The sequence below is a fragment of the Actinoplanes sp. NPDC051494 genome, assembly GCF_044454705.1.
In the GTDB taxonomy this organism is placed as follows: Bacteria; Actinomycetota; Actinomycetes; order Mycobacteriales; family Micromonosporaceae; genus Actinoplanes.
Genome location: NZ_JBITDZ010000002.1, coordinates 112,282 through 207,199, shown reverse-complemented (window position 1 = coordinate 207,199; position 94,918 = coordinate 112,282). Strand labels below are relative to the sequence as shown.

General features: G+C 72.1%; 69 protein-coding genes (1 of these 69 cut by a window edge). 23 read left to right on the top strand and 46 right to left on the bottom strand.

What is annotated here, in order from left to right:
- Positions 1–134 precede the first annotated feature (134 nt).
- The 5 genes from ACIA6A_RS07725 to ACIA6A_RS07705 all read right to left on the bottom strand — a co-directional run bounded on the left by ACIA6A_RS07725 (position 135) and on the right by ACIA6A_RS07705 (position 6,462).
- Positions 135–1,403, bottom strand: coding sequence for a glycosyltransferase (locus ACIA6A_RS07725; protein WP_396096666.1), 1,269 nt, complete (start codon positions 1,401–1,403; stop codon positions 135–137).
- 8 nt (positions 1,404–1,411) lie between these two features.
- The gene (locus ACIA6A_RS07720) at positions 1,412–3,637 is read right to left on the bottom strand and encodes a GH92 family glycosyl hydrolase (protein ID WP_396097609.1); all 2,226 of its coding nucleotides are present in this window, start codon (positions 3,635–3,637) and stop codon (positions 1,412–1,414) included.
- Between the two features lie 66 nt (positions 3,638–3,703).
- A complete protein-coding gene (locus tag ACIA6A_RS07715) occupies positions 3,704–4,594 on the bottom strand; it encodes an MBL fold metallo-hydrolase (protein ID WP_396096665.1) in 891 nt (296 codons plus the stop codon).
- Positions 4,595–4,672: 78 nt separating this feature from the next.
- Positions 4,673–5,527 carry a helix-turn-helix domain-containing protein gene (locus ACIA6A_RS07710; RefSeq protein ID WP_396096664.1) on the bottom strand — a complete coding sequence of 285 codons (855 nt, stop codon included), beginning with the start codon at positions 5,525–5,527 and terminating at the stop codon, positions 4,673–4,675.
- 53 nt (positions 5,528–5,580) lie between these two features.
- On the bottom strand, positions 5,581–6,462 hold the full coding sequence (locus ACIA6A_RS07705) for an SDR family oxidoreductase (RefSeq protein WP_396096663.1): 882 nt from the start codon (positions 6,460–6,462) through the stop codon (positions 5,581–5,583).
- 82 nt (positions 6,463–6,544) lie between these two features.
- Here ACIA6A_RS07705 and ACIA6A_RS07700 point away from each other — a divergent pair, with 82 nt between their 5' ends.
- A complete protein-coding gene (locus tag ACIA6A_RS07700; protein ID WP_396096662.1) occupies positions 6,545–7,120 on the top strand; it encodes a TetR/AcrR family transcriptional regulator in 576 nt (191 codons plus the stop codon).
- Between the two features lie 31 nt (positions 7,121–7,151).
- Complete coding sequence (locus ACIA6A_RS07695) at positions 7,152–9,407, top strand: putative bifunctional diguanylate cyclase/phosphodiesterase (RefSeq protein WP_396096661.1); 2,256 nt, start codon at positions 7,152–7,154, stop codon at positions 9,405–9,407.
- A gap of 76 nt (positions 9,408–9,483) precedes the next feature.
- Here the strand turns inward: ACIA6A_RS07695 and ACIA6A_RS07690 are convergent, their stop codons facing one another.
- The 4 genes from ACIA6A_RS07690 to ACIA6A_RS07675 all read right to left on the bottom strand — a co-directional run bounded on the left by ACIA6A_RS07690 (position 9,484) and on the right by ACIA6A_RS07675 (position 13,484).
- Complete coding sequence (locus ACIA6A_RS07690) at positions 9,484–11,142, bottom strand: PP2C family protein-serine/threonine phosphatase (RefSeq protein WP_396096660.1); 1,659 nt, start codon at positions 11,140–11,142, stop codon at positions 9,484–9,486.
- Positions 11,143–11,270: 128 nt separating this feature from the next.
- Positions 11,271–11,666 (bottom strand): ATP-binding protein, encoded by a 396-nt coding sequence (locus ACIA6A_RS07685; protein WP_396096659.1) that lies wholly within the window; start codon positions 11,664–11,666, stop codon positions 11,271–11,273.
- A gap of 125 nt (positions 11,667–11,791) precedes the next feature.
- On the bottom strand, positions 11,792–12,391 hold the full coding sequence (locus ACIA6A_RS07680; protein WP_396096658.1) for a DsbA family protein: 600 nt from the start codon (positions 12,389–12,391) through the stop codon (positions 11,792–11,794).
- A 73-nt stretch (positions 12,392–12,464) separates the two neighbouring features.
- Positions 12,465–13,484: a glycoside hydrolase family 26 protein gene (locus ACIA6A_RS07675; protein WP_396096657.1), complete on the bottom strand. Its 1,020-nt coding sequence runs from the start codon at positions 13,482–13,484 to the stop codon at positions 12,465–12,467.
- 252 nt (positions 13,485–13,736) lie between these two features.
- On the opposite strand from ACIA6A_RS07675, the gene ACIA6A_RS07670 reads away from it, so the two are divergent.
- The 3 genes from ACIA6A_RS07670 to ACIA6A_RS07660 all read left to right on the top strand — a co-directional run bounded on the left by ACIA6A_RS07670 (position 13,737) and on the right by ACIA6A_RS07660 (position 19,360).
- Positions 13,737–14,792, top strand: coding sequence for a hypothetical protein (locus ACIA6A_RS07670; RefSeq protein WP_396096656.1), 1,056 nt, complete (start codon positions 13,737–13,739; stop codon positions 14,790–14,792).
- Between the two features lie 1,207 nt (positions 14,793–15,999).
- Positions 16,000–17,199 (top strand): hypothetical protein, encoded by a 1,200-nt coding sequence (locus tag ACIA6A_RS07665; RefSeq protein WP_396096655.1) that lies wholly within the window; start codon positions 16,000–16,002, stop codon positions 17,197–17,199.
- Positions 17,200–17,323: 124 nt separating this feature from the next.
- Positions 17,324–19,360, top strand: a complete 2,037-nt coding sequence (locus tag ACIA6A_RS07660; RefSeq protein ID WP_396096654.1) for a cellulose binding domain-containing protein — start codon at positions 17,324–17,326, stop codon at positions 19,358–19,360.
- A gap of 22 nt (positions 19,361–19,382) precedes the next feature.
- On the opposite strand, the gene ACIA6A_RS07655 is transcribed toward ACIA6A_RS07660, so the two are convergent.
- A complete protein-coding gene (locus ACIA6A_RS07655) occupies positions 19,383–19,526 on the bottom strand; it encodes a hypothetical protein (protein ID WP_396096653.1) in 144 nt (47 codons plus the stop codon).
- Between the two features lie 315 nt (positions 19,527–19,841).
- Here ACIA6A_RS07655 and ACIA6A_RS07650 point away from each other — a divergent pair, with 315 nt between their 5' ends.
- Both ACIA6A_RS07650 and ACIA6A_RS07645 read left to right on the top strand, forming a co-directional pair.
- The gene (locus ACIA6A_RS07650) at positions 19,842–20,357 is read left to right on the top strand and encodes a SigE family RNA polymerase sigma factor (protein WP_396096652.1); all 516 of its coding nucleotides are present in this window, start codon (positions 19,842–19,844) and stop codon (positions 20,355–20,357) included.
- Positions 20,354–21,523: a hypothetical protein gene (locus tag ACIA6A_RS07645; protein WP_396096651.1), complete on the top strand. Its 1,170-nt coding sequence runs from the start codon at positions 20,354–20,356 to the stop codon at positions 21,521–21,523. The genes ACIA6A_RS07650 and ACIA6A_RS07645 overlap by 4 nt, the downstream gene beginning before the upstream one ends.
- Positions 21,524–21,544: 21 nt before the next feature.
- On the opposite strand, the gene ACIA6A_RS07640 is transcribed toward ACIA6A_RS07645, so the two are convergent.
- On the bottom strand, positions 21,545–22,498 hold the full coding sequence (locus tag ACIA6A_RS07640) for an aldo/keto reductase (RefSeq protein WP_396097608.1): 954 nt from the start codon (positions 22,496–22,498) through the stop codon (positions 21,545–21,547).
- 26 nt (positions 22,499–22,524) lie between these two features.
- Positions 22,525–22,752 (bottom strand): hypothetical protein, encoded by a 228-nt coding sequence (locus ACIA6A_RS07635; RefSeq protein WP_396096650.1) that lies wholly within the window; start codon positions 22,750–22,752, stop codon positions 22,525–22,527.
- An 82-nt stretch (positions 22,753–22,834) separates the two neighbouring features.
- Between ACIA6A_RS07635 and ACIA6A_RS07630 the strand changes: the two genes are divergently transcribed.
- On the top strand, positions 22,835–23,203 hold the full coding sequence (locus tag ACIA6A_RS07630; RefSeq protein ID WP_396096649.1) for a nuclear transport factor 2 family protein: 369 nt from the start codon (positions 22,835–22,837) through the stop codon (positions 23,201–23,203).
- Here the strand turns inward: ACIA6A_RS07630 and ACIA6A_RS07625 are convergent.
- On the bottom strand, positions 23,190–23,723 hold the full coding sequence (locus ACIA6A_RS07625; RefSeq protein ID WP_396096648.1) for a hypothetical protein: 534 nt from the start codon (positions 23,721–23,723) through the stop codon (positions 23,190–23,192). The two genes, ACIA6A_RS07630 and ACIA6A_RS07625, sit on opposite strands and share 14 nt — an antisense overlap.
- Positions 23,724–23,754: 31 nt before the next feature.
- Positions 23,755–29,889: an RHS repeat-associated core domain-containing protein gene (locus ACIA6A_RS07620; RefSeq protein ID WP_396096647.1), complete on the bottom strand. Its 6,135-nt coding sequence runs from the start codon at positions 29,887–29,889 to the stop codon at positions 23,755–23,757.
- Between the two features lie 424 nt (positions 29,890–30,313).
- On the opposite strand from ACIA6A_RS07620, the gene ACIA6A_RS07615 reads away from it, so the two are divergent.
- Positions 30,314–30,538, top strand: coding sequence for a hypothetical protein (locus tag ACIA6A_RS07615; protein ID WP_396096646.1), 225 nt, complete (start codon positions 30,314–30,316; stop codon positions 30,536–30,538).
- 10 nt (positions 30,539–30,548) lie between these two features.
- On the opposite strand, the gene ACIA6A_RS07610 is transcribed toward ACIA6A_RS07615, so the two are convergent.
- Genes ACIA6A_RS07610 through ACIA6A_RS07595 form a run of 4 tightly spaced genes read right to left on the bottom strand, consistent with a single transcriptional unit; the run spans position 30,549 to position 33,160 of the window.
- The gene (locus ACIA6A_RS07610; RefSeq protein WP_396096645.1) at positions 30,549–31,106 is read right to left on the bottom strand and encodes a hypothetical protein; all 558 of its coding nucleotides are present in this window, start codon (positions 31,104–31,106) and stop codon (positions 30,549–30,551) included.
- Positions 31,103–32,464 carry a WXG100 family type VII secretion target gene (locus ACIA6A_RS07605; protein ID WP_396096644.1) on the bottom strand — a complete coding sequence of 454 codons (1,362 nt, stop codon included), beginning with the start codon at positions 32,462–32,464 and terminating at the stop codon, positions 31,103–31,105. The genes ACIA6A_RS07610 and ACIA6A_RS07605 overlap by 4 nt, the downstream gene beginning before the upstream one ends.
- Positions 32,461–32,793: a type VII secretion target gene (locus tag ACIA6A_RS07600; RefSeq protein WP_396096643.1), complete on the bottom strand. Its 333-nt coding sequence runs from the start codon at positions 32,791–32,793 to the stop codon at positions 32,461–32,463. Before ACIA6A_RS07600 ends, ACIA6A_RS07605 begins: the two co-directional genes overlap by 4 nt.
- Positions 32,783–33,160, bottom strand: a complete 378-nt coding sequence (locus ACIA6A_RS07595) for a YbaB/EbfC family nucleoid-associated protein (protein WP_396096642.1) — start codon at positions 33,158–33,160, stop codon at positions 32,783–32,785. The genes ACIA6A_RS07600 and ACIA6A_RS07595 overlap by 11 nt, the downstream gene beginning before the upstream one ends.
- Positions 33,161–33,306: 146 nt before the next feature.
- On the opposite strand from ACIA6A_RS07595, the gene ACIA6A_RS07590 reads away from it, so the two are divergent.
- From ACIA6A_RS07590 to ACIA6A_RS07570, 5 genes are all read left to right on the top strand, one after another.
- Entirely contained in the window at positions 33,307–36,504 is a 3,198-nt protein-coding gene (locus ACIA6A_RS07590; RefSeq protein ID WP_396096640.1) for an AfsR/SARP family transcriptional regulator, read from the top strand.
- A 119-nt stretch (positions 36,505–36,623) separates the two neighbouring features.
- Positions 36,624–37,457 (top strand): peptidoglycan-binding protein, encoded by an 834-nt coding sequence (locus tag ACIA6A_RS07585; RefSeq protein ID WP_396096639.1) that lies wholly within the window; start codon positions 36,624–36,626, stop codon positions 37,455–37,457.
- Between the two features lie 14 nt (positions 37,458–37,471).
- On the top strand, positions 37,472–38,356 hold the full coding sequence (locus ACIA6A_RS07580) for a peptidase inhibitor family I36 protein (protein ID WP_396096637.1): 885 nt from the start codon (positions 37,472–37,474) through the stop codon (positions 38,354–38,356).
- Entirely contained in the window at positions 38,353–38,823 is a 471-nt protein-coding gene (locus tag ACIA6A_RS07575) for a hypothetical protein (RefSeq protein WP_396096636.1), read from the top strand. Before ACIA6A_RS07580 ends, ACIA6A_RS07575 begins: the two co-directional genes overlap by 4 nt.
- A gap of 32 nt (positions 38,824–38,855) precedes the next feature.
- A complete protein-coding gene (locus ACIA6A_RS07570; RefSeq protein ID WP_396096635.1) occupies positions 38,856–39,320 on the top strand; it encodes a hypothetical protein in 465 nt (154 codons plus the stop codon).
- Between the two features lie 57 nt (positions 39,321–39,377).
- Here ACIA6A_RS07570 and ACIA6A_RS07565 read toward each other — a convergent pair whose 3' ends face one another.
- The 3 genes from ACIA6A_RS07565 to ACIA6A_RS07555 are packed head-to-tail and all read right to left on the bottom strand — an operon-like array spanning position 39,378 to position 41,545.
- Complete coding sequence (locus ACIA6A_RS07565) at positions 39,378–39,995, bottom strand: NAD(P)-dependent oxidoreductase (protein ID WP_396096634.1); 618 nt, start codon at positions 39,993–39,995, stop codon at positions 39,378–39,380.
- A 2-nt stretch (positions 39,996–39,997) separates the two neighbouring features.
- Positions 39,998–40,756 (bottom strand): inositol monophosphatase family protein, encoded by a 759-nt coding sequence (locus ACIA6A_RS07560; RefSeq protein ID WP_396096633.1) that lies wholly within the window; start codon positions 40,754–40,756, stop codon positions 39,998–40,000.
- A 12-nt stretch (positions 40,757–40,768) separates the two neighbouring features.
- Positions 40,769–41,545, bottom strand: coding sequence for an inositol monophosphatase family protein (locus ACIA6A_RS07555; RefSeq protein WP_396096632.1), 777 nt, complete (start codon positions 41,543–41,545; stop codon positions 40,769–40,771).
- Positions 41,546–41,611: 66 nt separating this feature from the next.
- On the opposite strand from ACIA6A_RS07555, the gene ACIA6A_RS07550 reads away from it, so the two are divergent.
- On the top strand, positions 41,612–42,538 hold the full coding sequence (locus ACIA6A_RS07550; RefSeq protein WP_396096631.1) for a LysR family transcriptional regulator: 927 nt from the start codon (positions 41,612–41,614) through the stop codon (positions 42,536–42,538).
- 13 nt (positions 42,539–42,551) lie between these two features.
- Entirely contained in the window at positions 42,552–43,289 is a 738-nt protein-coding gene (locus ACIA6A_RS07545) for an N-acetyltransferase (RefSeq protein ID WP_396096630.1), read from the top strand.
- A gap of 6 nt (positions 43,290–43,295) precedes the next feature.
- Here the strand turns inward: ACIA6A_RS07545 and ACIA6A_RS07540 are convergent, their stop codons facing one another.
- Positions 43,296–44,030, bottom strand: a complete 735-nt coding sequence (locus ACIA6A_RS07540) for a VOC family protein (protein ID WP_396096629.1) — start codon at positions 44,028–44,030, stop codon at positions 43,296–43,298.
- Positions 44,031–44,278: 248 nt separating this feature from the next.
- Here ACIA6A_RS07540 and ACIA6A_RS07535 point away from each other — a divergent pair, with 248 nt between their 5' ends.
- Positions 44,279–45,865: a peptide chain release factor 3 gene (locus ACIA6A_RS07535; RefSeq protein WP_396096628.1), complete on the top strand. Its 1,587-nt coding sequence runs from the start codon at positions 44,279–44,281 to the stop codon at positions 45,863–45,865.
- Here ACIA6A_RS07535 and ACIA6A_RS07530 read toward each other — a convergent pair whose 3' ends face one another.
- Positions 45,866–46,744, bottom strand: a complete 879-nt coding sequence (locus ACIA6A_RS07530; protein WP_396096627.1) for a cyclase family protein — start codon at positions 46,742–46,744, stop codon at positions 45,866–45,868. It abuts the gene before it with no gap.
- A gap of 94 nt (positions 46,745–46,838) precedes the next feature.
- Here ACIA6A_RS07530 and ACIA6A_RS07525 point away from each other — a divergent pair, with 94 nt between their 5' ends.
- Complete coding sequence (locus tag ACIA6A_RS07525) at positions 46,839–48,758, top strand: hypothetical protein (RefSeq protein WP_396096626.1); 1,920 nt, start codon at positions 46,839–46,841, stop codon at positions 48,756–48,758.
- On the opposite strand, the gene ACIA6A_RS07520 is transcribed toward ACIA6A_RS07525, so the two are convergent.
- On the bottom strand, positions 48,742–49,341 hold the full coding sequence (locus ACIA6A_RS07520; protein WP_396096625.1) for a TetR/AcrR family transcriptional regulator: 600 nt from the start codon (positions 49,339–49,341) through the stop codon (positions 48,742–48,744). The two genes, ACIA6A_RS07525 and ACIA6A_RS07520, sit on opposite strands and share 17 nt — an antisense overlap.
- 105 nt (positions 49,342–49,446) lie before the next feature.
- Between ACIA6A_RS07520 and ACIA6A_RS07515 the strand changes: the two genes are divergently transcribed.
- Entirely contained in the window at positions 49,447–50,133 is a 687-nt protein-coding gene (locus ACIA6A_RS07515; RefSeq protein WP_396096624.1) for an SDR family NAD(P)-dependent oxidoreductase, read from the top strand.
- Position 50,134: 1 nt separating this feature from the next.
- On the opposite strand, the gene ACIA6A_RS07510 is transcribed toward ACIA6A_RS07515, so the two are convergent.
- The 5 genes from ACIA6A_RS07510 to ACIA6A_RS07490 form a co-directional block, all read right to left on the bottom strand.
- Positions 50,135–52,777 carry a DEAD/DEAH box helicase gene (locus ACIA6A_RS07510; protein WP_396096623.1) on the bottom strand — a complete coding sequence of 881 codons (2,643 nt, stop codon included), beginning with the start codon at positions 52,775–52,777 and terminating at the stop codon, positions 50,135–50,137.
- 7 nt (positions 52,778–52,784) lie between these two features.
- Positions 52,785–54,803: a DNA methyltransferase gene (locus ACIA6A_RS07505; RefSeq protein ID WP_396096621.1), complete on the bottom strand. Its 2,019-nt coding sequence runs from the start codon at positions 54,801–54,803 to the stop codon at positions 52,785–52,787.
- 96 nt (positions 54,804–54,899) lie between these two features.
- Entirely contained in the window at positions 54,900–56,219 is a 1,320-nt protein-coding gene (locus ACIA6A_RS07500) for a hypothetical protein (RefSeq protein WP_396096620.1), read from the bottom strand.
- A gap of 143 nt (positions 56,220–56,362) precedes the next feature.
- Positions 56,363–56,773, bottom strand: coding sequence for a hypothetical protein (locus ACIA6A_RS07495; protein WP_396096619.1), 411 nt, complete (start codon positions 56,771–56,773; stop codon positions 56,363–56,365).
- A gap of 17 nt (positions 56,774–56,790) precedes the next feature.
- A complete protein-coding gene (locus ACIA6A_RS07490) occupies positions 56,791–64,605 on the bottom strand; it encodes an RHS repeat-associated core domain-containing protein (RefSeq protein WP_396096618.1) in 7,815 nt (2,604 codons plus the stop codon).
- 366 nt (positions 64,606–64,971) lie between these two features.
- On the opposite strand from ACIA6A_RS07490, the gene ACIA6A_RS07485 reads away from it, so the two are divergent.
- Complete coding sequence (locus ACIA6A_RS07485; RefSeq protein ID WP_396096617.1) at positions 64,972–68,067, top strand: DNRLRE domain-containing protein; 3,096 nt, start codon at positions 64,972–64,974, stop codon at positions 68,065–68,067.
- A 73-nt stretch (positions 68,068–68,140) separates the two neighbouring features.
- Here the strand turns inward: ACIA6A_RS07485 and ACIA6A_RS07480 are convergent, their stop codons facing one another.
- Together ACIA6A_RS07480 and ACIA6A_RS07475 are read right to left on the bottom strand one after the other, a co-directional pair.
- Entirely contained in the window at positions 68,141–69,223 is a 1,083-nt protein-coding gene (locus ACIA6A_RS07480) for a DMT family transporter (RefSeq protein WP_396096616.1), read from the bottom strand.
- Positions 69,224–69,309: 86 nt separating this feature from the next.
- Complete coding sequence (locus ACIA6A_RS07475; protein WP_396096615.1) at positions 69,310–70,917, bottom strand: serine/threonine protein kinase; 1,608 nt, start codon at positions 70,915–70,917, stop codon at positions 69,310–69,312.
- 131 nt (positions 70,918–71,048) lie between these two features.
- Between ACIA6A_RS07475 and ACIA6A_RS07470 the strand changes: the two genes are divergently transcribed.
- The gene (locus tag ACIA6A_RS07470; RefSeq protein ID WP_396096614.1) at positions 71,049–73,958 is read left to right on the top strand and encodes a BTAD domain-containing putative transcriptional regulator; all 2,910 of its coding nucleotides are present in this window, start codon (positions 71,049–71,051) and stop codon (positions 73,956–73,958) included.
- A 130-nt stretch (positions 73,959–74,088) separates the two neighbouring features.
- Here the strand turns inward: ACIA6A_RS07470 and ACIA6A_RS07465 are convergent, their stop codons facing one another.
- The 15 genes from ACIA6A_RS07465 to nocL are packed head-to-tail and all read right to left on the bottom strand — an operon-like array spanning position 74,089 to position 94,004.
- A complete protein-coding gene (locus ACIA6A_RS07465; RefSeq protein ID WP_396096612.1) occupies positions 74,089–74,751 on the bottom strand; it encodes an ABC transporter ATP-binding protein in 663 nt (220 codons plus the stop codon).
- On the bottom strand, positions 74,748–75,575 hold the full coding sequence (locus ACIA6A_RS07460; protein WP_396096611.1) for an ABC transporter ATP-binding protein: 828 nt from the start codon (positions 75,573–75,575) through the stop codon (positions 74,748–74,750). The genes ACIA6A_RS07465 and ACIA6A_RS07460 overlap by 4 nt, the downstream gene beginning before the upstream one ends.
- Positions 75,565–78,330 (bottom strand): FtsX-like permease family protein, encoded by a 2,766-nt coding sequence (locus tag ACIA6A_RS07455; RefSeq protein WP_396096610.1) that lies wholly within the window; start codon positions 78,328–78,330, stop codon positions 75,565–75,567. Before ACIA6A_RS07455 ends, ACIA6A_RS07460 begins: the two co-directional genes overlap by 11 nt.
- Positions 78,331–78,382: 52 nt before the next feature.
- Complete coding sequence (locus tag ACIA6A_RS07450) at positions 78,383–79,516, bottom strand: cytochrome P450 (protein ID WP_396096609.1); 1,134 nt, start codon at positions 79,514–79,516, stop codon at positions 78,383–78,385.
- Positions 79,513–80,688 carry a hypothetical protein gene (locus ACIA6A_RS07445; RefSeq protein WP_396096608.1) on the bottom strand — a complete coding sequence of 392 codons (1,176 nt, stop codon included), beginning with the start codon at positions 80,686–80,688 and terminating at the stop codon, positions 79,513–79,515. The genes ACIA6A_RS07450 and ACIA6A_RS07445 overlap by 4 nt, the downstream gene beginning before the upstream one ends.
- Positions 80,685–81,920, bottom strand: coding sequence for a cytochrome P450 (locus ACIA6A_RS07440; protein WP_396096607.1), 1,236 nt, complete (start codon positions 81,918–81,920; stop codon positions 80,685–80,687). Before ACIA6A_RS07440 ends, ACIA6A_RS07445 begins: the two co-directional genes overlap by 4 nt.
- A gap of 22 nt (positions 81,921–81,942) precedes the next feature.
- Positions 81,943–82,938, bottom strand: a complete 996-nt coding sequence (locus ACIA6A_RS07435) for a lantibiotic dehydratase C-terminal domain-containing protein (protein WP_396096606.1) — start codon at positions 82,936–82,938, stop codon at positions 81,943–81,945.
- Complete coding sequence (locus tag ACIA6A_RS07430; RefSeq protein ID WP_396096605.1) at positions 82,928–85,555, bottom strand: lantibiotic dehydratase; 2,628 nt, start codon at positions 85,553–85,555, stop codon at positions 82,928–82,930. Before ACIA6A_RS07430 ends, ACIA6A_RS07435 begins: the two co-directional genes overlap by 11 nt.
- A complete protein-coding gene (locus ACIA6A_RS07425) occupies positions 85,552–86,985 on the bottom strand; it encodes a hypothetical protein (protein WP_396096603.1) in 1,434 nt (477 codons plus the stop codon). Before ACIA6A_RS07425 ends, ACIA6A_RS07430 begins: the two co-directional genes overlap by 4 nt.
- A complete protein-coding gene (locus tag ACIA6A_RS07420) occupies positions 86,963–88,864 on the bottom strand; it encodes a TOMM precursor leader peptide-binding protein (RefSeq protein WP_396096602.1) in 1,902 nt (633 codons plus the stop codon). The genes ACIA6A_RS07425 and ACIA6A_RS07420 overlap by 23 nt, the downstream gene beginning before the upstream one ends.
- Positions 88,861–90,699: a PqqD family protein gene (locus ACIA6A_RS07415; RefSeq protein ID WP_396096601.1), complete on the bottom strand. Its 1,839-nt coding sequence runs from the start codon at positions 90,697–90,699 to the stop codon at positions 88,861–88,863. The genes ACIA6A_RS07420 and ACIA6A_RS07415 overlap by 4 nt, the downstream gene beginning before the upstream one ends.
- Positions 90,696–91,976 (bottom strand): AMP-binding protein, encoded by a 1,281-nt coding sequence (locus ACIA6A_RS07410; protein WP_396096600.1) that lies wholly within the window; start codon positions 91,974–91,976, stop codon positions 90,696–90,698. Before ACIA6A_RS07410 ends, ACIA6A_RS07415 begins: the two co-directional genes overlap by 4 nt.
- The gene (locus ACIA6A_RS07405) at positions 91,946–92,140 is read right to left on the bottom strand and encodes a hypothetical protein (protein WP_396096599.1); all 195 of its coding nucleotides are present in this window, start codon (positions 92,138–92,140) and stop codon (positions 91,946–91,948) included. The genes ACIA6A_RS07410 and ACIA6A_RS07405 overlap by 31 nt, the downstream gene beginning before the upstream one ends.
- Complete coding sequence (locus ACIA6A_RS07400) at positions 92,137–92,844, bottom strand: alpha/beta fold hydrolase (RefSeq protein ID WP_396096598.1); 708 nt, start codon at positions 92,842–92,844, stop codon at positions 92,137–92,139. The genes ACIA6A_RS07405 and ACIA6A_RS07400 overlap by 4 nt, the downstream gene beginning before the upstream one ends.
- A complete protein-coding gene (nocL, locus tag ACIA6A_RS07395) occupies positions 92,841–94,004 on the bottom strand; it encodes a 3-methyl-2-indolic acid synthase (protein ID WP_396096597.1) in 1,164 nt (387 codons plus the stop codon). Before nocL ends, ACIA6A_RS07400 begins: the two co-directional genes overlap by 4 nt.
- A gap of 390 nt (positions 94,005–94,394) precedes the next feature.
- On the opposite strand from nocL, the gene ACIA6A_RS07390 reads away from it, so the two are divergent.
- Complete coding sequence (locus tag ACIA6A_RS07390; RefSeq protein WP_396096596.1) at positions 94,395–94,562, top strand: thiocillin/thiostrepton family thiazolyl peptide; 168 nt, start codon at positions 94,395–94,397, stop codon at positions 94,560–94,562.
- A 78-nt stretch (positions 94,563–94,640) separates the two neighbouring features.
- Positions 94,641–94,918, top strand: the beginning of a protein-coding gene (locus ACIA6A_RS07385; RefSeq protein ID WP_396096595.1) for a coproporphyrinogen-III oxidase family protein. 961 nt of this gene lie beyond the right edge of the window; only the first 278 of its 1,239 coding nucleotides appear in the window; its start codon is at positions 94,641–94,643; its stop codon lies off the right edge, out of view.

Here is a 94,918-nt window from a genome sequence, read left to right as displayed (position 1 = left end):
CGGCCGCCCCCCCCCCCGCCCGGCCCCCCCCCCCCCCCCCCCCCCCCCCCGCCCCCCCGCCCCCCCCCCCCCCCCCCCCCCCCCCCCCCCCCCCCCCCCCCCCCGGACCGTGGTGTCAGGCGGAACCCGGGGTGTCAGGCGGAACCCGGGGTCATCCGGGAGAACAGGTCGTCGAAGACCCGGCCCCGGTCGAAGGCCAGCGCGTACGCCCGGGCCTTAGCCTCGCGGTCCCTGCGTTCCTCGGCGGACATCTCCAGGACCGCGGCGTCGACCGCGGCGGCCAGGGCCAGGACGTCACCGGGTTCGACGATGACCGCGGTGTCACCGACGGCCTCGCCGGTGCCACCGGTCAGCGTCGTGATGATCGGGCCGCCGCCGGCCAGCATCTTCTCGGTGAGCGCGATGCCGAACGTCTCGACGAACTCCGGCTCGGGCTTCGTCGGCAGGACGTAGGCCGCGCAGCCGCGCATGAGCAGGGCCTTCTCGGTGTCGTCGACGTCGTCCAGGAAGATGACCTGATCGTCCTCGGAGGCCATCGCCTGGACGTGCTCCAGCGCCGGGCCGGTGCCGGCGACGACGAGCTTGACATCGTCCCGGCAGCGCATCTGGCCGTACGCGGTCACCAGGTCGTAAATGCCTTTGGCCCGGGCGACCCGGGACAGGAACAGCACGTAGCCGTCACGGGTCAGGCCCCGGGCGGCGAGCGCCTCGTCGACCGTGGTCTCGTCGATGTCGAGGTAGGCGCTGGTGTCGATGGGCGGATAGCTGACCGTGACCCGGCTGCGGCACTGCTCGGCGAAGCGGGTGCCGCACTTGGCGTCCACTTCCTCCGCCGACGCGATGATCTCGTCCCGGGTGTACTCCGAGACCGCGGTGACCTCGTCGTTCGCCAGGAACGTGGTGAACAGCGCGATCGCGGCACCGAAACTGCCGTCGCGCAGGCACGACTTGATGACGTTGGTGACGTCCGAGCCGACGGCCTTGGCGATCGTGTACACGTCCGGGTCGAAACCGGCGGCCCGGGCGGCGGTGACCGCGTCGACGACGACGGCCGTGTGCGGCACGAGGTACATCGACAGGCACACCGTCGGCACCGGCTCGGCCAGCAGCTCGACCAGGCGCCCGGTCAGGCCGGCCAGGTGGCGCCCGTCCGGGACCCGGTAGTCGCCGACCGGCTCGGGCCGCTCCACGGTGATGCCCGGGCTGTACGGCAGGAGCCGGTCCAGCGGCTTGAGCGGCAGACCGGCCGCCTCCAGGGCGTCGATCGGCCAGGTGAGCAGTCGCACATCGTCGAAACCGCGGGTGAGCGCGACCTCGGCCAGGTTGCGGGCCTCACCGGAGTGCCCGCAGATGACCGGGTCGGCCCGTACGGCGATGACCAGGCGACGAGAAGGGTGTTTCATGAGGGGTCCTAGGGTGCGTGCAGATCCGACACGGAGGGGGGCCGCACTCCCTGCGCCCAGGCTGACGGCTCAGGACCCAGTTTCAGGTGCAACCGTCCGCCCCGATGCAGGTCGGCGGCGGCTAAGTGTGCACCATGCAAGGCTTTGCCGTTAAGGGTGGCCGACTGAACATATTGTGTCGCCGGCGTGCGGTCGATGCCGTCGGCACCGATCGGGGTCTCCCGGTGACCGCTCGTCTCCACCACGAATTCCCGGTCACCGACGGTGATCGCACCGCGCTCGAACGCCGGCGCGTTGATCAGGAACAGGTTCTGCCCCGCGACGGGGAACAGGCCCAGCGACGCCCAGACGTACCACGAGCTGAGGCCGCCGGAGTCGTCGTTGCCCGGCAACCCACCGCGCCCGGTGCCGAACTGCCAGGTCAGAGCCGACTGCACCACGTCAGCGGTACGGTCGGGACGGCCCGCGTAGTGGTAGGCCCACGGCGCTTCCATGTCCGGCTCGTTGTTGAGCCCCTCGAACCGGTTCAGGGCGTACCCGCGGCGCATCTCGGCGGGTGACGGGCGGACCCCCGGCTGGGTGACCGGCCCGGCACCGTACCCGAAGAACTGGTCCAGCATGTCGATGAACGACTTGTCGCCGCCGGCCAGCGCGATCCGGGCGGCCATGTCGTGCACCAGCCGGAACGAGTAGTTCCACTTGCCGCCCTCGTAGAACTCCGAGTCGCGCAGCAGGCCGGTGGCCGGGTCGAACGCGTTGACCCAGCCCCGGCTGTGCTCGGCCAGGTCGTCGGCGAGACGGTGGTCGTTGAGCGCCCGCGCCACCTGGGCGGTGCAGTGATGGGCGTACGCGAGGTCGAGGGTGTGCGTGATCGGATGGACCACGCCGTGCTCACGGAAATCCTCGCCGTACATCCGGCGCAGGTCGTCGACCATGTGCACCAGCGCCCAGCTCCAGTCCAGGCTCTGCGGGCGCAGCACGTACGCGTCGGCGAGTGCGGTGTGTGCCAGCGCGCTCGCCTGCCGGAAGAAGCGGTCCGCGCCCCGGGCCATGCGGTAGCCGATCGGGAAGTTGCCCTCCTCCTCGCAGACCCGGATGAGCGACTCGAGGACGGCCGCGTGCCGCTCCGGGGCAATGGCCGCCAGCAACGGCAGCTGTGTCTTGTAGATGTCCCACATCGTGCAGATGTCGAACGCGTACGGCCCCGAGGTGGGCCAGAAAGGGCTCTCGTCGTCGGCGACGCACGGTTTGATCAAGGAGTGGTACAGCGCGGTGGACAGCACGGTGCGCCGGGCGGTGGTGCCGCCCTCGACCTGGACCTTGCCGAGGTTGTCGCGCCACCGCTCCCGGGTCCGGGTGTGCACCGTGTCGAACGCCCGGCCGGCCGGGCCGCACTCGCGTTCGAGGTTGGCGCGGGCCTGGTCGCACCCACGCAACGAGAAGCCGAGGCGAACCTCGACGCTCTGGCCCGCGGTCGAGGGCCCCATGAAGATCAACCCGAACGGGCGCAGCGTGGTGTGCCGGATACTGTCGAAGTCGAGCCGGGTCCCCCCGTCGACGAGGCGCCGGTCGTACCAGAGCATCTGGCGCCATCCCGGGCTGTCGACCTCGATGTACACCGAGAGCGGCACCCCCTCCATGACGACGGTGCCCTGCGCCCGGCCGTACCCCATGCTCTCGACCTGGGCCCGCAGCGGCACCGTGCGGCCGAGGTCGATGGCCAGACCGCCGATGGACAGGTCGATCACCACCCGGGCACTGCGCTGCTCCGGGAACGTGTACCGGTGCACGGCGACCTTCTCGCCCACCGTGATTTCGCTGCGCACCCCGGTGTCCAGGGTCGCCGCGTAGTAGCCGGCGGTCGCGACCTCGTCGTGCAGCGGCCACGCCTGCCCGAGCTCGTCGAGCGGCTGGACCATCGGCGTGACCCGGACATAGTTGTAGTACTTGCGGATGGCCCCGGTGCCGGACTGCTGGAAATGGGTGAACCCGGAGGCCTGGAGACGGTCGAACATCTCCTCGGGCACCCCCTCGGTGCCCTTCGTGTAGCGCCCGTAACCGGTCGGATAGGCCCCGGAATACGCACACGCCGACACCATGCCCATCGGTGACGTGGCGCCCGGATGGGTGTTGCCGACCTGCGGCTTCGGCCACCACCACGACGCCGCCAGCCCCTGGGCGCGGGGCAGGTCGGTCGCGGCGGTGCCGATGAAGGGATCTACGTTGTCAAGGATCTCTGCAATCTACCCAACCTGGGCCGTACGACTGGTTACATCACGGTTACAGCGCGGCGGGCGGGTTCACAGCCGGTCGAAGGGGGCCCACCGTTTGACGGCGAACGCGTCGCCGCGGTGTTCGATCTCCAGCGCACCGTGGCCGCTGAAGTGGGCCGGGAGTACGAGCGCTCCGGTGTCGGCGGCCCAGCCCAGCAACCGGCGGCGGGTGGCCAGGGCGGTGGCCGGGTCCTCGCAGAAGCAGCTGCTGTGGCCGAGCTCGGTCAGTTGCAGCGGGGTGTGGATCAGGTCGGCGGCGAACAGTGCCCGGTCGGTGCCGGAGCTCAGCTTGAGCACACTGGATCCGGGGGTGTGCCCGGGTGCGGCTTCCAGGGTCAGGTTCGCATCGACGGTGTGGCTGCCCTCCCACAGCTGGACCTGGCCGGCGGCGTGCACCGGGGCGATGCTGTCGGCGAACGCGTTCTCGTTGACGCCACCGGCGATGGTGGCATTGTTGGCCGGGTCCCAGAACACGAAGTCGGCGCGTGGCATCAGGTATGTCGCGTTCGGGAACGTCGGCACCCACTGTCCGTCCACGAGGCGGGTGTTCCAGCCGACGTGGTCCACGTGCAGGTGGGTGTTGACCACGACGTCGACGTCCTCGGGGCGGATCCCGGCGCGGGCCAGGTTGCCGAGGTAGTCCAGGTCGAGGTGGTCCCAGGCGGGGACGGCCGGGCGGTGCTTGTCGTTGCCGATGCCGGTGTCGATGAGGATCGTGCGGCCCTCGCTGCGCAGCACCCAGGTCTGCATGGCCGCGTGCACCATGTCGCCGCCGAGGTGGTCGGGGACCAGGTCGGCCTCGTGCCGGCGCCATGTCTCGCCGGGGATCGTCGGGAAGAACGCGGCGGTGGGCATGATCGGGCCGTGCTGCTCCTCGACCCGGGTCACGGAGACATCGCCCAGTTCGATCTCGTTCATGGTTGCCTTTCGTCGTTCCGTTGAGGGTTTTCGGGCGCACGGCATCGCCGCACGTCCCGGGGAGAAAGAACCTTGCGGTCAGCTGCCGAACACGCTGCTGTGCGCCAGCAGGGACATCGCGGCCCGCGAGGGCGAGCCGGTCTCGGTGGTGGCGACGACGACCGTACGGCCGTTCTCGGTGCGCAGGGCCTGCTGTGTCACGGTCATGGCGCCCACCAGTGGGTGCCGCATCTCGTAGACGGCTTCGCCGCCGGCCTTGACCCGATGGGCCGCCCACATGGCGGCGAACTCGGGGCTGCGGACCGTCAGCTCCCCGATCAGCGCCGGGATCGCCGGGTCGTGCGGGTGCTGCCCGGCCGCGAGCCGCAACGTCCCCACCACGGCCCGGGCCTTCGCGGGCCAGTCGGCGTACAGATCGCGGGTGTGTTCGTCGAGGAAGACGAGCCCGGCCGTGGTGGGCCGGGTGCGGGGCAGGTCCGGGGCGGCCGGGTCGAGGTGCCCGGCGAACAGGGCGTGCCCGGTCCGGTTCCAGGCCAGCACGTCGCCGCGCCGTCCCAGCACCAGCGCCGGGGTGTCCCCCATCGCCTCGATCAGCTGCGCGAGTTCGGCGGTCATCCGTTCCGGTGCGCGGCGGCGGGTCACCGGCCGGGCCCGGGTGCCGGCCGCCAGGTCGTACAGGTGCCGGGTCTCGGCGTCGTCGAGCCGCAGTGCCCGGGCGATGGCGGCGAGGACCTCCGGGGACGCGTTCTGCGAGGTGCCCTGCTCCAGCCGGGCGTAGTAGGAGGCGCTGACCCCGGCCAGCCGGGCCAGCTCCTCGCGGCGCAGACCGGGGACCCGGCGGCGGTCGCCGTACCCGGTGAGGCCCACCGCCGCCGGCTGCATCTGCGACCGGCGGGTCTGCAGGAACGCGCCGAGCTGTCGTCTGCTGTCCATGGATCGAGTATCGGCAGGTTCTGCGCGCGCAGCCACACCCTGCCGGGGGGTGGCTACCGGCCGGCGCTCGCCGTGGGGTAGTGCTTGCGCAGGTCGGCGGTCGTCATCCGGTCGAGGACCCGGTCGGGCAGGAAGCGGGCGGCGCCGATCAGGAAGCCGGCCGTGGCACCGATGACGTAGCGGGTGCGGGGCCGGCGATCGGTGACGGCCCGGGCGATCGTGCGGGCGGCGGCCTCGGCGGTCACACCGGCCTCGGTGAACGCGGCGACGTGGGCGGGCAGCGCCCGCACCAGCTCGCCGTAGCGGGCCTGCTGGTCGGCGGTCATACCCGCGGCGAGCCGGCTCAGGCCGGACAGACCGGTGCCGGCCATCTCGGTCTTGACGCCGCCGGGTTCGACCACCACCACACGTACGCCGTACGGGGCCAGCTCGTTGCGCAGCGCGTCGCTCATCGCCTCCATCGCGTGTTTGCTGCTGGCGTACGGCCCGTAGCCGGCCATGGAGAGCTTGCCGTTCAGCGAGCTGATGTTGACGACCCGGCCACCGCCGCGCACCAGGGCGGGGAGCAGTGCCTGGGTGACCGCGACCGGGCCGAAGAGGTTGACCTCGAAGATACGGCGCCAGTCGCCGATCGGGGTCGCCTCGACCGGGCCGGCGCCGGGGATGCCGGCGTTGTTGACCAGCGCGCGCAGCGGGCGTCCGAGCGGGTCGCCGTCGACGCGGGCCACCAGGGCCTCGATCTGGTCGCCGTCGGTGACGTCGAGGAGCACCGGTTCGATGCCGGTCGCCCGGAGGGTCTCACCGTCGTTGTCGCGGCGCACCCCGGCGAGGACGTGGAAGCCGCGGCGGGCGAGGTCGCGGGCGGTGGCGGCGCCCATCCCGGTGGACGCCCCGGTCACGACCACGAGGCCGGTATTTTCAGATGACGTTGTCATAGGAAAGAGCGTGCGCGCTTCAGATGACAATGTCAAGTGATTCGGATGACACTGTCATCGCAGATTCGCTAGGATGACCGCCATGACCAGCCGCGCCGAGTCCGCCGCCGCCACCCGCCGCGCCCTGCTCGACGCCGCCGCCGGCCTGCTCGACCAGGGCGGCCTCGACGCGGTGACGCTGCGCGCGGTCGGCGCCCGCGCCGGGGTGACCCGGGGAGCTCCCTACGGCCACTTCGCCGACAAGGAGAACCTGCTGATCGCGATCGGCACCCAGGCCTGGGAACAGCTCGGCGAGCGGACCCAGGCCCTGCGCGCGGACCCCACCCTGCCCCCCGCCGCGAAACTGCGCGGCGCGCTGCTCGCACTCATCGACATCGGCCGCACCCGGCCGCACCTCTACAAACTGATGTTCAGCAACCCGCCCGGCGACCCGGCCGCCCTGGCCCGGGCCGCCCGGCACAGCCAGACCGAGTTCCTGGCGATCGTCGCCGCCCTGGTCGGCGACGACCACGCCCGCCGCTACGGGGCGCTGCTGATCAGCAGCGCGAGCGGGATCGCCGGCATGGAGGTCAGCACGCAGCTGGCCGACCCCAAATGGGGCGACCTCACCGCCGAGGACCTCGTCGACACCCTGGTCACCATGATCGCCGGTTCCTAAGCTGTGCCACCGCGGTGCCGATCGGGGGGACGTGAGCCCTGAGCACGCGCCGCCACGGCGCGGTGCGGCTGTCGCGTGGGTGTTCGTCGCCTGGTCGGCGCTGATCGTGGCGCTGATCGCCGCCGGGCCGGAGCCGCTGCGGGGTCCGCTGAACCTCGTCGGGGTGCTGGGCGGGATGGCCGCGATCGGGTACGGCACGTTGCGGATCGCCCTGCCCGCCGACCGGGCCCCGTGGCGGCACATGTGCGTCTCCGCGCTGCTGTTCCTGGCCGGGCTGATCACCCGGGTCCTGGTGCCCGGCGCGAACACGTCACCGCCGACCGTCATGGCGCTGATCCCCGACGCATTCATCGTCCCGGGCTACCTGATGGCGGCGTACGCGTTCACCGGTCTGCTACGCCGCCGCCGGGCCGACGCGGACGACCCGGCCTGGGTCGACGCGGTGCTCGTGGGGGTGGCGTCCGCGTTCATGGCGTGGACCTACCTGGTGCAGCCCTCGGTCGAGCGGACCGGGTTGCCTGTTCCGCAGCTGGCGAACTCGTTCTTCCCCGTCATCGACGTGGTGCTGATCGTCCTGGTCGCGCAGCTGGCGCTGGCCGGTGGGGTCCGGGCGCCCGCGCTGTGGCTGCTCACGCTCGGCTCGGCGAGCCTGTTCGCCGGCGACCTGCTCTTCACGATCCGCGACGGCGAGCTCGCCGTGGTCTCCGCCGATCTTGTCGACGTGCTGTACTCGTGCGCGTTCCTGCTGCTCGGTGCCGCGACGCTGCATCCCTCCATGCGGACCCTCACCGAACCGCAGCAGATCATCGCGCGCAACCTGTCCCGGGTACGGACGACGCTGCTGGCGCTGGTGCTGCTGAGCCCGGTGATCGCCGCGATCGTCGAACCGGCCGGCGGGGTCCTGGACCGGGCCGTCCGGGTCGTGCTCTGCACCCTGCTCATCCTGGCCGTGCTGTTCCGGGTGGTCCGGTCCAACAATTCCCGGGCCCGCGCGGAGGACCTCATCCGGCGGCGCGCCACCCATGACCTGCTCACCGACCTGCCCAACCGGGAGCTCCTCAGCGAGACGATCACGGCCTGGGGCAACCGGGCGGTCGCCGAGCGGCAGGAGATCAGCCTGCTCTTCATCGACCTCGACCACTTCAAGATGATCAACGACCACTGGGGGCACCGGGTCGGCGACGAGCTGCTGTGCGCGGTGGCCGGCCGGCTCGGCGCGCATGTCCGCAGCTCCGACCTGGTCTGCCGGATCGGTGGCGACGAGTTCGTCATCGCCCTCGCCAGCCCGTCGCACAGCATCCTGGCCGAGGCGGTCGCGACCCGGGTGCTCGACCTGTTCACCCGCCCGTTCGACCTGTCCGTCGGCAGCGTCGCGGTGTCCGCGTCGATCGGGGTGGCCCGCACGAGCGGCAGCGCCGAGGCGCTCGACCTGATCCGGGACGCGGACACTGCCATGTACAAGGCGAAGGGGTCGGGCCGCAACGCGTACGCCCTGTTCGAGACCGCCATGCGCGCCGAGGTCGAGGACCGGATGACGCTCGAGCAGGCGTTGCGCGGTGCGTTGCAGCGCGGTGAGCTGTACGCGACGTACCAGCCGATCGTCGATCTGGCGACCGGCGAGGTGGACGGTTTCGAGACGTTGATGCGCTGGGAGCACCCGGAGCTGGGGCTGGTGTCGCCGCTGCGGTTCATCCCGATCGCCGAGGAGACCGGCCTCATCGTCGAGGCCGGTGCCTGGCTGCTGCGCGAGGCGGCGGGCCGGCTCGCGGCCTGGCGGGCCGAACGCGGCCCGGACGCCCGTCCCCTGCACATCTCGGTGAACGTCTCGGTGCGCCAGCTGCGCGACCGGGAGCTGATCGCGGTGGTGCGCGACGTGCTGGCCGGGACCGGGCTGCCGCCGGAGGCCATCTGGCTGGAGATCACCGAGTCCGGGGTCATGCAGGACGTCGAGACCGCGCTGGCCACCCTCACCGAACTGCGCGACATGGGCATCACCCTCGCCGTCGACGATTTCGGCACCGGGTACTCGTCGCTGAGCTATCTCAACCGGCTCCCGGTCGGCATCGTCAAGCTGGATCGCTCGTTCGTCTGCGACGTGGGCACCGAGGGGCCGAACGAGTCGATCGTCCGGGCGGTCCTGGCCATGGCCGGCGCGTTCGGCCTGCGTGTCGTGGCCGAGGGGGTGGAGACCGAGAGCCAGCGCGACTGGCTGCGCGCGCAGGGCTGCGACCTGGCCCAGGGGTGGCTCTTCGGCAAGCCGGTGCGGGCCGCCGAGACGGTCCGGTGAGACGGTCCGGTGAGACGGGGCACCGGCCCGGCCGGGGCCGGACCGCCGCGCTGATCAGAACGGAGGGGCGCCGGAGTCAGCGGGTCGCGCGCAGCCCCAGCACCGCGATGTCGTCGGCCCCGCCCTGACTGAACGCGGCGGCGAGCCGGTTCAGCCGCTCGACCAGCACGTCCAGCGGCTCGTCCGGCGCGCCTGCGAGTGCCGGCAGCAGGCCGCTGTCCTCGAACATCACCCCGCCGGCGTCGCGGGACTCGGTGAGCCCGTCGGTGAACAGCAGCAGCGTGTCGCCCGGGGCCAGATGCAGCAGGGAGCTGCCGATCCGCGCCGGGTTGCGGACCCCGAGCACCACCCCGCCGCCGCGGGCCGTGACGACGTCGCCGCCGGCCCGGATCACCAGCGGTGCGGGATGCCCGGCCGAGGCCAGCTGGACCGCGAACCCGCCGTCCGGCTCGGGGGACAGCGTGATCACCGCGCCGGTGACGAAGCGCCAGGATCCGTCGTGGCACAGCACCTCGTTGAGCCGGGCCAGCGCGCGCTCGCCGGACATCCCCTCGTGCAGCAGCGTGCTGAGGGTGTGCCGGGCCATACCGGTCATGGCGGCCGCGCCGACGCCGCGGCCGCAGACGTCGCCGATCATCGCCGCGCACCCACCGTCCGCCCGCGGCACCACGTCGTAGAAGTCCCCGCCGACCTCGAGCGTCTTGTCGGCGACCGCGTAGGAGGCGGCGGTCTGCACGCCGGGGGCGGTCTGCAGCACGGCCGGCAGCAGGTGTTTCTGCAGGGTCACGACGTCACGCCGGCGCTGCTCGTACAGCTCGGCGTTGTCGAGTGCCAGCGCCGCCCGCCGGGTCAGGTCCAGCAGGAACGACGGGCCGGGGATCCGGTCACCGGGCCGGTCGAACAGGAAGACCACCGCGCCGAGGAGCCGGCCGCGGACGCGCAGCACCGTGACCCTGAGCGACCGCGCCCCCAGCGCCCCGGCCTGTACGGGCGACAGCTCCCGCAGGTCCGCGGCCGGGCCGGACGGATCGGCCAGCGCCCGTACCACCAGGTCGTGCAGCCAGCCGAGGTGACGCCCGCTCACCTGGCCCGGCCAGCGGCGCCGGGCATCGACGTGCACCCCGACCGCCAGCGTGACCGCGGTGCCGTCGACCAGGTAGACCAGACACCCCTCGGCCACCGCCGGGACCACCATCCGGGCCACCCCGTACCCGGTCCGGGCCACGTCCAGCACCGCATCCATCTGCAACGACGCCTCGGCCAGCAGGGCATCGCGGCCCTGCGCCTCCTCCAGCCGGGACTGCCGGTCGAGACGCTCGATCGCCCGCAGGCCCACCTCGACGATCCGGGCGAAGTACGCCGCCAGCGCCGCCGCCGGGACCGGGCCGCCGAACACCACACAGAGGTTGGTGACCGCACCGGACGCCCCCGCGAAGCCGGCGACGGCCACCACGCAGCCGTCGATCCGGCGCACCAGAACCGGTTCGAGACGGCGGGCGACCAGACGCTCGAGATCGAACGACGGCCGCTCCCGGCCGCCGGGGGTCACCCACCGGAGCCGCTCGGTACGCCCTTTGGGGTCCTGCTCGAGGCCGGCGGCGGCCACCGCACCGGGCAGGCCGAGCAGCACGCCGAGCAGCCGCGAACCCAGCTCGAGGCGGTCCGGTGCGGCCATCGCCGCAGCCCACAGCTCATGCAGCGTGCCCGACCATCCATCGATCCGAGGACTGCTCATCGCGCCTTCTCCGAACCGTCGGCAGAGAATTCAGCGCAACGGCTCGGAACTGAGGGCCAAGGCGGGTCGTGGAGTGCGACCCCAGCGTCTCACAGTCCCGGCGGTATGCCACACCTGTCGCCGGGCCGTCACACGTCCACGATCAGTTCGACCCGGGTGCCGAGCGCCGAGGACGACAACCGGACCGCCGTACACAGGGCGAACGCCAGCCACAGACCACGACCGCCCACCGCCGTGGGACCGGGCCGGGATGCCCGGTGACGGTCGACCCGATCGGGCAGCCCCGGCCCCACGTCACTGATCACGCAGCGGACACACCGGTCGGCGAGGCTCAGGTGGACGGTCCCCCCGCCGCCGCCGTGCTCGACGGCGTTGCCGAGCATCTCGGCGACGGCCAGCGTGATGTCGTCCGCCCGGTCCCGTGACATACCGGTCCGCGACAGCCAGCTCGCCACCGCCCGCCGGACCGGCGCAAGAGCGGCGAGGTCGAAGGTGGAATGGTAGAAGACAAGGGCCTCCGGCATGACGCCTCCTGGAGTTGCCGCACGGTGCACCACCGGGGTCCAGGGCAGCCGAGCCTCTGGCGTCGAAGGGCTCAGGCATCGAGGCTACGCCGCGAACCACCACTCCGCTCGGCACGCGGTGCTTGTCACGTGAACGACAACTTTCCGGTACGGGTCCGTTTGAGCTCGAAGAAGTCGGGGAAGCCGGCCAGCGCCCGGGCGCCGTCGAAGAGTGCCGCCGCCGTCTCGCCGCGGGGGATGCTGCTCAGCACCGGGCCGAAGAACGCGACCCCGTCGATGTGCAGGGTGGGGGTGCCGACGTCGGCGCCGACCGGATCCATCCCCTCGTGGTGGCTGCGGCGCAGCGCCTCGTCGTGGGCACCGTCGTGGGCGGCGTCCGCGAGCCCGGCCGGCAGCCCCACCTCGGCCAGCGCCTCGGCGACCACGACGTCGAAGTCCTTGCCGCCCCGTGGGTGGATCCGGGTGCCGAGGGCCGTGTACAGGTCGCCGAGCACCCCGGGGCCGTGCCGTTCGGCGGCGGCGGTGACCACCCGGGCCGGGCCGAGCGAGCGGTTCACCAGGTCGCGGTACCACTCGGGCAGGTCCCGGCCCTCGTTGAGCACGAACAGGCTCATCGGCTTGAAGTGCAGCTCCAGCTCGCGCAGGGGCTGAACCTCGAGGATCCAGCGCGAGGTGATCCAGGCGAACGGGCAAGCCGCGTCGAAGTAGAAGTCCACACGTGTCATGGTGGTGAACCTTAAGAACCGGATTGGACCCTCTCAAGAGCCAATCCAGATTGTTTTGATCGGGCCAATCGGGTCACCCCTGGAAGTGCGCGTCCCGGGCCATCCTCCGGTACGCGGCCAGGGCCCCGTCCGTGCTGTCGACGCGGAAGTTCGTGTCGTTGTGGGTGTCGGTGTCGAACCAGACCAGCGCGCTGATCTCGGGGGTCCGGCGCACGTACGCGGCGAGGTCGTCGGTCCAGTCCGCCTTGGTGGAGCCACCGAAATCGATCGCGGCGGTCTCCGTGACGATGATCGGCTTACGGGCCCCGTACGCGTTCACGACCGGCGTGAACAGGGTGCGCGGTGACTCCTTGTAGAAGTTGTAGCCGGACACGCCGACCCAGTCCACATAGTCGTCACCGGGGTAGTAGTTGCGCAGCGCGTTCCACGAGTCACCGGGGCTGGAGTTCCAGTTCGGGCTCCACACCCAGGACACGTTGTCCGCCCCCTCGTCGGCGAAGATGCGGTGGATGCGGCGCCACGCGCTCACGTACCCGTCGGGGTCCTTGCCGTTGCCGGCGCCGCCCCACTCGAACCAGTCGCCGTTCATCTCCCAGGCCCACCGCAGCAGCAGCGGTCTGCCCTGCCGGGCGAGATTGCGGGCGGCCGCGGCGATCAGCTTGTCCGAGCCGCCGCCGTTGATCCGTTTCCAGGCCACCCCGTGCCAGGAGATCATCAGCGTGCTGCCGGACCCGACCCCTTGACGGGTACGCGGCAGCGCCTCGTCCCAGGCCCAGAACTGATGGACGATCGGCTGGTCCCGGCCGAGCTGCTTGCGGCGCAGCGCGAGGCTCTGCGCCGACGACCGGCCGCTCAGGCTGAGATACGCGCCGAGCATCACCGTGCCGTCGGCCGGTGCCACCGGGCCACTGCGTCCGCTGTCGCCGGTGGCTTTGCGCGTCGCGGCCGATTCCTCGGGCGACCCGGACGGGGCCGGCGACGCGGTGACCGTGGCCGCCGGGCCGAGGCTGCTCACCGCGGACGGCGACGCGGACGGCGACGGCGACAACGGCGGTGGCGGCGATCCGGCCGGCGAGGGTGATGAAACGGACACTTCGGATACTGGGCGGGAACAGGCGGCCGGAAGGGCAGCCAGAGCGGCCATCGTGAGCAGACCGCGACGTGAGACCGGTGACACGCGTTCGACCTCCTCGCTGGGCAACAGCGCCGGACGCTACCCCGCTGAACAGCCCAAACCCAAGAAAGAGCCCGATTCCTGCCGCACCGTCCGGTACCACTGGCCGGGGCACACCGGCCTCGCCCGGCTACGTACACTTCGCGGGTTCAACGGGGGGAAGGAACCACCATGTCCGAACAACCGCAGCCGCCCGCGGGTCCGGCCGGCAGTGCCATCGCGCTGACCGCCAAGTACGCCTGGATGACGTTCATCCTCGGCCTGTTCAAGCCGTTCCTCGCGATCAACGGGCACCGGGTCCCGATCGGCTGGGGCCGCACCGTCGTGCCCGTGCCGCCCGGTCAGTACCACGTCCACGTGCACGTGCCGTACCTGATCCCGTCCCGCATCGGCACCGCCGAGACGGTCGTGCCGGTCTACCCGGGCCAGGTCGTCGAGGTGGAGTACCGCGCCCCCGCGATCGGCTGGCTCAGCGGCTCGATCGGCCCGGCTCCGCAGCAGCACCGCGGCATGGCCGCCAGCATCGCGCTGATGGTCGGCTCACTGCTGCTCGTCTGCTGCGTGACCGGCCTTCTCGGTTTCGCCGTGCTGTCCGACAGCGGCACCCGGGACGACCCGTACACGCTCCCCACGTTCACGCCGTACTCGGCACCGGCCCGGCCCTCCACCCCGGCCCCGGACACAGCCTCCCCCAGCGCGGCCGGCACCGAACCCACGCTCCGGTCGACCCCGGCCCGCACCCTCGTCGGCCCCTCCTACGCCGCCGGCGCCGACACGTTCACCATGGCGCTCGACGGCTACCCGTTCGCGTTCCGGGTGCCGCCGACCTGGGGCTGCCTGCCCGGCAAGATCAGCATCCCGGACGCCAAGGCCTGGGTCTGCATCGACGAGGGCAACCCGTTCGACTCGAACGCACCCCAGCCGGACCGCACCCAGCGGCTGCAGATCATGCTGCGCCCGTGCGCCGCGCCGTGCGCCCAGAGCGATCGCGACCAGCTGAGCAAGGAATGGTTCAACGTCACGACCAAGGCGAAGACGGTCGACGGGTACACCTCGTACATCGAGACGCCCCGCGACAACCGGGGCCGCTACACCCTGGACATGAGCCACTTCACCCCCGCCGATGGCACCCCGGCGTGGCAGGTCGGCGTCGGCGCGTACAGCGCCCCGGAGACCAAGGCCGTCATCCAGAAGATCTTCAACGACATCCTCACCCAGGCCGGCTGACCCGGCGAGAGATTAGCGTCACGCTAAGCAACCTTCTGGCTACCGAACGATGACCCGTTGTGCAAGGCCGGGCCCATATCTTCAAACCAGCTCTCCCTGACTCCCCCCGATCAGAGGCTGGATCTCGATGACCATCAACATGATGCGCACAGGGGTCGGCGCCGCCGCGGCCGCGGCGCTGGTGCTCGGCTCACCCGGCTCCGCCTCAGCCGGATCGGCCACCGGCGGCCTGATCTACGCGTGCGCCAACATCTCGACCGGCGTCGTGAGCGTCATCGACTATGCCGCCGGGAGCCGGTGCACGGACGGGATCCTGATCTCCTGGAACCGGGTCGTCCAGAGGGGCCGGTCCACCTCGAACGGTCGCGGCGCGGCGCCCGGGCTGCAGAGCGTACCCGGCATCCAGGGCCTGATCAGCGCCGCCGCGACAACGGGCCCGGCCGGCCCGGCAGGCCCTCGGGGCGCCACCGGCCCGGCGGGCCCGGCCGGTCCGTCAGGCCCGGTCGGCCCGGCCGGAGCACGGGGCGCGTCCGGCCCGATCGGCCTCCCCGGGGCGCAGGGACTGCAGGGCCTACCCGGCGTCATAGGCCTACCGGGAGTCAAAGGCGCGACCGGGCTGACCGGCGCCCAGGGCTTCATCGGCCCGATCGGCCTGACCGGCCCCAAGGGTGCGACCGGTGCCACCGGCCTGACCGGCACAACCGGCTCAACCGGCGCGGCGGGTGCAACCGGAGCGGCAGGCGCAACCGGAGCCGTTGGTGCGACTGGCGCCACCGGGGCAACAGGAGCGGCAGGCGCAACCGGCGCGGCAGGCGCAGTTGGCGCGACCGGGGCAACCGGGGCAGCTGGCGCAACCGGAGCCGTTGGTGCGACTGGCGCCACCGGCGCGGCGGGCGCAGATGGTGTGGCGGGCGCAGATGGTGCGGCGGGCGCAGATGGTGCGGCGGGCGCAGATGGTGCGGCGGGCGCAGATGGTGCGACCGGGGCAACAGGCGCTGCTGGCGCAACCGGCGCAACCGGCGCAACCGGCGCAACCGGCGCAACCGGCGCAACCGGGGCAACCGGGGCAACCGGGGCAACCGGGGCAACCGGAGAGACCGGCGCGATTGGCGCAACCGGGGAGACCGGGGCGACGGGCGCGACCGGGGCGACAGGTGCGACCGGGGCGACGGGTGCCAGCGGGGAGGCCGGGCTGTCGGCATTCGCGTTGTGGCTGCAGGAGGGGAACAGCGGCACGGTCGGTGACTTCCTCGCCTCCCTGATCGGTGAGCGGGGTGCCGACGGGTTCTCGGCCTACCAGCTGTGGCTGGCGAACGGCCATGCCGGCACGGTGGACGAGTTCCTCGGCTCGCTGGTCGGCCCGCGCGGTTTCGACGGCAGGTCCGCGTACGACATCTGGAGCGACACGAACACCGGAACCCTCGACGACTTCCTGGCGTCACTGGTCGGCGCCCAGGGTGCGACCGGCCGGCAGGGCGACTCGGCCTTCGACATCTGGCGCTCGCTGGACGGCAACGCCGACGGCACCGTGACCGAGTTCCTGGCCGGCCTGGTCGGCGCGCAGGGTGCGGTCGGTCCACAGGGGCCGATGGGACCGCAGGGCCAGCAGGGCCTGCCCGGAGACACCGGCGCCAAGGGTGACACCGGCGAGACGGGCCCCCAGGGTGCGACCGGCGCAGCAGGCGCGCAGGGCCCGACCGGCCCCCAGGGTACGGCCGGAGCAGACGGCGCGCAGGGTGCAACCGGCCCCCAGGGCGCCACCGGCACCACAGGCCCCCAAGGCGCAACCGGCGCCCAGGGCACGACCGGCGCAACCGGCGCCCAAGGCGCGACCGGGGCAACAGGCGCCCAAGGCGCAACCGGCGCGCAGGGTTCCACCGGCGCAACGGGTGCCCAGGGCACGACCGGCGCGCAGGGCCCGGCCGGGACAACCGGCCCGCAGGGCGCGACCGGCACCCAAGGACCGGCCGGGGCAACCGGCCCGCAAGGCGCGACAGGTGCCCAAGGATCAGCCGGCGCCACCGGCCCGCAGGGTGCCACCGGCGCGACCGGCACCCAAGGACCGGCCGGCGCGACCGGCCCGCAAGGCGCGACCGGCCCGCAAGGCGCGACCGGAGCGCAGGGGCCGACCGGAGCGGCAGGCCCGCAGGGTGCCACCGGCGCCCAGGGGCCGGCCGGCGCCGACGGGGTGAGTGGGTACGCGCTCGTGACGGGTACCGCCGGCAGCAGCAGCTCCGTCGCCACCTGTCCGGCGGGCAAGAAGGTCATCGGTGGCGGTGGCACCGTCACCAGCGGCGGCCAGCTCGCCGGGAACTATCCTTCGTCGCAGACCACCTGGACCGCCACCAACCAGGGCGGCCTCGGGGGATCGGTGACGGCGTACGCGATCTGCGCCACGGTCGTCTGAGTTTGCCCGCGCCGGCCGGGTCGTGAAAGACCCGGCCGGCCACGGAAGCCTGCTCATTGACATGCGTCTCTGCCAGGACTGAGGATGGGAGCGCTCCCAACATCCTTCTCCCCCGGAGAACCCTATGCAGAGATCGCTCCTGCGGCGCACCCTGGCGAGCACCGTCCTGCTCGCCGCGGTCGCCGTCCTGCCCGCCCCCACCCCCGCCCAGGCCGCCGCCCCGGACACCCGCGTCGATGTCGACGTGCGGGCCGGGCTCGCCACCGTCGGTGACACCGCCATCGGCGTCAACCACGCCATCTGGGACTCCCAGCTCGGCACCCCCGCCGTCGCCGACCTGCTGCACGACGCCGGCGTACGGATGCTGCGGTATCCCGGAGGGTCCTACGCCGACATCTACCACTGGCGCGACCACACCGCGCCCGGTGGTTACGTGGCCCCGGACACCGACTTCGACACGTTCATGGCCGGCGCCCGGCGCACCGGGGCCGAGCCGATGATCATCGCCAACTACGGCACCGGCACCGCCCAGGAGGCCGCCGACTGGGTCCGGTACGCCAACGTCACCAAGGGTTACGACGCCACGTACTGGACCATCGGCAACGAGAACTACGGCAACGGCCACTACGGCACCGCGTGGGAAGCCGACGAGCATGCCGACAAGAGCCCGCGGGAGTACGCGGCCACGGTCGTCGCGTACTCGCGGGCCATGAAGGCGGTCGATCCCAGCATCAAGATCGGCGCGGTGCTGACCACGCCCGGGAACTGGCCCGACGGCATCGTCGGCTCCGGCGACACCGGGACCTGGAACCAGGAGGTGCTCACGCTGGCCGGTGCCGCCATCGACTTCGTCGACGTGCACTGGTATCCCGGCGGCGCCACCCCCGCCGAGACGCTGACCAAGCCGGCCCAGATCCAGGACGCCACCTACCTGCTACGGCAACAGATCGATCGGTACGCGGGCCCGGGCGCGAACGACATCGGCATCAGCCTGACCGAGGTCAACGTCGATGTGGGGCGCAACACCCAGCCGGGCGCGCTGTTCCTGGCCGACGTGTACAGCGGGCTGCTCGCCCAAGGTGTGTTCACCGTGCAGTGGTGGAACGTCCACAACGGTCTCGGTGAGGTCTCCACGGTGGCCGGGCAGACCGACTACGACGATTTCGGGCTGCTGTCCAGCGGGAACTGCACCGCCGACAACACGGTGTGCCAGCCACCGCTGAACACGCCGTTCGCCCCGTACCACGCGTTGTCGCTGGTGGGTGCGTTCGCGCGGCCCGGTGACCGCTTCGTCGGCACCGGCACCGACAACGACCTGGTCACCGCGCACGCCGTCCGCCGGCCGAATGGGGACGTCGCGGTGCTGCTGATCAACAAGGACCCGGACGCGGCGCACACCGTGGCGCTGAACTACCACGGCTTCACCCCGGCCGCGGGCACCCCTTCGGTCGCCACGTTCACCAACGGCGCCGGATCCGTGAGCACCGCCCCGGCCGGCACCGCGGGCGGGCAGACGCTGCCGGCGTACTCGATCTCGCTGGTCACCCTGCACCCGTCCGGGGCCGCGGGGTCCGTACCGCAGGCTCCGGGCCGGCCCACCGCCACCGTGACCGACCGCACCGCGACGATCTCCTGGCCGGCCGTCACCGCCGGCGTCAAGTACGAGGTGTACCGCCAGAACGGTGGCGTCAGCGCGCTGCTGGGCGAGACCACCGGCACGTCCCTCACCGTCCGCAACCTGGAACCGGGGCATCGTTACACCGTCAACGTCCTGACCCGTGACGGTGCCGGGCGGCTGTCCGCGGCCTCGCCGCCGCTGACCTTCACCACGACCAGCCCCGCGACGGCGGCCTGCACGGTGACATTCCGCGACACCAACGACTGGGGCAACGGTTACGTCGGCTCGATCGACATCACGAACAACGCCGCCGGGCCGATCAGCGGCTGGACACTCGCGTTCACCTGGCCGACCGCCTGGCAGAGCCTGGGCAGCGGCTGGAACGCCACCTGGACCGAGACGGGCCGCACGGTCCGCGCCACCAGTGACACCGGCCTCGCCGCCGGGGCGTCCACCAGCATCGGCTTCGTCGGGTCGTACAGCGGCCCGAACGTCTTCCCGTCGGTGTTCACCCTCAACGGCACGGTCTGCACGAGCGCCTGAGCAGGTCTCCCGGCCCGGTGCGTCAGCGCGGGGCCGGGAGGACCTCGGTGGGGCCCATCGACCGTACGGTCCGGAATCCGTCGCACACCACCCGCGGCGGCCGGTCGGCCTCGACGATGAACTGTTGCAAGGTCCAGTCGCCCCAGGGCCCGTACGCGTCCGCCACGCATCCCCCTGAAGCCTGCCCCGAGAGGCCAGGCCGGCGACAAGGCGCTGTAGCGGATGAGATCCCCTGCGCCGGTGACGAGGTTGGCACGATGACGGCGACAGTCACCAACGCCTCCCCACCGGCCGTCCGGAGCTGCCATCACCACGAAGGGTATCGATACCATGACGCTTCGGGTGTCGAATCAGGGACGTGCCGGACCGGGGCGAGTTGCCGCCATCTGCGAACCTCGCCCCGACGGTGGCCACGGCTCATGCAACCTTCCGCGCGGCGGGCCACGACATAGGGGAGACAGCGGCTGACGGAGGGAATGGGATGCGGCCCGAGCTGGAACGGGAGTACACCGAGTACGTGAGCGGGCGGTTGACGCGCCTGCACCGTACGGCGTACATGCTCTGTGGTGACGCGCACCGGGCGGACGACATCGTCCAGGCCACGCTGACCACGCTCTATGTGAGCTGGAAACGGGTGGTCGCGGCCGACAACATGGACGGGTACGTGCACCGCATCCTCGTGCGCCGGTATCTCGACGAGCGGCGGCGGCGGTGGGCGCGGGTGCGCCTCGGCGACACCACCGCGTCGGCCGGCACGGTGGCCGCTGCGGACCACGGTGTCGTCGTCCGCGACGAGCTGCTCACCGCGCTGCGCACGCTGCCCAAAGGCCAGCGGGCCGTGGTGGTGCTGCGCTACTTCGACGACCTGTCGGTCGAGGACACGGCGAACGCGCTCGGGTGTTCGGCCGGCAACGTGAAGAGCCAGTGTGCCCGGGGTCTCGCCACCCTCCGTCAGGCGCTCGGTGTCAGTCTCGAAACGACGAGGAGCCAGGGATGACGATGAACGACAACGACGTACGGGACCGGTTCGCAGCGGTCGACGTGCCCGGCACCGGACTGCGGGTGGACGACCTGGTCACCGGTGGCCGCCGCCGGGTCGCCCGGCGGCGTGCCGCGCAGCTCGGCTGCGGTGCCGCCCTGGCCGCCGCTCTGCTGGCCGGGATCCCGGCCGTGACGGCCCTGCGCGCCGGCCCGGACGCCGTGGAGGTCGCCGCCGGCGCGGGTGCACCGGAACGGGCGACGCTGGTGTGCCCCGCGACGAAGCTCGCCCTGCCGGCGGGCCTGGACGCGGTCGACGGCATCGCCATCGACCCCACCGGCCGGTTCATCATCGGCAATCGGTCCGAGTACGCCGCGGGCACTCCCAGCACCCCCGCGGGCAAGGTCGACGGGATCCCGGACTCGACGCCGGTGCTGTGGACCGACGGGCAGCCCCGGATCCTGCCCGAACCCACCGACTCGGTGACGGTCAGTGACGTGAACGAGGGTGGCGTCGTGGTCGCGCTGGGCGGCAGCCGGCACTGGGACACCGTCCTGCGCTACGACGACGGCGTGCCCACCGAGCTCAAGGCCCCGGCCGGCCCGTGGACCTACAGCTCCGCGTTCATCAACGCCACCGGTGACATCCTCGCCGGCACCGCCGCCGAGGACGACACCAGCGGTCCCGTCTTCCTGTGGAAGGCCGGTTCGGCCACGGCCACCGAGCTCCCCCTGCCCGACGGCGCCGGGATCGCCGGCTTCACCGACGACGGCATCATCGTGGGCAGCATCGCCACCGGTCGCAACACCCAGGACCTCACCTCGTACGCCTGGGAGCAGGACGGCAGGGGCGTCGAGCTGCGGGCGGCCGCCGGTCAGGCCGCTTCCGTCAACGCCGCGCGCGGCGACTGGGCCACCGGCAACCTGTGGGACTCCGGCACGATCGCCCGCTGGAACCTGCGCACCGGCCGGATGACCCAGCTCCCGGTGCACGCCCCGGCCCACGCCGTCAACGCCAGGGGCTGGATCGCCGGCGGCGGCACCGTGCTGCGCGACGACGTCACCGTCGAGCTGGCCGAGGCCGGTGGCTCGCAGGGCGAGGCGATCGACGTGTCCGACGGCGGGTTGGCGCTCGGCTCCCCCCTCAACGGTGACGGCGGCCTCTACACCTGGCAGTGCTCCTGACCCGGGCCGGCGGTCGACGGCTCAGCGGTCGATCGAGGCCATGTTGACCTCGTCGTGGCGGTCCCCGGCGGCGGGCTCGAGCGCGTCCAGCCGCGCCAGCTGATCCGCGCTCAGCTCCACGGCGTGCGCTGCGGTGTTCTCCTCGACCCGGGAGACCCGCCGCGTGCCGGGAATCGGGGCGATGTCGTCACCACGGGTGAGCAGCCAGGCGAGGGCGGTCTGCGCGGGGGTCGCACCGATCTCCGCGCCGATCGCGCGTACCGCGTCGACGATGGCCAGGTTGCGGTGGAAATTCTCGCCGATGAAGCGCGGGTTGGTCTTGCGCCAGTCGTCGTCGGCGAAGTCGTCGACCGTGCGGATCTGCCCGGTCAGCAGGCCGTGCCCGAGCGGGGAGTACGGCACGAAGCCGATGCCGAGCTCGCGCAGCAGCGGCAGGATCTCCGCCTCCACGTCGCGCGTCCACAGCGAGTACTCGGTCTGCAGGGCCGAGACCGGCTGCACTGCGTGCGCCCGGCGGATGGTCGCCGGCGACGCCTCGGACAGGCCGAAATGCAGCACCTTGCCCTCCGCGATCAACGCGGCGACCGCACCGGCGGTCTCCTCGATCGGGGTGTTGCGGTCCACGCGGTGCTGGTAGTACAGGTCGATGTGATCGGTGCCGAGCCGCTTGAGCGACCCCTCGACGGCCGTCCTCACCCCCGCGGCGGAACTGTCGCCGACGACGCCGAACTTGGTGGCGATCCGCACCTGGTCCCGGCGGCCCCGCAGCGCCTCCCCGACGATCTCCTCACTGAGGAACGGGCCGTAGACCTCCGCGGTGTCGATGTGGGTCACCCCGAGATCAAGGGCGCGATGGATCGTACGGATGGATTCGTCGTTGTCGAGTTTCCCCTCGCTGGTGTAGACGCCGGCCATGGTCATCGCGCCCAGGCCGATGCGGGAGACTTCCAGGGTGCCCAGGTGTGCGCTCTTCATCGTCATGCCATCCAGCGAACCGCGGTTCAGGACGGCGGGGAAGGTGCCGCCGGAACGTGTACCGGCAGCCCACCCCAGCCGGCGAGCAGCCGGAGGCCGTCGTCGCCGGCGGACCCGGCCAGGTCGGCCACCTCACCGCGCCGCAGCCCGGGCACCCGCCGGTTGCGGCGGTAACTCGTCAGACCGGCCTGCTCGGGGCTGATCCGGGCCCGCCGGGCACTGAGGAACGCCTTGACCTCGGCACTGTTGTGCACGTCTCCCAGGTTATGCCGGGGTGCCGCGCACCCTGGAAGACACGTCCTGCCCCGTTCGCGGCCCGGGCGGCAGGCTCACCGCATGACCATTACTGAGCAGCAGGTGTCGGACTGGGTCGCCGGGTACGTCACGGCGTGGCGGAGCACCGCGCCCGGGGACATCGCCGCGATCTTCGCGCCCGGTGCGGAATCGTACGAATGGCCGTACGAGACCGCCTGGATCGGCCGGGACGCGATCGTGCGGGGGTGGCAGTCCCGGGCGGCCTGGCAGGAGGGTGGCTGGTCCTTCGCGTGGGAGCTGCTCGCGATCAACGGTGACACGTTCGCGGTCAAGGGCATCGGCACCTACCGGGAGCTGGGCACGTTCGACAACCTGTGGGTCGGCACGCTCGACGACGAGGGCCGGTGCACGGTGCTGCGGATGTGGAACAACGAGATCAGCGGGGTATGAGGGTGGGGTCGCCGATCAGGGTGAGGGTGCCGGCCCGGCAGGCCCGGAGCGCGTCGTGGCCGACGTGGTACGCCCGGACCGGGGTGTCGTCGTCGCCGGTCCAGCGCATGTCGTTGGAGGTCTCCTGCCCGGCGATCCGCCAGATCCGGTTCACGAACGTGCGCATCGCCGGTGGCGTCCGGTCCGAGAAGGACGCCGCCCAGCGGCCGGTCGACAGCCGGCCCGGGGTGCGTTCCAGGCTGCGCAGCCACTGGACGACCGGCCCTATGGTCGGTCCGTCGACGGTGCCGTTGGGGTGGCGCACGCCGGTGAGCTCCGGCCAGACGGACCGGTCCCAGATCGCCGCCGTCGAGCTGCAGTCCACGATTGACGCGCGGACCGGGGGCTCGGCAGGCTCGGACCATCCGCGCTGGTCCAGGAAGACGGCTTCCGGGAACTCGGCGCGGATGCGATCCGCGATGCGCTGTTCGTCGACGGGGGTGAGCAGGAGCTGTATCTGCCTGGTTCTCGATCCGGCCACCCGCTCACTCCCCTGTCCGCCGCGGCGGGGCTCAGCCCACCTTCGGCACCGCGATCACGAGCCCGAGTTTACTGAGGTCGTGGGCGGCCTCGAACTCTTCCATGATCATCGCGCCGTTCCTGTACGTGGTCACCGTCTGCACGAAGACCGGTGACCCGTCCTCCATCTCGAACTTCAGGTCGGCCCGGCGGTTGTTGGCCCCGGGTTCCACCACCTCGGGCAGGACGTCGCCGGTGTTGCGGTCGCGGCCGCCGGCGACGTGTTTCCATCCCGGGTTGGCGTCCATGAGCTCGTCGCGCAGGTCGTCGTGCTGTGCCTGGGTCGCCGGTTTGCCCCGCCCGCCCCACGGGTTGTTCGGGATCCGCGGGTCGGCGCCGTCCGCGCACTCGCACTTCGACGAGTGCGGCCGGCCGTTGGTGGTCGCGCTGCCCCCGCAGTTGTGGACGAGCAGCGAGTCCTCGCCGGCGAGCACGTAGTACGAGTGCAGCGCGTCGACCGTCAGGTCGTACGTGCGTTCCTCGTGCTCGTAGGAGCGGACCGCGGAGATCTGCACGTAGGTGCCCGCGGAGGTGCGCAGGAGCTCACCGGCGCGCAGGTCACCGGCGTCCACCCAGGTCTTGCGGGTCTCCGACCAGAACGGGTGGTGCTCGGTGGTGGTGACGGTGTGCTGTTCGCCGTCGGTGCCGGTGACCGTGACGTCGACGAACTGTTCGTCGTCGTCGGTGCGGATGGTGCGGGTGACCTGCCGGTCGGCGGGGTCGCCGGACTTCGGGTCGCCGGACTCCGGTTCGCCGGACTCCGATTCGCCGGCCTTCGGGTCGGCGGCCTTGACGGTGTCGCCGGGTTCGACCTCCTCGATCGGTTTGCTGGTCCCGTCGGCCATCAGGACCGCCGTGCCGGCGACGAAGCTGTGCGGCAGCGGGCAGGCCGACCCGTCCCCGGCGTCCTTCTTGGTCTTCGCCTTGGCTTTCGCGGCCAGGGCCTTGGCCTTCGCCGCCGCTTCCGCGGCCACCTTCTTGGCCGCCCGGTCCGCGGCGGCCTTCGCCGCCGCGGCTTTGTCGGCTGCCGCCTTGGCCGCTGCCGCCGCGGCCTGTTTCGCCGCCTTGGCCGCGTCCTCGGCGCCCTTGATGATGGCCCGGGCCCACTTCAGCTCCTGGAAGAACGTGACCACGGCCTTGCCGGCCTTGAAGATCGCCTCGGCGATCTTCTTGGCCTTGAAGATCTTGCCCCAGGGCAGCGCCCCGACGATCATCGAGACGCAGGCGACCAGGTCACCCTTGAGGCAGTTGATGATGTCGTTGATCCCGAGGAACTCCATCAGGATCTGGCCGCCGGCCTCCAGGATCACGTCCAGCGTGCTCTTGGACTGCAGCTGGTTGGCCTTGGCGAGATCCTCCGGCGACGGGCCCTGCGCGGCCGCGGGCGTGGCCGCCGTGGTGGTCGGCCCGGCATCCGGGACCATGCCGGTCGGGTCGGAGTACGCCACCGGGTTGTTCGACGCGTACGTGTACGCCGACGTCGCTCCCGCCCCGGTGGGCATCGCGTCGCGGCTGTCGAAGCGGCCGGTGCCCGGGTCGTAGTTGCGGGCCCGCATGAAGTAGTTGCCGTCGCCCGAGGTGGAGTCCTGGTAGGCGCCGGTGAACTGCAGCGGGTTCTCGACGCTGTCGCCCGGCAGCTGCTGACCGGCCACGGTGGGCCCGGCCCGCGGGTTGCCGTACGGGTCGTAGTCGTAACCCTTCTCCAGCGCGCCGGAAGGCGACAGCATGTTCGCGGTGCCACCCAACCAGTCGTGGGTGTACGTGTGCACCCCGCTCGCCGGGTCCAGCAACGCCAGCGGCTCGTCGTCGGGCCCGTACGTGAAGCCGCGCTTCTCGACGACCGTGCCGCCCCGCTCGACGGTGTCGATCGCGATCTGCGGCAGCGTCCCGGCGACGTCCCACGACCAGCGCTGGGTCGAGGTCTGCTGAGCGGACGTCGAGGTCGACGCGACGCGCAGGCCACCGGCGTCGTAGCCGAACGTGGTGGACTGCCCGGACGACAGCGTGGCCTTGGCGAGGGTGTTGTCCAGGTTGTACTCGAACCTGTCGCCACCGGCCTTGATCTGGTTGCCGCGGGCGTCGTACTTGTATTCGGTCTCGCGTTCGTGGTTGCCGCCCTCGACCTCCTCCTCGACGAGCTGGTCGGCGTCGTCGTACTCGTACTCGGTCTCGTCGTTGCCGGCGGTCCCGGTGCGGGTCTGCTTCGTGCGGTTGCCGTTCAGGTCGTACCGGTAGTCGATCCGGCCGACCGGCTTGACCGTCTTGTCGGTGCAGGACGCCACGCCGTAGCAGGCCGAGGTGACCTGATCCGCCTCGTCGAAGCTGTAGGCGACCGACTCGGCGATACCGCCGCGGGTGGTCACCACCCGGTTCGGGTTGCCGACCGCGTCGAGGGTCAGGTCGTACTTCGAGACCGGGTCCTGGACGCCCGGCACGGGTGCACCGGTGCGGTCGGTGCCGATCGAGGTCAGCCGGCCCGCGTCGTCGTACACCCGGCGCTCGCTCAGCCCGGTCGCCGCGGGCAGCGTGGTGCTGGTCCGCCGGCCCGCCTCGTCGTAGCCGAAGCCCCAGGTGGCGCCCGCCGCGGTCAGCGACGTGATCCGGCTCGCCGCGTCGTAGCCGTAGGACACGGTGGTGCCGTCCGGGTACCGCCGGCTGGTGACGTTGCCGCGCGCGTCGTACCCGTATCCGAAGGTCTCGTCCGGGCGGCCGGCCTCCTTGCGGGTGACCGCGGTGATCTGGTCCTCGTCGTCGTAGGCCAGCTCACGGACGCCGAGCGGGTCGCCGGAGGAGGTCATCCGGTCCTTGGCGTCGTAGGCCCACGTGTACACCGGTCCGCCGGTGCCCTCGGTCCGCCTGGCCAGGCGGTTGACGATGTCGTACTCGTCGACGATGGTCCGTGCGGCGAGCTGCTTGGCGCTGAGGTCCTCGATCTCCTCGTCCTCGTCGAGGGTCAGCGTCTGGATCCGGTTGCTGTCCGCGTCGTACTTGGCGTACGTGCTGCGGTCGATCGGGTCGGTGCTGCGGACCAGCCGTCCGGCCTCGTCGTAGTACACCGTCGTGCGGTTCTCCCGGGGGTCGGTGACCGAGGTCAGCAACCCGTCGTCGCCGTACTCGTAGCGGGTGGATTCCTCCTCGGGGTCGTCGGCGTCGAACTCGGCGTTCGGCGCGGTGACGGTGCGGGTCTGGTCGTCGTCGTTGTACGTGTACCGCGTGACGTGCCCGTTGGCGTCGGTGCTGGCCACGGTGCGGTTCAGCGCGTCGTACGTGGCGGTGGTGACATGGTCCAGCGCGTCGATGCTGCGCACCTGGTTGCCGACGAGGTCGTACTCGAAGTGCGCGGTGAACCGTTCCTTGTCCGCGCCCGCGACGTTGCCCCGCGGTTCGGTCACCGAGGACAGCAGGCCGTCGTCGGTGTACGTGTACGTGGTGATCCCGCCGGTCGCCGAGATCTGTTTGATCCGGTTGCCGGCCTCGTCGTACTCGGTGCGGTTCTGGGCCCCGCCGGCGTCGGTGATGCCGGTCTGGCGGCCGGCCTTGTCGTACGCCATGGTGGTGGTCCGGCCGAGGCTGTCCTTGGCGCCGGTGACCAGGCCGCTGTTGGCCCGCTCGTTCGTGGACGCCTTGCCGAGCTCGTCGACCGTCTCGACGCTGCGGTCCAGGTCGTCGACCCGGTAGTCCTTCACCGCGACCTGACCGCCGGGGTACGGCCGGCGCATCTGGATCAGGTTGTCGTCGTGGTCGTAGAAGTAGGAGGTGGTGAAGTCGGCCTTGGTGGCCCCGGGCACGTTGCCGCGCGGTGAGGTTACCGACGCGACCAGGCCCTTGGCGTTGTACGCCCAGCTGGTGACCAGGTCGGCCTCGTGTTTCATGTCGACCGCGGCGCTCGCCCGGCGCCCCGCGGCGGTGTACGTGTAGAGCAGCGTGCGGCGGGCCTCGTAGGTCGCCTTGGGCAGGCCGTTGTCGAAGTACGCGTAGGAGACGGACACCCCGCCGGGGGTGGTGGTCCTCGTGAGCCGGCCGGCCACGTCGTACTCGCTGGTGTCCGGCTTCTTCTTGCCCGGTGCCTGCACGGCGCGTACCCGGTCGAGGTTGTCGTAGGTGGTGCGGGTGGTGAAGCTCTCCCGCCGGGCCCCGGCGACGGTGCCGCGCGGATCGGTGACGGTGACCTGGCGGCCGACCGTGTCGTAGCCGTACTCGGCCCGGCGGCCCTCCGGTGAGATGGTCGCCCGGGTGAGCCCGGCGTTCGGCTCACCGGCGGCGATGTTCTCCCACCGCGACACCTTGCCGCGCTGGTCGGTGGTGGTCAGGCGCAGGCCCCGCTCGTCGTACGTGTGGGTGATCGAATGGTTCTCCGGGTCGGTGGTCCTGACCAGTTCGTCGAACGCGTTGTACTCGTCCTTCCACGTCTGCCCGTCGGCGTCGACGTGGGTGGCCGGGTTGTTGCGCGCGTCGTACTGCGTCTTCTCGCTGAACCGGCGGTCGGGTGCGAACTGTTCGATCAGGTTGCCCGCCGCGTCGTACCGGGACTCGTGCTGGTTCTGGTTGCCGTTGACCACGAGGTTGCGGTTGAGCGTGCCGTCGTAGCGGTGGTTGTTGGTGTCACCGTTGCCGCGCTGGGAGTACAGCAGCACGTTGCCCTTGTAGCCGTCCCAGACCACGACGTTGTCCGCGTCGGTGGTCTTCGCTTCCTGCTCGGCGGCGTCCCAGGCGAACGTCGTCACCGCGCCGAGGGCGTCGAGCTGGCGTGACACGCGGCCGTCCGGGGCGTACTCGTTGGTCAGGGTCACCACCTTGCGCGGGTCGATCGCCTGGGTGAGCAGACGGGCCGCGTTGTACCGGTACTGCCAGTCCTGCCCGGCCGCGTCACGCACCTTGGTGAGCAGCCCGCCGGTGTAGGTGTACTGCGTCCTGCGGCCGTCCGGCAGCGTGATCGATTCGATCAGGCCGGCGGTCAGCTTGACCACCGCGCTGCGCCCGGACGCGTCGGTGACGGTGAGGCCGGTGGCGGTGTACGCGAACCGCAGCCCCACCTGACGCGGGTTGAGGATCGACACCAGCCGGCCCTGAGCGTCGAAGGTGAACACGATGTTGTTGCGGGTCACGAGCTCCCAGCCGGTCCCGGCGCGGCGCAGCATGGACCGCACCCCGGGCGGGCGGGCGTACCCGGTGCCGTCGGCCTTGAACAGGGTGTCGGAGCCGTCCTCGGCGCGGACCAGCGCGTCGTCACCGGTGACGGTGACCTTCATGTCGTAGATCCACGCCCAGCCCGGGCCGAACGCCGACGGTCCGGTGTTCAGCGACGAGTACGCCCGGCCCGACGAGAACGGGATCCCGAACGACCGCATGGCGAGGTCGGCCTCGCTGAGGGTGAACCCGCCGGTGCCGGTGTTGACCCCGATCGCGCGGACCGCCTGGCTCGCGTCGGTCATGCCGAGCGCGGCGGAACACCCACACCCGGCCGCCTGCCGGTCCGGGATCGCCGGCGGATCGACGGTGGTACGCGGTTGCGCGTCCGGCGACTTCGCGGACGGCACCTCACCGTCGGGGTAGACACCGGTGAGCGTGACGAAGTAGCTCCTCGCCGCGTCCAGCTGCCAGCCCTCGGCCGCCCCGAGCGACTTGCAGTACTCGCGCAGCTCCCCGCAGCCGTCGTTGCCGAGCTGGTCGCGCCCCAGGACGACGGACTCCTGCCGGGTCTGCGATGCGGCGTCGAACAGATCGACCCGCCACGAATCGAAGCCCTGGTCCTCGACGTCGAAATACGTCACCAGCGAGGTGTCGCCGACGACGAACCCGGGCCGCAGCAGCACGTTGACGAACGTCTCGCCCGGCGCCGCGGCCGCGGCCCGGGCAACATCGGACCTTCCCACCCGCTCGGCGGCCCCACCGGCTGACACCAAGGGGGGTACGACGGGTGGGCGCCGATTCTCGTCGACGGCTCCCGGCTCGGCGGCGGCGGCCGGGATCCCCCGTTGCTGCGGGCCCTGACCAGCGGTGACGGTCGGTACGTCGCCCGGCGCGGCGTGGGCCGGCACATGTGCCGGTGGCGCCAGGGTGGCGATCAGAAGAAAGGCGGTGAATCCCGCTGTCCGGCGGGCCCGCGCGAAACCACGCGCAGAGGACATGTGTGTTTACCTCCCCCGAGATAGGAACCCGCGGAGCTAAACATGCAGATGCGTCTATGTGAGGGATGTGTCCTTGATCTGCCAGGACCGCGCCGGGGCCGGGATCGGTCGTCGCGGCCCATCCGGTTGCCGGCCTCGTCGTACTTCGGTGCGGTCCGGTGCGCCACCGGCGAAGATCGTCCGGGGCGGCGGGTGTCGAGGTGGTCCTGCCTGGAGGGTGCGATGGCGTACGGGCCCGCCCCGTCGTCGGGCCGCCCGGGACAGATGATCTTCGACCCCGACGCGTCGTACGGCGCGTTGCTGCATGAGATGTCGCATCCGCGCGAGGATCGGGACGCGGGCTGGCTCAGCATGGCGGGTTCGATGAGCGATCCGGTCGCCCGCTACGAGAACGAGGCTGCCGCCTGCTCCCCCGGTCCAGGACATGACGGTGGCCGAGCTGCGCCGGGCGCCCGTACTCCGTGATGATCGGTTGCACGGATTTGTCTCGCTGGCGTGGGCGGCGATCGTCGGTCTGCTGTCAGCCGGGACACCGGGGACCCGGCAGATCGCGTACGAGGCGTTCGCGGACCTGCCACCCGGCGATCAGGAGATGTTCCTGAGTTACGTGCGTGCCGACCGGATCGAGGATGCCCACCCCCGTCTCTGACGTGGGTGGGTCAGTCGTCGCGGCCCATGACGTAGCCGAACTGGCGGGTCGAACCGGCCCGGTCGATCTCGTCGAGGGCGGCCTCGTCCAGGCTCGGCAGCGGTGGCCGGGTGGCACGATCGCGCCACTTGGCGATCGGGACGGAGAGGTGCTCCATCTCGGCGTACCCGTTGGAGGTGTGAAAACCGCCGTCGCGTTCGAAGAGCAGCAGCAGCGGTTCGTACGGGTCCGGCAGGTCCGGGGGGAGGGTGACGCCGGGCGTGGCCCGCAGCGCCGACCAGTGCAGGATGAACGGGATCACCTGCTCGGCGTTCCAGCCGCCCGGTTCCGCCCGGCGCACCGCCTCGGCGACCACCTCGGGGTCGGCGCGGACGTTCGGGTCGATGTACACCGCGAGGTCGAAGAAGGGCACGGGTTCGTCCCAGCCGTAGGCGTCCAGCCACAGGGCGACACGCCGGAAGTATTCCAGCATCAGTTTCGCCTTGGACCACGTGCGGTAGCCGTGGCGTTGCCAGTCGACGGCGGCGAGGCGCGCGGCGGTGGCGCGTACGGATTCATCGGGTGTCATCGGCCCAATCCTCGCAGAACGCGGTCGACGACCGTTTCGAGGTTCCCCAGGTCGGGGTCCATCTCGAGGCCCTCGCTGTCGATCCCCCATCGGGCCCAGTGCCGGAAGGGCGTTTTCGGGACACCTTCGAGCACCGACAGGTCGTGGGCCGACGGGTGGTCGGCGGATGGCCAGGGCACGTTGTCCTCGTCCCACACGGCGGGGTCCGGCGACCGGAACGGCAGCCCTTCCTCCATCAGCCTGTTCTCGACGTACTCGTGGGCGGCGAGCATGCGGAACTCTTCACGCTGGGCCGGGGTCAGGGTGTTGCTGGTGGCCTTGTCCCAGAGGCCGGAGAGACGGCCGTCCGGGGTGAAGTAGCCGTGCTCGACGGTGTCCGGGCCGGTCGCGATGTCGTGCTTCTGCACGAAGAGGTTCTGCCGCATCCGTTCGAGCACCGCTTCGTCCAGCCCGGTGTTTTCGGCGGCCAGCCGGGTGTCGCCCGGGCTGTCCCGGATGCGCCGGTAGGCGTCGGCGACCTGCGGGCTGAAGTCGCCGTCGACGAACTCGGAGCCGCTGGGCAGGTGCGGTTTGAACTCGTCCGGGTCGGTGCGGGCCAGGGCCCGGTTGCGGCCGCTGAGCTGCTCGAAGATGCCGGCGAGCCGGTCCAGCATGGGGCTGAGCCGGCGCAGGCTGCTGAGCAGGCCGCGGATGAAGCCCGAGATCCGGTTGACCCATGTGGCGACCAGCGTGGTGACCTGGCCGACGACGACCGGGGTGGCGAGGCCGAGGGTGAGGCCCTCCGCGGCCAGCCACTGCGGCAGCCGGACGGCGAGCGTGCCCACGAAGTCGGCGATCAGGTCCCGCACGATGCCGCGGACCAGCGCGACGAGCAGGCCGGCCCCCTCGACCGCGGACGAGATGCCCTCCGCGGCCTTGGAGAGGCCCTCCAGGACCTGCATCTGCAGGCCGGCATGCTCCCGGTACGCGTCCCCGGACGCCCCGAACCAGCCGGAGACCTCGGTCCGGAGCAGGTCGGCGTACTCCTGCCGCGACTGTGCCGTGAAAGCGGCGACGTTGGCCCACGTGGCGGCGTGGCTCGCGACCTCGTCGGCGTTGCCCGCGAGCCAGTCGAGGGCCTCCTTGAGCGGCTTGACGTGCTCCATCAGCCAGGAGACGCCCCAGGACACGAGCGTGCCCAGCGGGTCGACGGCCAGCGACAGCATGTCGAGGCTCGCCCCGACACCGCCGAGGCTGCCGTCGACCCAGCTGTTGTTCTGGATGCCGTTGGTGATGTCGGCGGCATCCTCGACCAGGCCCAGCCCGGTGTACCACCGGGTCGAGTCCTGGACCGGCGCGACCAGCGGGCTGGTGCTCACAGCGGCAGGTCGAGCAGGGGTGCGCCGGCGCCGGTGATCCGCTCGTCCACCCGGGCGTCGGTCGCGGTGACGGACGCGGCCGCGGCGCGCAGGTTGTCCGCGGTCTCGCGCAGCGCGTCGGTCGCGTCGTTCATGGCGCTGACCGCCTGGCTGAACACGGGGTTCAGCAGGACCGGCAGGAACTGGCAGAGCTGGCCGTACGCCTCGTTGTCCATGGTGACCTCGTTGACCGCGGCGCGGGCCTGCACGACGGACTCGGCGATCCGGTCGACGCTGCCGGCATGCCGTTCGACCTCCGGCGCGGGGAACCGGACCTCGTCACCGGCCACGGTGCTCGTCGTCCTCGGGCCGGGGCGCGGGGAAGCGCTCGTCGTACGCATGGATCACGGCCCGGCCGGTCTCGGTGTCGGCGCCGACGGTGTCCTGGACCTGGGCGGCGACCTTCGCGGACAGGTCGGCCTGGGCCCGGGCGATCAGGTCCGTCAGCTCGCGGGCGAGCTCGGGGTGCGCGGTGAGGTCCAGGCGCACGATCTGACCGGTCGACCCGACGGCGACCGTGATCGAGCCGTCCCGGTTGCGGGCCTCCCCGGTCAGCTCCGCCACCCGGCGGGACAACTCCACCGCCCGCGCGGCGGATGCGTCGACACTCGTCGCCCACGAGTCCAGCCATTCCTCGGCCTCGTCGATGTTCCTCATGCAGTCCTCCCCCGATTCCCGGACGCTACTGTAGCCACGCTCAGCAGGGCCGGCGACCGGGCCTTCACCCTCGGCGCCCACCTCTGAGCACGGTCGGCGTGACGCCTCAAACGAATCGGTTTGCCGCCGGGTCTAAGTTCACAGGGGTGGCTGACATTGATCTTCACGGGGTCCGGATCCACGTGTTCGGCGAGATCGTGATCACGATCGACGGTGTCCCGGTCCCCGCCGGGCCGCCGAAACAGCGGACCCTGCTGGCGCTGCTGCTGTGCCGCCCGGGCCTGGAGCTGCCGTCCGACGAGCTGGTCGAGGCACTGTGGAGTTCCCGGGCGCCCAGCTCGGCGCGCAACAACCTGCGGACCTATGTGCACGGGCTGCGCAGGATCCTCGGTGAGGAGCTGATCAGCGGCAACGGCCGGCCCGGTTACCGCCTGCACGCCGATCGGGTGTGGATCGACACCGACCGGTTCGCCGAACTGTTGGCGACCGCGCAGCGGGCCCTCGGGCGCGACGACGCCGAGGCGGCCCGGGAGGCGCTGGCCGAGGCGGTCGCGCTGCGTCGCGGGCCCGCGTTCGGTGACGCCGCCCAGCTGGAACCGATCGAGGCCGAGGCCGCCCGGCTGGAGGAGCGGTGGCTGCTGGCCGTGGAGCAGCGCATCGGGCTCGACCAGGCCCGCGGTGCGGCGGCCGAGCTCGTCGGCGAGCTGACCTCGCTGGTGAAGCGGCATCCGTTCCGGGAGCGCTTCGTGGCCCTGCTCATGCTGGCGTTGTACCGCTCGGGGCGGCAGACCGACGCGCTCGCGGTGTACCGCGGCACCGCGACCGCGCTGGACGAGGAGCTGGGTGTGGAGCCCGGGCCGCCGCTGGCCGAGTTGCACCAGGCGATGCTGCGTCAGGATCCCCGGCTCGACCTGCCCACGCCCGTCGCGGAGACCACCGGGGCCGCCGAGGCGCCGCCGGTGGCCCGGCCGGCCGAGCTGCCGTCCGGGTCCGGGCACTTCACCGGCCGGGCCGAGCAGGGTGCCGCGCTGGACGAGGCGCTGGAGGCCGCCCGGCGGGTGGGCCGGCTGCCGGTGCTGGCCGTGGTCGGCCCGGCCGGGTCCGGCAAGACCGCGCTGGTCGTCGACTGGGCGCGGCGGCACAGCGAGGATTTCCCGGACGGGCAGATCTTCGCCGACCTGCGCGGTTTCAGTGCCACCGAGCCGGTGACCGGGACGGCCGAGGCGCTGCGCCGGCTGTTGTGGTCGCTGGGGGTCGAGGCGGACCGGGTGCCCGGCACCGTCGACGAGGCCGGGGCGCTGCTGCGCTCGCTGCTCGCGGGCAAACGCCTGCTGATGGTGCTCGACAACGTCGTCTCGCCGGCCCAGGTGGCGCCGCTGCTGCCGGGCGGTGACGGCAACGCGGTCGTGGTCACCAGCCGTAACCGGTTGTCCGGGCTGATCGCCCGGCACGGCGCCCAGCAGATCCCGCTGGCCGCGCTGACCGACCACGAGGCGTTCGCGTTGCTGGAACGGATCGTCGGGTCCGGCCGGGTGCACGCCGAGGCGGGCGCCGCCCGGGAGCTGGCCCAGCGGTGCGGACGGTGGCCGCTGGCACTGTGCATCGCCGCCGCGAACGTGGCCGAGGACCCGGAGCAGAGCCTCGCCGGCTACCTGACCCGGCACCGGGCCGGGGCGTGGGTGGACACCCTGGGGACGGCCGGGGATCCGGATCAGACGGTGATGGCGGCGTTCGACCTGTCGCTGCGCTGTCTGACCGCGGCGCAGCAACGCCTGCTGGTCCTGCTCAGCCTGGTGCCGGGGCCGACCTTCACCGCCGATGCCGCCGCCGCGCTCACCGGTGGTTCGCACGCGGATCTCGGGACGGACCTGCTGCGTCTGGTCAACGCGCATTTCGTGCAGCGTACGACCGGTGCCCGGTTCGCGTTCCACGACCTCATCCAGCAGTACGCGCGCGGTAAGGCGGCCACGATCGGGGCCGGGGACCGCGACGCCGCCCTGCACCGGTTGTACGACTTCTACGCCGACACGGCCGACGCGGCGGACCGGGTGCTGCAACCCGGTGCGCTGCGGCTGCCGGGGCGGGCCCCGGTGGTACCCGATCCCTTCGGCGGTGACGTGCGGGCCGCCCGGGCCTGGTTCACCGACGAGCTCGCCACCCTGGTCGCGGCCTGCCGGGAGGCCGGCGCGCACGGTGACGGCCCGGCCGCGATCCGGCTCGCCGACGCCGTCGGCCGGCACCTGTGGACCCAGGTCGACCTGGACACCTGGACGACGGTCGCGCAGGCCGGCGAGCGAGCCGCGGTCGCCGCCGGGGACCTGCACGGCCGGGCCGCCGCGCAGATCGCGCTCGCCCGGATCGCCGACGGGCGCTGCGACTTCACCACCGGCGTGGCCCGGTACCAGGACGCGGTGCGCCTGGCCCGCGAGGCCCGCTGGCCCGAGGCGCAGGAGGTGGCGCTCGGCTCGATCGCGGCGCTGCACGGCCAGCTCGGTGACCTCGGTGCGGCGGTCGAGCAGCTGGAGGCGGCGCTGGCGATCAGCCGGGAACGCGGTGACCGGTTGCACGAGGGCCGCACCCTGCAGCTGCTCGGCGCGTACCGGGCCGAGCAGGGTGAGCTGAAGACGGCCGCCGACCTGTTCCGGCAGGCCCTGGCCGTGGTCGAGGAGCAGGGTTCGCGGATCGGTCAGGCGATCATCCTGACCAACACCGCCGGGCTCGACCTGTTGCGCGGGGAGTACGGCGAGGCGGCCCGGCAGGCCGGACGGGCGCTGCGGATCACCGAGGAGGTCGATCACGTGTCGTGCCGGATCTCGGCGCTGGTCAACCTGTCGGCCGCCTGGCGGGGGCTCGGCATGCCGGGCACCGCGCTGCCGTACGTGCGGCAGGCGCTGGCCATCCCGGCCGGGCTGGACGCCCGCGATCTCGGTTTCGTGCTGCACGAGGCGGCCGAGGTGCACGACGCCCTGGGTGAGCGGGAGCGGGCGATCGAGTACCACCGGACCGCGTACCGGATGGCCGCGGGCGCGCAGACCCGGTCGCTGGCGCTGAGCCACGCCATCGCGCTGGCGCTGGCCGAGCACCGCTGGTCGCAGGCCGGGTTCGTGGCCACGCCCACCCCGGCCGTCCCCGATCTGCGCGCCTGTCTGGCCGAGGCGCGCCGGTACGGCTTCCGCGGTCTGGAGGGGGCCGCCCTGGGCGCACTGGCCGAGGTGAGCCGCGACCGGGGGCTGACCGACGCGGCGATCATGTATGCCGGCCAGGCGTTGCGGTTGCAGCGTGAGGCCGGCTGGTACACCGATGCCGCCCTCCTGACCGCGATCGCCGCCGGGCACGACGACTGACCGGGACGGTACCGGCGGGGCGTACATCGAGCGCACACGTCGCGTACCACGGTCGATGTACGGGACCTTCCTAGCCTCTCTCAGCAGCAGACGCCGACATGCTGCTGAAGGAGGAGCAAGTGAAGTTTTCCCGTCGTTCCCTGCTGGCGCTGGGTGCAGCTGTTCCCGCGCTCTCGCTGCTCCCGCAGCCGGGGACAGCGCTCGCCGCCCTGCCGGCCGTGAACATGGAGGCGGTCCTCAAGGCCGCCCAGTGGGATCCGGCCAAGGCGGACTCGGCTGTCACCGCCGGTGCCGGGCCCAGCGTCAAGCTGGTCGAGACCGCGCTGCGCAACCTGGGGCTGCTTGAAGCGTCCTATGTAGATGGACACTTCGGCACCCGGACGGTCACGGCGTACGCGCAGTGGCAGAAGGAGCTCGGCTACAGCGGTATCGACGCCACCGGGCTGCCGGGCAAGACGTCGCTGACGAAACTGGGTGACGGGCAGTTCACGCTGACCGGGATCGTGTCGGTCGGCGCCCGGACCACCCACCAGGGTTTCCCGGTCAACGCCCGCACCCTGGCCATGCTCAAGGCGGCGCAGGTGCGCTCCGGGCTCACGTTCGCCGTCGAGCAGGGTTCGTACTCCCCCGGCACCGATCCGACCTCGGCCGGCACCCACGACGGCGGCGGTGCCCTCGACCTCGACGCCGAGGCGCTGACCGCCGCCAAGCGCACGGCCGCGGTCACCGCGCTGCGTCAGGTCGGTTTCGCGGCCTGGCTGCGGACGCCGTCGCAGGGCGACTGGCCGATGCACATCCACGCGATCGCGATCAGTGACACCGATCTGTCGGCCTCGGCGCAGAAACAGGTCGGTTCGTACTACGAGGGCCGTAACGGCCTGGCGAACAACGCGACCGACGACGGCCCGAAGGTCTCGAAGGTCACCTACGAGGAATACCTGCGTTCCCTCTGAGAAGGAGTTCTGCTGTGAAGAGATTCAAAGCCATCGCCATCGCCGCGCTCGTCGGCGCCGGCATCGTCACCGTGGTCCCCACCGCCGCCCAGGCCGCGGGCCGCGACGGGGTCTGCGACTCCGGCGAGTTCTGCCTGTACTACAACAGCGACCAGGGCGGGTCGGTGTCCGACTTCACCGGTTCGGTCGAGGACTACGGCGACACCCAGCCGAGCTGTTACGAGTTCAAGGGCGCCGGCAACGGCAAGGGCGACTGCGTCAAGAACGACGCGGCGTCGTTCTGGAACCGCACGTCCGGCGCGGTCACCGTGTACTTCAACAGCGGCTACGCCGGCGCGGCGCAGGGTATCGCCTCGGGCGCCAAGGGCAACCTCAACGCGACGTTGAAGAACGAGAACGCGTCGCACAAGTTCGGCACCAACAGCACCGGCAACGAGAACCTGTCCTACAGCCTGTACAACGCCAGCGGCGGCAGCATCACGTGCGGCTTCGACGGGTACGTGAACACCCCGGGCCGCCACGAGGGCATCGACATCGCCCGGGGCATCGGCTCGCCGGTGCGGGCCCTGGTCTCCGGTGAGGTCATCAACCTCGTCCGGGGCGCGAACGGCAGCAGTGGGCTGTCCACCATCGCGGTCTACAACGCCACCCTGGACAAGACGGTCATCTACCTGCACAGTGACCCGCTGGACAGCCTGGCCGAGGGCGACACGATCAAGCGCGACCAGAAGATCGCCACCGAGGCCTGGCACGGGGTCAGCTCCAGCAGTGCCGCGCACACCCACGTCGAGATGCGCCTGGGCCGCCGGGAGCTCGCGGCCAAGAGCGTCAACGACTCGACGCTGGAGAACCCGAACCCGACGGCGTTCTGGAACGCGCGGGGGTACAACGTCAAATGAGGAATCTGCGAAACGCCGGCCTGGCCGTCGTCCTTCTCCTGACCTCGCTGCTCACGTTCGCGGCGGCGCCGTCGCCCGCCTCGGCTGACGTGTCCGGCAACTGCTCCGGTTCACTGATCGACACCATGGCGATCAAGTCCAGGAACGGCACGTACGGCACCTTGCGCGTCTATTACGACTCGAGCACCAAGAAGAACTGCGCCAAGGCCACCAACAACACCGGCGCCGCCCACCAGATGTCGGTGTTCGTGTTCCGCTGCAAGGTCGGCTCCTCCGGCACGCAGGCGACCTGTGACTCCCCGGACAAGGCGACCGAGAACAAGAACGTCGACACCGGGGTGTTCAGCAGCTATGCCGGCCCGGTGTACACGCTCGGGAGCTCCGCGGGCCGGTGCATCTATGCCGGCGCCGAGATGGAGGTCGGCACCGACTACGCCCGGGCCGATCTCTGGGGCCACTGCGGTTGAGCACGCCACCCACCGAACGAAAGAAGACTCCGATGATCACGCTGCGGAAGGCCTTCCTGGTCGCCGCCCTGCTCCTGAGCCCGTTGTTCGTGCTCACCGGCCCGTCGCCCGCCTCGGCGGCCACCGGCAGCTGCGACGGCACGCTGATCGACTCCGCGCCCATCAAGGCCGGCGGCAGCACCTACGGGACGCTGTACGTCTACTACAACTCCTCCACCGGCAAGAACTGTGCGAAGGCGACCAACACGACGGGCGCCAGGCGCTCGATGACGTTGTGGCTCTTCCGCTGCGCGGCGGGCACCGGCTCCACGTACGCCAGCTGTGACCCCATCGACACCCCGGACCAGGACGTGAACTTCGACGCTGACGACTACATCAGTTACGCCGGCCCCATTCACAACAAGGGGACCTCGGCAGGTCGGTGCATCTACACCGGTGTCGACATGGTGGTGGGCAACACCGTCCCCAAGGCCCGGATCGGCGGGCACTGCGGGTGACGTGAAGCGCGGGGCCCGGCCGGGAGGTGCGACTCCCGGCCGGGCCCTTGCGCGTGGCTACCGTTCCAGCGGGATCGCGACCGCACCGGGGTGGGCGGCGTTCTCGGCCTCGTCGAGCATGGCCGCGGCCACGGTGGCGCGGCTCACCCGGGCCGGGAAGAACCGTTTCGGGGCCCGGTCGAGGCCGACCGTGCGCCGGGTCGTGCTGACCGGCCCGTTCGACAGCTGCCCGGCGTGCAGGACGGTGCCGCCGGCGGCCAGGATCGCGGCGTCGGCGGTGACCTTGTCGACGAGTTTGTCGCCCATCAGGCTGAGCAGGGTACGGGTGGCGGCACCGGCCGCGCGGGCGGACGGGCCGGTGCCGAACGCGCCGAGCCAGATGATCCGGCCGGGGTGGGCCGCGACGACGGCGTGAGCTCCGGCGGTGAGCGCGCCCGGCTGGTCGCCGCTCGCGATGCCGAGGCCGGAGAGCACGATTTCCTGACCGGCCAGGGCCGCCGCGACCGAGGCGGGGTCGCGCACGTCGGCGGCCACCCGGATCAGCCGGGGCGAGTCCGGGACCGTGATCCGGGCCGGGGTGCGGGCGATCGCGGTGACGGTGTGGCCGCGTTCGAGCGCCTGGCGGGTGAGTTCGAGGCCGGTCGCGCCGGACGCGGCGAGGACGGTGAGTTCCATGATCAGAGCACCTCGAGCAATTCTGTGTGTACGCCCGCAGCGGCGGCCAGGATGTCGGTGTGCCCGGGTCGCCACGGCTGCCCGTGCCGGTCGGTCACCACGCCGCCCGCCTCGGTGACGAGCAGGACGCCCGCGGCGACGCCGATGAGATCGCATTCGTCCTGCCAGTACGCGTCGACGTGGCCGGCGGCGAGGTCCAGCAGCGGGAACGTGCTGGGCACGGTGGCGCGGACGAGCAGCACCGTGTCGAGCAGGGTGGCCACGGTGTCGCCGAACTGGCGGTTGCGGGTGCGGGGCTGGGTGGTGGTGACGATCGACGCGCCGAGGTCGGTCTTCGCCGACACGGTCAGCGGCGTGCCGTCGAGGAAGGCACCGGCGCCCCGGATCGCGGTCCAGGTGCGGTTGCCGACCGGCTGGTGGACGACCGTCAGAACCGGCACGTTGTCGCTGACGAGGGTGACGGTGACCGCCCACTGGTCCATGCCGTGCACGTAGTTGACGCCGCCCTCGATCGGGTCGACGGCCCACCATTCGCCGGGTGGCAGCGCGGTCGTCTCCCGGTCGTCACCGACCCAGCGGGCGCCGGGGCGGAGGTCGGCGAGCGCGGGTCTCAGGATGCCGGTGACGAGGTCGTCGAGGCGTCTCCCGGCCGTGGCGAGGTCCCTCTTGGAGGCCGGGCGCGCCGTTCCCGCGTACCCGTCGAGCAGTGCTTCTCCGGCCTGGAGGACGACGGCCTTGACCTGGTCGAGGAGCTTTTCCATGGTGGTCTTCTCTCAGCTCAGGGGGCGCAGGATGTCGAGGGCGGCGGCGTGCAGGCCCGGCGCGGCGGCCAGGTATCCGGTGCTGGTGATCTGCCACGGCTTGCCGTCGAGGTCGGTGACGGTCGCGCCGGCCTCCTGGGCGATGAGCACGGGGGCGATGTGCGAGCGCAGGTTGTCGAACTGCCAGAGCAGGTCGAGGCGGCCGGCGGCGACCTGGGCGAGCTGGTGGCCGACCGGGACCGACGCGCGGACGTACAGGGCGTGTTGCATCATCGCGGTGATGGCGGCGCCGGCGCGCCGCGCGGCGGCCGGGTCGCGGGTGGGCCGGGCCTGCCCGGTGACGGCCAGGGCCAGGGACATGTCGGTCTTGGTGGAGACGTGGACGGGTTCGTCGTTGAGCAGGGTGCCCTCGCCGGCGACGGCGGTGAACGTCTCGCCGGTGAGCGGGATGTGCAGGACGGCGAGGACGGGCCGCCCGTCGCGCACCAGGCTGACGCCGATGTTCCAGTCGGCCAGGCCGTAGAGCGCGTGCAGGTTGCCGCCGACCGGGTCGACGACCCACCAGTCGCCGGCCGGCATCGGGCCCTCGCCGTGTTCGTCGGTGTTCCAGCCGGAGCCGGGCAGGGCGGCGGTCAGCAGCGGTTCGAGCACCTCGGTGACCGCGTCGTCGTTGGCCTTGAGCCCGGCGGTCAGGGCCTCGGCGGTCGTGGGCCGGGTGCCGAGGGTGCGGATCCGGGTGCCCGCTTCCCGGACCGCGGCGATGGTGGTTTCGAGCAGCTCGTTGGTCATGTGTCTACCTTCGAACCACGCCACGATTAAGTCCAGTGCACTCTTGGTAAGCTAGGATTTACTTTCATGCAATTGGATCTGAATCTGCTCACCGTGCTCGACGCGCTGCTCGACGAGGGCAGCGTGCTCGGGGCGGCCGACCGGCTACGGCTGTCCTCCCCCGCGGTCAGCCGGTCGCTGGGGCGCATCCGGCGGCTGACCGGCGACGACATCCTGGTGCGCACCGGGCGCACGATGACCCCGACGCCGTACTCGCTGGCCGTGCGTGACCAGGTCGGCGAGCTCGTGCGGCAGGCTCACGACGTGCTCGCCCCCAGCCGGCAGCTCGACCTGGCCGGGCTCGACCGCACGTTCACACTGCAGGCCCACGACGCGCTCGCCACCGCGCTGGCGCCGGCACTGCTGGACGCCGTCGCCGGGCTCGCCCCCGGCGTGCGCCTGCGGTTCCTGGCCGAGCCCGCGTCCGACACCGACGACCTGCGCCACGGCCGGATCGATCTGGCCATCGGCGCGACCGCACCGGACCTGCCCGAGTTCCGGTCCGAGACGGTCGGCCACGACCGGGTGGTGGCCATCCTGCGCCGCGACCACCCGTACGCGGGCCGTCTCGACCTGACCGCCTACGCCGCGCAGCCGCACCTGCTGGTCTCGCGCCGGGGCCGGCTCACCGACCCGGTCGACGACCTGCTCGCCGCGCACGGCCTCAGCCGGCGGGTCCTCGCGTCGGTCGGCACCGCGGCCAGCGCGCTGCTCGTCATCAGCCGCAGCGATGCCGTCCTGACCGCGCCGGGGGCGACCTGGGGCCCGCTCGTCGACGCGTTCGGGTTGCGGACCGAGCCGCTGCCGTTCCCCGCGCCGGCGCCCCCGATGATCTGCAGCTGGCACCAGCGCTACGACACCGACGCCGCCCACGCCTGGCTGCGGGCCCGGGTCCGGGCCACGCTCACCGCGGTCGCCGGGATCAATGCGGGTGACCCGGCCGGGCCCGGCTGACATCCTGTCCCGCATGGACTTCACCATCGCCCCGCTGACCGGTCGCACGGAGCTGGTCGAGCAGCTCGACGGCCTGTGGCCGGCGTTCGTGACCAAGGACCCGACCGGTGCGTTCTTCTACCGGCACTACCAGGACTTCTGGCCGGAGTTCACGCTGCTGGCGGTGGACGGGGCGACCGGCCGGGTGGCGGCCAAGGCGCACTCGGTGCCGCTGTCGTTCACCGGCGACATCGGCGAGGGACTGCCCGAGAACGGCTGGGACTGGGCCATCCGTACCGCCGCACTGGACCGCCTGGCCGGCACCGGGCCGACCGTCGTGTCGGCCCTGGAGATCACGGTGCGGCCGGACCTGCGCGGGCGCGGTCTGTCCGGGCGGATGCTGGCGGCGCTGCGCGACAACGCGGCCCGACTGGGCTTCGCCGACCTGATCGCGCCGGTGCGGCCCACCGGCAAACCCGCTCAGAGCACCAGGCCGATCGACGACTACGCGTACGAGACCCGCGCCGACGGCCTGCCCGCCGACCCGTGGCTGCGGGTGCACGTGCGCGCCGGCGGCCGGATCGTCAACGTGGCGCACAGCAGCATGGTCGCGGCCGGTTCCCTGGAGCAGTGGCGGTCGTGGACCGGACTGCCGTTCGACCGGACCGGGCCGGTGGCCGTGCCCGGCGCGCTCACCCCGGTGCACTGCGACGTGGAGCAGGACCACGCGGTGTACGTGGAGCCGAACGTCTGGGTCCACCACCGGGCCTGAGCGGGCTCAGGTGAGCGCGAGCACACAGAACGCGTTGCCCTCGGGGTCGGCGAGGCACACCCACGGCACGGCGCCCTGGCCGACGTCGAGGCCGGTGGCGCCCAGGGCGTGCAGCCGGGCCACGTCCGCCGCCTGCTCGCCGGGGTGCGGGATCAGGTCGAGGTGGGCGTGGTTCCACCAGGATCGGGGGCCGGTCCTGCGCAGCAGTTCCAGATAGGGCCCGGTGCCGTCGGCGGCGCGGAACCGCGCGTGCTCGTCGGTGACTTCGAGCAGGGTCCAGTCCAGTGCCGCGTCCCAGAACCGGGCCATGGCGCGGGGATCGTCGCAGTCGACGACGACCGTGGCGATCGGGCCGGTGTCGCGGTAGACCTCGCGGGGTTCCAGCACGCAGAACACGTTGCCCTCGGGGTCGGCGAGGACGGTCCACGGCACGTCGCCCTGCCCCACGTCGGCGGGTGTCGCCCCCAGCTGTTTCAGGCGCTCGACCAGCTCCGCCTGATGGGTGAGCGAGGTGGTGGCCAGGTCGAGGTGCACCCGGTCGCGCACCGTGGCCGGGTCGGGGACGGCGATCACGTCGATCCCGATGCCGACCGGGTCGCGCCGGACGAAACCGTCCGGCAGGGCGTTGGTCGCGCCGGGCTCCGAGCCGGCGACGTGCCAGCCGAGCGCGTCCGCCCAGAACCGGGCGAGCGCCTTGTCGTCGCGTGCTTTGAAGTTCACCTGGAGAACCCGCAATGCCATGCCGGTGATCATAGTGATCAGACATTGACCATCATGAAAGCCTTTCCGGTCGTCGAGCGCGACAGCGGTGGGGTCCCCCGGAACGGCCCGGGTACGGGCTTCTAAACTTGGTCCGGCCGGCCCGGCGCGGGTGAGAGCGATCACGGACCGGTGCGGCTCGGCGCCGCCCACGAGGGGATACCGTGCTCCAGGTGTCATCCGCCGGACGCGCGGTGGGGTCTCGGGAATGTGATCGTGGGGAGCGGATCGTGAGTCAGAACGTACCGGTGTCGTCGGCGGGGGTCGCCGCCCAGGCGGGCCGGAGGCGTACGTTCGCGGTGATCTCGCACCCGGACGCCGGCAAGTCGACGATGACCGAGGCGCTGGCGCTGCACGCGCGGGTGATCGGGCAGGCCGGCGCCGTGCACGGCAAGGGTGACCGCCGGGGTGTGGTCTCCGACTGGATGGCGATGGAACAGCAGCGGGGCATCTCGGTGACCTCGGCGGCGTTGCAGTTCTCCTACCGCGACACCGTGATCAACCTGCTGGACACGCCCGGGCACGCCGACTTCTCCGAGGACACCTACCGGGTGCTGACCGCGGTGGACAGCGCGGTGATGCTGCTGGACGCGGCCAAGGGCCTGGAGCCGCAGACGCTGAAGCTGTTCGAGGTGTGCCGGCAGCGCAACATCCCGGTACTGACGTTCATCAACAAGTGGGACCGGCCAGGCCAGGACGCGCTCGCGCTGCTGGACGAGATCGAGGAGAAGACCGGGCTGAAGCCGACGCCGCTGACGTGGCCGGTGGGCATCGCCGGACACTTCCAGGGTGTGATCGACCGCCGCACCGGGGTGTTCACCCGCATGCAGCGCTCCCCCGGCGGCGCCGACCTGGCCATCGAGGAGGAGATGGACGCGGCGCGGGCCGCGGAGCAGTTCGGGGCGGACTGGGAGACCGCCGCCGAGGAGCTGGAACTCCTCACGATGACCGAGGCCGACCACGACCAGAAGACGTTCCTGGGGGCCACCAGCACGCCGGTGCTGTTCGGTGCGGCGGTCGCCAACCTCGGGGTCCGGCAGCTGCTGAACCTGCTGGTGGAGCTGGCGCCGCCGCCGTCCGCCCGGCCCACCGTGGCCGGCCCGGAACAGCCGGTCGACGGCGCGTTCTCCGGGTTCGTGTTCAAGATCCAGGCGAACATGAACAAGTCGCACCGGGACCAGGTCGCGTTCATGCGGATCTGTTCCGGCCGGTTCGAGCGCGGCATGATCGTGACGCACGCCGGCACCGGCCGGCCGTTCACCACCAAGTACGCCCAGCAGATCTTCGGACAGGGCCGCGACACCATCGACGAGGCGTTCCCCGGCGACGTGGTGGGCCTGGTGAACGCCACCACGCTCGGGATCGGTGACACGCTGTACACGACGACGCCGGTGCAGTACCCGCCGTTGCCGTCGTTCCCGCCGGAACACTTCGCGGTCGTGCGGACCTCCGACACGTCGGCGTTCAAGCGTTTCCGGCGGGGTATCGAGCAGCTCGACGGCGAGGGCGTGGTCCAGGTGCTGCGCTCGGACCAGCGTGGCGACCAGGCGCCGGTGCTGGCCGCGGTGGGACCGATGCAGTTCGAGGTCGCGACGTACCGCCTCGAGGCCGAGTTCGGTGTGCACGTGCAGCTGGACCACCTGCCGTACGAGATCGCGGCGCGCACCGACCCGGAGGCCCGCGAGGTGCTGCGGACCGAGGCGAACGTCGAGGTCATGACGCGGGTCCGCGACGACGCCCTGCTCGCGGTGTTCCCGCACCGCTGGCGGCTGCGCTCGGTGGCCGGCCGCTATCCCGACCTGCGTCTCGACGTATAGCTAGAACACCGCCAGGGGGTTGACCGGCAGGCCGGTCGTCCCGGCGATGCGCGGCGCGGCGACGACGAACTGGAACGTCCACCGGTGCAGGCGTTCGCAGGTGGCGGCCAGGGCCCGCAGGTCGGGGCCGTCGATCAGCGGGATCGCCAGCCGGCCCAGCGCCAGCCGGTGCAGGGCGCCCGGCAGCTCCCCCGGCAGGGGTGGCCGGGCGTCGCCGACGTCGCCGGCGTACACCGCGATCCCCCGCTCGTGCATCCACCGGACCGCGCCGGCGGTGATGCCCGGCAGGGCCTGGTCACCGTCGGTGACCCGGTCCCAGCCGCCCCGCACCACCAGCGCGTCGCCGGGCAGCACCCGCACGCCGGCACGGGCCGCCGCCGCGTCCAGGTCGGCGGCGGTGACCGGGTGGGCCGGGGCGAGCCGGGCGCCCGGGGCCAGGTCGAGCAGGACCCCGCGGGTGACGATCCCGTCGGCGTAGACGTCGGCGGCGCCGTGCCGCACGCCGGTGGGGCCCGCGGTCCCGGTCACGTCGAGGCCCGGGTACACCCGGCCGCCCTCGGCCCAGTGCCCGAGCCCGTCGAGGTGGGTGACCTCGGCGTGGTGGGTGGTCAGCACCATCACCTCGGCCAGCGCGGGAGCGCCGAAACCGGTGAACATCATGACGGTCTGCACCGCGGTCGTCGACGCGGTGGCAGGCGCCATCGGGCCGCCGGTCAGCGGGAACGGTGTGGTGACCCGGGCCATCGACACGCTCAGGCCGGTGCGGGCCTCGGCGGCGGCGCGGGCGCGGACCTCGTCGGTGACGAGGTTGACCGCGCCCCGTTCGTCGTCGGCACCCCAGCGGCCCCAGTTGTCGGGAAAGTCGTCTGCTGCAGTCATGCCCCGATCGTCGTCGCGACGGCCGGCGACCGGCAGCCCACGCGGTGCCCACCTGCTGCCCAACCTGCTGGGAACCGCTGATTAGAGTCGATGGGTGACGTCACTGGGGCAGAGGCTGCGGGAGCTGCGGCGCCGGTCGTTCGCGGGCCGTGACGACGAGGTCGCGGTGTTCCGCGACGCGCTGGGCGCGCCCGGCGTGATCTTCGTCCACGGCGCCGGCGGGGTGGGCAAGAGCGCGCTGCTCGACGTCTTCGCCGACCTGGCCACCGAGAAGGGCCTCGATCCGGTCCGGGTCGCCGCCCGGCACCTGGCGCTGGCCCGCGAGGCGCTGCCGGCGCCGGCCGGCGACCTCCTGCTGATCGACACGTACGAACTCCTGGAACCCCTCGACGACTGGATCCGCGAGCACTATCTGCCGTCGCTGCCGGCGACCTGCCTGGTGGTGATCGCCGGCCGGCGCGGTCCCGGAGCCCGGTGGCGCTCGGACCCGGCCTGGCGTGACCTGATGCGGGTCGTCGAGCTCGGCAACCTGTCACCCGGACAGGCGCGCGCCTACCTGGGCACCCAGGGCGTCGGCGAGCCGTTGCACGAGCGGCTGGTACGGATCAGCCGGGGCCATCCGCTCACCCTGTCGATGCTGGTGGACGCCGTGCGGCGCGGGGCCGTGCCGCGGAGCCTGGACGACCTGCCCGACGTGGTGGGCGCGCTGCTGGCCCGGATGATCGAGCGGGTGCCGGGCCCGCGGCACCGCACCGCGCTGGAGGTGTGCGCGCTGGCGCTGGTCACCACCGAGGACCTGCTGCGCACGATGATCGGCGGGGACGCCGGCGAGCTGTTCGGGTGGCTCCGGGAGCAGGTGTTCGTCGACGAGTCCCGGCACGGGTTGTACCCGCACGATGTGGTCCGCGACGCGATCACCGCCGATCTGCGCTGGCGGGACCCGGCCCGGTACGCCGATCTGTACCGCCGCAAACTCGCCGCGTTCCGTGATCAGATCCGCGCGATGGACGACGTACGGGAGCAGTTGTCTCTGGTCGTGTCGACCGTCGTGCTCAACGGTGCCCGGTCCCGGCACGCCGCACTGGGTTCACTGCCGCCGGCGATGGGGGCGTATGCCGACGGGCTGCGCGAGGCCGACCGGGCGCCGATCGTCGCGATGACCGAACGGTGGCAGGGCCGGGAGCGGGCCGAGCTGGTGGCCGTCTGGCTGCGGCGGCGGCCCGAGGGGTTCCGGGTCTTCCGCGCCGGGGACGGTGAGCTGCGTAATTATGCCGCGTGCCTGGAGCTGACCGGGGCGGATCTCGGGGTGGATCCGGGCACCGACGCGATGTGGCACCACGTGGTGGCGGACGGTCCGCCGCGGCCGGGTGAGCGGGTCCGGGTCTGGCGTTTCTTCCTCGACCGCGACCACGGGCAGGCCCCGTCGCCGTCGCTGACGTTGTTCGTCGCCGCTCAGATGCTGGACATCATCCTGATCCGCGACGACACGGCATGGAGCCTGGTGGCCGCGTTCGACGACGCCGAGCGGTGGGCGCCCGCCATGGCGTCACTGGACTTCCGGCCGGCTCCCGGCGCCGGTCCCGGGGTGTTCGCCCATGACTGGCGGCGCACCGGTGCCGAGGAGTGGACGGATCTGCTGCATGCCCGGCAGGTGGGTGCGCCGGTGCGGCCCGCGGGGCTGTCGCGGCCGGAGTTCGCCGACGCGGTCCGGGCGGCCCTGCGCACGCCGGGGCGGCTGGCGGCGAACCCGCTGGTGCGCTCGCGGATGGTCGAGCGGCACGGGGGTGCGCCCGCCGAGGCGCTGCGGGAACTGCTCGACGAGGCTGTTGCCACGCTCACGCCGGCGTTGCGGGAGCTGATCACCCGTACGTTCCTGGGCGCCGGCCTTCCCCAGGAGCGGGTGGCGGCGTCGCTGCACCTGTCGTTCAACACCTATCGGCGGCACCGGGACAAGGCGGTCGGGCAGCTGCTCGAGCTGCTGTGGGAGCGGGAGACGCTCAGCGGGGTGCGCTGAGGGTCAGCAGCGCGATGTCGACGGAGGCCTGGAGGTCGTCGCAGGTCGCGCCGGACGCGGCGTGCACGGCGTGGCCCGCGCTGAGCGCCATCGCGAAGCGGGCCAGGGCCCGGGCGTCCATGCCGCCGGGGAGGTCGTCCGCGCGGGACAGCCGTTGTTCCAGGGCGTCCTCGGTAGCGGCCCGGGCGGCGGCCAGGACCTCGGTGATGGCGGCGTTCTCCGGTGCGCAGGCCAGGCCGCCCTGGATGGTGAGGCAGCCCGGCGGGTGGGTCGCGGCGGTGAGGCCGGCGGCGCTGGAGCGCAGGAAGGCTTCGATCGCGGCGTACGTGGTGGGCCGGTCGAGGGCGGCGCGGACCTCGGCGATCCGCTTGTCGTGGTATCGCGCCAGGACGCGCTGGAACAGCTGTTCCTTGCTGCCGAACGTGGCATACAGGCTGGGCCGGTTGATGCCCATCGCGGCGGTGAGGGCGGTGAGCGACGCGCCGTCGTAGCCGTGCCGCCAGAAGACCTCGGTGGCGCGGTCGAGGACGGTGTCCTCGTCGAAGGCCCGGGGTCGTCCGGTGGCCGGCGGGTCGGTACGCATGATCACCACTCTACCGCTTGGTACAAAAGGTGACCCGGGTCACCAACCGATCGGTACAAAACTTGCTACGGTGAGCCTCCGACCGATCGGTACAAAAGGAGACCCATGACCGTCACCCTGATCACCGGCGCGAACAAGGGCATCGGCTTCGAGACCGCCAGGCAGCTCGTCGAGCTGGGCCACACCGTCTACCTCGGCGCCCGCGACCCGGACCTCGGCCAGAAGGCCGCGGCGGAGATCGGCGCGCACTTCGTGCGGCTCGACGTGACCGACGACGCGTCGGTGCGGGCCGCCCTGGCCACCGTGGACGCCGCCGAGGGCCGGCTCGACGTCCTGGTGAACAACGCCGGCATCCTCGGCGCCGGCCCCATCGACGGCCCGACCGCGCTCCAGGTCTTCGACACCAACGCGGTCGGCGTCGTCCGGGTCACCGAGGCGGCCCTGCCCCTGCTGCGCCGGGCCACCGACCCCCGGGTGGTCACCGTGTCGAGCAGCCTGGGGTCCTTCTGGGCGGTCACCAACCCCGACCGCCCGGAGTACGGCCTGCCGCTCGCGTTGTACGCGGCGTCCAAGTCGGCGGCCACCATGCTGACCGTGCAGTACGCCAAGGCCCACCCGGACATCACGTTCACCGCCCTCGAGCCGGGCGCGACCGCCACCGACATGACCGCCGCGTTCGGCATCGGGCGCTCCCCGGTGGACAGCGCCCGGACCGTCGTCCAGCTGGCCACCGCCGGCGCGGGCGGCCCGAGCGGCACCCTGCGGGACGAGCACGGCGTCCTGAACTGGTGAATCAGGCCGGGACGACGCCGTACACCGTGCCGTGCCTCTCGTAGAGCGCCTTGAGACTGTCGGCGTCGGCGGGCGCCTCGTACACGGCCCGGCGGACGCCCGCGTCCTTGAGGTCCAGACCGATGAGGACCTGCTGGTCGCCGGCCTTCTTCTCGATCCCCAGCGCGAGGATCCGCTCGAAACGGTCCGCGTGGTGGTCGGCGTACTCGGCCAGCGCCCTCAGTTTCGGTGACGCGTCGCCGAGATGGGCGCCGTGCGGGTCGATGATCGAGGCGCGGAGCGTCCCGGCGGTGTCCCGCCGGACGACGATGACGTCCGGCTGCACCGACTTCCACGCCGTGCCGTCGCGGTAGGGCACGCGCAGGGAGTTCTCCCCGGCCGCCGACGGATTGCGGTACCAGCCCACGATGCCGGTGTCCGGGCCGGTCTCCTGGGCGATGACCGCCCGCTCCCACCGGTTCAGCTTCACGTCGAGCGGATACCTGCCGTCCGGGTCGGACAGGACGTGCCGCCGCGCGGTCGGCAGCGGCACCCGGTCGGTGTCGACCGTGTCGGCCTGCTCCTCGGTCCTGATCCGGATCGGTACGGGCTCCGGCTCGCGGGCCATCTGCCGGATCGCCTCGTACGTGGGCCTGCGCGCGTCGGGCAGCGCGTCGATCCCGCCGGCCTTCGTGGTCAGCCAGTACCGCACCAGCGTGTCCGCGGCGTTCTCCACCGCCTCGGGCACGCTCGGTTCACCGTCGGGTGTCTCGATGAGTCCCAGCGCCGCGACCTGCGCACGGAGGCCGGTGATGTCGACCTGACCGGGGTCCTCGCCGTCGGCGTACGCGGCGGTGATCGCGGCCTGGGCGTTGCGGGACAGGTAGCGGTTGACCACCGCCGCCGACAGCATGCGCCGCACGTGCCGCAGCGCGTCGTCGACGGTGGCCGCGTCCGCGTCGCGCTGCGTGCTCGTGTAGCCGACCGCCGTGGCACCCCGCTCGGCGGTGATCCGGCGGACGTCGGCGGTACGGATGTCGTGGGCCTTGGCCTCCACCAGGCCGGCGTGGCGGGTGGCGAGCGTGTCGAGCACGCCCCAGAACATCTCGTGCGCTTCCTTGTCGGCGTTCGGGACGAGGCCGTCCTGCCCGAACGCCTGTGAGGCCTTGAGCAGCCGTTTGATCGGCCGTGGGACCGCCGTCGGCCGGGCATACGACGGGAGGCTCTCGATCAGGGCCCGTACCTCGCCGGGAACGTCCGGGTTCCAGCCCAGCAGCACCGGGCGCAGCAGCACCCGCGGGATAGCGGGGCCGGACGGCCCGTTCCCGGGCTCCCGCATGCCCATGATCTCCTCGGCCACGATCTTGGCGGTGGCCGCGTCGAAGCGGGGCAGATAACAGGCGGCCGCGTTGAGGCGGTCGTCGCTGGTGCTCTGCGCGAGCGGGGTGCGCACCATGCGGCCCAGCAGCTGGGTCACGTACGTGTGGTCCTTGCCCGGGCGCAGCGACACGAGCACCTCGGCGCGGGGGCAGTCCCAGCCGGTGGAGATCGCGTCCTTGGCCAGCAGCACCCGGACGCGTTCGTCGTGCTGCACGTCCTGGGGCGCGACGCGGGGGATCTTATACGCGCCGATCTCGAGGGTGGCGCGGTCGCCGAGCACGTGGGCCACGCCGTCGGCGGGCAGGTCGGGCCAGTGTCCGCGGATCGTCTCGAGGACCCGCAGGATCGACGCGTTCTCGTCCTGCCGGCCCTTCTCGGTGTTCCGCTCGCCCTCGGCCTTGTTCGGGATCTGGACGACGAGCAGCGGCACGACCGGCTTCTCCAGCCCCTCACGCCCGGCGTACGCGTCCCAGCGCTCGCAGACCCGGACGAAGTCGAGTGTGGCGTCGCGCACCATCGCTGTCTCGAAGTCGCCCGGCTCGTCGGGGATGTCGAGGGTCAGCGCGTTCTTCAGCAGCCCGGAGTCCTGGACCGCGACCGGGTCGATGGTGATGTTCGGGAGCTTGGCCCGGATGTCGGCGGTCCGGGCCATCGCCTCGTCGAAGCGCCTGACGGTGGCGGAGATACCCCACACGATCGGGGCCGGCGGGTTCGCGCCGTTGCCGTTGATGATCTTCTGGACGATCGTGCGTTCGTCCCGGCTGGGCGCCTTCATGCCCTCGTGCGCCTCGTCGAGCACGAGGTACAACGTCTTCGCCGGGTCGCCGACGGTGTTGGCCAGCAGCTGCCAGAACGTCACCTGACGGGCGTCGGTGTGCTTGACGAAGTCCGCGTTCCTGCCCAGCTTGTCGGGGTTGATGAAGTACACGGTGCCGGACTGCAGCGAGTCCTCGGGGAACGTCTTGTCCAGGAGCACGAGGTCACCCGGCGGGATCCGGTCGGCGCACTCGATGAACCGGCCCCGGGTCTGCTCGTTGAGCGCCGGGTCCTTGCTGATCCAGAGCACGACCGCGGTCCGGTCCGCCTCGACGTCGAACTCGTCGGAGCCGTGCAGCAGCGCCTCGATGGCCGTCGCGGCGATGACGGTCTTGCCGGAGCCGGTGGTCGCCGACAACGCGAACGCGGTGCGGTCGCCGTCCTCGTGCCAGTCGCGCCGGCCCCGGCCGAGCGCCTTCAGGATCTGCCTGACGGCCTCGGACTGGTACTCCTTCAGCGTGAACCGCATGATCCGGTCACACCCTCTCCGTGTTGATCTGCAGCGTGCGCAGGTACGACTCGTACAGGCGGACCGGGACGACGCCGGCGGGCAGCTGGGACGCGACGGCCTGGTACTGGGTCTCGTCGTCGGTGACGACGAACGCGTACCGCAGGTTCCCGGCCTTCTCGACGGCGGCGAGGAAAGCGCGGGTCGCGTCGATGTCGAACAGCACCGCGTAGGTGTCGGCGACGTCGTAGGTGCCGGTCGGCAGGTCGATGCGCCGGCCCTCGGCGCCGGCCCGCAGCCACAGCAGCGGCGCGACGGCCTCGAACGCGAGGTGCAGCTCGATGAGCGCCGGGTTCTGATACGTCAGCCGGAAGAACTCGATGTTCGCCGTGGTCGCCACGCTCCGGAGGCGGGGCACCGTGATGTCCTCGCAGACGCCCCGGGCCTCCCACTCCGGGTCGCCGGGACGCAGGCCCTTGCGGCGCAGCTCGGCGGCGACCTTCTCGTTGACCTCGTTGTTGGTGACCACGATCGCCCGCCGGCGCCCGTCGTCCTCGGCGTTCATCGCCATCACGGCGTGCGCGGTCGTCCCGGAGCCACCGAAGAAGTCGAGGATCACCGCGTCGGGCGCGTTGTTGGCCCAGCGGATCAGCTGCTTGATGAGCCGGATCGGCTTCTTGCCGTTGGCGAACGCGACACCGCCCTCCTTGGCGACGTTGCCCATGTCCTGGTGGAAACCCTTCCACAGATCACCGCGGATCACCGTACGGCCGAAGCGTGGCTTGTAGTCGTCGGAGGTCCGGTAGTTCAGCGCCAGCGGCATGAGCGACTGCAGGTTGCCGTTGGCGAGCGTGGTGAGCAGGTAGGTGCGGTGGTCCGCCTCGAACGTCGTCCAGTGGCCGGGTGCGGTGGACCGCCCGGCGGCCGACACCGGCGGCCGGTCGACCCGGGCGATCCGGCTCAGGTTGCCGGTGATGAAGGCCCGCGCGACCTCCGAGACGGCCAGCAGCCGGTCCATGGCGGTGACGCTGAACGAGCCACGCGCGAGCAGCCCGGCCCGGTCGATCTCGGCGGCCACCTCGTCGTCGGCCAGCATCTTCTCCACCAGGGAGCCGAGCGTGCCGTCCTCGTTGAGCCAGACCGTGTAATGCGTGTCGTACAGGTTGATGCCGTCGAGCAGCGGGGTGTGCTTGACCTGGTCGAACGCCGCCGATCGGCGGTAGATGTGCACGAACTCGACGTTCTTGACGATCGTGCCCTGCTGCGCGTTGACCGTCTTCGGGCCGGAGGTGGTGGACATCTCGACGGCCAGCGTGTCGACGAAGTTGTCCTCGCCGAAGACCTGGTCCAGCAGCATGCGCAGCCGGTGCTGCTCGGCGTCGTCGATGCTCACGAACAGCACGCCGGTGTCGCGCAGCAGCTTCCTGGCCAGGCGCAGGCGGCGTTCCATGAAGGCGAGCCACTTGCTGTGCTTGTAGGCGTCGTCGCCGTCGACGTAGTTGTCGTTGTACAGCCAGGAGGACTTGCCGCCGGTGTTGTAGGGCGGGTCGATGTAGAGCACGTCGACGGTGCCCTGGTGGGCGAAGAGGAGAGCTTCGAGCGCGTGGAAGTTCTCGCCGTTGATGACGACGTGCGCCGGGGTGTCCCCGCCGTTGCCGACCCGTTCCATCAGCTCCAGGCCGGGGTAGACCGGATCCCGGAAGTCGGCCAGATAGACGAGGTCCTCGACGGCCCGGCTGGTCTCCTCCCTGGTCCGGGGATCGACAAGGTCGGCGACCCGCGCACCCTTGGCCCCGCTGACCCGGGTGACCGTCCAGGTCGCGTCCGACTCCACGCCTGTCCTGCCGCGGGGCGGGAGGAACCGCACCTTGTCCCCCGCGGCGATGCGCCGGTTCGCCAGCGTGACAGCCTCGGGGAGGTGCCGCTCGAAGACCAGCCCGAACTCCCGGCGCCGGGTGATCGCCTCGAGCTGCTTGCGCAGCTCCCGGGCGAGTGCCGGATCGGTCACCTCGACACGCTTGACGAGGGCGTTCAGTTCGTTGCTCACGGGTCCCCTGATCCTGCTCGGCGGTGCCCTGCATCCTGCCGCACGCGCAGGTGGGACCGGCACTCGCCCCGCCGCCGGGAACGGCCTCGCGCAGGCTCAGACCGCGCTGGCCGGGACCTTCTTCTTCGTCAGCGCGCCGGGCCAGGCACCGGCCGGGGAGTTCTCCAGTTTGCGGCCCTCCCCCACGCTCTTCGAGACGAGACCGGCGGCCTGCAGCACCAGGCCGGCGTTACGGGCGTCGAGGTTGCGCCACAGCGCGCCGCCGGCGAACGTGAACGCGCCGGTGGCCTGCAGCAGACCGCCCCACATCTTGGCCGGGTTGACCTTGCCGTCGTGCACGCCCTTGACCACCTCGCTGGCGAAGTCGCCGGCCCCGCTGCCGGCCGCGAACCACAGAGCCGCCTTGAGCAGCTGGGAGCCGGTGGTGCCGGAGGCGAGCGCCGACGAGGTCAGCATCTTCGCGAGCTCCGGCTCACTGAGGAACGCACCGGCCGCGAGCGCCGGCGCGACCGAGGCGGCGAACGCGCCGGCGGCCTTCGCGATGTCACTGTCGGGCAGGCTGTTCCAGGGGGTGCTGCCCTTCTCGAACTTCCAGCCCTCCCCCGCGCTCTTGATCAGCAGGCCGGCACTCTGCGACATCATCCCGCCGGCCCGCAGCCCGGGGACACCGAGCCCGGTCCCGGCCGCGGCGGCGGCCAGCCCGCCGAACGCCAGCACCCCACCGATCACCTTGGGCCAGTTGACGACGTCGTACCCGGTCGCCGACCGATGCCCCTTGAGCAGCTCACTCACGGCGTCCCCGGCCGCGGTCAGACTGGATCCACCGGTGGCCCCCGCCATCAGTCCCAGCGACGGCGAGGCATTGTTGGCCAACCCGGTGAACGGCCCGGCGGTGGCCAGCCCGGCCCCGGTCATCTTCGCCTCGTCCCCGTCCACGACCCGCCGGAACCGGCTCGGCCCCGCGGCGGCTTCCTCCCCGACCGCCGCCGGCTCCGGGCTGGGCGGCGGGCTGGGTGGCGGCGTCAGGGTGGCCAGGAGCTGCGCGGGGTCGATCGACACGTCGGACTGGCTCTCCAGGCTCTGCCGGGCGACCTCGGCCACGTCGGCCAGGGTGGTAGCGCCGACCTCCTCCTGCGACCGGCCGTCCTCGGCGTCGAAGAACACGTCGCTGTCCGGCGCCGATACGGCCGACAGCTGCGAGCGAGCGTCGAAGAAGTCGTCCCCGTCCACGGTCGTCGCCTCATCGGCCCGCTGGATGACATCCCGGCCGACCAGCGCCCCGACGCCCGCGTTACCGATCTGCCGCTGCAACGCCAGGAACGCCTCGACCTCGCCGGGCAGCCGGCCGCCGGTCGGCGAACCGGACCGGGACCCCCGGGTCCCGGCCCCCGGACGGACATGGCTCTGGCGCGTCACAACGGGCTCCTCGCGTCGGTTCCGGTGCGAGAAGGACGCTAAGGGTCCCACGTGGACGCCAGGTGAACGTCTCGGAAATGGCGAACCGCCCGAGGAATTGCCCGGGCGGTTCGTGTCATCCGTTCAGCGCGTGACGGGCGAGGTCAGCCGAAATTCACCAGTTCGGGCTGACGGTAGGGAATGTCGCCCTGGACGAAGGCCCGGCGCAACCCCGCCTTCACCGTTGCCCGGTCGGTCTCGGACATGTCGAGCCTCAGGACGACGTTGCGGTCCGGGAAGCTCAGCACCTCGCGGGCCGCCTCGGTGAAGACCAGTTCCACCGAGGCGTCCGACCAGATCACCCGTTCGATGCCCCCGTAGTTGGTGCCGTGACCGGCGGTGACCACGCAGTAGGGCACCGCGCCGGTCGCCGGGTCACCGTAGATCCCACCGACGGTCCGCTGGACCTCGAGGCCCTCGACCTCCGACCCGTTTTCCCGGAAGAGAGCCAGCGAATAGAAATCTCCATGGGTGGTGAGCTCTTCTTCCTGCAACTCTTCGATTGAGAGCTCCATCGCATATTCCTTAATCGCTACGGCCAGGTTCCGCCGGGGCCATGGTAAATGATGTCGGCACCCATGTCATTGATGAACTCCGTCATCATGTTCTTGCAACGACCGCAGGGGTCCTTGCCACCCCAGAGATTCAGCACGTCGCCTTCTTCGATCTTGACGTCGGCGTGCAGCCCGAAGTACGGGTCGTTCGGAATGTTGTGCTTGGAGGGCAGACCGAACATCCGCATCAGGCGGTTCTCCGTGTTGACCACGGCCTGCCTGTTCCAGCCGCCGTCGATGCTGGCCTCCTCCGGGGTGGTGTTACCGCTCCAGAGGCTTCCGGCGACCTTGCTGTTGCCGTCCTTGTCCACCAGTTCATAGGTGAGCCGGTGGCCGGCGTCCTTCGGGGCCGTCCATTTGCCACTCTTGTCAGGCGCGATCGAGCAGCTGTCGTTGTGGACGAAGAGCGGTTTACTGCCGGCGAGCGCGTAGTACGTATGGACATTGCTGACCGTGAGGTTGTGGACGGTCGCGCGGCTGGCGGTCCACCGCTTGATCGCGCTGATCTGGACGTACGTTCCGGCGCTGGTGCGCAGCCACTGACCGGATCGCAGATCCGTGGCGTCGGCCCAGTCGCCGAGCTCGGCCACCCAGAAGGGGTGACCGGAGGTCGCCGTGACATCCGCCGTGCCCGAGCCCCGTGCACCGTCGGTGTCGACGGTGATCTTCACCAGATGCTTGACGCCCTGGCCCTTGATGGTGGCGGAGACGGTCTCTACGCGGGTCTTCCCCGTCTCCGGGTCGGTCGTCCTGACCTTGTCGCCGAGCCTGACCTCTTCGATCGGCTTGGTGGAGCCGTCGGCCATGAGGACCTTGGTGCCGGGGACGAAGCTGTTGCAGCTGCCGCTGGCGCCGCTGTCACCACCGCCACCACCACTTTTGCCGCCACCGCTCTTACCGCTGTCGCCTCCACCGCTCGAGCCGCCGTTGCTGCGCTGGGAACCGCCGGACGATCCACCGGGCTTGCTCGCTCCGGAACTGCCGGCACCCTTGCTCGCGGGAGCCGACGATCCCTTCGGGTTGGCCCTGGCCTGTGCCTGCTTCTGGACCGGGTTACCGGTCTTCTTGGTCGCGTCCGCGGCCCGGGCGCTCGTCGTCTTGAGCCGGTCCGCGGCCTTCTTCTGAGCGGCCTGTGCGGCCTTCTTGGCCCGGGCGATCGCCGCCTTCTTGGCGTTGACCGCAGCCGTCTCCGCGGCCTTGGCCACCGCGAGGACCAGTTCGGCGGCCTTCTTAGCGGTACGCCAGGCCTGGATCGCGGCGATGGTGCGGTCGATGGCTCTCAGCACCGCCGGGATCTTGCCGAGCTTCGCCCAGGGGATCGCCCCGATGATGAGGCTTCCACAGGCCCACATGTCACCGCCGAAGCAGTTGATGGCGTCCGTGATGCCGATGAAGTCCTGCAGCATCGACCAAGCCGCGGACAGGATCACCGACGTGAGCGAGCGGCCCATGTTCGCCTGGGCCTGGGAGACCTGTGCCGCGGACAACCCCGCGCCGGCCAGTGCGGCGGCCATCTCCGAGGCGGTCAACGCCACCGACATACCCGACGGGTCGGACAGCGTCGACGGGTTGTTGTGGGCGTAGGCGTACCCGTTGGACTGCATCGGATCCGACAGGTCGACGACGGGGTCGGCGGAGAGGAACCTGCCTACCGCGGGGTCGTACAGGCGCGCCCCGAGCTGGGTGTAACCGGACGCGTCGTCGCGGGAGGCGCCGAGGAAGCCGGCGTTCGTCTGCATGTTGACACCCAGCGGGGCGGCACCCCGCTGGTTGCCGAACGGGTCCTGCTTGCGGAGCCGCACCGTCATGCCACCGCTGAGCTGCACCTCGGCGTACGGGCTGCCCTGGTGATCGCCGACCAGCGCGACCACGCCGGTCGAACCGGTTCCGTAGGCGTATCGCATCACCGCGCCGCCAGGGGCGGCGTAGGTGCGCTGGACGTTGACCAGCACACCGCCCTTCTGCACGGTGATCTGGGCCTCACCCAGCATCAGCGTCGCCTGGCGTCCCTGGATGCTGAGCAGCTGCGTTCCGGAGGCGCCGTAGATGTAGCGGGTCTCGTTCTGCCCCTCCCAGCGCTGGGCCGCGGCGGTGTTGTCGCATGCCGCCAGCACGATCAGCGTGGAGTTCGCGGTGGCCGCGTCCTTGACCGCGACGCACAGGCCCGACGCCGTGTGGGTGAGCTGGCCGGCGGTGGTCCGCTGCAGTCGCTGGGCGGTGCCGCCGTCGCACTTCTGCAGCTGGAGGGCCGAGCCCGCGGTGTTGGCGGCGGGCTGCAGGCACCAGGTGTCGTAGCCGACCATGGTGCCGAGGTTGACGTTCGCCTGGCCCGGGACCTGCTTGAACGACCACTTCTGCGCGATGGAGCCGTTGCAGCCGTACAGCTGGATGGCGGTACCGGCGACGGCCAGACCGCTCTTGAGGTCGATGCACTTGTCGGCCAGGCCGACGTACGGCGTCTTGCCGTTGGTGCCCTGCCCCGAGATCCGTTCGACCTTGCCGTCCGCGGTCCAGGCCAGTTCCTGCTTGTCACCGGTCTGGAGCGACGTGACGGTCTTGGTCTCACCGGTCAGCTCGTAGAGCCGCTCCGCCTCGGCGGTGACCGCGGCACCGGCCGGGGTGACGTACTTCTTGGTCACCTTGCTCAGGGTGTGCGGCTGGCTGCCGTCCGCCTTGCCATAGGTGTATGTGCTGGTGCTGTCCTTGGTGGCGGTTCCGGTGAGGTCCTTCTCGACCAGCTTGGTGCGGTTGCCGAGAAGGTCGTACTCATATTCCTGCCAGTAGCCCGCGTTGTCGGTGCCGGCCGCCACGTTCGGCGTGCCGTCCGCGTTGACCGGGCCGGCCGCGCAGGACTCCTGGTCCTTCGCGGTCCATGCCTTCTTGAGCTGGCCGAGCGGATCGTGCGTGAAGCACTGCCGTTCCTGGATGCCGGTGGACCGCTCACGGATCGACGTGACATTGCCGGCGTTGTCGTAGGTGTAGGCCCGGTTGGAGACGAGGTTGCCGCCGACGAGGGCCTTGTCCGTCGAGTTCTCGCGGTAGGCCTGCTGCTCGGTGAGTGCGCCGCTGGCCTCGTCGTACGAGGTGAGTGCCCACACCCGGTACGGCTGGGCTCCCAGGGTGGAGCGCACCACCTGCCCGTACGGCGAGTAGGTGGTCTCCGAGCCGTACCAGTCCTTGCCGGACAGCGAGAGCGGCAACCCGTCCTTGGTGTAGCGGACGACCAGCTTCTCGGCGGGGAACGAGCCGACGGCGGGCAGGGACTGGGTCTCCGGCAGGCCGGTGTCGGTGTACGTGTACCCGTACGTGTAGGAGCTCTTCAGGCCCCAGGTGTCCGCGATGGTCTGCGGCAGGGTGAGCGTGGTCGACGTCGGCTGGTAGTCGGTGGTGTAGCCGCCGACGGTCTGGGTGTATGGCAGACCGTCGGTGTAGCGGGTCGCCGAGGCGGGCAGGCCCTTGCCACCGGCGACCGTGTCGTAGGTGTACTCGCCGAGAACGGCTCCGGTGCTACCGCCGATACGCTGGCGGATCGGCCGGGACAGTTCGTCGTACTCGTTCCACAGCGTGACGTTGCGGGCGGTGGTGACGGCCTGCGGACGGTCCCGGCTGTCGTACGTGGTGCGGGTGACGCCGGTGTCCGGGTCGGTGGCGGTCAGCTGGCGGCCGCGCTGGTCGTAGGTCCATGACCAGGGGTTGGCCGCGTCGGCGGAGTTGGTGGCCTTCACGAGCTGACCACGCGAGTCGTACTGGTACCGCATCGAGGTGAACTCGGTCCGGCCGATGTCGGTGAACGTGTCCACCCGGGTGGTCCGGCCCAGGGCATCGGTGTACATCCGGTACGAGGCCGCACCGGACGGGTTGATCACCGTCGAGTTGTCGGTGTCGTAGGAGTACCCGGTTGCCCGCGCCGGTGTCTCGGTGCCGCGCAGGACCGGCATCTCCGTGGTCACCCGGCCGAGACCGTCGTAGGTGTAACGGGTGGCGTTGGGGACGGTGGTGTCCGCGAGCGGCGTGAACAACTGGCCGCTCGGCGTACCCTCGTTGTAGTAGGCGTTGTTGGTCTGCCACACCTCACCGGAGCTGTTGTACAGCGTGTCGGTGATCAGGCGACCGCCGTTGGTGGCGTTCTCCTGGGTCTGGCGTTCCCGGCCCAGTCCGTCGTACAGCGTGACGGACGTCTGGACGCGGTTCTCGTGCCCGCGCGTCTGGGTGGTGATGAACGGTGGCTTGCCGGCCGGCGTGTTGTACACCGCCTTGAAGTCCGGCACCGCGTTGGCGGCGGGGGTGCGTCCCGGCCCCCATGCTTCGAGCAGGCGCCCCAGCGGGTCGAACTTCGACTGGCTGACCCGTCCGTTCGCGTCGGTGGTGGTGAGTCCGGTGCCCCGGCCCGGTTCGACGGTCTGGGTCTGGTCGAAGCCGAGCGAGTTCCGCTCGGTGACCTTGTACGCCTGCCCGGCGGCCGGGTCGTACGTGATGGCGGTGCTCTTGTTGTCCGGGTCGGTCCGCTGGGTCACGCGGCCGATGGCGTCGAAAGCGGTGGTTCCGTCGTTCTGGAAACCGGAACCGTCGGCCTTCAACGACCAGGTCTGCGACGCGAGGCCGCGCGTCGTGTCGGCGAGCGCGGCGCCGTACGCCTGTCCGTCATAGGCGGTACGGATCCCGGAGCCCAGCGACGTCAGGGTGTCGAAGGTCGCGGCGGCGCAGGTGGTGGGGCTGGTGCGGACCTGTTTGGTGAGGCCGATGAGGTTCTTGGCCGTGTGGTGGACGTATTCCAGGGCGGTGCAGGACTCGTCGCCGTCCTTGCCGGTGTCGCCGAGGGACTCGATGCGGGTCGGCAGGCCGTACGTGTCGTCGTAGGTGGTGCGGGTCTCGGTGGTGCGGGCGGTGCGTTTGTCGTCGCCGGTGCCCGAGGAGCGGGTGTAGGTGAGCTGTCTCGGCTCGGTGACCCGCCAGGCGCGCAGGTCACTGAGGCCGTCACCGCGGTCCCGGCTGGCCAGCTGGGTGGCCTCGGGGACGGTCACGCTGCGGGTCAGCCAGTCGTCGTCGGCGTCGCCGGGGTTGCTGTAGGTGAGCTCCTCGGCGATGCGGCCGGCGAACGGGTCGCGGTCCTTGGCGATCTCGGTGCCGGCGATGTCCTTGACGGAGACGCTGTCACCCATGCCGCGGAAGTAGCGGGCGACGGACTTGGTCTGCTTGCTGCCGATGTCGCTCTCGTCCGCGCCGGTGAGCGTGGTGGTCTGCTCGAAGCCGGCGAACTCGGAGTAGGTGCGGGTGGCCTTCTTGGTGAACTCGGCCTCGGCGAGTTTCCAGGCGGCGTTCTTGTACGTGTACCCGGTGATGGTGCTGAACGCGCCGTCGACGTTGGGGAGTTCCTCGACGGTGTCGACGACGTACTTCTGGAACCAGTCGATCTCCTCGGCCTCCGGGTCCGGATGCCAGAAGCTCGGGTAGCAGAGCCGGGTGTTGGCCTTCAGTTCGGCGGTGTCGTTCTTGCCGGGCAGGCCGCTGCCGGTGGCACAGGCGCCGGTGGGCTGCTTGTACGTGACGACGGTCTCGCCGCCGTACTCGTTGATGACCCGGGCGATGCGCAGGCGGGAGAAGCCGGGGCGGGCGTCCTCCTTGACCCGGTTGGGCATGTCCTCGAGGTTGGACTCGAAGCTGACCGGGTTGAGGGCGGTCTTCGCGCCGTCGGTGCCGTATCCGGTGCGGGTGATCTTCTCGAGCCACAGCGCGGTGTTCGGGCCGGTCCGCAGCACCGGGAAGGACTGCTTGAGCTGGTATTCGTCGACGGTCTGGCGGGCGGTGGAGCCCGGCACGCGCTGGGTCGAGGTGGTGATCTTGTCGAGGCGTTTGCGGGTGAAGAACGACGGGCCGGCGTTCCAGCACATCTTGCCGGCCTCGCAGCGCAGGTCGGCGGGGGTGTCGAACCAGACGCGGTACTTGCCGGGGTCCTTGCTCGCGAAGTTGGACTCGCTGCAGGTGACCGAGCCGACGGTGTAGCAGCGTTCGTCGACGGAGAACGCGACCTGGCCGATCGGGGCGGCGGAGAACAGCGTGTTGGCGCGCTGGCCGTAGTCGATGCGGGTCAGGTAGCCGCCACGGTCGTACTTGACCGGGCCCTTGAAGTAGAAGTTCTTCGCGTAGTAGTTCGTCTCCTTGGCCCACCACAGGCTCATGGCGTTGCCGTGGATGTCCTCGACGTAGTCCAGCGACCAGCGCCAGGCTTCCGTACAGAAGGATTTCTTGAAGTCGTCGCTGGTCGGGCCCTTGTAGCAGGGTTCACCGGAGTGGTTGCCGGAGACCGGGACGGTGAGCACGGAGTTGGTCTCCGGGTCGCCGGTGGTCCAGCCGGGCAGGCGGTTACGGCCGAAGTGGTACCTGGTGCCGTCGCGGGTGGTGACGATCCAGTACTCGCCGTCGGCGTCGCCGTTCTTGAGGCTGGTGTCCTTCTCCAGGTTGATGACCGAGCCGTCGCCGTTGGCGGTGAACCACTTGTTTTTGGTCTCGTCCCAGACCAGCTCGGTGGTCGAGCCGCCCAGCGACAGGGTCGCGTTCTTGGAGCCCCAGCACAGGTCGGCGGTGCGGTGCTTGGCGTTGTTGGAGCCGTCCTTCTTGGAGTCCTGACGGCAGTTCGCATAGGTACGGGTGATCGAGCCGGCGCTGTAGTCCCAGCCGTCACCGATCCAGGAGGCCTGGTTGTTGGTGGAGGAGGTGCGCCCGTCGACCGACTGCGAGGAGTAGGAGAGCCCGATCTGCGGGGTGAGGCCGCCGGCGGTCTCGGGCACCTGCACCTGGTACGAGTAGGTGAACGCGCCGGACGACGAGCCGGAGGCCCAGGAGCCGGAGGACAGCAGCGGGGTGGCGGTGAAGTCGCCGGAGGCCGAGGCGCCGGTGTCGAGGGCGCCGACGACGCCGGAGGTGGACGGTTCGACGGCGGCGCGGGCGGTCGAGCCGGCCGCGGTGGTGGGCTCGAGCAGTTTGCCGAGCGGCACCGTGCCGCTGACGATGCGGTGCGGGGTGGTGCTCTTCGCGGAGGCGCTGCGGGCGAGCGCGTCGGACGCGGGGACCAGGGAGACCTCGCTGGACAGCGCCACCTCGCTGGACGGGGTCGCCTCACTGGACGGGGCCGACTCGCTGGACGGGGCCGCCTCGGTGCTGCCGGGTTCCTCGCCCTCGACGGGTGCGCAGTCGCCGGCTCCCGGGGTGTCGTAGACGCAGTCGGGCAGCAGCATCAGGCCGAAGCGGTCGGCGGCCTGGGGCCCGTACAGGTCGGCGAAGGTGGTGTAGTCGACGCTGAGCGCGACCTCGGCGGCCGGGTCGGCGGCGGCCGGCGGGGTGAGTTTCATGATGAGGCCGGAGACGCCCGCGGTCTGCGAGGTCTCGGGGGCGGCCAGGTCGACGGTCCAGTCGCCGGCGAGCGCGGCCGGGTCGGCGCCGTCCGGGACGCCGAGGGAGACGGGCAGGTCGTCGACGGGCACGCTCTCGCCGGCGGCGACGCCGGTGAGGTCCACGACGCCGCTGTCCTGCTGCCAGGGGGTGACGGAGGTCGGTGTGTACGGGTCGACCGGCACCTCGTCGGCGGTGGTGAGGTTCGCCTCGGCCTCCTCGTCCTGGCCGATCGGTGCGGTTTCGGGCAGGTCGGGCAGGTCGACCACGGCGTTGTCGCGGTCCATGCCGGGTCCGGGGACGGCGAGTGCGGCGGCCGGTGCCGTGGTCACCACCAGGGAGGTGACCAGCAGCAGGACGAGCGCGCGATGGCGTGTCCGCCAGGATAGGGGACCTGTACCACGCATAAGTGTCGACTCCCAAAGCACGTCGAGGCACACGCCGGGCGAGGCGGGTGCGGAGGCACTGTCCCTTCAGCCCTGCGTCACAGACAAGGTCACTGATAGTTATGAATGTGATCCACGCCACCTGGCGATCTTGACCAAATGACTTTCCGGTGAAGTATTCGAATATTTCTATTAGCAGTGCGCAAAGTGGTGCAAGCATCCCGCCCGTACCAGTCCAAAAGGGAATCAGCCGGGCGTAACTGCTTCCGAAACCCTTTGCTGTGTAACGAATGAGTAACCCTGCGCGAAGATCGATGGCTGTGCGATCGTGTGCGCGCTCTCCAAGCCGCTGCCCTTTCCCTCTGGTCCACACGGGAGTACACCGCCGTGACCGTGCCCCGCCTGTTCAGTCCCTTCGTGCGCACCCGCACCAGGCTGGCCTGCACCCTTGGCCTTCTGCCAGCCGTCCTCATCGCCGCGTCGGTGCCGTGGTGGCCGCACGAGGACACCGATGCCCGGCCGGCCCCCGTCGCCGGTCCGGCCGCCGTCGCCGGGGTGAAGGACGAGGCCGTGGTGATGGCCGAGGCCGTCGCCGGCGGCAAGAACGTGCTGATCGACAAACTCACCACCACCACGTCGCTGACCTGGGCCCGCCCGGACGGGCAGCTGGAGACCACGATCAACGCGGTACCGGTGCGGGCGCGGAACACCGCCGGCTCCTGGGCGCCGATCGACAACACCCTCGCCGCACAGGACGGCCCGCTGGGGATCCGGCCCGCCAACCCGGTGACGCCGGTCCGTTTCTCCGGCGGGGGCGATCCCGGCGCCGCCGAGACCGTGCTGGCCGAGACCGAGGCCGACGGCCACACCCTCACCTACACGTGGCCCGGCGCGTTACCGGCACCGGTGCTCGACGGCAGCCGCGCGCTGTACCCCGAGGTCCGCCCCGGGGTGGACCTGCTGCTGGTCGCCCGCAGGGAAGGCGGGTTCTCGAACGCGCTCATCGTCAAGAACCGCGAAGCCGCGACGGCCCCGTCCCTCGGCACGCTGAGCTACAAGCTGAGCTCGCCGACCGCGATCTTCCGCCACGACGCCGAGACCGGCGGCGTCCGGGTGCTCGACGCGACGAGCCAGGCCGAGATCGGCTCGGTGCCCACGCCGCTGGCCTGGGACTCCTCCGGCAAGGACCCCGAGTCGCCCGAGGCGGCCCGCACCGCGGTGGCCACCAGCGCCGACGTGCTCGCGCTCTCCGGCCTGGGCGGACTGGAACCGGGATCGCGCCAGGCCCCGATGCCCACGCGCCTCGACGGTGACGGCACCGGCAGCGCCGAGCTGCACCTCGACGTCGCGGCCACCGGTCTGCTCACCGACCCCGCCGCCACGTTCCCGCTGTTCCTGGACCCGACGATGATCAGCGACACGCTGGCCTGGGCGCTCGTGCACAAGCCCAACGCCAACAGCAACTTCCTCAACGGGGTGGGCTTCAACGGCAAGACGCCCGACGCCCGGGTCGGTTACGAGAGCGACACCAAGGGCCTGGCCCGCTCGTTCTGGCGGATGGGCTTCGACAAGACCATCAAGGGCGCGGAGATCAGCTCGGCGAGCTTCAAGGTGCTGAACAACCACTCCTGGTCCTGCACCGACCGCGAGTTCCAGCTCTGGCAGACCGGCGCCATCTCCTCCGGCACCACCTGGAACAAGCAGCCGAGCTGGATCGCGTTGCAGCAGAAGCTGTCGTTCGCGAACGGTTACTCCGCCAGCGCCTGCGCCAACGCGTACGTCTCGTTCAACGTCAAGGACGGCGCGCAGGCGGCCGCGGACGCCGGCGCGTCGAACCTGACCCTCGGCATGCGTGCCACCAGCGAGAGCGACACCCAGACCTGGCGCAAGTTCGAGGCCGACACCGCGGAGCTGAAGGCGGTCTACAACCGCAAGCCCAAGGAGCCGACCGGCGGTACGACCTCGCCCGGCGGTGAGTGCGAACCGGGCCCCGGCAACGGCGTCACGATCGCCAAGACCACCATCGTGCTGTCGGCGTCCGCCACCGACCCGGACGGCAACCTGAGCAAGCTGCGCTTCCGCTGGTGGAAGACCGGTGGCACGGTGTCGGACGGCACGCTGGTCACCCCGAACAGCGCCGGCAAGGCCACGCTGACGATCCCCAGCACCAGCCTGGTCGACAAGGGCGTCTACTCGTGGGACGTCCGCGCGGAGGACTCCGGCGGCCTGGTGTCGACGTTCTTCCCCGGCGGCACCACCGAGCCGTGCCGCTTCATCATCGACGCCTCCGCTCCCGCGGCGCCGATCGTCGAGAGCGTGGTGTTCCCGGCGGCGACCGCCGACGGTGCCACCTGGGCGACGGTGAAGTTCGGCGGGACCGGGGCGGTCACGTTCACCGCCGACGGCGCCGTCAAGTTCGCCTACGCGTTCGAGTACATCGACAGCACGACGATCACCGCCACATCGGGCAAGGCCACGGTGACCGCCCTGAAGCCACGGCACGCCGGGCCGACCACGCTGGTCGTGTACGCCTACGACGCGGCCGGCAACCGCAGCGCCGCGACCCTGTACACGTTCTACGTGCCGCCGCGTGACATCGGCGACGGCCCCTACGACACCGGCGGCGACGGCATCGCCGACCTGCTGCTGGTCAACGAGAGCGGCAACCTGCGCACGCTGTCCGGTGACACCGACGGCGAGCTGTACACGTCACTGGCGGCGGCCTACGTCACCGGCGGCAAGATCAACCCCGCCGGGCAGTGGTACGACGCGGCCACCGGCAGGTCGGCCCTGATCGCCCACCACTCGGACGTGTACCCGGGTGACGGCATCACCGACCTGTTCGCCCGTACCCCGGACGGCGGTTTCTACCTGTACCCCGGTGACGGGTACGGCAGCTTCAACGTGGACCAGCGCCTCAAGGTCCTGCTGCCGTCGAACACCCCGGATCCGGCCACCTGGACGCAGCTCAAGGCCGTCGGTGACATCACCGGCGACGGCAAGCAGGACCTGGCGATCCGCACCGCGACCGCGTTCTGGGTGCTCAGCGGTTACACCGGCGGCAGCTTCCAGGAGGCCACCGCGATGGCCACCACGGTCTGGGAGCGCCGGGGCATCGTCACCATCACCGACGTCGACGTCGACGGCACGCCGGACCTGCTGTGGCGCAACCTCGACACCGGCACGCTGTACCTGCGGCACGGCCTGCCGGGTGCGGTGGCGGGCAGCGTGAGCCTGGACTCGCTGAAGTCCGCGGCGGCCTCCCGCGCCGGCGACGTCACGTACGGCACCGGCTGGCAGGAGCCCGCGGTCAAGGAGATCATCAGCATCCCCGACGCGAGCGGAGACGGGATCCCCGAGCTGTGGGAGGTGTCGGCGGTGGACGGCCAGGTGCGGCTGTACTACCCGTCGAAGACCGCCACCGGGCCCGTGGTCAAGACGGTCCTGTCGGTGGACTGGCGGTTGATCAAGGCATTCGGCTGATCCGACGGTACGAGGCGGGCCCGGTCATCCGACCGGGCCCGTCCGCGTTCAGTGCCTGTCCGGGAAGCGGATCTCAGTCCCGCCGGCGCAGCAGGGCGTGGTCCTCGGGCCGCACCAGGGAGCGCCGGGTGTACTTCACGGTCGGTTCCGCCTGCTCGCCCGGGCGCGCCACCCCCCGCCCGAGAGGATGGGGCCGGCCCACCAGGTCGGGCCGCAGCGGGATCCGCACCGGCATGGCGACCACGCCGACCGCGCTGCTGACCAGCGGTGCCGCCGCCGGGCCGGTGACCCGGCTGGTGATCAGCAGACCGGTCAGGATCGCCGCGCAGGCCAGCACCTCGGCGACGGTCAGCGACTCGCCCAGCAGGGTCGTGCTCAGCAACGCCGCGGCCAGCGGTTCGCCGAGGCTCAGCGTGCCGGCCACGCCGGTGCTGACACTGCGCAGGCCGGCGCCGTACATCGCGTAGGCCGCACCGGTGGTGACCAGTCCCAGCCAGGCGATCACGGTGAGGACCCGGGGCTGGGCCAGCGCGCCGATCCCGGAGGCCATCGCCGGCGTCAGGACCAGGGCGCCGACGAGCATGCCGGCGCCGGTGCCCGCGTACACCGGGATCCCGGTGGCGCCAAGCCGTTTCGCGGCGGTGGTGTACCCGGCGAACAGCGCGCCCGCAGCGAGCCCGCAGGCGAGCCCGGCCGGTTCGACCTCGGCGCCGGCCGCCGGTGCCAGCAGCAGGCAGGACCCGGCGACCGCGAGGCCCGAGCCGATGAGCCAGCTGCGGGTCAGGCGCTGGCCGTCGAACCAGCGGGCGGCGAGGCCGCAGAACAGCGGTACGGTCGCCACGCCGAGCACCGTGCCCATCGCGGCGCCGGCCAGGGACACCCCGGTGAGGAAGCTGACCTGATAGACGGCCCCGACCACACCGGCCAGCACCACGAGCGTCCACACCCGGCGTTCCCGCAGCCGGCGCAGCCCGGCCGGGTCGCGCAGCGCGAGGCCGCACAGGGCCAGCCCGCCGACGACGTGGCGCCATCCGGCGAGTGCCGCCGGGTCGATGTCACCGCCGCCCAGCACCTGGGACGGGCCGATCGTGCCCCACAACAACGCCGCGCCGAGTACCAGGCCCGCACCGCGGGATCCCGTGATTGCTTTGTTCACGGGTCGAGGCTGCCAGCGTCCTCCCCACGGTGATCAATTCCCGGGCGGCGGTGGCACGATCCGGGGAGATGATTCCGATGTGGACGTCAGGGCACGGTGATCGCGAGATCGGCGAACAGTGCGCGACCCTCGTCGTTCGCGGCGGAGTTGGACATGCCGAGCTCCACCCAGCCCTTCGCCATCCGGGAGTCGATGACCGTGGCCAGGACCTTGTCACCGTCGATCCGGACGGCCGCGACCTCGTCGACGATGTCGATGACGATCCGGTGCCGGGCGGGGAACGTCAGCCGCACCTCCGTACGGCTGATCGGTTGTGCGTTCCCGTCCGGGTCCGTGACCTCGAGGTGGGAGCCGTCGCGGCAGATCTCGAGTTTGTACCCGGCGCTGCCGGACCGGCGGAACCTGATCTGCGCGCAGGCCTGCGGGCTGAGGTCGTCGAGTTCCACCGCGACGGAGTGGTCACCGCTGAAGACCTTTCTCGGTCCCGCGCAGGTGAACCCGTCGTAGTCCTGCGAGCCGGCGATGGTCAGCCCGCGACTCCCGGGGGTGCAGCTGTACGCGCGCGTGGACACCTTCTCCCAGTTGCCGTCGGCGGTGAGCGGGTCGACCCAGGAGGTGTCCAGCGCCGGGTCCGTGGACGCCGGCACGACGCCGAGCGGCGAGGACACGGCGTCGACGGACTCCGGGGCGTTGCCGGCGGCGTCGATCCCGAGGGGCACGGCCACCGCCAGCAGCCCGGCCGCGACGACGGCACCGGCGATCCGGGCGACGCGACGGCGGGGCCGGGCCCGGCGCTCGGGCGGGGCCGCGCGGGACGCGGGCGGGGCCGGGCGGGACACGGGCGGGGCCGGGCGGCGTGCGGAGCCCGCGGTCGTCGCGTCCGGGCCGGCGGCCAGCAGGGTGTCGAGCAGTTCCTGGGCGGTCGGCCGCTGGGCGGGGTCCTTGGCCAGCGTACGGGCGACGAGGTCGCGCAGGGTGCCGGACAGGCCGGTGAGGTCGGGTTCGCCGGTGAGGATCCGCACGGCGGTCACGGTCGGGGTGTCCGCGGCGAACGGGGTGCGCCCGGTGGCCGCGTAGCCGACCAGCACGCCCCAGGCGAACACGTCCACCGCGGGCGTGACGGCTTTGCCGTCGAGCCGTTCCGGCGCCATGTAGGACAGCGTGCCGACCATCTGATCGGTACGGGTGTGCTCGCTCGTGGACTCGAACGCCCGGGCGATGCCGAAGTCGATGACCTTCGGCGAGCCGAGCGCGAACAGCACGTTGCGTGGCTTCAGGTCGCGGTGGATGACCCCGGCACCGTGGATCGCGACCAGCGCGGTGGCCACGCCGACCGCGACGCTGTGCAGCGCGCCACCGGTGAGCGGGCCCTGGTCGGCGACGACGCCGGCGAGGTCCGGGCCGTCGACGTACTCGACGACGAGGTACGGGGTGCGGTGGTCCGGGTCGGCGTCGAGCACCGCGGCGGTGCAGAACGGGGGCACCTGCCGGGCCCGGTTCACCTCGCTGCGGAACCGTCCCCGGAACTCGGCCTGCGCCGCGTACTCCGGCCTGATGATCTTGACGGCGACCAGGTGGCCGTCGCGGCCCCGGGCCAGGTAGACGGCACCCATGCCGCCCTCCCCGAGCACCCTGAGCAGCTCGTAGCCACCGACGGCACGCGGATCGTGGGAACGCAGAGGCCTGGTTGGCACGCCGTCGTCTCGCTCCCGGTTGGCGGCATCGATGGACGCACGGCAATCTACCAGCGCCGCCGGTGACCGGCTCGGAGGAGCTTACGGCTGTCATGATTTGATCAGCCGACAGTTTTGACGAGGGGAAACGCATGGAGGTCCGCCTGCTGGGTCCGGTGGAGATCTGGTCAGCGGACCGCGTCGACCCGGGAGCGCCACGGCAACGCACGGTGCTGGCGGCGCTCGCGGCCGACGCCGGGAACCCCGTGCCCATCGACACCCTCATCGACCGGACCTGGGGCGACGATCCCCCGCCGCAGGCCCGCCAGGCGTTGTATCCCTATATCGCCCGGCTGCGCCGGCTGATCACGGACACCGCCGCCGCGGACGGCACCCCGGCCGCGCTGATCCGCCGCTCCGGTGGGTACCAGCTCGACATCGATCCCGGCCGGGTCGATGTGCTGCGGATCGAGGCGCTGACCGCCGACCCCGGCGTACGGGTGGAGCAGTTGCGCGAAGCGATGGCCCTGTGGCGCGGTGAACCCCTGGCCGGCCTGCACGGCGACTGGGTCGAGCGGACCCGGGCGGCCTGGCTGCACCGCCGGGCCGAGACGGCGGTGACCTGGGCCCGGGCGGAGCTGGCGGCCGGGGAACCCGCCCGGGTCATCACCGTGCTCGGTGGCCTGCTGGCCGAACATCCGCTGATGGAGGGCCTCGCCGCCGCGCTGATGCGTGCCCTGCACGTCACCGGGCGTGACGCCGAGGCCCTGACATTGTTCGCGTCCACCCGGCACCGCATCGCTGAGGACCTGGGCGCCGACCCCGGCCCGGACCTCGCCGGCGCCCACCGGGAGATCCTGCGCGCGAACAGCTCCGCCGAGTCCGTACCCGCGGCTCCGGCCCTGGTCCGGTTGCCGCCGGACGTCGCCGACTTCACCGGCCGCGAAGCCCACCTGGACCACCTGATGGGTGCGCTGGGCGACCGGCCGGGGGCCCGGGGTCTCGCCGTCGTCACCGGTCAGGCCGGCGTGGGCAAGACCTCACTGGCCGTACACGCCGCTCATCGGCTCGCCGCGCGGTTCCCCGACGGGTGTGTCTTCGTCGATCTCGGTGGGATCGGTGGCCGGCCGGTCTCCGGCCCGGAGGCGCTGACCCACGTCGTCGGCCTGCTCGGGCTCGACGACCGCGGCGATGCCGGGCCGGCCGAACGGTACCGCGCGCATCTGGCCGGCCGGCGCATCCTGCTCGTGCTCGACAACGCCGTCACCGAGAGCCAGGTCCGACCGCTGCTGCCCTGGGAAACCGGCTCGGCGGTGATCGCGACCAGCCGGACACCGCTGGCCGGGCTCGAGGCCGAACGGATCTGGCTGCCCGCGTTCGACGAGCGGGAGTCGCTGGACCTGCTCGCCCGCACGGCCGGGCCGGACCGGGTGGCGGCCGAACCGGAGGCGGCCCGGCACATCATCGCCATGTGCGGGCATCTGCCCCTCGGCCTGCGCATCGCCGGTGCCCGGCTCAGCGCGCGGCGGCACTGGATGCTCGCCGACCTGGCCGAGCGCCTCGGTGACCAGCACCGCCGGCTGGACGAGCTCGCCGTCGGTGACCTGACGGTCCGCGCCAGCATCGCGCTCAGTTACCGGGCCCTGCGGCAGGACGAGCAGGACATCTTCCGCCTGCTCGGGCAGATGCGCGGGCTGTCGTTCCCGGCGTGGGCACCGGCGACGCTCGCCGACGCCGCGGAGCCGGACATGGCGGACATCCTCGAGCGGCTCGTGGACTGGCACCTGCTCGACGTCGTCGGCCGCGACCACGCCAACCGGCAGCGCTACCGGATGCACGACCTGATCACCCTGTACGCCCGGGAGCTGCCCGGTGCCGCCGGTTCGGACGCGGAACGGCACGCCGCCCGGACCGAGGCGCTCGACGCCTGGATGACGATCTTCGACGGTATGGAGAAGCGGCTGATGGCCGGGGACCCCACCGCGCCGCGCCGCCCGGCCGGGCACAAATACCCCCTGGGCTGGGTGCCGGCGTTGCGCTCGGCACTGTCCGGTGAGGTCACCGAGAGCGCCGGCACGGTCCTGGAGACCGGGTGGTCGCTGACCGGCATCCTGGTACCGCTGTCGTTCGAGCTGTGGTCGCAGTGGGACGACTGGGCGCTGACCAGGGAGGGTGCCCGGCAGGCCGCGCATCAGGTGGGTGACCGGCTGGTGGCCGCACCCGACGCGGACGGTGCCGGGGTGCCGCTGGCGGTCACCGTCAAACCCGGCATGCTGAACCCCTGGTCGGGTACGGTCCGTGGCCTGGAACGGGTCGTGCAGACGTTCCGGCGCCTCGGCGACCTCGACTGGCACGCCATGGCGCTGTTGAGCCTCGGCAACGTCTACCGGGCGCACGGGCGTTTCGACCTGGCCGCGAGCACCCTGGACCGGTGCGTCGCCCTGTTCTACGAGATCGGCAACCCGGACTGGCAGGCGGCCGCCCTGTTGAGCCGGGGCGGCCTGCACGTGGTCGAGGGTGACCTGGACGGCGCGGTCCGGCTGTACACGGACTGCCTGAAGATCTTCACCGACCGGGGCGATCCGCTGTGGGAGGCGTACACCCGTCGCGCCCTGGGCTACGCCTATCAGCAGCACGGCCGTTTCACCGCCGCGGTGCGGCACCTGGAGCCGGCGATCCCGGTGCTGGGCGAGCACGGCGACCAGGTCTGGGAGGGCCACGCCCTGCTCACCCTCGGCCTGGCCGAGCTCGGCCGGGACCGCCCGGCCGACGCGGCCCGCCACCTCGACGCCGCGCTGGAACGCTTCCGCCGGTACGGCGACCCGCGCAGTGAGGCGCTGGCGCTGCGGGCCCGCGCCCGGACCGTCGACGGGCCCGAGGCGGAACAGCACCTGCGGGCGTCCCTGGCGAGGTTCGTCCTCATGGAGAACCCCACCGGGACCGCCCTGGCACTGCGTGACCTCGCCGCGCTGCTGCGGGCCCACGGTGACGGCAGCACCGCCGACCGCTATCTGGACCTCGCCCGCACCGCGCGCGGCGAGGTGGCGGTACCGGGTCTCTGACCACCTGTGGAACGGGCCGGCCGGGGGCCGGTCCGCTCACCCCCGTCAGGCGGTGTCGACCACTGGCCTCAAGTATCGGTGACGCCCGGGCCGGACACCTTGCGAAAACCTTGCGGTGCCGCCCCGCCGGTCAGGCCGGCCCGGGGACGATGCGGCCGGAGGCCATCCGCACGACGACGCCGGCCGCGTCGATCACCCGCTGGTCGTGCGTGGCCACGAGGGCGAGCATGCCGGAGCCGACCGCGGCGGCGAGCACGTCGAGGATCAGCCGGACATGGTCGTCGTCCTGGTGCGCGGTCGGTTCGTCGAGCACCGCGACGGCGGGGTCCAGCACCAGGGCACGGGCCAGGGCGGTGCGCTGCTGTTCGCCGAGGGACGTCTCGCGGGCGGGCCGCCGGGCGATGGGGGTGAGTCCCAGCCGGTCCAGCAGGTCGCCGGCCGGTCGCCGGCCGCGCAGCCCGGCGGGGAGCAGCACGTTCTCGGCGACGGTGAGGCCGGGTTCGAGGGCGAGCCGTTGCGGCAGCAGGGACACCGTCGCCCAGTCCGTGACCGGAGTCCGCCCGCGGGCCGCCCGGACCGGGTGGCCCGCGACGAGGATCTGTCCGGTGGTGGGTGTCATGACGCCCGCGACCAGGTGGCACAGGGTCGACTTGCCGGAGCCCGACCGGCCGGCGAGGACAGCGGTCGTTCCCGGCGCCAGGGTCAGGTCCACCTCCCGGAGCACGGGTGTCGCGGCGGAGCCCGCTCCCCTGGTGTGGCTGACCCCGCGGATCTCGACCACCGGTTCGCTCATGCCCGGTCCCGTGGGCGGTGCAGCTCGACGTGCCCGCCGGTGACGGTGACGACCACCCGCCCGCCGGGGAACAGCGGGATCGCCTCCTCGGGCAGCTGCAACCGGCCGAGGCCGTCGATCGTCGCCGTGCGGTCCTGCCCGGTGTCGTGGGTGCCGGACAGCACCCCGTGGCGCAGGCGGAGCACGGTGTCGGCCGCCGTGACGGCCCGGACGTCGTGGGTGGCGAGGACCACGGCGCTGCCCTGCCCGGCGCGGGCGCGGAACAACCGCAGGACCAGCGCCGCGGATTCGTCGTCGAGCTCGGCGGTCGGTTCGTCGGCGATCAGCAGGGCCGGTGCCCCGACCGCGGCCGCGGCGACCGCGAGCCGTTGCTGCTCGCCGCCGGACAGCACGGACGGGCGGGCGGTGGCCCGGGCGGTCAGGTCCACCTCGGCCAGGGCGGCGTCGACGTCGCACCGGACCCCGCGGAGCCGGGCCGTCTGCTCGATCTGCTCGCGCGCGGTGAGCTGGGGGAACAGGCTGTGCGTGGGTCGTTGCGCCACCCAGCCGATCTCCCGGCGCCGCAGGTGGTGCAGCCGGCGGCGGGACAGGCCGGACACCAGGACGCCGCGGTGCCGCAGTTCGCCGCCGGTGGGCCGCTCGCGCAGTGCGAGGACGGCCAGCAACGTGGATTTGCCGCTGCCCGAGGGACCGATGATGGCACTGATCCGGCCGCCGGTCACCGTCACGTCGACGCCGCGCAGGGCCGGGGTGGCCCCGGTCGGCGCGGCGTACAGCTGGAGCAGTTCGCGGCCCTCCAGCAGCGGTACCACCTCAGTCGTCACGGTAGGCGTCCTCCTCCGCGCTCGCCGAGCGCACCGTGGTCAGGGCCACCGCCAGCAGGGTGGCCACGGCGGCGGTGCCCGCGGTGACGAGCAGCCCGGTCGCGGAGAGCTGGAACTCGAACCGGGGCAGCAGTCCGGGCTGGTCGTCGAGCAGCCGGGCGGCGATCGGGGTGAGCGCGGCGACGCCGGCCACCGCCGCGGCGAACGCGACGCCGGCCAGCAGCAGGAACTCCAGCGCCCGGGCCCGCCGGATCCGGGCCGGCCCGAATCCGATCCGCGCCAGCATGAGGTCCGACGGGCGGCGCAGCACCGCGGTGCGCTGGGCGTAGATGCCCAGGGTCAGGACCGCGAGCAGGGCCAGGTAGCCGGCGATGGCCACCTGGTAGCCGCGGGCCCGGCCGGTGGCGACGTACAGGGCGTCCTGCCGCAGCTGGGTGGCGGTGGTGAGGTATTCGGGCACGACGCCCCGGGGTGCCGTGACGGCCTGCACCCCGGCGGCGCCGGCGGAGCTCCAGAGGAAGGTCTGGATGGCCAGGGTGCCGCTCTGCCGGGTCCGGGGCCGCAGCCGGGGGTCGTCGACGCCGAGCCGGGCGAACAGGGGTCCGGCGGCGACGACGTACATCGCCCGGCCCCGCATCCCGGGGAAAGCGGCCACCCGGGCCGCCACCGTCAGGTCCTCGGTGGCGTAACCCACCGTCGCCCGCACCGTGGTGACCCGGGCCGAGGCGGGGTCGCCGACGGCGATCGCCCGGACCGCCCCGCCCTCGTCCACCGGTGCGGCCGCCAGCTGCGCCACGGCGGTGCGCGCCGCCGCCAGGTCCGCGCCGCGGCCCCACAGGGCGACGTCACCGAACCGGGCCGGGTCGATGATCAGCAGGTCCTTCTGGTCGTCGTCGAGCGGCGTCGTGACGTCGGCGCGCCAGACCACGGTGTTCCCCGGTGGCAGCGGCGGGACGCGGACCCCGGCGAGCGGCCCGGCCGGTGGTGTCCCGAGCGGATCCGGGGCGGGTGACAGGACCGCCGCGTCGTCGAGTTCCCAGGAGCCCTCCAGGGTGGCGACACCCTCCGCGCCGGCGGCCACCGCGATCCGGTCGTCGACGGAGACCTCGGTGGCCCGCACCGCGGACAGGGCGAACAGCAGCATCCCGAGACCGGTGGTGACCACGACGACGGCGAGCCGGCGTTCGGTCCCGCCGGCGCCCAGCCGGCGGCGGGCGAGCCACACCGCGGCCAGGGCCGACGAGGTGGGCAGCCGGGCGGCGCGGCCCAGCCGGCCCGGGATCCACCCGCAGAGCAGGCCGGCCGCGGCGAGCACCAGCAGCGGGACGAGCAGGTCCACGCCGCCCGCGGGGCTGCCGGTGCCGGTGAGCCCGGCGACGGCGACCAGGGTGACGACCACCAGCATCGTCGTCCACGGCAGGGTGCGCCGCGCGGTGGCGGGTGGTGCGGGCCGGACCCGGCGGGCCGCTGTGGACGCGGCGACCGCGCCGACCGTGGCCAGTCCGGCCAGGACGACCGCCGAACCGGTCAGGGCGGCCGGCAGCAGCGACTCCTCGATGGTTCCGGGCGGTCCCAGGAGCCGCACGAGCTGCCAGGCGGCGAGCCAGCCGAGTGCCGCTCCGAGCACCGCCGGCAGCAGATGTTCGAGCAGCCACACTCCGCTGATCCGGGCCGGTGACATCCCGGTGGCGACCGCGTGGCGCAGCTCCCGTTCGCGGCGCCGCGCCGACAGCAGGGCCACGGCCAGCACCGATGCCACCCCGACGGCGGTCGCGGCCCACTGCACGGGGCGGATGCGGTGGCGTACCGCCGCGGTGGTCTGCCCGGCGGTGGCGACGATGCGGCCGATGCCGCTGGCGAAGCGCAGGGTCAGCGGGCTCTCGCCCACGGCGGGAACCACGGTCGCGTACCGCCGGCGCAGGTCCTCCACGGCACCGGCCGTGCGCCGGGCCTGTGCCAGCGTCACGCCGGGCGTGAGGGCGGCCTCGGCCGACCAGAAGATCTGGTCGTCCACGGCCACGGCCAGCCGCTCGACGGTGGCGACGTCACCGATCACGAGATACGCCGGCAGGGTGCGGTACTCGGTGTCGCCGGGGGTGTCGCCCTGCCGCACCGCCCAGTGCCGGCTGCCGGGCGCATCGGCCGGCAGGCGGCCGCCGGTGTCGACGGCGTAGACGCCCGCCACCGGTGTGGAGACCCGGCGGGGCTGTCCGGACGCGCCGCGGACGACCGCGATCTCGACGGTGTCCCCGGGTCGCACGCCGAGACCGGCGACCATCGGTTCGGGCAGCCAGACTCCCCCACCCCCGGCCGTGGCGCCGACCGCGACCAGCTCGGCGGCGGGTGTCCCGACGGCGAACAACCGGCCACGCTCGCGGCGGTCGCCCACACCCACCGTGGACTCCCACGGGTCCGGGGTGGACACCTCGGCGCCGGCCGAGCCGCCGGTGAGATCGGGCTCGCCCAGCCCCGGCACCTGACGCAGGTCCGCCAGCACGGGCACCTGGTCGAGGCTGCCGGTGCCGACGTTCGCCGACAGCCGGACGACCGGGGCGTCGTTCTCGCGGGCGGTCGGCGGGATCCGGGCGCGGTTCGCCTGGAAGGTGGCGTTGTCGGAGGCCTCGGCGAACATCGGGCCGGCCGCCCCGGCGGCGGCGAGCACCAGGAACGCCGACACCGTCAGCACGGACCAGGCCCGCTGCCGGAGTCCACCCAGCACCGCGGCCCGGACCAGCGGGTCGCCGGTGGATCCCATGAGCCTCCCCGGCCGAGAACAACCTCACGAAGCTACCACCCACCGCCTGACGTCACCGGTACGGCAGGGCGTGCACCGTCTGGGCGAACCCGTCGTCGCCCAGGCGGTATCCGGCGAGGTCCGGGTGCACCTGCTCGTGCCGGACCAGCGCGGTCAGCCCGGCGGTCACCTGGAGCCGGGCGCTGACCGCGCCGAGGCAGTAGTGTCCGCCCTTGCCGAACGTGACGTTGTCCGTGCGGCTGCGGGCCGGGCAGAACGCGGTGGCGTCATCGACCCTGGCGGGGTCGAGGTTGACCGCGGGGATGTCCACGACGATCGCTTCGCCGGCGGTGAGCCGCACCCCGAGGCAGTCGCAGTCCTCGGTCAGCCAGCCGTACACGCCGAGAAAGGGCGGGGCGAGGCGCATGGCCTCCTCGGCGATGCCGGCGATGTCGGTGTCCCCGGCCCGGGCGGCGGCCAGCAGCGCCGGGTCGCGGTACACCGCCCGGCAGGCGACGCCGATGGCGGTGGTCACCTGGGGCACCCCGGCGGCCAGCAGCTGGGCCACCGTGGCGACGTCGGCCCAGGGATCCGCGCCGTGGGCCCGCGCGTATGTCCGCAGGCCGTCGGCGAGCGGTGCGTCACCGGTATCGGTCAGCTCGGTCACCGCGGTGCGCAGGTAGCGCAGCGCGGCGGCGAACGCGGCGGCCTGCCGTGGTGCCGGTTCGCCGCCGCGGAATCGCCGGCGCACCACGGCCATCATGACGTGGTAGGTCTTGGTCAGGGTCGGCCAGCGGGCCGCCGGGAAGCCCATCAGGCGAAGCGTGGAGTCGAGACAGAACGGTTCGATGTAGGCGCTGACCAGGTCACCGGCCGGGGGCAGGGCGGCGACGCGGGCGGTCGCGAGCGCGGCGAAGCCGCCGGCGTGACCGTTGACCGCGCCGGGCGCGTAGGCGCGGCGCAGCACCTTGCCGAACGTGGGGTGGGCGGCGCCGCGGTGGTACCAGAGCGCGAAGAACTGGGTCACGGTGGGGACGTCGCCGGGCCCGGGCAGTTCGGTGGCGCTCCGGTCGGGCCGCAGCACCATGCCGACGTGCGGATCGCGCAGCACGATATCGGCCAGGGCGTGGGTGCGCACGATCCATTGGCCGGTGCCGGCGCGCCGGTGCAGGCCCGGGACGGTGGCCGGGCCGGGATCGACGGTCATGCCCCGGGACCGATCCGGTACGGGACGGCCCGTACCTCCTTGAGGTTGTTGTGGGTGTCGATGCGGGTGCCCTCCCCGTCGATCCGCAGGCCGGGTTGCTCGTGCACGAGCCGGTCCAGTCCCGTGGCCACCTGGAGGCGGGCACTGTGCGACCCGAGGCAGTAGTGGGTGCCCTTGCCGAAGGTGAGCACCTCGCCGGTGCGCACCGGGCAGCCGTGGGCGGGGTCGGCGGCCGGGGTGGTGTGCAGGTTCACCGCGGCCACGTCGATCGCCACGATGGTGCCGGCCGGCAGTGGCACCCCGAGGCAGGTGCACGGCTGGACGACGAAGCGGAAGATGTTGCCGAACGGCGGGTGCTGGCGCAGCACCTCCTCCGCCAGGTCGGCCGCGGCGACCGTGCCGGTCAGCAGTGCGGTGCGCAGCCGCGGGGTGGACCAGATGTCCCGGCAGGCGATGCTCGACCCGACGATCATCGGTTCGATGCCGGCCATCAGCAGCTGGCCGATCAGCGCGGCGATCGGCCAGGGGCCCGGGTCGAGGCCGGCCAGCCGGCGCGCGGCGAGCAGGAACGGTTCCTCGCCCGGCCCGGTGAGCAGCCGGCCGGTGAGCTGCTCGAGGTAGTGCATGGCGGTGGCGAACGCGGCGGCCTCGCGGGGGCCGTGCCCGGTGACGCCGAGCAGCTGCTGTTTGAACAGGTGGATGACCAGGCGGGCGACCTTGGTGAGCCGCGGCCACTCCGGTTCCGGGACGCCGAGCAGCAGGAACGTGCTGTGCATCAGGTACGGCGAGAGGTAGTCGCGGGCCAGGTCCCCGGCCGGTGGCAGCGCGGCCGCCGCCCGGGTCGCCTGGGCCCGCATGGCCGGCTCGAACGGGGCCACCGCCCGTACCGTGAAGACCTTGCGAAGTTCGGTGTTGAACTGCTGGTAGCGCGGTCCGACGGTGTACCAGAGTTCGAAGAACTCGGTGATGGTCGGGGCCTGCCCGAGGGGCGGTGGGGTGCCGGCACCGGCGCTCTTGCCGTGGTCGACGCCGGTGATGATGTGCGGGTCGCGCAGCGCGATCTCGGCCAGGCGGGGGTCGCGGACCTTCAGCCGGCCCCGGTCGGCGTCCCAGAACAGTCCCGGTGGCAGCGCGGCGGTGCTCAGCGACCCCGTACTCAGCGAACCGGTCACCGGGCACCGCCGACGGCCACCGGCAGCTCCCGCGGGTAGTACGTGAACAGGTTGCTGGCCAGGACCACGTCGCCGGGATCGCCGGCCAGGTGCAGCCGCGGGAACCGGGCCAGCATGCGGGAGATGGCCTCACGCATCTCGGTGCGGGCCAGGGCGGCGCCGAGGCAGTAGTGCGGGCCGTAACTGAAGGCGATCTGCGCACCGGCCCGCTCGCGGGTCAGATCCAGCAGGCCGGCGTCGACGCCGAACACCGAGGTGTCACGGTTTCCCGAGCCGAGTGACACGAACACGGTGGCGCCCTCGGGGATGGTGACGCCGCCCAGCTCGATGTCCGCGGTGGCGTGCTTGGCCACCGCGAATCCAGTGCCCATCTGGGCCCAGCGCAGCAGTTCCTCGACGGCGTTGGCGATGAGCTCCGGGCGCTCGCGCAGCAGGGCCAGTTGCGTCGGGTTGAGCAGCAGGGCGTAGAAAGCGTTGCCGAGCTGGACGGCGGTGCTCTCGTAACCGGCCATCAGCAGCAGGATGACGGTGGAGATCAGTTCCTCATTGGACAGCTGGGACTCGTCCTCGTCGCGCAGGGTGATGAGTTTGCTGAGCAGGTCGTCGCCCTGGGAGCGGCGTTTGCGGGCGATGAGGGTGGCGGCGTACCGGCCGATGCCGCCGAGGGCCTCGCCGAAGTCGGCGAACGACGACTGCATGTCGCGGCGGGTGAGCTTGGCGGCCAGCGCGGTGAACTCGGGCCGGTTGTCCACCTCGATGCCGAGCAGGTCGCAGATCACCCGGATGGGCAGCTGGTAGGCGAAGTCGGCCATGAGGTCGAACGTGTCGCCGCGGGCGGTGAGCGTGTCGAGGATCTGGTCGGTGTGCGCGGCGATGTGCGGTTGCATCGCGTCGGCCTGGCGCTGGGTGAACGCCTTGGCCACGATCCGCCGCCAGCGGGTGTGCCCGGGCGGTTCGTTGATCGATCCGCCGAAGGTGAACACCGGGCTGGCGGCGTCGGCCTTGTAGCCGGTGTCGACCCGGGAGGCGCCGGGGCGGTTGATGGTGCGGCTGAAGCGCGGGTCGAGCATCGCCGCTCGGACGTCCTCGTAGCGGGTCACCAGCCAGGCCGGGTCGCCGCTGGCCAGTTTCACGGCGGTGACGGGCTCGTTCGCGCGGATCCAGGCCCACTCGGGCGGTTCGAGGAACGGGCTGGTCCGGGCGTACGGGTACGGTCGCGCGGTCACGTCCATGGGTGTCCTCCGTGGGGTCGGGTCAGGTGAGGGTGGCCAGGCGGCGGGCCCGGTGGGTGCGGATCCGGTCGATGAGGTCCGGGTCCGCGGGGGTGCCGGCGCACGCGGTGGCGACGTGATGGCCGAGGAAACCGAGCAGGGCCTCGCGTTCGGGTGACAGGCCGAGCCGGTTGTTGTGGGTGTGCAGGTAACTGGCGAGCAGCACGTCGCGGCGGCGGACCGGGCCGGCGTCCGGGCCGGCGAGGGTGACGGCGGGCAGCACGGTGGGGTCGGCGTGCGCGGCGTTGACGGCGTCACCCACCGCGCTGCTGTAGGCGTCGCGGTGCGGGCCGGCCAGGATCCGGTGGGCCTGCTCGGTGACGGCCGCGCGGCGTTCGGCGAGCAGGGCGGGCCAGGTGTCGAGGAACTCGTCGAACACGTACGGGGACCAGAGCCGGCAGTAGTGGCTGAAGAACGCGGCGATCTGCCCGGGGGTGAGCCCGGCGGCGCACAGCCCGCGCAGCATCATCGTGAAGGCGAGTCCGAGGCGCCGGGCCGGACGTTCGGTCAGCCGGGGCAGGGCGGCCAGGACCACGGTGGAGCTGCGGTCGAAGAAGCGCTCGGCGATGGCGACGCCGGCGGGGCCGCCGTACTTGCCGGGCTCGGGTTCGTAGGCCGCGGCGCGCACGGTGCCGGGGGGATACATCGGGCCGGCCGGTACGCCTTCGAGGGCGGCCATGGTGGGTTGCGCCTCACGGTGGAATTCGTCCAGGTCGAACGGCACGTCGTCAGGGTGCTCGCGCAGGTGGCGGGTCAGGTCGGCGGTCAGTTCCGCGGTCACCGCCGCGGCCTGGGCGCGCGGGGTGCGTACCCGGATCCGGACGTGGTGCCCGCCCTCCCAGTAGCGCAGGAAGAACGCCCGCCGGACCCGGTCCTGCTCGCGCAGCCGGGCCAGGACGGGGGCGACAGCATCGGTGAGCAGGTCGTCCTGGCCGCCGAAGCGGTGGACGTGCAGGCTGCTCCAGACCTCATCGGGCATCGGGGGCCTCCCGGTTGTACTCCACGAAGAACTCCTCCGCGGGGGTGAGGGTGTGCTGGTGGGCCGGGACGGGCAGGCATTCCTGCAGCAGGACCGTGCCGTCCGGCATGGCGCGGGCCTGTTTGGCCAGCACGTGGGTCAGGAACGGGTTGTGGGTGTCGAGGTAGTGCGGTTTGTGCAGCCGGGCGCTGCGGGCCTCCAGCGCCCACTGGCGGGTCTCGGCGAGCAGGTCGCGGTCGCCGGCGGGCAGCACGGGGGCGGCCAGCATCCGGAAGAACAGCTCACGGGGCAGCCCGGTCGCGCGCCGCCAGGCGTCGAAGGTGGCCAGTCCGGTGCTGTCGAAGCGTTCGACCTCGGCCAGTGCCGGCAGTTGTGCGGTGCGCAAGCGCCACGAGCGGCGGTCCAGGACGAGGTCGCCGAGGACGAGCCGGGGCCGGTAGCCCGGGCCGGGGCGGTGGACGCGGTCGAGCTGGTCCCAGAGCCCGCCGCGGTAGGTGCGCGTCGGTGCGAACGCGCACAGGAACCGGTAGAGCGGCGGGGCGGCGGCCGGGTACAGGAAGTTCAGCGGCACCAGGTCGATCGGCCGGTCGTCGTGGCGCGACACCAGCACGAGCCGCCGGTGCTCGGGGTCGGTGCGCACGGTGAGGTCGGCGAGGGTCAGCGCCGCCGGGGTGCCGGGGGTGCCCACCGATCCCGGGTAGACCAGCTCGAGCGGGTTGAGACCGGGGTGCAGGTTGAAGTTGAGGCCGAGCACGGTGGTGATGTCGGTCTGCCGGGGGCTGGTCCGGGCGATGTGGTCGCGCAGCGTGGTGGCCAGGCTCCAGCCGCCGGGGCCGTCCGGTTCGAGCAGGTCGCAGAACCGGGAGTAGAACACGCCGTGCCCGGTGGTCATGCCGTTGACCACGGTGGTGCCGGCGGCCCGGTCGAACTGCACACGGTAGGCCGCGGAGCGCCACGGTGGCACCCAGGCGGGCAGCCGGTCGGCGAAGGCGTGCAGCTCGGCCGGGTCGAGGCGGAGCTGTTCGGCGGTGGGGTCGGCGGCCAGCCGGGCGCGCAGCAGGTCGAAGAACTCGTCGCGGTAGCGGTGCACGGCGGTGGCCTCGGTGTCCTGCACCCCGCACATCACGGCACTGGCCGCCGCCGGGCTCAGGTCGGCGAACTGCCGGTACAGCTCGACGAAGGGCACCTGCGCGGCGACACCGAACCGGTCGGTGAAGAACCGGTAGAGGCCCAGTTTCTCGATGGTGGCGTCGTCCAGCACGGGGACCAGGCGTTGCAGCAGGTCGAGGTTGGTGGTGTCGCCGGTCAGCATGTCCGGGGTCCAGGAGTGGGCGGGTGCGGTGGTGCCGGCGTCCTCGTACATCGCCGCGCGCATCGCCTCGCGGGCCGGTGGCGGGCCGCCGCAGACCTCGGCGAAGTGGTGCACCAGCTCGCGGAGCCGGGCGAGCAGCCCGGTGCGGACCGACGCGGGGGCCGGGCCGTAGGCCGCCTCGATGGCGAGCAGCCCGGCGAAGATGTCGGCGCAGGCGAGCGCCTGTGCGGTGCCGGTCCGCCGCAGCAGGGCCTCGGCCCGGGCGGCCAGATCGGTGGTCTGGTCGGGCAGGCCGAGACCGCGGTGCAGCAGACCGGCCCGGACGAGCCGGGTGATGGTGTCGGCGGCGGCCGGGGCGCTCAGCCCGGCCGTGACGAGCCGGTCGCCGAGCTGCCGGACCGTCAGGCCCCCGTCGCCCTGGTCAACGTGGTTCAGGGCGGTGATGAGCAGCCGGAGCAGAGCGGTCTCGCGGGCGGAGACCACCCGGTCGGCGTCGAAGCCGTAGTCGGCGCCCTCCATCGGCCGGCGGATGAACTCGGCCCGGCCGTCGCGCACGGTCAGGGTGTTGTTCAACCGGATCCGCAGCAGGTCGTCGGCGCCGTCGATGCGGTGCAGCTGGTGCACCATCCACTGCAGCAGGCCGACACTGAGCCGGACCTGGACCCGCCGGTCCGTGCCGGTGGGTCCGGTAGGCCAGGGTCCGGCGCCGATCTCGGTGAAGGTGCCGAACGGTGAGGGCTTGAGCGCCACCCGGTAGGCGAAGCTGGTGAGCGTGCTCTCCGCGCGCCGGGTCCGGCTGGGCTTGCGGGTCGGGTCGAACGGGTCGGCCGCGTAGGCCATGACGTCGCGGTACATGTCCTCGCCGGACAGCTGGACACCGCGGGCGAAGTCCTCGTGCCGGGTCAGGGCGGCCAGCGCGCGGCGCCCGGCGTCCAGTTCGCGGGCCAGCGCCCGCTCGATGCGGGCGGTGAGGTCGTCGGCGGCCCGCCGTTCCCGGGTCCATTCCTCGAGCAGGTCGCGCAGCGGTTCGCTGAGCAGGCCGGCCGGGACGGGGTCCCGGGGTGCCCGGTCGTTGTGCACGGCGCGGCGCAGGGCCAGCAGTTCCCGGCGGTCCCGCGGGGCGGCCGCCGGGACGAGCGGGTGCAGGGCGTCGGTGAGTTTGTCGCGGACGGGTGCGCGCCGCCGGGCCGCCGCGTCGGCCTCGTCGACCAGCGCCCAGAACGTGTGCGGGACGAGGTCGCGCAGGGCGTCCGGCCCGAGGGTGCCGCGGCGGACCAGCAGGTAGGGACTGAACTGCCCGGTCATCGGGGCCTCACCGTCACTTCCCATTCGGGGCCGGGCCGTACCGGGCCGGCACAGATCTGCGCTTGCGCTCCGGCGGTGTGCGCGTCGAGGCCGTACGCGGCGTCGATCGCGGGGGCGTCGAAGCCGAGGAACGGGTGGTTGCCGAGGCCCACCGCGGTCGCTGTCAGGGTCACCGCTTCCAGGGCGACCCCGACGGCGAGTTGCTGGGTGCGGTAGGCGCGGGCCGACCGGTGGCCGTCGTGCGGTGCGGCGACGATGTGCACGGTGAACGCGGCGAGCTCGGCGTTGACGGTGTCGCCGAACAGTGCCTGTTGCAGGTACGGGCCGAGGCCGGGGTCGTGGCCCCGGCCGACCGGGACGAGGCGGTCGTGGCGGTGGGCGTACCAGCCGGCCGGGATGCCGGTCACCCGGTGCACGGCGACGTACCTGTCGGTGCCGGGCAGGCCGGCGGTGGCGTCGCTCTGGTCGGCGGTGGTGCGCAGCACGGTCGCCAGTTGCGCCGCGGTCGCCGGTGCCCCGGTGAAGTGGCGGCCGTTGGAATGCCGCCGCACGATGGTGTCGTCGTCGAGCAGGTCGACCGGCAGCGCCGGCGGCAGGAGGATCGCGGCGGCACCGGGTGGGTCGCCGGCCGGGGCCGGGCCGGTGGTGGGGTGCTCCGGGGCGCCGGTGCGGGCGGCGGTGTGCAGCAGGTCGAACACGGGGGTGCGTTTGATGCGCCGGGAGCGTTCCAGCACCGGCGGCGCCGTGGTGACCGGCCCGGCGGGCGGGTCCGGTGCGTCGCCCGGGTGACGGCCGCAGCCCAGGACCGCGTAGACGCTCTCCTGGTCGCCGTCGAGGCCGAGGTACTCGTTGAGCACCTCGTCGGCGAACGTGGTGACCGGCTGCGCCGTACCGTATTCGGCGGTGGCCAGGCGTCGCAGCCGGCCCAGCAGCACGCCGGCGTCGACCGCGCCGAGGCGGAACGAGAAGGTGCCGTACTTGTAGAAGTTCTTCCAGAACCGGCTGGTGAGCATCAGCAGCACGGGTGGCAGCGGGTCATGCTCCCCCAGGCGCAGCCCGGCGCGCAGCCGCGCCGTCGGGCCGGTGCCGGGCAGGGCGAGCAGGTCGCCACGGTACGGGTCCACGTGCCAGCACCGTCCGGTGTGCGGGGCGACGACGTAGACCTCGGTGGGGTACATCGCGCCGCCGGAGGGCACCGCCCGGCGCAGGGTCGTGCCGGGGCCGCGGACCGCGGTCACGGCGACCGCCCGGTGCAGCACCCGGGCCAGCGAGCCGTCCGGCGGCGACCGGTGGCCGCCCTGGTAGGCCTTCACCGGCCAGGGTCCGTCGGCGAAGTCGGCGTGCCAGCCGGGCGGGTTCACCGACTGCGGATCCTCGCGCAGCGCCCGCAGGTGGGCGGTGACCGGGTCAGGGGAAGGGGTGCGGGACATCGCCGGCCTCCTGTCCGGGGGCCAGGGTGCTTCGGTACGGGACACCGGTGCCCGCACTGAGCCGGGGCAGCCCTTCGGTACGCCGGTTGACGTGCCCGAAGGTCATCGGCACCAGACCGGGCACGAGCACGCGTACGCAGGACAGAGCGTTGCGGGTCAGTTCGGGCATGCTCTGGTCGACCACCAGCACGTCGAGTCCGGTGGCGATGAGGTCGTGCACGGTGCGGTACAGGTCGGCGCGCAGGTCGGGGTCGTGCTCGGCGACCGTGCCGGCGATCTCGTCGAGGGCCTGCACCGGGCCGGGGCCGTCGAGCAGGAACGCGTACCGGTCCCGGGCCTCGGGCAGTGCTCCGGCCAGCGAGTGGTCCTCCATCCGCCGGATCAGGCCCGGGTCGGCGAGCATCCGCAGGCCGTCGGCGCGGCGCCGCGGGTAGCTGTGCCGGGTGGCCAGGATGCTGCCGATCAGCTCGTGCAGCCCACCGGTGACCGCCTGCACGGGGTCGGGGTGGGCGCCCGCGCCGGCGAGCACGGCCGGGCCGCCGGCGTGGCGGTTCACCGCCGCCAGCCAGAACGTGGGCAGGTGGTATTCCATGGTGGAGCGGAAGCAGCGGATGTCGAACCCGGTGAAGAGCCTCGCCTTGCGCAGCAGGGCGCCCAGGGGGCCGGCGGTGGGCAGTTCGATCTCCGGCAGGGCCAGCTTGCGATACCAGGTGAGCAGGAACGAGTCGCGTTCGGCGACCTCGCGCAGGCCGTGCAGGATCGCCTCCTCGACGGAGTTGCCCAGGGCGCAGCCGTTGGAGGTGTCGTAGCCGAAGGAGATCTCGTCGTCGTGGCGGGGACCCCAGAAGGCGGCCCGTTCGGGGATCAGGATCCGTTCGCCGGTGCCGAACGAGTACGCCCACACCCAGTCGACGACGGTCTGCGGGTCGAACGCCCGGTAGGCGAAGCCGTCGCGGGCGTAGGACGCCGCGGGGTGGGTGCCGAGTCGCGGCGGGTACAGGGCCCGGTCGGCGACGTCGGCGTACGCGGCGCGGACCGGTGCCCGCCGGCCGCCGCGGTGCATACCGGCGTAGCGTTCCAGTCCTTCCAGGACCGCGACGGTACGGCTGTCGGCGTAACTGCGGGCCCGGCCGATCGCGGGTTCGCGCCGGCCCCAGCGGGTGGACAACTCGACCGAGCACGCACCGTACGGGCTCTGCAGATCCTGTTTGAGTTCCTTGAACAGCCCCAGCCCCGGGAAGAGGTAGTCGTGGGCGATCACGTCCGCGTCGAGTTGGGCGGTACGCAGCGTGCGTGGGGCGAGTTTGGGCAGCGGCACGTCCGCCGGGGTGAACGCGGGCACGGTGTCGCCGCGCAGGTCGCCGCAGGTGGGGCAGGTCGAGTCCGGCAGCAGTGTCTGCGGCTCGACGGTGCCGGCCTGGGTGTCGACGACCACGACGCCGCTCAGGGCGCCGGTCAGCGCGGCCTGGGCGTAGCGTTCGACGATCGCGACGGCGGCCGGGGGCAGGGTCCAGGTGGTGCGGTCGCGGGCCGGGTACTCCGCGGTGGCGTCGCCGTCCAGGTCGGGGCCGAACGACGAGTTCGCCACCCGGGTGACCAGGCAGCGGGCGCAGCCGGGGCGCCCGGGGGCCCAGAGCGGGCCGATGTAGACCAGGGCCCGCCAGGTGCCGATGAACAGCAGCGACCGGCCGGTGCCGACGCATTCGACCATGGTGTCGTGGTGTGCCGCGACCTCGTCGAGGGCGGCGACCAGCACGTGGACCGGGTGTCCGGGGGCGGTCAGGCGGGTGGCGAGGTGCCCGGCTAGCAGTCCGGTGCCGGCCACCTCGACGCCGAGCCCCTCGATACCTGCCGCGGTGCTGACGGGTGCGGTGGTCATGGCCGGCTCCCGGGCGTCGCGATGAGACAGGCGTGGCCGTCGAGGAAGCCCAGCAGAGGTGTCAGGTCGCGGGTCGGGGCGGGCCGGGCGGTGGCGTCCAGGGCGGCGAGGGCCCGGGTCCAGGTGGGGTGCGGCGGTGCCAGGTGGGCCGGGGTGTACGCGTCGCCGGCCGCGACGTCGTCCCCGAGCGCGCGCAGCAGGGCGTTGTCGTGGGCGTGACCCGCGTCGACGCCGTGACCGGTGACCCGGCCGGCGCCGGTGTGCAGGGTGACGCGGACGAATCCGGTCGTCGTGGTGTGCACCCCGGTCTGCCGCCAGGTCACGTTCCGCGCGGCGAGCTCCGCGGTGAGGAACTCGCGCACCGGGTGCGGCGTGGTGTCGTCGTGCTCGACCGGACCGGTCGCGGTGGCCTGGGCTGCGGCGGCGAGCCGGGCCCGGTAGTGCGCCTCGGCCCGGGACCAGCCGGCGCCGATGACCCAGCCCGCCGGCAGTGCCCCGGCGGCGAGCGTTCCGGCGAGGTGTTCCAGGGTGGCGAGCACCACCTGGTTGCGGGCCTCCCGGGGGGCCAGTGCCCGGCAGGTGACGGTGACGGTTGCCGGGGACATCGCGGTGCTGTGCGGCTCGGCGACGCGGCACCGGCTGACCGCCAGCGGGATCTGGTCGGCGTCCTGCTCCCCCAGCGCCAGCAGCGGGCCGAGGACGGGGTCGAGCCATCCGGTCGTCGCGGTGACGATCCGGTCCGCGACCGCGGCCGGTTCGGGCGGGTTCTCGGGAGCGGGGACGTCCGGGCGGACCTGATCGTCCTCGCGCGCCGGGGCGGCGGCGGGCGGTGGTCCGTGCCGGTCGCACCGGGGGTGCCGGCGGCGCTGGTGGGTCCGGACCGCGGGCACGACCGGCTCGACGGTCGTGATCCGGTCGAAGCCGGGCACGGTGGCGCCGGCCAGCGTCACGAAGGTGTGCTGGGCCAGGTGGAGTGCGGCTATGGTGGCCGGGGCGGCGGCCAGGGGCAGCGGTTGTGCGGTCGTGGCCACGGCGTGGGCGGTGAGCCGCCGGTGCAGGCAGGCCCAGCAGTCGTCCGGTCCGCCCGGCAACGCCACGGTGAAGTCGCCGCACCTGCCGAGGACGCCCAGGTCGCGGCCGTCGGCGCGCAGGTCGGCCCACAGCCGGCCGATCGCGGCGGCCGCGCCGGGCCCGGCGGTGAGGTCGTCGCCGGCCAGCAGCACCATCGGCGCGGCGCTGCGCCGGGCGCGGGCGGTCAGCTCGCCCAGGTCGGGCGGGTCGGCGTAGGAGACCTCGCAGCGCAGCCCGGCGTCGCGGCGGGTCGCGCCGGCGAGCACGTCGTCCACGGTGTCGGCATCGTCCTTGGTGGCCAGCACGTGCAGGCGGCTCAGCCCGAATTCGGTCAGTGCGGCGAGCAGTGCGGTCAGTGCGAGCCCGGTGCCGGCCAGCAGCACCGGTGCCGAGCGGGCCCGGTGGAAGCGGGCCACCGGATGGTCGGCGTGCAGCTCGAGGAAGTCCAGTTGGGCCGGGTACAGCCGGCGGAGCCAGTCCGGCACGGTCTCACCCGGGTGGCGGACCTCGGTGAGGAAGCCGTTGCGGTCCAGCGTGGTGACCAGTTCCAGCACGGAGCGGCGGGCCGCGGCGGGCAGTTCCGTGACGATCTCGTCGAGGGTGCGGTCACCGTCGAGGGCATCGAGGACGGCGGCGACGAGCCGGTAGGCTCCCGCGCCGCGGATGGTGAACGAGCCGGTGTTGTTGCTCAGCCGGGCACCGTCGGGGCGCCGGACGTAGAAGGCGTCCGGGCGGACCTTGTAGCGCCGGGTGCCGGCGGTCATCGCAGCTTGCCGTTCGCGCTGTAGACCGCGCCGGCGGCCTGTTCGCTGACGACGTCGACGACGGCGGGCCGGTGTGTCTCGGTGAGTGCGGTGCAGTGCTCGCGGACCGCGCCCGGGTCGACGTCGCCGACGATCCGGGCGACCAGCCGTTCCATGCCGGCGTCGGTGCGTTCGACCAGGACCCGGGCGTCGGCGACGCCCGGCAGCCGCAGCAGGTGCCGTTCGACCGTACGCGGGTAGACGAGCACGCCGCGCAGTTTCTCGCCGCCGTCGACGCGGCCTTCCAGGCACAGGTTGCCGTCGGTGTCGAAGCGCCCGTAGTCGGTGCCGGAGACGCTGCCGCCGGTGGGCCGGGCCGGTTCGCCGGGGCGCCACACGTAGGCGCAGCAGTCCGGTCCGGCGGCGGTGACGCGGCCGATGCCGTCGGCGTCGGGTTCGCGGATCCAGACGGCCTTGCCGGGGATCGGCCGGCCGAGGTGGCGGTTGTGGCCGGGGTCGGGGTCCACGGCGATGGCCCCGGTCTCGGCGGTGCCGTAGAGGTTGGACACCGACACCCCGCGGAAGCGTTCGCGGATCAGGTCGAGGCGGGTGGCGGTGATGTGGCCGCCGCCGAGGAACAGCGCGACGTGGTCGAGGTCCAGGGGGGCGGTGGTGCCGATGCAGGCGGCGGCGGTGACGGCGGGCACGCTGAGCACGAAGGTGTCGCCGCGGGTGGCGGCGATCGCCGACCAGTCGTGCGGGGCGAAGACGACGAGGTCGCGGCGCAGGAACAGGCTCGGCAGCACGGTCATGAAGAACGCGGCCGAGAACTGCAGGGGCAGGCAGGTGGCCAGCGTCGCCGGGGTACGCCCGTCGAAGGCGGGTCGCAGCATGGCACTGTCGTAGTGCAGGGCGGTCAGTTCCCAGGTGTCGGCGTGCCCGATGGCGAGTTTGGCGGCGCCGGAGCTGCCCGAGGTGGCGACCGCCCAGAGCGGACGGTCGTCGCCGGTGACGGGGGCCTCGGTCGCGTACAGGCCGGGGGCGAGGGGACGGGTGGTGCCGCCGGTGGTGCCGGGTGCGGCCCACAGCAGTGTGGTGTCGGGTACGGCGGCGACCGCGAACAGGGCGGCGAGGCAGTCCAGGCCCGCCGACGGATCGATCAGGTAGGCACCGCCGGGGTGGACGTCGTCGCAGCGGTTCGCCGCCAGGTCGGCCCAGCTGGCCGACGCGGTTCCCCACCGGACGCCGGTGGTGGCCGGTGCCGTGGTCAGGAAACGCTGGAACGCCGGTCGGCCCATGCCGCCCACTCCTCGATGTTGCGGGGGCCGCCCTCGGCGGGTGCGCCGTATCCCTGATCGGTCAGGTAGGCCCGGACCACCACCGACTCGAGGGAGTCCAGCGGGCGGTGCGGGTCGTTCTCCTGTACGAGGTCGCTGAGCCGGGCCCGAAGGTCGTCGCTCATCGCGCCCCCTCCTTCCAGAAGGCCTCGACGGCCTGGTTGAAGTCCTGTGGCGCGTCGTGGCTGGCGATGTGCCCGGCGCCGGTGATGACGTGGCCGTGCACCCGGGGGCCGAGGCGCCGGGTGTCCCCGGCGGCCAGCCGTTCGACCGATTTGAGGGTGCCGTTGAGCAGCAGCGTGTCGGTGTCGAGCGTGGCCAGGTCGCCGGGGCGCACCAGGGCCGTGTGCTCGTAGTCGTGTCCGGCGTGTTCGGTGAACCGGGTCAGGGTGTCGCGCCAGCGGGGGCCGTGCAGGCGTTCGTACTCGGCCTTGAGGGCGGTGTCGGCGTCGGCGAGCCGGCCGAAGCCGGCCAGCAGGGTGAGGAACACGTCGCGGTCCAGGCCGGGGGCGAAACCGGTCAGCACCAGCGAGCGGACCAGGTCGGGGCGGGCGGTGGCGGTGCGGACGGCGAGGGGCCCGCCCAGGTAGGAGGCGGCGACCAGGCGGCCCGGTCCGAACCGTTCGACGATCGCGAGGACGTAGCCCAGTGCGGTGTCCAGGTATCCGGGTCCGGCGTCGAGCCGGCAGCGGCCGTGGCCGGGCAGGTCCACCGGGATCACCCGGTGGTCGTCCTGCCAGGCCTGGATCTGGGCGCCGAAGTGCCCGTACGCGGTGCCGAGCAGGCCGTGCAGCAGGTAGACCGGGGTCCGGCCGGGCCGGGTGGTCAACCGATCGTGACCGTCGCGGTGCCGGCCGGGTCGACGAAATGGTCGACCGGCATGCCGGCGGCTTCCAGCCGGCTGAGGATGTGCCGGGGTCGGCGCAGGTCGGCGACGAGGAACTGTGAGGTGTTCTCGTCGTTCTGGGCCTGGCTGCCGGCCCGGTACGGGGCGACGTCGGGGCTGCCCGGGCTGAACACGCCGGCCATGCCGACCGCGCGGTCCTGGAATTCCTGGGGTTCGCGGGTGGTGAGCACGAGGCGTTGTTCGGGGCAGACGAAGGCGACGATGGCGAGCAGGCGCAGGTACTCGTCGTCCTTGATCCGGGTGGTGTCGCGGGAGGCGTTGGCCGGGCGCATCCGGGGCAGGGACATGTCCACGGTGGCGCCGCGTTCACGCAGGTGGGCGCCGTGGGCGACGAGGTCGACGAGTTCGGCGGCGAGGTCGTCGTGCAGGCCGACCAGGACGCCGGGGTTGACGTAGGTGAAGCCGGCGTCGAGCCACCGGTCGAAGGAGACCACGCGGCGGTCGAAGTTGGCCTTGGGGACGTCCTGCGGGGTGGTGCCCATGAACCGCCGGTACGTCTCCCGGTCGTAGGTCTCCTGGAAGACGCACATGGTGACCGGCTCGCCGGGGCGTACCCATTCGCCGAGGACGGCGATCTCGTCCGGTTCCATGCTGCCGATGTTGAAGTAGATGCGCTCGAAGCCCATGTCCAGGGCCGAGCGCATGGCCCAGCCGATCCGGAACGCGGTGCTGAGCCGGGTGTACTTGTCCTGGTACTCGCCGGTCAGGAAGCCGACGCCGCGGATGCCCTCGTGGGTGTACAGGATGCCGAGCTGTTCGAGGATCTGGTCGCGGCCGGCGAACTTACGTTCCATGCGGGCGTTGCCCTTGCGCATCGAGCACATCTTGCACTCGGAGTCGCAGTGGTTGGTCGTGTACAGCGGGACGAAGGTGTGCAGGCGTGGTTCCCGGACGGCGCACCGGGCCTCGGCGGCGGCGATGAGCTCCTCGGTGGACACGGACTCGTCGAGCCACAACGCGAGTGCGGCCGCGGGCCGGCCGGCGGCGGGTTCCTGACCGAGTGGCAGGGCGAGTACCGCTCTGGCGTCGATCGTCGCGGCCGCCGTCCGTACCGCTGCGAGGTCCGGCTTGCTGAAATCCACAATTTCTCCTTCACCGATAGGATATGCGGCCAACCATTCTGCCGAATCGCCGGAAACGGTCTTCAGCACCGCCGACTGCGACGACGCTACCGCAGCTCGACGCCGCACAACAATCGTCGTTGACAATTCTGTGATGCAGTGATAACAGGATGCATCGTCTGCTCAAAACGGTCCTGAGCTGGCCGTACAGCAAATAGCGGTAGTCGTTTCCATCCCAGGATAGGCCCGTTGTGAGCCAGCATTGACGCGATCCTGTAGCGAGAATATAGCGCCTTTCTATTTCTCCAGAAAATGCGCGCAATTCCTTGACACCACTTCGCAGCAATCCCTAACTTCAGCGGTGGGGCCGACACCCCGGACCATTTCGACCCATACAGAAGAGGTGGCACCATGGAAAAGATCACCAAGGTCGAGCACGACCTGTCGTCGCTGGACATCGACGACCTGGAGATCTCGGAGTTCCTCGACGAGAGCCGTCTCGAGGACAGCGAGGTCGTCGCGAAGGTCATGTCGGCGTCCTGCACCACGTGCGAGTGCAGCTGCTCCTGCTCGTCCTGACGGACTGCTCACCGGGCACCCGCGGCCTCGTCGCGGGTGCCCCGGTCATCGGATAGCTCTTGACGGTAAGGACGGCCCATGAATCTCGCACCCACCGCCGGCATCCGGCCCCAGCTCCCCAGCAGCACCGCCGACCAGCGGGTGCTGATGCTGTACGTGCACGTGCCGTTCTGCCACTCGCGCTGCACCTTCTGCGACTGGGTGCAGGCGGTCCCCAACAAGGACCTGCTGCGCAAACCCGGCGACTCGGTGCGCCAGAACTACATCGCCGCGCTGTGCCGCGAGATCGAGGCGCGCGGGGCCCAGCTGACCGGGCCCGGCACCATGCCCTACGTCGTCTACTGGGGCGGCGGCAC

Bases quoted from the DNA above. Each gene is read 5' to 3' on its own strand.
- ACIA6A_RS07610 (WP_396096645.1), bottom strand. From the start codon at position 31,106: ATGACACCCGATGAATCCGTACGCGCCACCGCCGCGCGCCTCGCCGCC.
- ACIA6A_RS07490 (WP_396096618.1), bottom strand. From the start codon at position 64,605: ATGCGTGGTACAGGTCCCCTATCCTGGCGGACACGCCATCGCGCGCTC.
- ACIA6A_RS07570 (WP_396096635.1), top strand. From the start codon at position 38,856: ATGATCACGCTGCGGAAGGCCTTCCTGGTCGCCGCCCTGCTCCTGAGC.
- ACIA6A_RS07565 (WP_396096634.1), bottom strand. From the start codon at position 39,995: ATGGAACTCACCGTCCTCGCCGCGTCCGGCGCGACCGGCCTCGAACTC.
- ACIA6A_RS07660 (WP_396096654.1), top strand. From the start codon at position 17,324: ATGCAGAGATCGCTCCTGCGGCGCACCCTGGCGAGCACCGTCCTGCTC.
- ACIA6A_RS07450 (WP_396096609.1), bottom strand. From the start codon at position 79,516: ATGACCGTCGATCCCGGCCCGGCCACCGTCCCGGGCCTGCACCGGCGC.
- ACIA6A_RS07390 (WP_396096596.1), top strand. From the start codon at position 94,395: ATGGAAAAGATCACCAAGGTCGAGCACGACCTGTCGTCGCTGGACATC.
- ACIA6A_RS07595 (WP_396096642.1), bottom strand. From the start codon at position 33,160: ATGAGGAACATCGACGAGGCCGAGGAATGGCTGGACTCGTGGGCGACG.
- ACIA6A_RS07440 (WP_396096607.1), bottom strand. From the start codon at position 81,920: ATGGACGTGACCGCGCGACCGTACCCGTACGCCCGGACCAGCCCGTTC.
- ACIA6A_RS07575 (WP_396096636.1), top strand. From the start codon at position 38,353: ATGAGGAATCTGCGAAACGCCGGCCTGGCCGTCGTCCTTCTCCTGACC.
- ACIA6A_RS07420 (WP_396096602.1), bottom strand. From the start codon at position 88,864: ATGACCACCGCACCCGTCAGCACCGCGGCAGGTATCGAGGGGCTCGGC.
- ACIA6A_RS07435 (WP_396096606.1), bottom strand. From the start codon at position 82,938: ATGCCCGATGAGGTCTGGAGCAGCCTGCACGTCCACCGCTTCGGCGGC.
- ACIA6A_RS07495 (WP_396096619.1), bottom strand. From the start codon at position 56,773: ATGGAGCTCTCAATCGAAGAGTTGCAGGAAGAAGAGCTCACCACCCAT.
- ACIA6A_RS07700 (WP_396096662.1), top strand. From the start codon at position 6,545: ATGACCAGCCGCGCCGAGTCCGCCGCCGCCACCCGCCGCGCCCTGCTC.
- ACIA6A_RS07650 (WP_396096652.1), top strand. From the start codon at position 19,842: ATGCGGCCCGAGCTGGAACGGGAGTACACCGAGTACGTGAGCGGGCGG.
- ACIA6A_RS07615 (WP_396096646.1), top strand. From the start codon at position 30,314: ATGACGGTGGCCGAGCTGCGCCGGGCGCCCGTACTCCGTGATGATCGG.
- ACIA6A_RS07680 (WP_396096658.1), bottom strand. From the start codon at position 12,391: ATGACACGTGTGGACTTCTACTTCGACGCGGCTTGCCCGTTCGCCTGG.
- ACIA6A_RS07520 (WP_396096625.1), bottom strand. From the start codon at position 49,341: ATGCGTACCGACCCGCCGGCCACCGGACGACCCCGGGCCTTCGACGAG.
- ACIA6A_RS07530 (WP_396096627.1), bottom strand. From the start codon at position 46,744: ATGACTGCAGCAGACGACTTTCCCGACAACTGGGGCCGCTGGGGTGCC.
- ACIA6A_RS07620 (WP_396096647.1), bottom strand. From the start codon at position 29,889: ATGTCCTCTGCGCGTGGTTTCGCGCGGGCCCGCCGGACAGCGGGATTC.
- ACIA6A_RS07710 (WP_396096664.1), bottom strand. From the start codon at position 5,527: ATGGACAGCAGACGACAGCTCGGCGCGTTCCTGCAGACCCGCCGGTCG.
- ACIA6A_RS07540 (WP_396096629.1), bottom strand. From the start codon at position 44,030: ATGGCATTGCGGGTTCTCCAGGTGAACTTCAAAGCACGCGACGACAAG.
- ACIA6A_RS07550 (WP_396096631.1), top strand. From the start codon at position 41,612: ATGCAATTGGATCTGAATCTGCTCACCGTGCTCGACGCGCTGCTCGAC.
- ACIA6A_RS07455 (WP_396096610.1), bottom strand. From the start codon at position 78,330: ATGGGATCCACCGGCGACCCGCTGGTCCGGGCCGCGGTGCTGGGTGGA.
- ACIA6A_RS07630 (WP_396096649.1), top strand. From the start codon at position 22,835: ATGACCATTACTGAGCAGCAGGTGTCGGACTGGGTCGCCGGGTACGTC.
- ACIA6A_RS07705 (WP_396096663.1), bottom strand. From the start codon at position 6,462: ATGACAACGTCATCTGAAAATACCGGCCTCGTGGTCGTGACCGGGGCG.
- ACIA6A_RS07545 (WP_396096630.1), top strand. From the start codon at position 42,552: ATGGACTTCACCATCGCCCCGCTGACCGGTCGCACGGAGCTGGTCGAG.
- ACIA6A_RS07645 (WP_396096651.1), top strand. From the start codon at position 20,354: ATGACGATGAACGACAACGACGTACGGGACCGGTTCGCAGCGGTCGAC.
- ACIA6A_RS07510 (WP_396096623.1), bottom strand. From the start codon at position 52,777: ATGCGGTTCACGCTGAAGGAGTACCAGTCCGAGGCCGTCAGGCAGATC.
- ACIA6A_RS07690 (WP_396096660.1), bottom strand. From the start codon at position 11,142: ATGAGCAGTCCTCGGATCGATGGATGGTCGGGCACGCTGCATGAGCTG.
- ACIA6A_RS07560 (WP_396096633.1), bottom strand. From the start codon at position 40,756: ATGGAAAAGCTCCTCGACCAGGTCAAGGCCGTCGTCCTCCAGGCCGGA.
- ACIA6A_RS07410 (WP_396096600.1), bottom strand. From the start codon at position 91,976: ATGGGCCGACCGGCGTTCCAGCGTTTCCTGACCACGGCACCGGCCACC.
- ACIA6A_RS07725 (WP_396096666.1), bottom strand. From the start codon at position 1,403: ATGAAACACCCTTCTCGTCGCCTGGTCATCGCCGTACGGGCCGACCCG.
- ACIA6A_RS07555 (WP_396096632.1), bottom strand. From the start codon at position 41,545: ATGACCAACGAGCTGCTCGAAACCACCATCGCCGCGGTCCGGGAAGCG.
- ACIA6A_RS07515 (WP_396096624.1), top strand. From the start codon at position 49,447: ATGACCGTCACCCTGATCACCGGCGCGAACAAGGGCATCGGCTTCGAG.
- ACIA6A_RS07715 (WP_396096665.1), bottom strand. From the start codon at position 4,594: ATGAACGAGATCGAACTGGGCGATGTCTCCGTGACCCGGGTCGAGGAG.
- ACIA6A_RS07670 (WP_396096656.1), top strand. From the start codon at position 13,737: ATGTCCGAACAACCGCAGCCGCCCGCGGGTCCGGCCGGCAGTGCCATC.
- ACIA6A_RS07425 (WP_396096603.1), bottom strand. From the start codon at position 86,985: ATGTCCCGCACCCCTTCCCCTGACCCGGTCACCGCCCACCTGCGGGCG.
- ACIA6A_RS07405 (WP_396096599.1), bottom strand. From the start codon at position 92,140: ATGAGCGACGACCTTCGGGCCCGGCTCAGCGACCTCGTACAGGAGAAC.
- ACIA6A_RS07640 (WP_396097608.1), bottom strand. From the start codon at position 22,498: ATGAAGAGCGCACACCTGGGCACCCTGGAAGTCTCCCGCATCGGCCTG.
- ACIA6A_RS07470 (WP_396096614.1), top strand. From the start codon at position 71,049: ATGGAGGTCCGCCTGCTGGGTCCGGTGGAGATCTGGTCAGCGGACCGC.
- ACIA6A_RS07685 (WP_396096659.1), bottom strand. From the start codon at position 11,666: ATGCCGGAGGCCCTTGTCTTCTACCATTCCACCTTCGACCTCGCCGCT.
- ACIA6A_RS07465 (WP_396096612.1), bottom strand. From the start codon at position 74,751: ATGAGCGAACCGGTGGTCGAGATCCGCGGGGTCAGCCACACCAGGGGA.
- ACIA6A_RS07415 (WP_396096601.1), bottom strand. From the start codon at position 90,699: ATGACCGCCGGCACCCGGCGCTACAAGGTCCGCCCGGACGCCTTCTAC.
- ACIA6A_RS07430 (WP_396096605.1), bottom strand. From the start codon at position 85,555: ATGACCGGGCAGTTCAGTCCCTACCTGCTGGTCCGCCGCGGCACCCTC.